Genomic DNA, 114,253 nt, shown 5'->3' with positions numbered 1-114,253 from the left:
GAACGGCTACCTGGGGGTCGTCGGCGCAAGCCTGGACCACGATGTCGCCTCCGGTGCGGCCAGGTTGAAGGTCATCACCGGGGAAATGCGGGAGGTCGATCAAGGCTTCGGGCCGGCGACCGTCCAAACCGAAGCGCACCTTGCCGTTCTTCTCGAACAGCCCTGCGCCGAAACCGAAGGTCAACGTCAATTTCGCGGCGGCCAGGTCCAGCGCCTCACCGGTGTCTTCCGGCGGGGCCTCGTAGGGGCCATCGACGGCGCCGGTCGCACCCGTCGTGCGGCCCGCCGTCATGGCCTCAGCCGCAGCAGTCCAATCCTTCAGGAGCTTGATCAGCTCTTTCCGGTCCTCCGTGGTGACATCGAACGCAGCCATGTGAAGGCGGTCCTGGGCCGGGGTGGTGATGCCGGCCTGATGCTCGCCGAAAAAGGGAACAACAGCATCCCCTGCGTCGGATTCCGCAGCCGATGCAGCACCGGCCGTGACCAGGTCGTGGCCCAGGAAACCTGCGGCGAGGCCAGCGACTGCGCCAGCGCCGCCCACTCCGGCAAGGGAAAGAAGGCCACGGCGGGACAGCCGGGAGGTGCCGGCGGTTGCCGACGCACCGCCGTCGGACGTCCCCGTGGAGCGTACGACGCCGGTCGCCTCGCCGGCGCGGGCTGAAGCGTCAGCCTCACTACGATTCACATTCAGTGGCTGTCCGGCACCTGGAGCCTCCGGGGCTTCGCCGGTGTGCCCGTAGGGGCAGCCGGTCACAGCACGACAGCCGAGGTGAGCTTGGACAGTGGCTCGCCCAAGGAATCGACCAAGGCGGCGAGCTGCTGGATCTGATCCTGGCTCAGCTCGTTGTAGTAGGAGAAGCCATCGCCCTTGGCGTGCTTCTTGAGCTCGGCCTGGAGGGCTGCGAACTTCTCGTCCAAGGACTTGGCGAGCTCGGCGTCTTTTTGCTCCAGGGCCGGCTTCAGGCTCTCGAAAGCGATGCGGGCGCCGTCCACGTTGGCCTGGAAATCCCAGAGGTCGGTGTGCGACCAGATCTCTTCCTCGCCCGTCACCTTACCCGTGGCAACCTCATCGAGGAGCTCCTTGGCGCCGTTGCCCAGCTTGTCAGCCGTCAACTCCACTGTGCGGGTACGCGTTGCGAGGTCTGCAGTATCTGCAACCAGCTGGGTCGATATCGCGCTACGTTCGGCCGGGGTCATGGCGGTGTAGTCCGCAGGCGGGAACAAGTCCTTCTCTGCGCGGTGCCATCCGGTCCATTCCTGGCCGGGCTCGAGATCGGCCTCGCGTGCATCAAGCTTGGGATCGAGATCCCCAAACGATTCTGCAACGGGCTCGATCCGCTCCCAGTGCATGCGGGTTGCGGCATACAGTTCACGGGCCTTTGCGGCATCGCCGGCTGCGAAGGCATCTGCAAAGGCCTTGGTGCCCGTAACGAGTTGCTCCGTCTGGTCCTTGACGTAGGCGGCATACTGCTGGGAGCCGGTCTCAAGAAGTTTTTGGAAATCGGCGTCCGCGCTCGGCTTGTTTCCGGACTCTGTGACCTCAAACGAAGCCCGGATTCCATCGCCCTGCATACCCGGCTTGCAGGCGGTGTTGTACTTGCCTGCAGGAGCGGTGACCACCAGGTTCCGGGTAATTCCAGGCCCGATGTTTTCCACTTCGCCGATGATCCGCAAACCGTCCTCGGCCAGCAGGTAGAACTCGGTGACCTCGGTGCCTTCGTTCTTCACGGCAAACGTCAGGTTGCCGCTGGGAGCAGTACCTGTGGAGACCTTGCATTCATTCGCGGTGCTGCTGACCTGGATCGGCCCATCTGTGGCCGCCGTGGTTTTTGCATTGTCAGTGCAGCCCACCAGAACCATGGGGACGGCCGCAGCCACACCGATGACGGTGAGGGTCCTGCGAAGCTTCGGGGAAGTGGCGGGGGACAGGAACGTGCCAAGCATGGGGGTCCTTTGGGTTGTGGGAACGAGCGGGGTGCGAGGCCTGCGCGCGGGTTGGGGGGGTGCGGGATCGTACGGCTGAACAGTGTTTACGGCTGAACCGTGTTTACTGCTGAACCGTAGTTACTGCTGAACGGTACTTATTGCTGGACGGCGACTGCGGGCTTCGGGGCCGTCGTCTTCGCTGCCGCCGCCGGGGGATGGGAACGGTTGGCCCGGATGTACAGGGACAGGACCGGGATGACGTAAAGCAGCCAGGCTGCTGCTTCCAGCCACGTGGTGGCCGGGGAGAAGTTCAGCGTGCCCTTCAGCAAGGTTCCGTACCACGACGACGGCGGAACCGCAGCTGAGAGGTCGAAGGCCAGGCTATGCAGGCCGGGAAGGATGCCGGCTTCCTGGAGGTCGTGGATGCCATAAGCAAGGACGCCCCCGGCAATGACTATGAGTCCCACTCCAGTCCAGGTGAAGAAGCGGCCCAGGTTGACTTTGAGGACGCCGCGGTGAAGCAGGTATCCGAGTCCGGCAGCTGTCAGGAGTCCAAGCAGGGCGCCGAGGAGGGGGAAGGTGGTTTCGCCGGTGGCTTGCGCTGCGGCCCAAATGAAGAGCGCTGTTTCAAGTCCTTCGCGGCCAACGGCCAGTGCCGCAACAAGCACGAGGCCCCATGCGGCGCCGTCGGCTGCTTTATCCACGTGGGACCTGAGGTCGCTTCCGAGGCTGCGGGCGGTGCGCGCCATCCAGAAGACCATCCAGGTTACGAGGCCGACGGCAACAATGGACAGCCCTCCGCCGATCGCTTCCTGGGCCTCGAAGGTGAGGCCCCGTGGGCCGAACGTGAGAAGAGCGCCGAAAGCGAGGGAGATGGCAATGGCCAGCCCGACGCCGGCCCAGAGCCGGGGGAGCAGCGACTGCCTGCCGCTCTTGATGAGGTAGGCCATCAGGAGGACCACGATGAGCGAGGCCTCGAGGCCTTCACGCAGGCCTATCAGGAAGTTGGCGGTCATGTGCGTTTCTTTCACTCAGGGTAGCCATACTTAGGCTTGCCTAATGATGAAGAATACTGCCGCGGTACGATTACGCAAAAAGTTTGTGCCCTAATGTCCCCTGTCATTACGACAATCGATGTAGTCATGCCACAAAAAACCGGGATCCAGCGCCCTGAGCGGCGCCGGACCCCGGCTTTTATGACGCTGGCGGTGCAGCGTCCGCAGCCTAGCTGCGGAAGTTCACGAACTGCAGGTCTGCCTCTTCGAACTTCTTGAGGATGTTCATGGTCTCCTGCAGGTCATCGCGGGACTTGGAGGTGACGCGAAGCTCGTCGCCCTGGATCTGGGACTTGACGGACTTGGGCGCTTCGTCGCGGATGATCTTGTTGATCTTCTTGGCGATGTCCTGTGCGATGCCCTCCTTGATGGTGCACTCCAGCCGGAATTCCTTCCCGGAGGGGTAGGGCTCGCCCTGGTCCAGGGACTTCAAGGAGATGCCACGCTTGATGAGCTTGGACTGGAAGACGTCCAGGACGGCGAGGACACGGTCCTCCGAGTTGGCTTTCATCAGGATCTTTTCGCCGCTGAAGTCAATTTCCGCGCCGACTCCCTTGAAGTCGTAGCGCTGCGCGATTTCCTTCTGGGACTGGTTGAGCGCGTTGGCGACCTCTTGCTTGTCTACCTTGCTGACGACGTCGAATGTTGATTCGCCTGCCATGACTCTCCTTAGGTTGGGGGCCCGGTAAGGGCGGTTTGTCTGCCATCCAGCCTAGTACGGAAGGCGCGGGATGGGGCCGTGGATAACTTTCACAGTTCGCTCACAGCACATGCTTGGTTGGAACCGAGGTGGATCTTTGAGAGTTGTACCAGTTGGAAGAGCCCATCCCCGGAGGTAAGCATGAGCCACAAAGCCGTCCACTACGTCACGAAGTCCGCATCGGCGGCAGCCGGTTCGATCGGTACGGCAGCGGCAGCCGCGGCGAGTGCGGTGGCAGCGGTGACCGTGGCGGCGTCGATCGTCCTGAGCCCGGTGCCGGATGCGGCCTCGCGGATGGACGGCGTTCATGCGGATTTGCAGCGCGCGGTGGAACTCAACCAAATCACGGCTGAGCAAGCAGAAAAGTTTGAAGCGAAACTGGCTGGCCGGATCCTCGGAGAAGCCTGAAATACAGGCCATTCCGGCGTGTCCGCTCTCGATTAGATTCTTGGCCGGAAGTTCTGTAAGGTTGTCTCTGCCTTCGGTTACCGGATCGAAAAGAAACGGTCTCCGGAAGTGATCTTCTTTTGAAGTTCGGCAGATTACCCGAGCGGCCAAAGGGGGCTGACTGTAAATCAGCTGGCAACGCCTACGGGGGTTCGAATCCCTCATCTGCCACCCAAGGGAAATCCCCGGAACCATCAGGTTCCGGGGATTTTTTTGCGCTATGGCTCTGTGCTCTTCCGAAGTTCTGCGCTCTTCCGAAGCTCCGCGATCTCACGCCTTAGCGCTGCAATTTCAGTGACAAGGTCTGCCAATTCAGCGCGGACCGGTTCTTCGGCGGCTGCCGCTTTGGTTTCCGCGGCCGCCGCGACATCCTCCGCGTTTTCCTCGATTCGTTGCACCAGCCACGAGGCAATGGAGGCCGTCACGATACCCAGGACGGCAATCCCGCTCATCATGAGCGCTGCCGCCACGACCCTGCCGATGGGGGTGACGGGGTAGAGGTCTCCGTAGCCAACTGTGGTGATGGTGGTGATGGCCCACCATGCAGCGTCGCCGAACGTCAGGATCTTGGCGTCCGGCGCATTCTGCTCCACATCAAGCACTGCCAGGGCGCCGATGAGCACCAACATGGCGGCCGAGCCGGCAACGTATGTGGCCACGCGTCCGCGCAGGGTTTCCCCTACTGTGCGTTGCAGTACGGATAGGAGCGTGACCAGTCGAAGGAGCCGGAGCGGCCGAAAGAAGGGGAGCACCACGATGAGGAGTTCATGCAGGTTCCAGATGAACCATCGCCTTCGATCCTCGGCCAGCCAAAGGTTGGCGAAGTAGTCCAGCGCGAAGATCCCCCAGGTAATCCAGAGGATTATTTCGAAGGGAAGGCCGGCCGCGCCGTCCACGCGTCCTATGACCTGCCAGGCATATGCGGCGAGGAAAATCAGTGCCGTCGCCATGAGGGGCCATTCGACGAGGTCCCGGTATCGCGCTTGAGTCATACGGGAATCCTAGCCACAGCACCAATGCGCGCCACTGGGAAACGGGTCAGACGGTGGGAGTCTCCAGCCAGTATCCGTCCATGTGGTGAACCAGTTGCCGGCCCAAACCGCCCTTGAGCTGCACCCAGAGTGTGCTGCGGTCATCGGTCATGCCGTCGATGGTTCCTTCGATGCGGTTGCCCCGGGCGTCCCGGAGTACCACGTCCTGGTGCCGTGCGAGGTCGGGCCAGACGTCCGCGTGCGGCTTGGTAGTCAGAGTGCTCAAAGGGATCTCCCTGGTGGGTTGGTGTTTCCGGGTTTCAGATATTGTGCACGGGATGGATGAACTGGCGGTAAACGTTTGTGCAATCGTTGGACATAAAGCGTTGGATGTACTAACGCAGCATTGGGACTGTGTCCACCATGCGGCCGGCCTTCCCCCAGAAGTTACTCGCGGGTAACATTGCTTGCATGCATTTGCTTCTTCGCACCCTCATGCTGCTGTTCACTTCATCCAGGCGTTCGCCCTTGGGTGCTTGGGAAACGTCCTCATTGCCTCTGCGTGTTTTGCCGACGGACATCGACATCGCGATGCACGTGAACAACGGTATGTATTTCTCCTTGATGGACCTTGGCCGTTTCGACCTCATGGTTCGGAGCGGTATTTGGAGAAAGATGCGCAGGCGCGGCTGGAGTCCCGTTGCAGCGGGAGAGACCATCGCTTTCCGCAAGTCATTGCAACTGTGGCAGCGCTACTCCATCGAAACGCGCATCATTGGACTGGACACCAAAGCCATCTACTTTGAGCAGCGCATGGTGGTGGACGGAGAGATCTACGCCCGCGCCCACATCGCAACCCGCCTGGTGAATAAAGGGAAGCCGGTGACGCAGGAAGAGATTATTGCTGAGTTCGGTGCGCCACCGGCTGATCTGGAATTGCCGGAGTGGATCCATGAGTGGCGGGAAAACAATGCGCTCCCAGGGGCGCGCCGGCCAGCTCCGCATGTGTGGGCATAGGGGAACTCAAACACCGACGTCCCGCCGCTGGAGTGCAACCGCGCCCAGGACGATAAGCGCCGCAGAGATGCCAAGCAAGCCCGCTGCGGCTCCCCAATCAGCGCCGTTCGTCACGGGTGAATTGCCGTACGCCCAGTGGTAAGGCGAAAGGTTCAGCAGCCAGTCGACGTCGGGGCTTTGCCTCCCAACCGCGTTGAAGACATAACCGAGGACGGCGACGGCGGCACCCGCGGCAATCGCATAAACCTTCCGTCCCGTCAGCGCACCTACGCACAGCGCCGCTGTTCCGCTCAGCAATGCCAAAGCGGCAAACAGCACTACCGCGCCGAAGAGATGCCCGACGTCGATATCCAGTTTCGAGGGCCCGTTCAGCACGAGCACCAACAGGAAGACCACGGCCGAAAGGATCGCGACGCGCACCACGAGGGCCAGGGCGCGTTCAAGGACCACCTGGATCCGGGTCACGCTATGGGCCAAGGTCAATTCCAGGAGCCCAGACTCCTCGTCCGCGCCCACCGCAGCCGCGCCCCAGCCAACGGATGCCATGGACATCAGCAGGAAACCGATCAGACCGAACAGGGTGGCCTGTGTGTAGCCAGGTCCAGTGGCTATCTGGTCATAGTTCAGGGCCTTGGTCATCTCCTGGGGGAGTGCGTCGATCATTTGCTGCATTTGCGCGCTGCCCCCGATGGACGGATAGAGGGGCAGGTACAGCATGATCGCAGCCGTCAGCCCCAGGGCCCACGCGAGAGTGGACCGCCACGAATCAGTGAGGGCCTTGGTGAAGAGAGGGAGGAACTTAGGCATGGTGTGCTCCTTCCGTGTGGCTCACGGATTTGTGTCCGTTTCCGTTGCCGACGTAATGCCCCGTCCCCGCATAGTTCCCCGTGTAGAGAGTCAGAACGGCTTCCTCCAAATCCGGCTCCTCCAAGACGAGGTCTTTGAGGTTCAGCCGGGCCAGTTCCTGCACCAGTGGCTGGACCTGACCCGAAAGTGTCGCCGTTGCTTCGATCGCGGCTTCCGCTGCGCCGTCACCAGGAAGCTCCCGCAGCACAACATTGGCGACGCCCGGCACCCGCGCAAGCAGCGCGCCGAGGTCGTTCTTTTCTGCGCCGGCCGCGTTGAACCGCAACTGCCGTACGGCCGCGTTCCTCAAGGCCTCAACAGTGGAGATCGTTACGATGCCGCCGTCGCGGAGTATGGCTACGGCGTCGGCGGCCTGCTGGACCTCGCTCAGTACGTGAGAGCTGAGGAAGACCGTTGCGCCGTCGTCAACCACTTCGCGGATGAGTGCATGGAACTCCTGTTGGACCAGGGGATCCAGGCCGCTGGTTGGTTCATCGAGCACCAGGAGTTCGGGGCGGTGCATGAACGCCTGCAGGAGGCCGAGCTTCTGTTTGTTCCCTTTGGAGAGCTTTCGGGTTTGCCGGTCCAAATCCAGATCCAGCCGCTCTGCCAACTCGTTGACATATTTTGGCTCTACCGGGCCGCTGATGGCCGCGAAGTGTTCAAGCATGCGCCGGCCCGTGGTTCGGTTCTCCAAGTGGAGTTCCCCAGGGAGGTAACCGATCCTGCGGCGCAGCCCGGTTCCGGCGCGACGTGGATCCTGCCCCAACACTGAAATCGTTCCCGCGCTTGGCCGGATGATGTCCAGAAGGCAGCGCATGGTGGTGGTCTTGCCCGCTCCATTCGGTCCAATAACGCCGAAGACCGTTCCCGGTTCAACGGCGAAATTGAGTCCGTGGAGGACCTCGCGCTGGCCGAACTTCTTGCGCAACCCTTCGACGACGATTGCCTGGGTCACGGGGCATGCTCCCTTCCTTGGTTGTTGGCGTCTTGCTGCAGGGCGTCGCGGGCCGCTTCCAGGAACCGCGAATCCGCATAGAAGCCGTTGGTGTAGATGTCCAGCGCCGGGATGGTCAGTTGCCGCAGCAGTTCCGGTCCTATGCCGTGCGGTTCCGTTACGTCCGCTCCCAGCGCCCGTGAGAGGTGCCTGCCGAGCATGAGCATCGCGAGGCTGTTGGATGCAATAACGACGGCGGTGGACCGGACGTCGTTGAATTCGCGGATGGTGCCGGCCGCGATGCCGGCTTCGATAATGTCCTGCGTCTGGCGCACCACGGCGTCGAAGAATGCGTCGCCGGCCTCGGATTCGTCGCCCAGGGAGCGCCGAATGTAGGCGATCTCATCCGCGTACTGGTCCGGGTGGTTGAGGTAATCCTGGATCAATTGACGTGCCGTGGCAGGGTCGGTTTTTTCCTTGCCCTGGCTGGCGGTCTGCGCGAGGACGTGCTGGTCGCAGGCTTCGCGCAGGCCGGCCTTGCTGCCGAAGTGGTGGATCACCAAGCCGGGGCTGACACCCGCCGCAGAGGCCACCGCCCGGACGGTGGCAGGACCGAAACCATCGCGGCCGAACAGACCAATGGCGGCATCGCGAATGCGTGCCCGGGTGGACACATCTTCTGCGGTTAAACGCATGTTTAATACACTAAACACCTGTTCAATCCGTATCAAGAGGCTGGGATTGAAAGGCTCGCGGCTGGCTGGAACATAACGATGTGACACCAAACGCTGCGTCGCCACTGCCTCAACTGCCGCCGTCGAACATACTGGCTTGACTGTCTTCGTGGGGGAGCAGTGACGGCGCCTGGGCGCCCGAAGATGCAGGGGTAGAGAAGTGGGTTGTACAGGGTCGGCTTCATCGTCGAAGAAAAGCAAAATTGCCGGGTCATTTGCGGCGCTGCTGGTGACCCTGGGCCTGCTCGGAACCGCTCTACCCGTGGAAGCCGGGCCATCATCGGGGAGCATCCAGGTTCAGGCCACCACGCCTCCCGTCACAGGCGCCATCGGCCAGCTTTACAGCACCAGCACCTGGGCCCGCAGCGTGCTGATCCGCCCCACGGCAGCGGAGGAATGCTCAAGCACAGGCTGCGTGCAACGGTTTGTCGGCGGCGATATCGCGTGGTCGCCCCGCACGGGGGCCCGCGTAGTGGTCAATGGACCAGTGCGCACCGCATGGTGGGAGGCCAACGGTCCTGCCGGCTATCACGGCTATCCCACAACAGACACTGCAAACGGCTTGCGCAATGGAGGTTCCAAGCAAATCTTCGAACGCGGAGCGATCAGTTTCTCGCCGGCAACGGGCGCCCAACGCACAACGGGATCCATCCACTTGGCATGGGGGAGAGCGGGTCTTGAGGCTGGTTTCCTAGGGTACCCGGCCGGAAACGAACGCACCGGACTACCCGACGGCGGTGCCTACCAGGTCTTCGAACACGGCTTTGTTGTATGGTCGCCAGCGACGGGGGCACATCCCTCCATGGGTGCCATCCGTGAACGCTGGCGCCAATCCGGGCTGGAAAGCGGCGAGTTTGGCTACCCCATCACGGATGAAGCGACGGGACTGCGCAATGGTGGCTCGTCACAGCAGTACCAGCACGGAACCATCATCTGGTCGCCCTCGACCGGCGCGAGGGCCCTGACGGGAGCCATCAGGAGCTACTGGTCCTCGACTGGCGGCCAGAACGGTGCCCTGGGATATCCGGTCGGCGAGGAAAACCGGCAAAACGACTTCGTCTACCAACTCTTCCAGGGCGGCACGGTCTACTGGTCGGCGGCAACGGGTGCGCATTCCACCACGCACGGCGATGTCCACAACCGCTATGTGGCCCTGGGTGGAGCTGCCGGTCAATTGGGTTTGCCGCTCACGGACAAACTTCCGCGGGCCGGGGGCCTGGTGCAGCAGTTCGTCAACGGCTGGCTCGTCTGGGGGCCGGCCACTGGAGCTCGGATTGTGGGGCACTCCACATACAAAGTGTGGTCCATCAACCCGGGTGAGTTCGGTTGGCCGTTGCGTGACACCTGGACAGATGCAAGGGGCTCGCACGTCGCCTTCCAAAAGTTGGAAACCATCTGGAACGATTCCACGCAGGAGCTGTATTCAGCCGAAGCAGTCGATGCTTCCACTGTGGTGTTCCTTGGCGACTCGCAGTTGGACCTGGATTCATGGGGCGAACAGGGTGCCCGGGCCGCTGGCTATACCCGCCAGGTGGTCCGGAGTATCGGTGGGATGGGATACGTTTCGGGGAGCCCGGCGGTTGGTGGCAACTCAGCGACGGATGCCCTGGTGCTGGACAGGATCCTTTTGCCCCAAGGGAACCCAGGTCTGGTGGTGGTGACTCTTGGCGGAAACGACGCCCGGATTTTTGCCACCGATGCCGCGATCCTGTCCCAGGCCAACCGGTTGTGGGATGAACTGCGCCGCAAATATCCCCGCAGTACGATCCTTGTCACCGGTGTTCTCTCCCGCTATGACGCCAGCCATTTCCAACGTCGATGGGTGGACGGGCTCTTGACCCGCGAAGCCGCTCTCCGGGGCTGGCCCCGCATCTCGATGTCCGGCACAGCAACTATCGCCGGGGCTACCTGGAACTACCTGGATGATGTGCACATGAACCAGACCGGGCACAACAAGGTGGCCCCGTTCTACGCGTCCGCGCTCAAATACGTTTTGGGCAAGTAGCCGTTTATTCCCGTTGACGCGGGAAGCGAACAACGCCCCTCTCCACGGGACTTAGCGGGCGGGGTCGCGTACCGTGGAAACATGGCTACAGTTGACATCACTGGAGAACAGTTCGCATCGACCATCGAAGGCAATGACATTGTCCTGGTGGATTTCTGGGCTGCCTGGTGCGGCCCGTGCCGCCAATTTGCGCCCACTTACGGGGCAGCCTCGGAGAAACACCCCGATGTGTTCTTCGCGAAGGTGGACACCGAGGCTGAGCAGCAGCTCGCCGCCGAAGCCGGAATTACGTCGATCCCCACGCTCATGGCATTCCGCGAGAAAGTGCTTGTCTTCTCCCAGCCGGGTGCCCTCAACGGCCAGCAGCTGGAGCAGGTCATCGAGGCCGTGAAGGGCCTGGACATGGAAGAAGTCCACGCGCACGTGGCCAAGGCACGTGCCGAGGCCCAGGAAAGCTAGACCAAACGCGGCGAAATCGCCGGAAACGCATCGAGGTCGCCGGATAAATTCCGGCGACCTCGATGCGTTTCGGGCGTTTCCGCGTTCTTCCAGCGGTTTCGCGACGTGTAGAGCCTAGAGCCGTTCGAGCTGGACCGGCTCGGCAAGCAGCGCACTGAGGGATTCGTTCAAGTCCTGGACGGCAATGCCCTTGGAGTGCTTCTCCAAGGCCTCCTCAGACTCCCAGCGCTCTGTGAGCACCAGCTTCTCCTCGGTGGCTTCGGTCAGTTCATAACGGATGCAGCCGGGCTCGTTGACGACCTCGTCGATCGCGATTTCCAAGGCGAGCTTCACGCGGAAGAACTCGCCGTCGTTGGGGATGAACGTGGCCTGCAGGTCGATGGGTGCACTCATGGATCCAACCCTACCGGGAGGACACGGAGGCGATTGTCCACTTTACGGTTCTGTTGCGCGGACTGTCTTGGTAGCGTTCGGTCATGTTGTCCTACACCGCCGGAGACACTGACGTCCCGCTGCTTGAAGAGACCATCGGTGCCAATTTTGAACGCATCGCATCACAGTTCCCGCTCAGGGACGCCCTGATCGAAGCAGCTGCCACACCCGGCGGCGACGCCCGTCGCTGGAGCTACGAAAAGCTTAACGACGACGTCGATCACCTCGCCCGCTCGCTCCTCGCCCTGGGCCTTGAGAAGGGTGAGCGCATTGGCATCTGGAGTCCGAACTGTGCCGAGTGGACCATCCTGCAGTACGCCACGGCAAAGATCGGGGCCGTGCTCGTCAACGTCAACCCGGCTTACCGCAGGCACGAGCTGGAGTTCGTGGTCAAGCAGAACGGCATGCGGATGCTCGTGGCTGCGCCCTCCGACAAGAACAGCGATTATGTGGGCATGGCCCGGGAGACCGCGGGTACGTGCCCTGAACTCAGGGAGATCGTTTTCCTCCCCGGAGATCCGGAAGTTGGCCTCTCAGCCGGTGTCCCGGAGGCCGGCCACGAACTGACGTACGCTCAACTCCTGACCCGGGCGGACGGCGTCGGGCCTTCTGCGCTACGGGACCGCATGGCCGAACTGGATCCGCACGATCCCATCAACCTTCAATACACATCGGGCACCACGGGCTTCCCGAAAGGTGCCACCTTAACGCACCACAACATCCTCAACAACGGCCACTCGATCGGCCGCCTCCTGGGATATACGGAACATGACCGCGTGGTGATTCCGGTCCCGTTCTACCACTGCTTCGGAATGGTGATCGGGAACCTGAATGCCCTGAGCTTCGGGTCAGCAACCATCATCCCAAGCAGGGGGTTCAACCCATCCGCGGCGTTGGAAGCCGTGCAGGACTTTGGCGGCACGTCGCTTTATGGCGTTCCCACCATGTTCATTGCCGAACTCGCGCTGCCCGACTTCGCCACGTTCGATCTCTCCACGCTCAGGACGGGCGTCATGGCGGGGTCGCTGTGTCCCATCGAGGTGATGCGCCGGGTCATCGATGAAATGCACATGGTGGACGTGGCCATTTGCTACGGCATGACCGAGACTTCGCCGGTATCCACCATGACCCGGGCGGGGGACACTTTGGAGCATCGGACCAGCACAGTGGGCACGACCATGCCGCACCTTGAGAGCCGGATAGTGGATCCGGGAACGGGTGAAGTGGTGGAGCGCGGCGTCATCGGCGAGCTGTGCACGCGCGGCTACGCCGTGATGCAGGGCTACTGGGGCCAGCCGGACAAGACGGCCGAAGCCATTGACGCAGAGGGCTGGATGCACACGGGCGACCTCGCTCGAATGGACGAGGACGGGTATCTGGTGATTGAAGGCCGGATCAAGGACATGGTGATCCGTGGTGGCGAGAACATCTATCCCCGGGAGATCGAGGAATTCCTGTATCTGCATCCGTCCATCCAGGATGTGCAGGTAATCGGTGTTCCGGACGCCAAATACGGGGAGGAGCTGATGGCTTGCATCATCCTCAAGCCCGGAGTCTCGACGCTCACGGAAGAGGACATCGCCGAGTACTGCCGTGGCAAACTGGCGCATTACAAGATCCCCCGGTATGTGGATGTTCGCGAGAGCTTCCCGATGACCGTCTCGGGCAAGGTCCGGAAGATAGATATGCGCCAGGAAGCCGTGTCCCGCCTGCACCTCTAGATGCAACGCGGGGTCACTTACGGCCCATGTTGACGACCTTCATGGGCCTTAAGTGACCCCGCGTTGCTGTCATCGGTATCCGGGCTGTGGATAACCCCGTGCGGGCAGGGCCAAACCGACACACTGGAATGCATGGTCCGTATCAACCCTCTGCCCGACGAACTCCAGTACCGTGCTTTCACGACGTACGAGTCCCGCGAGCTCGGTATCCCAGCTAAAAGGCTCAGGGCAAAGGACATTTCCGACGGCGGACGGCTGATTCATCTGCCAACGGGACGTGAGATTGAACTGCTGGAACGGGCGCGGGTTCTGGCCGCCGCAACACCCGGGGCCTGGGTTTCCCACGAAACTGCCGCACTTCTCACGGGTTTGGGGCTTCCCCCTTGGATGGGCGGGGGAGACGCCATCCACCTGAGCAAACCGCACATCCTCCCGAGGGTCCGCCGTGCCGGAGTGACGGGCCACAGAGTGCGCGTCCACCCCGGTGAAGTCATGGATTTCGAGGGAGTACCGGTTTCAGTTCGTCCTCGCACCTGGCTGGACTTGGCCAAGGACCTGCCGCTGAACTACGTGATCGCGATGGGCGATCAGCTGATCCGTCGCCCTCGGCCAGCCTTCGAAGCACGGTCCGAACCCTATGCTTACCCCTCTGGTCTGCGGCTGTTAATTCGACAACACCCCAACCTCCAAGGCGTGGAGAAAGCCCGCCTTGCGCTGGACGAAATGAGGGTGGGTGCGGACTCGTATCCAGAAACATTCCTTCGTTTGGCCATGCGGGATGCCGGCCTTCCGGAACCTGAACTCCAGCTGCAGTTGGACGTGCTGGATCCGATGTCACCGAGGGCCGACCTCGGGTACCGGCGGTTTCGAATCGCTGTGCAGTACGACGGCGCCCATCACCTGACACGTGAACAGCAGTCCCGGGACAACCGGCGCGACGAGGCATTCCTCAGAGCGGGGTGGTCTTACTTCAAAGTCAATGCAGACGACCTTGCCGAAGGCTTCGCCGGGGTGATCTCCAGGATCAAGAGGGTATGACCCAACGCGGGGTCATTTACGGCCCTTTGGACGAGCAAACATGGGCCCTAAGTGACCCCGCGTTGCTTTAAAAGGTCAGTGGCCGCGATGGTCCTGGACGGTCATCCGTGGGCCGAAGGTGGGCTTCCGGAAGCCGCTCAAGTAAAGCATTCGGACCAGCCGCTGCCTTTGTCCGCGCCAAGGTTCCAGCAGCTCCAGCATGCCGGCGTCGTCGATCTTCCGTCCCAGCAACGCATAGCCCACGAACGACGCAAGATGGTAGTCGCCCACGGAGATTGAATCCGGGCAGCCGTGGGTTCTCTGGACCACTTCCGCGGCAGTCCAAACGCCGATTCCGGGAATGGTCTGCAGTTTGGCTCCGGCACGGGCTGGGTCCAGGCCGGCCAAACGTTCAAGCCCGACGGCGGACTGCAGCGCCCGCATCACCGTCGCCGAGCGTTGTGGCCCCACTCCGGCCTTATGCCATTCCCAGGACGGAACGGCCAACCATTGCCGTGCAGTGGGAGGTACGAGGAGCCCGGGAGGAGCCGCACTGCCGGGGGCTTTGGTTCCGAAACGGTACATCAAGTACCGGTAGCCACGCCTTGCCTCCAAGGTGGTGACCTTTTGCTCCAGAATGGTGGGCACAAGGGAGTCAACCACCCGGCCCGTGGAGGGTAGCCGCAGAGCCAGGTTCCGGCGTCGTGCTTCAGTGACCAGGCGCGGGAGAGTTGCATGGAAGACGGGTTCGTCAAAAGCGGACCAATCATCGTCCGCGCCGAGCAGCCGTGGTACGCCGGCAATGGCGTGCTCTGCGCCGGGCCCCCAGGCCTGCGCATCGACAAATGAATCAGGTCCCGGGCCGCCTGCGGAAAGCCGCAGGGTGACTGCTCCTGAAGGAGTAGTGAAGGCCATCCAGAACCCGTTGGGATGGGCCGCGAAAGAGGGGTCGGCATTGCCCCGCATCAGGGGAAACATGGTTTGGTCGAGCCTGTAGGAGGCGTCGGCGTGCCATCGTATGGAAGCGTCTGCCGCAGCCGCAACAAGGGGCGGGGCGTCTGCAATGGTCATGTTTTCATCGTCCCACGGCTGGCTGACAATTCACTCCTGCAAGCCTCTTACGGCGGCCGCTTCCCGGGTCTAGACTCCCTGATGTGGCGCGGGTGGGCCGCGTCCGACCCCCAAAATCCAGGAGCGCAAACCATGGCCGGAATAGTGCATTTCGAGATTCCCACGGATGACAACGACAGGGCGAACACTTTTTACCAAAGTGCTTTCGGCTGGAATCTCAGCCCTATGCAGGAAATGGATTACACGATCGCCATCACTACTCCGTCCGATGAACAGACCGGCAGGCCCAAGGAACCCGGAGCCATCAATGGTGCCCTGTTCCCCCGAACGGACAACCTGAAAAATCCCATCCTCACCATAGACGTGGATGATGTGGATGCTGCCCTCGGCGAGGTGGAATCCGCGGGTGGCTCCATAGTTCAAGGTAAGGACGCCGTCCCCGGCATGGGCTGGTACGCCTACTTCAAAGACACCGAGGGCAACATCCTGGGCCTCTGGCAAACGGACTCCTCTGCCGGGAAGTGATGCTCCGCACGTGGGGCACGGCGGGGCGGACTACGGGCAGGCGGTAACTTTGTACCTATGAAGTACGCCCAGTCTGTGTTGGACCTCATCGGCAATACGCCGCTCATCAAGCTCAACCACGTAACGGACGGGATCAAAGCCACCGTCCTGGTCAAGCTCGAGTACGTCAATCCCGGCGGATCCATCAAGGACCGCATCGCCGTGAAGATGATCGAAGAAGCGGAAAAGGACGGGCGGCTGCAGCCGGGCGGAACCATCGTTGAACCGACGTCGGGGAACACCGGAGTCGGCTTGGCGCTCGTAGCGCAGCAAAAGGGCTACAAATGCGTCTTCGTGGTGCCTGACAAGGTGGGCGAGGACAAACGGGCGGTCCTGGCCGCGTACGGCGCGGAAGTCGTGGTGACGCCCACAGCTGTTGCCCCCGACAGCCCGCAAAGCTACTACGGTGTCTCAGACCGCCTGGTTAAGGAAATTCCCGGTGCCTTCAAGCCGGACCAGTTCTCCAATCCAGCAGCCCCGGGCAGCCACTTCGAGTCGACAGGACCGGAGATCTGGCGCGATACCGACGGCAGGGTGACGCACGTCGTCATTGGCGCTGGAACGGGCGGCACCATTACCGGCACGGGCCGCTTCCTTAAAGAAGTTTCGGCAGACCGTCCCGCGTCCGACGGCGGCCGGGTCAAGGTCATCGGTGCGGACCCCGAGGGCTCTGTGTACTCGGGCGGCACAGGGCGCCCCTACTTCGTTGAAGGCGTTGGCGAGGACATGTGGCCAGCCAACTACGACAAAACCGTCCCGGACCAGGTCATTGCCGTTTCGGATGCCGATTCGTTCGCCATGACCCGCCGCCTGGCACGCGAGGAGGGCCTCCTGGTGGGTGGCTCCTCCGGCATGGCCGTGGTCGCTGCACTGGAGGCCGCCAAGGACCTGGACGAGTCCGCGGTGGTTGTGGTGATTCTCCCCGATTCGGGCCGCGGCTATCTTGCCAAGATCTTCAACGATCAATGGATGCGCTCCTACGGCTTCCTTTCCGGCGGCGAAGAGTCATCCGTGGGCGAGGTGCTGAAGTCCAAGACAGGAGAGATGCCGGACCTGGTCCACATCCACCCGAACGAGACTGTTCGGGACGTCATCAACATCATGAACGAGTTCGGCGTCTCACACATCCCGGTCCTCTCGCAGGAACCGCCCGTAGTGATGGGCGAGGTCCTGGGCGCCGTTGATGAGCGCAGCCTCACTACCAAACTGTTCCGTGGCGAAGCCAAACTCACGGACAAGATCTCGGAACACATGGGGGAGCGCCTGCCCGTTATCGGATCCCTGGAGACCATTTCCGCGGCACGCGAGCTCTTGTCCGACGTCGATACTGTGATGGTCACGTTCGTTGGGGCGCCAGTGGGCATCCTGACTCGCCACGACCTTCTGGCTTACCTGAGCAACTGAGCGCCACGCGCCCACTTCCAACTGTTGAACACTGAAAGAGGAGCTTCCATGTCCGTCAACAACAACGCCGGGTTCAACACGAGGGCCGTCCACGCGGGCCAGGCCTTCGAACCCCGGACAGGCGCTGTGGTGCCCCCTCTGCACTTCAGTTCAACCTACGCCCAGGACGGGATCGGCGGCCTGCGGTCCGGCTACGAATATGGCCGCGGCGGCAACCCCACCCGCGACTCCCTGCAGGAACAGCTGGCTGCCCTCGAGGGTGGTTCCGCCGCGTTCTCGTTCAGCTCCGGCCTTGCTGCCGAAGACTCGCTGATCCGGGCTGCGGCCCGCCCCGGGGACCACATCGTCCTGGGCAACGACGCCTACGGTGGCACGTACCGCCTCATCGACCGTGTGCTCGGCGACTGGGGCATTGGCAACACTCCCGTTGACATGTCCGATCTCGATGCTGTGGCACGTGCTGTCGCAGCGAACAAGACGCGCATGGTGTGGGTGGAAACCCCGTCCAACCCCTTGATGAAGATCACCGATATTGCCGCGCTCGCCGCCGTCGCGCACGACGCCGGTGCCCTCCTGGTGGTCGACAACACCTTCGCGTCCCCCTACTTGCAGACCCCGCTGGACCTGGGTGCCGACGTCGTTATCCATTCCACCACCAAGTACATCGGTGGCCACTCGGACGTGGTGGGCGGCGCGATCGTCGTCAACGATGCCGAGCTCGCCGGGAAGATCGGTTTCATCCAGTTCGCTGTTGGTGCCGTTTCGGGACCGATGGATGCTTTCCTCACCACGCGTGGCCTGAAGACCTTGGGCGTGCGCATGGACCGGCACAGCGAGAATGGACAAGCTGTAGCCGAATGGCTGCTGCAGCGTCCCGAAGTTGAAGCCGTGCTCTACCCGGGCCTCCCGGACCACCCCGGCCACGAACTCGCTGCCAAGCAGATGAAGAAGTTCGGCGGCATGGTCTCTGTCCAGTTCAAGGGCGGTGAAGCGGCAGCGCGTACTGTTGCCGAATCCACCTCGATTTTCACCCTGGCCGAATCGCTGGGCGGAATCGAATCCCTCATGAACTACCCCTCGGAGATGACGCACGCATCCGTCAAGGGAACCGAACTGGCCGTCCCCGTGAACCTCTTGCGCCTCTCATGCGGCATCGAGGAGTCCGAGGACCTCATCGCGGACCTTGAGCAGGCCTTCGCCAAGATCAGCAACGGCTGACACTGTGGCTTCTTCTTCACCCACGGTTGTTTCGGCTGCCCAGCGAGGCTGGATCCTGACCGTCGCAGGCGTGCTTACCCTCGCCGTCGCCGTTTGGTTCCTCTACACGGACTACCAGCCGTTCCTGAACGACTTCGAGGTCTATTTCTACGGCGGCGGCAAGGTTCTCGAAGGCGGGGATCTTTACGCTGTGCGCGATGGCCTTCCGTTTACTTACCCGCCGTTTGCGGCCCTGCTCTTTGCCGGCCTCGCAGCAATGGGTTTCTTCGCCAGCAGCATGGTCTTCATCATCGCGGCCCTGGCTGGCGCCGCAGTGGTGGCAGCCTGGTTGGCACGGCACTACTTCGGCCTGAAGACGTGGCGTTCAGCATTCGCCGACTACCGCTTCAGGACCACGGCTTTGGTGGGAACGGGAGCCATCCTGCTTCTGGGCCCGTGGCGGGACACGTTCGTTTTCGGCCAGATCAACATCATTCTCATGGGCGTGATCCTGGCGGACTTCGCGCTCTACGGTAAGGCGCGGGCGGGCCTGATCCGGTGGCCTGCAGGACTGTTGATTGGCCTGGCCGCAGGCGTGAAGCTCACGCCGCTGGCATTCGGACTGTATTTCCTGGTCCGCCGGGACTTCAAGGCCCTTGGATGGATGGCGGCCGGTTTCTTCGGGTCCATCGCCATCGCGTGGGCCATCCTCCCGCAGGCATCCCTGGCATTCTGGACCCGGATCCTCCCCGATACCGGGCGCATAGGCGGTCCCGCCTATGTGGACAACCTGTCCGTCAAGGGGCTGCTCCTGCACTTCGGCATGCCGGATTCCACTCTCACCAGCGTGGTGTGGATGATTCTTTCCCTGGTCCTGGCGGCCCTTGCAGCAAAGGTCATTAAGTGGGCCGTGGATGTTGACGAGAACTTCATCGCGGTCTCGGCCACGGCCATCCTGATGCTCCTGATCAGTCCCGTCTCCTGGTCCCACCACTGGGTCTGGGTGGCAGTAGCCCTGCCGAGCATGGCCTTCGCGATGCATCGGGTGCCGTCCCGCAGCGGGCGCATGCGGACGGCAGGGTGGATCATTGTGGCCTGTTCCACGGTTGCTTTCTATATGACGCCGAAGAACCTTGCCGTCTGGGCCGGTGCTGCCGAGTGGGGCAAGGACCCCCAGACGCAGTGGCAATTGATGGTGTCAAGCCTCGGTGTGGTGTGCGGAATCGCGCTGCTGGTGTACTGGGCCCTGGCTTACCGCCCTTCGCGCACGGGCCTCGTTCCAGCCAGGATGCCCGCTGGGCGCGTGGCTTCCTGACCTTCTTTGCCGCGGAGAACTGCGCCGAGCATAGCTTTCTTTAGAAAAGTCATGTACTTTTGTCCACATGCCCTTACGATCCGACTGGTCCGCCCGCACGTGCAGCCTGGCCCGCGGCCTGGATGTCCTCGGTGACCCATGGGGGAGCTTGGTCCTGAGGGAGATCTTCTTCGGAAACGGCCGCTTCGACGCGATCAAGCAGCGCCTGGAAGTCGCGGACAACGTTCTCAGCAAACGTCTTGGATGGCTGCTCGAGGCGGGGCTGCTGGCGCAACGCCCATACCAGGATGGTGCCCGAACCCGTCAGGAATATGTGCTGACACCCAAGGGCGAGGACGCTCTTCCCGTCCTCAACGCCATCATCATCTGGGCAGAGAAACACCTGGACGCCCCCAATGAGGTGTCCCATATGCGGGTGGTCCACACTGACTGCGGACAAGTCACAGCCTCTGCCGACACCTGCACCCACTGTGGCGTTCAGCTGACAGCTGCCAACACGAGCTGGCATAGCTTCACACGCAGCGACCATCCACTGCCCCTGGCCGTAGCACCCGTATCATCAACTTCCCCCGAAACGGAGATCTCCGCATGACCGCTCCCGATGTCACCGGAACTCCGGCAGCCTCTGCACGTGTCCCGACCGGCAAGCGCCCCACGGGCACCAAGCCTGCCCGTCGACCCAGCCGCAGGCTGCACCCTGCCTGGATCGTGGCCGCCGTAGCATTCCTCGCCCTGGTTGGGGCGGCCGGCTTCAGGGCCGCGCCCGGAGTGCTGATGGTCCCGCTGCAGCAGGAATTCGGCTGGTCCACCACAGTGTTGTCCCTTGCGGTAAGCATCAACCTCGTTTTGTTCGGTCTGACGGCACCCTTCGCCGCGGCCTTGATGGAACGCTTCGGCATACGCAAAGTCACCGCGCTAGCGCTTTGCCTGATTGGCCTGGGCTCAGCGCTAACTGTGTTGGTGAACCAGTCCTGGCAGATCCTGCTCACGTGGGGCGTGCTGATTGGCCTCGGAACGGGATCCATGGCCCTCGTCTTCGCAGCCACCATCGCCAACACCTGGTTCGCCAAGAGCCGTGGCTTGGTGATCGGCATCTTGACCGCCGGCAGCGCCGCTGGCCAGCTTGTCTTCCTGCCCTTCATCGCCGCCTTGGCGCAGAACCCGGGCTGGCGGGGCGCGTCGTTGCTCATCGCCGCCGGTGCTCTCGCTGTTGTGCCGCTGGTCCTGAGGTGGCTGCGGAACTCACCCGCCGACGTCGGGGTGTTGCCTTACGGTGCGGAAGCACCTGGCGCCAGTCCCGCCGGTTCAAAGACCACGACGCCGGGTGTTGCAGTTGCGTCGACGGCTTCCGCAGCAGCCAAGCCGGATTCGGCGAACGCGGCTGTCCGGGCATTGCAGGTCCTTAAGCGTGCCAGCAAAGTCCGCACGTTCTGGGCGTTGGCGGCGGGCTTCGCTATTTGTGGAGCGACAACCAACGGGCTCATCGGCACACACTTCATTCCCTCAGCTCACGATCACGGGATGCCCGAAACCACAGCGGCGGGCTTGCTGGCCGTCGTCGGGATCTTCGACATCGTGGGGACCATCGCATCCGGTTGGCTGACGGACCGTTTCAACCCCAAGGTGCTGTTGGCGGTGTACTACCAGTTCCGGGGGATCGGGCTTCTGGTGCTGCCGCTGCTGCTGGGCTCATCCGTGGAACCGAGCATGATCATCTTCGTCGTGGTCTACGGCTTGGACTGGGTGGCCACAGTGCCTCCGACCGCGGCCATCTGCCGCTCGGTGTTCGGCGCCGATGGCTCAGTGGTTTTCGGCTGGGTGTTCGCGGCCCATCAACTCGGAGCGGCTGCCGCCGCACTGGCTGCTGGTTTCATCCGCGATGCCACCGGCCACTACAACTATGCGTGGCTGGGCGCGGCTGCAATGTGCACGGTAGCTGCAGTGATCAGCGCAACCATCCGCAAGGATGCGGCACGGAAGCAACGCGTGGTGGTCGCCGACGCGCCTGCCGCCCCAACCAACTAGGTCGCAGCTGATGCCGTTTTGAGGCGCCAAAACGGCATCAGCTGCTACCTACTTGGGTGATCAGCCGCGGAAGGCCCCGATTCCCGTGATGTGCTGCCCAAGGATGAGGGTATGAACCTCATCAGTGCCCTCATATGTGCGCACTGATTCCAGGTTGTTGGCATGCCGCAGCGGCGAATAATCCAGGGTGACTCCGTTGCCGCCCAGGATAGTGCGGGCCTCCCGGGCGATCTTGATGGCCTCCCGGACGTTGTTGAGCTTGCCCACGGAGATCTGCTGGGGCTGAAGGTGTCCGGCGTCTTTCAGGCGGCCAAGGTGCAGGGCGAGCATGGTTCCCTTTTGGATCTCCAGGAGCATGTTCACCAGCTTCTCCTGCGTCAACTGGTATCCAGCGAGTGGTCGCCCGAACTGGAGCCGGCTGCCGGCATACTCCAAGGCGGCCTCATATGAGTCGCGTGCTGCGCCCATCGCTCCCCACGCGATGCCGTACCGGGCCTCGTTCAGGCAGGAGAACGGTCCACGAAGTCCGACCGCACCCGGGAGGATTGCCTCCGGACCCAGCATTACGCCGTCGAACTTGATGTCGCATTGGATTGATGCGCGCATTGAGAGCTTCGGTTCGATCGGCGTGGCCGTTACGCCCGGCGAGCCCGCGGGTACCAGGAAGCCGCGGATGCCGTCGTCTGTTTGGGCCCACACCACCATGACATCGGCAATTGAGGCGAGTCCGATCCAGCGCTTGGCGCCGTTGAGGACCCAGCCGTCGGAGGTCTCCCGGGCGAAAGTTGCCATCGAAGAAGGATCCGAACCGGCCGTCGGCTCCGTCAACGCAAAGCAGCCGATCAATTCGCCTGCAGCCATCCGTGGCAGCCACTGTTCTTTCTGCTCCTCCGAGCCCCACTTGTGAATGGCCGTCATCGCGAGCGAGCCCTGCACTGAGACAAAGGTTCGGATCCCGGAATCGCCGGCCTCCAGTTCCAGGGCTGCCAGACCATATTCGACGGCGGTGCGTCCGGGGCAGCCGTAACCCTCCAGATGCATTCCCAGGACGCCAAGCTCGCCCAACTCCGGCACGATCTCCCGAGGAAAGACTGCGTCCTCATACCAGCGCGCGATGTTCGGCCGGATCCGCTGCGTGGTGTAATCCCGCACTTTCTCGCGGAGGGCCAGCTCTTCGCTGGTCAACAGGGAATCAAGGGCCAGCACATCCGAGGTGTTCGTCGTTGAATCGCTCATTCCAGCATCCTAAGTGGCTGGATGCACGCAGTGGACGGATGCACCGCGCCACCAGCCGGGTCGGGCCGCCGTCGGGCGTTTAAGTAGTATGTATTCCGGGAGCCACTGGGATCCCCACTGCACAAAGAAAATATTGGGGGACAAAGACATGGCACTGCCCGGCGTCGATTTACAGGCTAAGGCGGAAGCCGGGAAGTCTGCATCCACCCCTTCACGAGCACTCCGTTGGCTCCCGTGGGCGCTCTTGATCTGGCCCGTGTGGCTGATGCTTGCTGGCTGGAGTAAGGAGGGCCTGGACTTCAGTGTCTACTGGTTCGGCGGAAGCATCCTCAACGAGGCCGGCGCCTCGCCCTCGGACTTGTACGGCCCAAGTGTTGCCGCCGCCGGAGCACCGGATCTTCCCTTTACCTATCCGCCGTTCGCAGCGCTCATCTTTGGCTTGTTGGCACTCTGGCCGCAACCCGCCGCGCTGATGCTGTTCAACGTGGCTGGCGTAGCGATTGCCGGCTGGGTTGCCGCCACCATAGTGAAGTACTGGGCCTCCAAGCACGACTGGCGAACTGCATTGTCATCCGCCCGCGCCCGCTGGATTGCCGGGGCGCTGTTCCTGGCTGTCCTGTTCCTTGGTCCGTGGCGTGAGACGCTGGCGTTCGGCCAGATCAACATCCTGCTCATGGGCTTGATGGCTGTCGACTTGCTGGGCGCCTCCGGGCGCCGGGGGTTCCGTGGCAGCGGCTTCCTGGTGGGCATAGCGGCGGGTATCAAGCTCACGCCCCTTGTCTTTGGCCTGTACTTCCTGATGCGTAAGGACTGGCGTGGACTGGCCAACATGTCCATCGGTTTCGCCGGTACCGTCCTCCTGGCATGGGTGGTTCGGCCAGCCGAGTCGCTGCAGTTCTGGCTGGAGATACTCCCTGACACGTCCCGGATCGGCGGCGCCGGCTACGTGGACAACCTCTCGATAAAGGGCGCGTTGCTTCACTTTGGCGTGCCGCAGGATTCAGTGACGGTTCCCTGGCTAGCGCTCAGCCTTGGCACGGTGGTGCTCGCGGCCTTCCTGATCCGCGCGGCCAGCTTGCAAGGAGCCCGCGTCATTGCAATATCGACGACGGCACTGACCATGCTGCTCATCAGCCCCGTCTCGTGGTCCCACCACTGGGTCTGGATGGCAATCGTTCTGCCGGCATTCGCCTGGACCATCAAGGAAACTCCGGGCCGATACAGGGCGCAGAGAATTCTGATGACCGCTGTGCTGGCCGTTTCCACGCTGGTCTTCTTTTATTCTCCAAAGACCATTGGCACGGCTCTGGGTGCCGCTGATCTCAACGTCCAGACGCCGGGGCTGTGGATCATGGCATCGAGCGCAGGGGTGTTCTGCGCCGTGGCAATCCTGGCCTGCTGGCTTGTGGCGCTGCGGCGGGATGCGGTCCTGCCGGATGGCGTGCCTGCCCGGCTCCGCCGGTGGGCCATGGCACGGCGCTGAACGCAGGCTACTCGCCGCGCACCAGCCCGACCTCGGTGTGTTCACCAGTGAAGAAGCCACGCGTGGCAGGTGCGAAACGGCACACGATGGCCAGCACCACACCCAGGAGCAGAAGCAGGACGCCGCTGACAAAGGCTCCGCCGATCCCAAAGATCTGCGTATCACCGTATTCCGGATCCCACATTTGCACCGCTGAAATGAAGAACGCCACAGTCAGCGACACCGCTCCCAGGAAGGGCAGGATGCCGCGGAACCACAGGTTGCGGGCAGAATCCCGAAGCGTTGAGCGGAAGAACCACACGCACGCGAAACCGGTCAGGGCGTAGTAGAACGCGATGAACAGGCTGATGGCACTGATGGAGTCCGCCAACAGGTCTTCGCTGAGGAAGCTCATGGCCACGTAGTACGCCACGGCAGCCACACCCATGACCTGGGTTGAGAAACCCGGTGTCTGGAACCTTGGGTGGACCTTGCCAAACCGCGCCGGCAGGGCACCGTGCACGCCCATGGACAGCGTTCCCCGGGCTGTGGGGAGGATGGTGGTCTGCGTTGAGGACAGGACCGATGCCAGCACAGCCACCACGATCAGCCAACCCCAGGGACCCAGCACTACGTCCTTCATGGCCAGGAAGACGTCATCCTGGTTGGCTTCATTTCCCAGGCCAATGCCTTCGGTCCCGACACTCGCATACATCATGACCAGCAGCGCCACGGAGACGTAGATTGCCACCAGGACGAACGCCGATATAACGGCACCCCGGCCTGGAGTCTTCGCAGGGTTTTCCGTCTCTTCGTTCAGGGCCAGGCAGGTGTCCCAGCCCCAGTAGATGAACAGGGCCAGCAGGACCCCATGAACTACGGCGCTGGGATCGGCGAACGCACCCGCGGGGTTGAACCATTCAAGGTCGAAAGGCTGGACGGTGGGGCTGCTGTCGGCTGTTCCAGGCGCGCCACCGGCGATCCCAACAATAATGGCCACCGCAAAGATGCCCAGGGAGATGTACTGGATGTAAGTCAGGGTCCGCTGGACGTGCTCGCCAAGCCGTATCCCGCGGTGGTTCACGTAGGTCATGAAGGCGATGAACAAGACCCCGGTGGCGGTGACCAACCACGTGTTCCCGGCCAGGGAGCCGTCGCCGACCAGCAACCACAGGTACTTCCCGGCAATTTGGGCCAGGTTGGCGAGGACCACGATCCCGGCCAAAGCCACGCCCCAGCCGCCCAGCCAGGCCGCCCACGGCCCAAAGGCTTTGCGGGCCCAGAAGAACGTGGTGCCACAGTCAGGGAGCGCACTGTTCAACTCGCGGAACGCGTAGGCGATGAACAGCACCGGGATGAAGCCAAGGACCAGGATCAGGGGGGTGTAGTTGCCGTTGACAGCAACAATGAGCCCCAGGGTAGCGGCCAGCGAATACACCGGTGCCGTGGACGCCAAACCGAGCATGACGGAGTCGCCAAGGTCCAGGATCCCTGCATGGAGGCCTTTGGAGGGTACGACGACGGTACGGTCGCCGCCCGCTGAACCGCCGTCCGGCGTCGAAATTTCAGTGCTCAAAGTGCAGCTCCATAAGAAGTAGTGGTGGGCGCGGCAGGCGCCGGGGCATCAATGGTGTTGGGAACGAAGCGGCAGAAATAGTCTGTGATGGGGCCATCGGATTCACGGATGCCGCAGCCCACGGACTCGCCGTCCACCACCCACAGACCAAGCACCGGATGGTTTCCATCGAAGTCGGGGAGAGCGTGGTACTGCTGGAAGCACCACCCTTCGCGGCCATAGCCGCCGGGTTGCTGCAGCTCGATGCCGGGGGCATGGATACGGATGTTGTCGCCCTCGCGGCCATGAAGGGGCTTGGCCACCCATTCCTTGAGCGGGCCAGGATCGCCAAGGTAGGCCGGCAGCAGGTTCCCGTGGCCGGGGTAGAGGTGCCACAGTGCAGCCAGCAGGGCTTTGTTGGAGAGCAGCATCTTCCACGCCGGCTCTACCCACCGGGGGTTGTGCGCCCGCGTCAGCAGCCGGTGTCCGAAAGGTTCCTTCATCATCAGTTCCCACGGGTACAGCTTGAACATGGTGCTGATCATGAAATTGTCCAGGTCCACAAAGCGGTTCAGGTTCGGGTCCCAACCGATATCCGACATATTGATGCCGATGGTCGTCCACCCACCCTGGCTCGCCACATCCCGCATGTAGGCGGCAGTCATCCAGTCCTCGCCGGACTCTTCGGCCTCCGAATGAGCCACATGCAGTGTGCTCATCCCGGTGCGGAACTGCAGCTTTTTCCATTGCCGGATCAGCGCCTCATGGATTCCGTTCCACTGGTCCTTTTCCGGGAACACATCCTGCAGCCAGAACCACTGCGCAACGGAGGCTTCAATAAGGCCTGTGGGTGTGTCGGCGTTGTACTCCAGCATCTTCGCCGGCCCACCCTTGCCGTCATAGATGAAGTCGAAGCGCCCATAGATATCCATGTCCCCCGCCTGCAACGACTCACCGGCAAGCTCCAGCGCCTGTTGGCCGATACCAATATCTCCCATGGCTCCGGTGGCGAGGAACTTTGCCGCTTCCAGGCACATGAGGTGCATGTCCTCGGCAGTCTTCTCGAGCGTCTCCACCTCGTCCATGGTGAATTCGTAGTACGCCGACTCGTTCCAGTACTCGATTTTGCGGCCATCGGGCATGGTGGTGGTCGAAAAGACCAGGCCCTGTTCTTCGATCTTCTTTTTCCAGTCCGGCCTGGGCTCGGAGGGCAAACGCCGCACGCCTAGCCTCCCGAGCTTCCGCCGCTTTTGGAGCTGCTGCCAAAGCCGCCACGGCTGACTGTGCCGCCCTTGGTGCTGTAGCCCGTTGACGTCTTGGCGCCTTGTGGAACTGTCTTCGTGTAGCTGGGGTAGGAGTTGCGGTTCTGTCCCACAGCGGGCACGCTGGCTCCCCGCGAGTAGAAGTACCAGGCGTAGATGGCGGAACCGCGGCCATCCGAGCTGCTGTTGTTGCACTGGGAATCGTCCACGCGCTCGCCGGTTTCATCGTTGAAACAGACCTGCGCGTAGTCGGCCTCTTGTTCGCTGCTGGCGACCACGGCCGTGATGGTTCCGGCCAGAAGGGCCGTCACGCCCAGACCCACGACGACGGTGCGGCGCCGGGAGCGCTTCTTCCGGGCCTCGGCTTGGGCTGCTTCGCGTTCACGTTCCTTGGCGAACGGGTCAATGATGGGGAGCGGATGGCCGGGCGCTGGCTTGGAAGGGCCGGGCTGGGGTGTGCCGGGCTGGGAAGAGCCTGGCTGGGATGTGCCGGGTTGGGATGCGTCGGGAGCTTTGTCCGTGTCGTCATTGGCAGGAGGGATCAGCTCCGGATGGAGCTCGGGTTTGGGCACCAGCCACGGCGGTGGCTTGGGCGGATTCTTGCCCGCGTCCGGACCTTGGCCACCACCTGCAGCACCGCTGCCTGACGCGCCGTTGCCTGACGCGCCGTTGCCTGACGCGCCGCTACCTGCGGCGCCTTCGTTCGGGTCCATGTATATCCCCCTGGATAGACCGTTGGATTGTCCGGCGCCATGCCGGACCAGATGCTGAAAGCAAGCCTAGTCCTTGAGCGGGGCGCGGGCACTGCTGTCATCCGAAGGTGGGCAGAACTGCCCATCTTGCCAACCGTGGAAGGATGTAGCCATGCCAGCTCCTGAAGCACAAAGCAGCGACTCCGACGCCGTTCTGCTGCGCCTTCCCGCTGTTCGGGGCATCGGCCGTGGACGCGTTGTAACGGGCCTTGTCCTTGCCCTGCTGTTGCCGCCGGGCGTCGAAGTCATGGTCACTGTTTTGGGCTTTCGAAACTTCGCCATGATCATGCTCCTTCAGCTGGCAGCGGCCGTGGCCGTTGCCGCAATCGGAGGCCTGTGGCCCGCCGTGGTCGCGGCGGTCCTGGGTAGTTTCCTGCTGAACTATTTTTCCGCCGAACCCGTGGGCTCCCTGTCCATCGCTGATCCAACCACCCTGTTTACCCTGGTGGTTTTCCTGGCCGTGGCTTGCGGCGTGGCGCTCGCGGTGGGACTGGCAAGCCGCAGGGCCCAGGAGGCTGCGAGGTCCGAGGCCGAGGCCACTGCCCTGAGCGAGTTGGCCCTGCGCATCCTCAGTTCCGACGGCAGCCTTGAATCCTTCCTTGAGAAAGTCCGCGGAAATCTCGGCATGGAGGCTGTGACGCTCTTGGGATCGCCGGGACCGGACGGCGTCACAGTGCCGGGAGCACCGCCGCAGTGGCGGATTCTTGCGAGCGCCGGCCCCAATCCGCCGGTGACCCATGCTGCCGCGGACCATGCCGCCGCCGTCGATCCCCACTACACGCTGTTGTTGCGCGGTGGTGCGCTGTCCTCCCAACACCAGCGTCTGCTGGCGGCCTTCGGAGCGTTTGTGGTGGCTGTGCGTGAGCGGCAGCAGCTGGTCAAGAGCCGCCGGGACAACCTTCGCCTGGCCGAGGGAAACAAGATGCGGACGTCTATCCTTCGCGCCGTTTCCCATGATTTGAGGACGCCGTTGGCCGGAATCAAACTGGCTGTGAGCAGCTTGCGGCAGGAAGAGGTCCAGTTCCCTCCGGACGTGGAGAAGGAGTTGTTGGAGACGATCGAGAATTATGCGGACCGCCTTGACCATTTGGTGGACAACCTGCTGGATATGTCCCGGATTACCGCCGATGCCGTGAATCCTTTGCTCGCGGGCACCACCTGGACCGAAATATTGCCCGAGGCACTTCGAGGGATCCCGAAGGATCGGATACGCAGCGAGTTGCAACCCAACCTGCCGCCCGTAACAGCCGACGCTGGCATGTTGGAGAGCGTCGTGGCGAACATCGTTGAAAACGCGGTGAAGTACGCACCTGGTTCGGACGTTGTCCTGACTGCGCGTGCGGGTGCCGGGATAACGGTGGGGGACAAGCCTGCCAGCGAACTGAGGATCATGGACCATGGCAGCGGGGTGGGACACAACGAGGTGCTTGAGATGTTCCAGCCCTTCCAGCGGCTTGGCGATTCGCCGGCCCCGGCAGGCGGCGCGGGTGGTGGAATCGGGTTGGGACTTGCGGTGGCCAAAGGCTTCACGGAAGCCATGGGCGGCACGCTCATGGCGGAGCCGACGCCAGGTGGCGGCTTGACCATGGTGGTTACGTTGCCGCTGTGGACCGGTCATGGGGGAGGCAGGGCATGACCCGTGTGCTGATAGTTGAGGACGAAGCCCAGATCGCGCGGGCAATGCAGGTCACCCTGCAGGCCCATGGGTACCAGGCGATGACCGTTGGAAACGGCGCTGATGCCTTGAACGCCGTGGCGAGACAAAGCGTGAACATTGTTGTGCTGGATCTTGGATTGCCGGACATGGACGGGGTGGAGATCATCCGCCGCATCCGTGGGTGGAGCAGCATGCCCATCATCGTGTTGTCCGCCCGGCATGCCTCGGAGGACAAAGTTGAAGCGCTCGACGCCGGTGCGGACGACTACGTGACCAAGCCCTTCGGACTGGATGAGCTGCTTGCGCGGCTTCGGGTCGCCTCGCGCCGGGTCCTTACCGATCGGGAGGAACCTACCTTGGCGACGTCGGACTTCATGGTGGACCTGGCGGGCAAGAAGATCGTGAAGGACGGGTCAGAGGTGAGGCTGACGCCCACCGAGTGGAACATCCTGGAGTTGTTGGTTCGGAACAAGGGGAAGCTGGTGAGCCAGCAGCAGATCCTGACTCAGGTCTGGGGTCAGGCCTATGCCAAGGAGACGCAATATCTGCGGGTCTATATTGCCCAGTTGCGGCGAAAGCTGGAGCGGGACCCGGCCGCGCCGCGGCACCTGCACACTGAAGCGGGAATGGGTTACCGGTTTGATCCTTAAATCCGGTTCCCCGTCCGTAAACTGTTGTCCATGAACACCGCATCCCTCCTCGCTGTCTGCCGTGTCCACCAGTTGTTGCCGGACCCGGAAGGAAGCGTTGGCGTCACGGCGATAGATAAGCGTCCTGTGGAAGGCCCCGTGAAGATCCACAAGCTCGGCGTACACGGCGACGTCCAGGCCAACAGGTTCGATCACGGCGGTGAAGACCAGGCCTTGTATGCCTATTCCCAGGCGGATGCCGATTACTGGTCGGCCGCACTGGATCGTGAGCTTCCAGCCGGCGTCTTCGGGGAGAACCTGCGCGTGGAGGGAATCGAGACCACGGGAGCCGTCATTGGTGAACGTTGGAAGATCGGGCTGGATGTGGAGGTGGAGGTAACGTCACCGCGTGTCCCGTGCGCCACCTTCCAGCGCTTGCTGGACGAGCCGCAATGGGTGAAGCGCTTCACGCAGGCCGGGCGGGTTGGAACCTACCTGCGTGTGATCAAGACGGGGACGGTTTCCGCGGGAGACCACATTCACCAACTGTTCGTACCGAAGCACGGTATTACTGTTGGCCAGTGGTTCAGCGAGCCCACACCGGACATGGTGCAAACCCTGCTCGATGCCGAGGCGGACGGGGAGATCCGGCTTCAGGACGAATACCACGGGAAGTTCGAGAAAGTCCTTCGGCGAAACGGGTTCTAAGCCTTCTTGAACGGGCTGCGCGGCTTGTTGGGGTGCTGTATGGAGGCTGCCTGGAGTAGCCGAGGAGTCCGGGTGTGCTCAAGCTCACTTGGTCTCCATCAGCACTCAACTCGCGGTGATGGCACTCTGTGCCCTACACTTGAAATATCCCCCACTCCGGAAATCCCTTTATCCTGCCCAATTCTTGAGGCAGGACTGGTAAGTGTTGGGGCCCGCAAATGTGTGCGGGCATTTTCATAGGGAGAGCCGGCTAAAGAAAACGCTGTACAGACTGCTGGGATAGCAGCCAAGAGATGCAGCGGGAAGTCCTGCCATGGGATTGCGATAGCGCCGGACTTCTTGCGAAAGCAGGGCACCTTTGCCTGGCTCTTCGCGACGAGTAATGCGGCCAAGCCCAACCGGGCCGCGCCGACTGCCCTATGGATGAGGAATTTCCCCCTATGACCGAAAATCTCAACGAAAACTTCGACGCCCCCAACGCTGAGTCTGCTGACGTAGCAGAGACCGCCGCTGAAGGCACCGCAGTAGAAGCACCGGCCGCCGCCGCTGCCCCCGTCGAGAACGCTGCACCCGAGTCTGCAGCCCCCACCTTCACCGAAGCTTCTGCCCCCAAGGTAGAAGACGAGGAAGAAGAAGGCGTCCGCTTCGTCGATCTTGGCATCGATGGCCGCGTTCTGGCCGCACTGCAGGATGTCGGGTACGAAAAGCCGTCCCCCATCCAGGCAGCCACCATCCCGCTGCTCCTCGAAGGCCGCGACGTCGTCGGCCTGGCCCAGACCGGTACCGGCAAGACTGCAGCCTTCGCTGTCCCTGCCCTGTCCCGCCTGGCGGAGCTGCACGACCTCAACGGCCCGTCCCGCAAGACCCAGGCATTGGTCCTGGCGCCGACGCGTGAACTCGCCCTCCAGGTTGCCGAAGCGTTCACTTCCTACGCCAAGCACATTGACGACTTCACCGTGCTTCCCGTTTACGGTGGTTCCGCTTACGGTCCCCAGCTGGCCGGCCTTCGCCGCGGTGCACAGGTTGTTGTCGGTACCCCCGGCCGTGTGATCGACCACATTGCCAAGGGCTCCCTGGACCTCTCCGAACTCCAGTACCTGGTGCTGGATGAAGCTGACGAGATGCTGCGCATGGGCTTCGCCGACGACGTGGAGCAGATCTTCCAGCAGACTCCGGAAACCCGCCAGGTTGCACTGTTCTCTGCCACCATGCCGGGCCAGATCCGCCGCATGTCCAAGCAGTACCTGAACAACCCTGCTGAAATCTCGGTGAAGTCCAAGACCACCACCGGTGCCAACACCAAGCAGCGTTACCTCCAGGTCATGGGCCCGCACAAGCTGGACGCCCTGACCCGCATCCTCGAGGTTGAAGACTTCGACGGCGTCATCGCCTTCGTGCGCACCAAAATGGCAACCGAGGACCTCGCCGACAAGCTGAAGGCCCGTGGTTTCCAGGCTGCCGCCATCAACGGCGACATCCCGCAGCAGCAGCGCGAACGCACTGTTGACGCGCTGAAGGAAGGCCGCATCGACATCCTGGTTGCTACCGACGTCGCAGCCCGTGGCCTTGACGTTGAGCGCATCAGCCACGTCATCAACTACGACATCCCCCACGACACCGAGTCCTACGTCCACCGCATTGGCCGTACCGGCCGTGCAGGCCGTTCCGGTGACGCGATCCTGTTCATGACGCCGCGGGAGAAGTACCTGCTGCGTTCCATTGAGAAGGCTACGCGCCAGCCGGTGGAGCAGATGCACCTGCCCACGGCCGAGACCGTGAACACGCTGCGCCTGGGCAAGTTCGCTGAACGCATCACCGAAACCCTCGAGTCCGAGGATGTTGCAGCATTCCGCGACCTCATCTCCTCCTACGAAGAAGAGCACAACGTACCGGCCTCGGAGATCGCTGCTGCACTGGCCGTCATGGCACAGGGCGGACAGCCGCTGCTGGTCAAGGAACTGCCTGCAGCTCCTGAGTACCAGAAGCGCGAGCGCTCCAAGGATGGCTTCGGCTCCCGTGGCCCGACCCGTGCGCTCACCGAGGGCAATGCAACCTACCGGATCGCCGTCGGACGCCGTCAGCGCGTCATGCCGGGCTCCATCGTGGGCGCCATTGCCAACGAAGGTGGCATCTCCTCCGCACAAATCGGTGGCATCGACATCCGCTCGGACCACTCCCTGGTGGAGCTCCCGGCAGACCTCAGCCCCGAGCAGTTGCGCGCACTGTCCCGCACCCGCATTGGTGGCGAACTGATCCACCTTGAGCTGGACAACGGACGCAGGCCCAACAGCGACCGTGGCAGCTACGCCGGGGGTGGCGCCGGTGGCCGTGGTGGCTATGGCGACCGCGAAAACCGTGGTGGCGGCAACTTCAAGGGCAGCGGTGGGTTCAAGAAGGACTTCCGCAAGTCCGAAGGTGGCGAGCGTTCCTCTGCCGACCGCGGCGGCCGCACGTACAGCGACCGCTCCGAGCGCACTGCAGGCAGCTTCGGCGATCGTGACCGGGGCCAGGCCAGCGGCTCCCGCTTCGGCGGACACGGCGACGGCGCCCGCAAGCCCCGCAGCGGTGGCGAAGGCGGACACCGCGACTTCAACCGCAAGGGCAAGTGGTAAACACTGGGCAAGCGGTAAACACTAAGTAGTTCCCGTCAGGGGGTCGGCTTTCGGGCCGGCCCCCTGTGGCGTTTAATCCCGTCAATTCCGGGCCTTGTTCGATATACGGGGCCTTGAACGGTGGGAATGTTCGAACAAGACCGGGATTTCTGCGGAGGTCCTGGAGGCCTTGGAACGCCCGGAGTGCCGCCGTACGATCGAGGTGCTACGAGTGGCGTAGCTGCGAAGAGCCTGAAGGTCGCAAGCTGAATGTAGGAGGGTTCCGATGGGATTGCTCGACAACTTGAAGAAGAACCTGGGCCGTGGTGAGAAACATCACCTAAGCCCGGATGCCAGTGTCCCGGATGCCAGCGTGGTGGATGCCGGTGAAAAGGGTCACAGGAACCAGGGTGTGGCCACCGGCTCGGACACCTCAGTTGATCCTGCCGACCAACCCGCTGCCGCCCCCTCCGCTGCCGACCGCTCCGCTGTGGACCAGGCGGCAGAGGATGCTGCCGCCGTCGATGCTTCTGCTTCGAACAAGGCGGCCGCGGAAGCTGCCGCAGCCCAGGCCGCCGAACAGCAGGCGGCAGCCAACGCTGCAGGCGCTGGGATCGCCGAACAGGCCGGCTTGGATCCGGAAGCCCCGGAGATCCAGCCAGTGACCCGCCAGGCAGCCTCTGAGGCCGCTGCCGAGGCAGGACAACGTGGTCCAGTCGCCCCGCGCGTCACGGAGGTTGTGGTTGAGCCCGGCGACACGATGAGCGGCATCGCTGCGCAGTTCGGGGTGGACCTCGGAGCCCTGATCGCAACGAATGCTGACACAGTGCCCAACCCGGATCTCATCTACCCCGGACAGGTGCTCCGGCTGCCCTGATTTGGGCGTTATCTGGATCAGGAAAACGGCGTCTGCGCAAATTGTGTCGACGCCGTTTTTCCGCGGATTTTCGCCGATTTGTAGCTTCTGAAAACGTCCGGTAGAGTATTTACTCGTTGCCCCCCTAGCTCAGTGGTAGAGCGCGTTCTTGGTAAGAACGAGGTCACCGGATCGATTCCGGTGGGGGGCTCTGAATGAGGGCCTGTGTCAAGGCGGTTTTGACCGGCTTGACACAGGTTTTTCTCATTCGTGGCGGTGTAGCTCAGTTGGTTAGAGCGCACGACTCATAATCGTGAGGTCGGGAGATCGAGCCTCCCCACCGCTACAGAGCAAGACCCCGCAGGTATCATCTGCGGGGTCTTTTCATTTGCCCAACCGCGCCACCTTTCCATCTGGGACAGAATGGGGGTTATAGGACAAAACGTGTGTAAATCCCGGGTGTGTCATGTGCGTCCGGCCCAGCCTTTGCGGTCCCAGAGGCCTTCCTCGGCGCTGAGTCCGGTGCTGTAGAGCTCGGGCCCGGGTTCCTGCTCGATCGGGGTCCTGGTTTCGGTCTTGGCCGGGTGGTGGTGCTGGGCTTTGATGAGTTTCGCCGGTGGCAGGGGCTGTTCGCTGTGGAGGTAGAGGTACCACTCGATCGCCCGTTTGCGGTGCTCTTCGCTCATGCCCCGGTGGGCCCGCAGCAGTAACCGGAGTTGGGCGTTGGTGCCGCCTTCAATGCGGTTGGTGGTCGAGGCGATCTGGAGGCCGGCGAACTCGGCGCGCAGGTAGGTGAAAAGTGTCCCGGCCTGGCTGAGCCGTTCCAACAGCCGGTAGGCCTTACGGAGCCTGTCGTGGGTGTACCACCAGGTTTGATTCGCCCTGACCCACCCGGGCACAACGGCGCTGCCGTTGCGATAGGTGCGGGCTTTGACCAGGTTCCCGTAGCTCTGGTGCCAGTCATGGAGCCCGCCCAGCCACGCGGCGGCTTCGGCCGCGGTGGTGATCCTCGTTAGGGCGCGCCCGAGCCGCAGCAACGCCTTGCCCGCCTCAGTCCTGGGCCGGCCGGTCAGGTAGGTGCGGACGTTGCGTTGGACGTGGACCAGGCACCGCTGAACCGCGGTCTCACTCCAGCACTCGGACAGGGCCGCTGCGATGCCGGAGCCACCATCGGTGACCACGACGGTGGGGGCGGGGAACCGTGCGAGCAGGGCAGCCCACGCGGCCTTCTTCTCGGTATCGCACCACTGCCAACCCAGCACGTAATCCCCGGCCACAGCGATCAAACAGCACCACGAGCCCACATAAATCCCGTCGACCTGGACCTGGTCATGGACCTCGCCCGTGGCCGGAATCTTCGGGGCGATGTTCCAGCACCACCCTGTTCGGCGCCGGAAGGAACGGGCGGTGCCGAACGAGGTTGCCGCGGACTGGTTTGACGTGCCCAGCAGCCAGCCCAGGAACGCATCCAATTCAGCCCGGCGGCTCACATCGGGACGTTCACCCGAGCGGCTCGCCCCGCACTCCAGGCACCGGTACCGCTGCTTCCCGGCAGCTGTTTTCCCGTTCCGAACCAGCCCGCGACCACAAATCAAACACTCCGGAGATATGCAAGCACCCCAGCCACCCTAAGCTTCAAAAGCTTAGCTAACCCGGATTTCCCCCGCGATCACTGGAATGCAAGCCCCTCCCATACACACGTTTTGTCCTATAACCCCAGAATGGGTGCATGAGCCGAATCGCAATCATTGGCGGCCACGGCAAAGTGGCCCTTCATCTATCCCGGATTCTTAGTGGCGAAGGTCACGATGTCACGTCGTTCATTCGGAATCCCGATCATGTGGCAGATGTCACGGAGACGGGAGCCACTGCGCAAGTGCTGGACGTGGAAAACTCGACGACGGCGGAACTCGCCCATGCGCTCGAGGGCCACGATGCCGTGGTCTGGTCGGCAGGGGCCGGTGGGGGTAACCCGGCCAGGACCTATACCGTGGACCGGGACGCCGCCATCCGATCCATGGACGCAGCCAAGGAAGCCGGCGTTAAGCGTTACGTGATGGTGTCTTACATCGGCAGTGCCAAGGATCATGGCATTCCCAAGGACCACCCTTTCTTCCCTTATGCAGAGTCCAAAGCAGCGGCCGATGACTACCTGCGCAGTAGCGGCCTGGACTGGACGGTGCTGGGACCGGGAACCTTGACCGAGGAGCCGGCGTCCGGGTTGATCGAAGTCAACCCGGCCAACCCTGGCAACGGCACCGGGACGTCCCGTGCCAACGTTGCTTTGGTGGCCGCTGCCGTCCTGGAACTTCCGGGCACTATCCACCGGACCATCACTTTCAAGGATGGGACCGTTGACGTGGTGGATGCCCTGACCACGGATTGACGTGGTCCACGGATTGACGTGGCAAGGGATCTACGGACCCCGGGATAGGTTGGTAGGTAGCTTCCGTGGGCCAGGCCTGCCGGAAGCTCGTACAACTTCTGGGGAAGCGGGAACATGGATCAGCTGGCACTCATTATCGGATTGCTGCTTGCCACGGTGCTGGCCGTCGGCCTGGGGGACAGGCTTCGGCTTCCTTATCCGGTCCTGATGCTGCTCCTGGCTGTTGCGCTGACGTTCATTCCCGGCTTTCCTGAGTTTGAGATTTCGCCGGAGCTGATCCTGCCAATCTTCCTCCCGCCGTTGCTCTTTGCCACTGCGCAGAAGAGTTCCTGGGCCGTTTTCCGCGTCCGGTGGCGGACGCTGCTACTCATGGCTGTCGCCTTGGTGGTGGTTTCCACCGCGGTGGTGGCTGGTGCTGCGTGGCTCATGATTCCTGGTATCGGGATCCCGGCAGCGATTGCTTTGGGAGCCATGGTGGCGCCGCCGGATCCCGTTGCCGTGGAGTCAGTGGCTGGCCGCGTTCACATGCCCAGGCGGCTCATTACTGTTCTGCAGAGCGAGGGCCTTTTCAATGACGCCGCCGCAATCGTGATCTTCCAGGCAGCAGTCGCTGCCACGGTGTCCGGTAGCGAAGTGGGCCCCAATGTCATCCTGCAGTTTGTGGTGGGTGCTGCCTTGGCAGTGGTCATTGGCATCGCCATGGGCTGGCTGACCAAGTTCATCACCAAGCTTGTGACGTCCATGGTGGCACGCAGCGCGGTCACGCTTGTGGTTCCGTTCGCTGCGTACATCCTGGCGGAAGAGCTGCACGCATCAGGCGTGGTGGCCGTCGTCGTGACTGCCCTGGAGCTGCAACGCCACGCGCGGCCGCAGGACGCTGCTGAGCGCATTACGCGGACAGCTTTCTGGGACGTGGTGGAGCTGCTGGCCACCGGACTGGCCTTCGGCCTGGTGGGCTTGGAGATCCGTCACGTCATCCGTGACGAGGGGACGGCGATTTTCGGGATGATCGGCGTTGCCGTGGTGACTTGCATCCTGGTGTTCGTTGTCCGCTACCTATGGCTCGGGCTGCTTGCGCTCACGGCCCACCGGCGGCGGAATCTGCTGCAGCCGACCTCGCCCAAGGAAGTACTCATCCTGACATGGTGTGGAATGCGTGGGCTGGCCACCCTGGCCCTCGCTTTGGCGCTCCCCGTGACCCTGCCTGATGGTAGTGACTTTCCCGCACGGCACGAAATCCTCGTCATCGCCTGCGCCGTGCTTCTGGCCACGTTGGTACTGCCGGGCCTGACACTTCCCTGGCTGATGCGGGTCCTGAAAGCCACGGAGGACGGTTCCCATGAAAAGGACGCGGCACGCGTTCTGGCCAAACGTGCGCAGTCGGCAGCAGTCTCGGCGCTGAAGGACCATGAGCTCATGAAGGAACTCCCGGCGGACAAAGTGGCACTGGTCAAGGAAAAGATGCGCCGGCTCCACGCAGAGCTGCTGGATGGGACGTTGCGCAACGAGTCGGCGGCGGAGAAACGCAAGCGGGGGCGTGAACTTGCCATTGCCGTGCAGACGATCGCGCTGGATGCCGCCCGTCAGGAAGTGGTGGAGGCGCGTAATGAGCCCGGGACTGATCCTGAAGTGGCAGATCGTGTCCTGAGGCAGCTGGATTTGCGCACCATGTCAATGCCGGAATAGCACCGCGCAGGCCCGGGTTGCAGTCGGGCGCTGGACACGATCAGGAGGCGTCCGCGCGCTTCGGCAATGACGAGGGGGACAGGTCCAGCGCGTGCTCCTCGACGTAGTCCAGGGCGTGGCGGATCGCGCCGAGGGACACAATGCGGTCACCGAGGGTGGAGGTTGCCAGCCGCGGGGGAGTGAAGGTGAAGTCGGGCAACTGCTTTTCAATGGCTGGGATCAGTGCATGGGCAGAGGCGGCGACGGCTCCCGCAATAACCACCAGCTCAGGGTTGACCAAGGTACTGATCGAGCCGATGACACGGGCCATGCGGTGCGCCACACGGTCCAGGGCCTGACGGGCGGCGTGGTCGCCTTCCGCGGCTGCCTTGAAAACCATCTCCGCTGTTAACGCTGCAGGATCATCCCCGCAAAGTTCCCGCAGCTTCGTGGTCGGGGTATCGTCAAGCGCTTCCCGCCCCCACAGCACGGCGTAGTGGGCGATGCCGTACGTGTCGCCCACGCCGTCAACGGTGTCCAGGTATCCCAGTTCCCCAAAGCCGCCAAGCTGCCCGTGGAGCAAACGGCCGGATTCGAGGATTCCGGAACCCAGGCGATCGCCTGCCAGCATAACCACAAGGTTGTCGACTCCCTGCGCAGTGCCCTGCCACCGTTCCGCGAGGGCTGCGAGGTTGGCGTCGTTTTCCACGAGTACCTGCCAGCCATGCCGCTCTGCAACAATCCCGCGGACATCGAAGGATTTCCAGAATTCCTGGACGGTGAGGACCTCGCCGTCGCGGCTTACCGGGGCAGCAACTCCCACGGACACTGCAAGGATCGAGTCTGCAGGTACGCCGGCCTTTTTCAGGACGTCTGCTGCGATCCGGTCCAGCACATCTGCGCGCTCATTGGCAGAGACGTTGTACGTGCGGAAGGGCATCGTGACCTGGGATAAAGGTGTTCCGGCCATGTCGGCAACTATGGCGGTGATCTTATTGGCGCCGATGTCGATTCCGAGCACGCTGGCCGCGTTGTCGTCGAAAACAAAGCGGCGTGCCGGCCTGCCCTTGATGTAGTCTCCGGCCCCCCGCTGGTTTTCCAGTTCCTGGAGCCAGCCGAGCCGGACAAGTTCGTCGCAGATGGAAATGACGGTGGCGCGGGAGAGCCCGGTGGAAGCCATGAGTTCTGTGCCTGTTACCACACCGGCACCACGCATGGCCTTGAGCATCGCGCTGGCATTGACCCTGCGAACCAGCTGGGTTGACGGCGCAATCCCGATCAGCATTCGGCGCTCCCACCTTTTCAGCCGCCTACCGGAGTGATAGAGCGGTCTCTCTAAATTTAGTGCATAAATTTAGATGACGACGTATTTCCCCCAAAGCTTGACCATGTGGCGCTCCTCACTAAATACTAGCGATAGGTCATAAATTTACCTCCTATCAAAACTCCGGTGGAGGTCGAACACGACCACCTCCCCCCACGGCATAGCGGCCACTGGGGGTCCGCAAGACGAAAGGACTATGGAGTCTGTGAAAGCTACGCGCAAGAAACGCATGGCAGCGATGGGCCTGGGTCTGGCACTGCTGGCCGGCCTTCTCTCGGGCTGCACCGGGGAGCCGGGCAAAGAGACCATCCGCTTCACCTTCAGCAAGCGGGAGGCGATCGGATTCATGACCAAGCTGGTTGCCGACTACAACGCTTCCCAGAACGAAACCGAGGTGGTCCTGGACACCTCGGGCGTCGACGTCGTGTCCGCGAGTTTCGTCCGCGGCAATCCACCGGACATCGCGCTTGCAAACTACAACATGGAGACGTCCCGCTTCGTCCAGCGCGGAGCGTTGAGCGACTTGTCAGGCACCCAGGCCGCCTCCCGCGTCCGCGAAGACCTCCAGCCTCTGATGGACCAGTACGGTTCCTACCCGGAGCGCACCAGTGCCCTGCCCTACTCAGTCATGGCGTCCTCGGTGATTTACAACAAGGAGATCTTCGCTGCGCACAACATCGCCGTGCCGAAGACCTGGAGCGAGATGATCGCGGCGTGTGAAGCGCTGAAAGCCGCTGGCGTGACGCCGTTCTATGCCACATGGAAGGACGACTGGACGATTGCCCAGGGGTGGTTTGACTACTCCGTAGGCGGGCAGGTGGACACCATTGACTTCTTCAGGAAGCTTGCTGCCGAGGGCACGAAGGTTGGTCCGGAATCCCCGGTGTCATTCCAGAAGGACTTCAACCAGCCAGTTGAGAAGATGCTGACGCTCGCGAAGAACTACGTCAACAAGGATGCTGCAAGCCGCGCCTACGGTGACGGTAATCTTGCTTTCTCGCAGGGCAAGGCGGCCATGTATCTGCAGGGGCCCTGGGCGTTCAGCGAGATCGCCAAGACCGCCCCGGACCTCAAGCTCGGAACCTTTCCCCTCCCGATGACCGAGGACCCCAAGGACCTGCGCGTCCGGGTCAACGTGGACCTCGCGGCCTGGATTCCCGAGGCGTCCAAGCACAAGGACGCTGCGCGCACCTTCCTCGAGTACCTGTACCGGCCAGAGGTAATCGATGCCTACAACAAGTCGCAGTTGGGCTTCACACCCACCAAGGACTCTGCAAATGTTCCGGATCCCCGGATCGAGGGAATGGTGGAGTACTACGAGAAATCGCAGGTTTACCAGGGCCCCTCGGTACTCGTTCCGCGCACCATACCGATCATGAACTACACGCAGGCAATCGTGTTCGGCGCGTCCCCTGCATCCACCCTCCGCACACTCGACGCAGATTGGGCGCGCCTGGCCTTCCGCCAGTAGTGCAGAACATAGGAAGTCAGAATCATGTCCAGCATCAGCACCTCAACCACATCCGGGCAGAGCCGCCAAGGGCAGCGCAGCAGGCGGCGTGTGGAACCGATTTTCTACTTTTTCCTCGTGCCCAGCCTCATCCTGTTCACGCTCGCCATCACGATTCCGGGCATCATCGGTATCTTCTTCAGCTTCACGGACTCCATTGGAATTGGTGATTGGGAGTTCATCGGCCTGACAAACTACATAGCGATCTTCAGCGACCCCGCTATCCTGCAGAGTTACCTGTTCACCTTCGGTTTCTCCATCGTTACAGTGATCGCCGTCAACGTGATCGCCTTCCTCCTTGCCGTCGGCCTTACCGCGCGCATCCGGATGAAGTCCGCACTGCGGACCATTTTCGTCATCCCGATGGTGGTTTCCGGCATCATCATCGCCTACGTGTTCAATTTCCTGTTCTCGAACTCCTTGCCTGCCGCGGGAGCTGCGGCGGGGATCCCCTGGTTGGAGACCAGCCTCCTGGCAAACCCGGACCTCGCGTGGATTGCGATTGTGGTTGTCACAGCATGGCAGGCGGTACCCGGGGCACTGCTCATCTACATTGCGGGACTTGTTGCAGTGCCCGGGGACGTCTATGAGGCCGCGGAAATCGACGGCGCGGGCAAATTCCAGCAGCTGCTGAAGATCACCCTTCCGTTGGTGGCCGGTTATGTGGTCATCAACATAATTCTCGGGTTCAAGGGCTTCCTGAATGCTTACGACATCATCGTCGGGCTGACGAACGGTGGCCCCGGGACCTCCACCCGGAGCATTGCGATGACTGTCATTGCCGGCTTCAATGGCGGCGACTACGCCTACCAGATGGCCAACGCGACGATCTTCTTCGTGGTCGCCATCCTTATCTCACTCCTGCAGCTTTCGCTGACTCGCGGACGGAATGCACTCTGATGACCAAACAAACCACCCTCGCAATCGAGGACTTCTCCCACGTTGAAACCATCACCGCTCCAACCAGGCGACGGCGGTCGGCTCCGGCGATCGAGCGGGTCAACTGGCCGGCAACCACAGTGCTCGTCCTGTGCGCAGTGACCGTGCTGCTTCCCCTGTATGTCACGGTGTCCATGGCCTTCAAGACCCAGGGGCAGGCTGTGGATGGCAACGCTTTCTCCTTTCCCGCCCCCTTCAGCCTTGACGGTTTCATCCAGGCCTGGACCCTGACGAACTTTCCCGTCGGTGCCGCCATGTCATTGCTGGTGACTGCAGGGACTGTCCTCGCCACCATCGTCCTTGCTGCATTCGCCTCCTATGCGATTGTGCGCAACTGGGAACGCCGGTTGTTCAGGTACTCGTTCTTCTACCTTCTCGGAGCGATGTTCATTCCGTTCCCGGTGGTTGCATTGCCGCAGATCCAGCTCACCGGTCGTCTTGGGCTGGACAACCCGTTCGGCGTTATCCTCCTGGCCACCATGTTCCAACTGAGCTTCAGCGTGCTGCTCTTCACCGCATTCCTGCGTTCCATACCCATGGAACTGGAAGAGAGTGCCCGGATCGATGGCGCTACGACATGGCAGACATTCTGGAAGCTGATCTTCCCGCTGTTGGCGCCGATGAGCGCCACCGTGGGTATCTTCGCCTTCCTCTATGCCTGGAATGACTTCATGATGCCGTCGTTGATCATTTCCGATCCGGCACTGCAGACCCTGCCGGTACGGCAAAACCTGTTTCAAACGCAGTTCAGCAACAACTACCACGTATCTTTCGCCTCCTACCTGATGGCGATGGCGCCCGCGATCGTCGCGTACCTCTTTACGCAGAGGTGGGTCATGGCTGGCGTGACACAAGGTGCCGTTAAGGGCTAGTGGATGTTGACCTTCCGTGCCCAGCGTTTCATACTGGTCCGGGATATAAATTTAGATTCTAAATCAAAGGAGTTTCGTGAGCACTTCCGCCACTCAGGCACACCGTACCGACGCAGAGCGAATGGCTGATCCCAACTGGTGGCGCCAGGCGGCTGTTTACCAGATCTACCCGCGCAGCTTCTCCGATTCCAACGGCGACGGCATCGGTGACCTCAAGGGCATCACCGCCAAGGTCCCGTACCTGAAGGAACTGGGGATCGACGCCGTTTGGCTGAGCCCGTTCTACCCGTCGGCGCTTGCGGACGGTGGCTACGACGTCGATGACTACCGCAACGTGGACCCCAAGCTGGGGACGCTTGAAGATTTCGATGAGATGGCAGCAGCACTGCATGCCGCCGGCATCAAGCTGGTGGCCGATATCGTGCCCAACCACTCTTCGGACCGCCATGAATGGTTCAAGGAGGCCCTGGCATCGCCCAAGGGTTCTGCAGCGCGGGAACGCTACATCTTCCGTGACGGCAAGGGGAAAAACGGCGAGCTTCCGCCCTCGGATTGGGACTCCGTGTTTGGCGGACCGGTCTGGGAACGCATCACCGAGCCCGATGGCACTCCCGGACAGTGGTACATGCACATCTTCGCCAAGGAGCAGCCCGACTTCAATTGGGACAACCCCGAGGTTCGCGAGGACTTCCTGAAGACCCTGCGGTTCTGGTCCGACCGCGGCGTGGACGGCTTCCGCATCGACGTCGCGCACGGCATGGCCAAGGATCTCTCCGAGCCGTTGCCGATGAAGGCAGACCTCGAGGCCCGGGCCCACGGCACGGACGGTTTCGTAGACGGGTCACACCCGTTCTGGGACCGTGACGAAGTCCACGAGGTCTACGCGGAGTGGCGCAAGCTCTTCAACGAGTACAACCCGCCGCGCACTGCAGTAGCCGAGGCCTGGGTCCACGAATCGCGTCGCGCCCGCTATGCCAGCCCTGAGGGACTGGGCCAAGCCTTCAACTTCGACCTCCTGCAGGCCGACTTCGATGCGCCTTCCTTCCGGACCATCATCACGGAAAACCTGATCGCGGCCAAGGAAACCGGGGCGTCCTCCACCTGGGTGTTCTCCAACCACGACGTCGTTCGGCACGCCACCCGCTATGGACTGCCCAAGGGCGGTTCAGTTGCCAAGGGAACCAACGCCGCCCAGGATGTCTCGGCCGGCAAGCCAAAGGGCCAGGACGGCAAAGGCTGGCTGCTGGCCGGCGCGCCGGCGGAAGAGCTCGACGTCGAACTCGGCTTGCGTCGTGCCCGCGCCGCCACGCTGCTGCTCCTCGCGCTACCCGGCTCCGCCTACCTTTACCAAGGCGAAGAGCTTGGCCTGCAGGAAGTAACCGAAATTCCGGACTCCGAGCGGCAGGACCCGTCCTTCTACCGCAACCCAGGCGTGGAGATCGGCCGCGATGGTTGCCGCGTTCCGCTGCCGTGGACCGCAGAAGGACCCTCCTTTGGCTTCGGAGAAGGCAAGGCACACCTGCCGCAGCCGGAATGGTTCGCCAAGTACGCGGTGTCCGAGCAGGAAGGACGTGAAGGCTCAACGCTGGAGCTCTACCGCAAAGCACTGCGCCTGCGCAGGGAACTGCAGACCGACGAGGAACTCGAATGGGTTGAGACCGGAAACCAGGACGTTCTGCACTTCAGCCGTCCGGGCGGTTGGGAAACGGTAACCAACTTCGGAAGCGAGCCCTTCGCGCTTCCGGCAGGCACCGTCGTCGTGAGCAGCGGACCGCTGGAAGGCGGCCTGCTCCCGGCCGACACCACAGCCTGGGTGGTCCGCGACGCGTAAGCGCCGGGCAGCCAACTGATTGAATACAGGGATGAATAACGCGAACGGGCGCGGGCGCCTGATCTACGGCTGCATGGGTCTTGGCGGTCCTTGGGACGGAACGTCCTATGGTGCCGCGGAGATTGAACAGGCTGCCGCAGTCATCGAGGCAGCACAAGGTATCGGCATCGAATTGTTCGATCATGCTGACATCTACCGCAGCGGCAAGTCCGAAGCCGTCTTCGGGGAAGTCCTCGCCCGTTCGCAGGGCCTGCGCGGGAAGATCCTGCTGCAAACCAAATGTGGGATCAGGCTGGGGGAGCGCGGGCTGGACACGCACTACGACCTCAGCCGGGAAGCCATCCTTGAACGGGTCAATGAAAGCCTGAAGCGCCTTCAAACGGATTACGTAGACGTCCTTCTCCTGCACCGGCCGGATCCCTTGATGGATCCCCGCGAGGTGGCGGACGCCGTCGGGCAGCTTGTTACGGAAGGCAAGGTGCGGCAGCTGGGTGTGTCCAACATGTCCGGCGCGCAGATCGAGTTCCTGCAGGACTCCCTTGAGATGCCCATCATCGCCAACCAACTGGAGATGAGCCTGCTGCGGCGGGACTGGCTGGAAAGCACCGTACTGGTCAACCATGCGGACGGGCTGGGCTTCAACTTTCCGCATGGGACCCTGGAGCTATGCACGGCCAAGGGGATTGAGCTCCAGGCCTACGGCGCCCTGGCTCAAGGGCGCTACACAGGGGCGCCGTCCGGGGAAAAGTCGCCGGCCGAGTCCGCTACCGCTGAAATGCTTCAGCGGCTCGCGCGGGAGAAAGGCACCACGCCTGAATCAGTACTGCTGGCGTGGCTGATGCGGCATCCGGCGCGGATCTCTCCCGTGCTGGGAACCACCAACCCCGGGCGGATCGCTGCCTGCTCTGATGCCGCCTCCGTGGCTGCCGCCATGTCCAGGGAGGAGTGGTACGGCCTGTGGGTGGCGGCCCGGGGAAGCAACATCCCCTAAAGCGCGTTTTACCCAACTGAGTCGCAGTTGTGCGCGTTATGACGTCTCAAAACGCGCTTAACTGCGACTCAGATGGGCTACAACAGCAACACATACGGGCCCCTACGAAACGCGAGTGACCGGGGCGACCACCGAGTAGGTGCTTGAATCACCCTGGATGGCCTGGCTTGCCTTGCCGTCGATGCTCACGGGAATGTCGCCGGCAATGGTGACGCGATTGAGCTTGCGCGGCTGCCCGTCGTAGTTGTCCGGGGCGTAGTGCTGGGTGATCCGGTTGTCGAACAAGACAACCTGGTTGGGCTCCCAATTCACCCGGACCACGTTCTCCGGGCGCGTCACATAAGCCTGCAGCAGCCTGATGATGTCCCGGGATTCTGTGTTGGACAAGCCCACGATCCGAAGCCGCTGCGCGAAGCCCCCAATGAACAATCCGCGCTCGCCGGTCAACGGGTGGACCCGCACCACGGGGTGGGCGGTTTCGAACTTCAGGCGGGTGAACTCCTTGCGGCGCTCCTCGGCATTCTGGTGCTCAAGGTTCTTGGGCACGGAGTAGTCGTAATCGTTGGTGTGGATGGCCCAGAGGGTGTCCGCGAAGTTGCGCAGTTCCTCCGGCAGGTCCTGGTAGGCGCCAGCGGAGGAAGCGATGAGCGTCTCCCCGCCATAGGCAGGCAGGTCGATGCTCCGCAGTGTGGAGGCCTGCGGCGGATTGACCACGAAAGTAACGTCCGTGTGCCAGTTATTCGCGGAGCCGTTCTCACTGTCCACCGGCAAGACGTTTTCTTCACCTTCCACGGACGCAACCGTGGGATGGGCCTTGGTAAGCGGTCCGAAATGGCTGGCGAACTTCACCTGGGCTTCGTCTGTGAGGATGTTGGCCTCCCGGAATACCAGGGCCTTGTGCTCGTTCAGCGCGCCCCGGATCTGGGCGATCGTGTCCTCGCTGAGGTCTCCACTGATATCGAGTCCCCGGATTTCCGCGCCGATGCGGGAGCCCAGCTTGGCAAATTCAAGCTTGGTTTCGGTAATGAGGGTCATTGTTCTTTCCTTACTTTGTGATGGGTTGTGGCGGGTGCCACAGGGGTGGTTTTCAGGGGGCGTCCGCGCCTACTGCCGTCCGCCAGCGGGAGAAGTGGCGTTCCAAGGCGACCAGCAGGAAGTTCACGCCAAGGCCCAGCAGCGAGACTGTCAGGATGCCCGCGTACATATCAGGGATCAGGAAGCTGCTCTGCGCGTTCACGATCAAGTAGCCAAGTCCGGCCTTGGCGCCGACCATTTCGGCGGCAATCAGCACCAGGATTGACGCAGTGCCGGCCATGCGGATACCAGTGAAGATCGTGGGTACGGCGGATGGCAGGATGACTTTCTGGAAGAGTCGGAAACTGTTCAGTCCCAGCGAGCGCGCAGCCCGTATGAGCAACGGATCCACGGTTTTCACTCCGGCGATCGTGTTCAGCAGCACCGGGAAGAAGGCCGCGTAAGCCACGATGCTGATCTTGGATTCCTCGCCGATTCCCAGCAGCAGAGTGAACACAGGCAGCAGGGCCAGGGCGGCCGTATTGCGGAAGAGCTCCAGCAAGGGGTTGAGGACTGCGTTGAGCCGTCCGTACCAGGCGATCAGTAGTCCCAGCAACACACCTGCAACGAGGGCCGCGCCGAAACCGGTGACTGACCTGGTGAGGCTGGCCGCGATGTGGCCTTGGATGGTGCCGGCTTCAAAGAGCTTGCCCCATGCCAACAGCACGTCGTGCAACGGTGGCAGGAATACCCTGGTGGACGGGCTGGCCAGATACGTCGGGCCGAATTCCCACAGCGCCAGGAAGGCCAGGATGCCGGCGGACTTCCACACGCCTGAACCGGCTGCTGCCGTAACCCTGCGCACGGTGGCGAGGACCGGCGTCGAACGTTGCGCGTTACCGTCCCGGGCGGGTGCGGCAGCAGTACCGGAAGGTCCGACGGCGTTACCCGGCTCGGTGGTGATGCTTGCCTTGCGCGCTGCCGCCGCGGTTTCTGTCTGCGTCAATGTGGTGCTCATCAGGCCGCAGTCCTTTCATTGGTGGCGGTTCCCTCTTTGGTCAGGGTTGACGGTTCATCCGGTGCGCTGCCGTCCGGGAGGATCTTCCGGTGCCCGGCGTCCTGCGCGCGACGGACCTCATCGTGCAGGAGCGTCCATACCTCGTGCCGGTGCTCGACGAACGCCGGGTGGGAGCGGATGTCGTCCTCCCCGTCGCGATCGGGGATGTTGATGTCCACAATTTCCTTCAGCCGGCCGGGGCGGGCGCTCAGAACTGCCACGCGCCCGCCGAGGTAAACGGCCTCGTCAATGCCGTGGGTGATGAACACGATGGTCTTGCCGGTGGCCTTCCAGATGCGCAGCAGTTCGTCCTGCAACTGCTCGCGGGTTTGGGCGTCCAATGCCGCGAAAGGCTCGTCCATCAGCAGGACGTCGGGCTCGTAAGCCAGGCTGCGGGCGATCGCGACCCGTTGCTTCATGCCTCCGGAGAGCTCATGGGGATAGCGGTCCTCGAACCCGGCCAGCCCGACGAGTGCCAAGTACTCCCTGGCCTTGGCTGCCCGTTCGCGCCGGTTCAATTTCCTGCCGTCCGGCCCTGGTCCTTCCAGGCCGATGGACACGTTGGCCGAAGCTGTCCGCCAAGGGAACAGTGCGTACTGCTGGAACACCACGGCGCGGTCCTTGCCGGGACCTGTCACGGGCTTGCCGTCAACGAGAACCTCCCCGGACGTGGGCGTTGAGAGGCCCGCGAGCAAGTCCAGCAGGGTGGTCTTGCCGGAACCGCTTGGCCCTACCAAGGTGAGGAACTCGCCGTCGCGCACGTCCAGGCTCAGCGAATCGATGGCCGTGAGCGTCGTTGCGGCAGTGGACTTCGTAGCCCGGACCGTGAATTGCTTGGTCACGTTGCGGAGGCTGATTTTGGCTGTCATGGCTATCCCTTCCTGGCTGCGTCAGTCTTGGCTGCGTCAGTAGCTGTGCCGTTCGTGGCACCGGCGAGATCGTTGAATTCGTTGGTGTAGTACTTGGACGGCGTGAGCTTGTCCTTCACGATCCCGGCAGAGTTCAGCCACGCCTCCCAGCGGGTAAAGTCCTCGTCCTTGATCACACCGCTGTCCGGAACCCCAGGGCTCTTCCAGAACTTCAGGTTGGCCGTGCTCTCATTGCGTCCGCGGTTTTCGATGATCTTGGTGAAGCGGGCAATGACTTCGTCGCGCGGTGTTTCCGCTGCCCATTTGATGGCTTTGGCAACGCCGGTAGTGAACGTGCGGGTGGTGTTTGGGTTCTTTTCGATGAAGTCGTTCCGGAGCACGATCTGGCCGCCTGCAAAGTTGCCGAACAACTGCACATCGCTGAATAGTGAACGTAGTCCGCCGGCCTCAACGGCCCTGTCCTGCAGCACTCCGCCAAGGGTGCCCGCGTCCACCTGGCCTCGGCGGATGGCTTCCTCCGTATCGTTCGGTGCCAAGGGGACGAGCTGGACCTGCTTGATCTCGTCCGGGCTGAGACCGTTCTGCGTCAGGTACGTATTGATGACCGCCTCGTGGTGTGCGCCAAGTGTGTTGACCGCGATCTTCTTGCCGATCAGGTCACGGGGTCCCTTGATGGAGCTGTCCGCCTTCACGTAATAGCCGTTGAAGGTCTTCTCGTCCGAGCCGTAGTAATTGACCACGGCCTTCACGGGGGCGCCCGCTTCGATGAGCTTCACCACCGCTCCGGAGAATGCGCCGCCGAAGTCCGTCTGGTTGGTAGCCGCGGACTGGATGTCCTGCGGGCCGCTGGTGGTGTTGCCCACCCAGTTCAGCTTCAGATCGCCCAGGTAGCCGAGATCTGCAGCAAGCTCAGGGAAGGTCACGTTGTTGGCCGAGCCTTGGTAGCGGAGTTCCTTGACCTCGTTGCCGGGTTGGTTGGCTTGTCCGGCTTCGGCTGCACCGCCGCAGCCGGACACCGTCAGCGCTAGTACGACGGCGGCCGCGACGCTCAGCAGGGGCAAGTGCAGTTTCATGGGAGCTACTTTCGTGTGATTGTGTTTCGGTTGGGGAGCCGTATGTTCACCGGCTTGGGAACGATGAAAGCCCATCCGGGTGGCCCGTGGAAAGCGGAGCGTTCATAGTGGGAAACCGCGGGAAACCGCGGGAAACAGCGGGAAACGCTCTGAAACAGCGGGCAACCGGGCGCAACGCGAAGCCATGAAATGCAATCGACGGAAACAAAGTCGCAGCGTTGAGCCGGATAAAGATTGTGTTGAGCCGGATGACGACACTGCTGACCCCAATGACGACACTCTTGAGTTCAATGACCCACCGTGCGGCGTGCGCTGGAAACGAAAGCCGCGTGCCGCCGTCGGACAGTCATACTGGGGGAGGGCACAGTCATAAGGGCTTTAGTTCGTATTGATCCTCACAACCGGGCAGATTTCTTCGCCCTCCGGGCCGCTTGCCGGATACGGTAGATACATGACGTCTAGCATCGCCGCCGAATCCATTCGGCCTACCCGCAATATTCCCGCCGATATCGCCCGCTCCTGGCTCCTCGTGAACGCCATGAAGACGGAACTTTTTGACGAATCCGCGGGTTCACGGGCAGACGCCATCATCCTGGACATCGAAGACGCCGTTGACCCATCCCAGAAGGACACGGCCCGCGAGAATGTCGTGAACTGGCTGAGGTCCGGCGGTCAGGCCTGGGTTCGCATCAATGACGCCACCAGCCCCTTTTGGGCAGACGACCTCGCCGGCCTCCGCGGCACCCCGGGCCTGCTCGGAGTGATGCTCGCCAAGACCGAGTCCGCGGACCAGGTTACGGAGTCCTACCACCGCATGGACGGCAAGACCCCCGTGATTGCACTGGTTGAGTCCGCCCTCGGCATCGAGGAAGCCAACCACATTGCCCGCGCCCAGGGCGCGTTCCGCCTGGCGTTCGGTTCAGGTGACTTCCGCCGCGACACCGGCATGGCCGCCACCCCCGAGGCCATGGCCTACCCGCGCGCCAAGCTCGTCGTTGCCAGCCGTGTCGGCAACCTGCCCGGCCCCATTGATGGCCCCACGGTCGGCACCAACCACCCCATCCTGCGCGAGCAGACCGGCATCACCGTAACCATGGGCATGACCGGCAAGCTGTGCCTGGCAATCGACCAGACCACCGTGATTAACGAGGTCATCAGCCCCACGCCGTCGGACGTTGCGTGGGCCACCGACTTCATGAGCGACTTCGAAGCCAACGGCAGGGTGATCCGGGACGGTTCGGACCTTCCACGCCTTGGCCGGGCCGAGAAGATCATGAAGCTCGCAGTTGCCTTCGGGGTTCAGCCCTCCCTGTAGCCATGCTGGTCCACGGCATAGCTTGGGACTCTTCCTCACCGGCTTTGAGGTTATTGCAGCCCGACGGGGAGTTCACCGACGTTGCGCTGGCCCCGGGTTCAACCCTGGGCCTGCGCGTCATGCCAGGGATGTGGTGCCTCGGCCATACCAAAGTCCACGGGCCGGGCAAGCGCACCCATGTTCCTTGCCGCAGCGGTTCCCCAGCCGAGCGTGGGAAGCAGTGCGGGGCCTGCTTTGCCCGGGACGATTCCCGGCTCATGCATGATTTCCACCGAGGCAGCTCTGTGCCCGCCGGTCTTCGCGCTTACCTCATGCAGCCACACTGGCTGTACGTTGCAACGTTCGCCAATGGGGCAACCAAGATCGGGACTGCCTCGGCTCCGCGCAAGTGGAACCGGTTGGCCGAGCAGGGTGCCGTGCAGGCTGCCTATGTTGCCCTTGCCGAGGACGGCCGGGTTGTTCGAGTGCTTGAGGATCTCGTGACCCGCGAGCTTGGACTCGTCCAGCAGGTCCGTTCCGCTGCCAAGGCGGCGTGGCTTGTTGAGCCGCGTCCCGACGTCGAGCTTGTTGCCATCAATCGCCGGCATGCCGCGCAGGTGCGCGCGTTGCTGGGCGGACTTGCCATGACCGGCTTCGCCGTTGTGGAGGAAGAGTGGGAGCGGCCGGCTTTGGCTGACCGGCTCTGCACCGTTCGTGCCGCCGGTTCGTCGCGCCACCCCTACCCGGCAGCGTTCGACGGCGGCGGGCATGGTTTTCGGATCCACTCACTTTCCGGTGCCATAGCCTTGGCCGGTCTGCCTGATGCTTCCGGGAACCTGGTTCAGGGAAGTTTCGTGGCAGACCTGGGTGCCTTGAAGGGACGCAAGATCGAGTTCGGCCCCCACATCACGGAAATCCCCGCGCTGCAGGATTCTTTGTTCTAACTCCTTGTGGGGCCTGGTCTGCGTGTTATTTGTGGGTTTTGGGGCGCAGAGCTGGCCTTGCAACGGGCACCGGTAGACTTGGACGGTGCTGAACGAATTCTGGGCCACCTCGTCCACCGCCTACAAAACGCTGGTTTTCAGCGCCATGGGGCTCATCGCCGTCGGACTCATCCTTTCCATTGCCGGGAACACGACCGGCAACCAGGGACTGGCCATTGCATCACTGCCCGTGATCGGTGTCGGGCTGCTGCTCCACGTCACAGGGCTCATAGTCCGCGGCCAGAAGATCCGCAAGACCTACAAGAAGTAGTCGCAACACCACCCTGGGGTCCTCGGCCCGATAGGGTTGGACCATGAGTATCAATCCGGACCTGCAGGGCCGAAGCTACCCTGCCGCAGAAGTTTATGACGTCGGCCGCGAGAAGATCCGCGAATTTGCGAAGGCCGTGAAGGCCAGCAATCCTGCGCACTTTGACGTTGAGACTGCACGGGCCATGGGGCACAGCGATCTTGTAGCCCCGCCCACGTTTGCCATCATTGTTGCCCAGCGCGCCGACGCCCAGCTTGTGGAGGACCCCGAGTCCGGCATCGACTTCTCCCGCGTGGTCCACGCGGACCAGCGCTTTACGCATCACCGCGCCATTGTGGCCGGGGACCGCCTCGTGGCTGAACTGCATGTTGATGGAGTGCGTGCCATGGGCGGCGGCGCGATGATCACAACGCGTTCTGAGATTTTCGCCCTCGGCGGCAACGATGACCGTGAAAAAGTAGCCACCACCACCTCGTCCATCCTGGTACGCGGAGAGGGACAGTAACCATGAGCCCAAAATTCGAAGAACTGACGGTCGGCCAGGAAATTGGCACACGCAGCATTGAGGTCACCCGCCAGGACCTGGTCAAGTACGCCGGCGCTTCGGGGGACTTCAACCCGATCCACTGGAACGAAGCATTTGCCACATCCGTTGAGCTGCCCGGCGTGATCGCCCATGGCATGTTCACCATGGGCTCGGCTGTGCAGCTTGTCAGCGACTGGGCCGGGGACCCCGCCGCCGTCGTTGATTACCAGACGCGCTTCACCAAGCCCGTCCTGGTGGCTGACACCACCGGAACGGACGAGGCCGGTGCAGTTATCGATGTCACCGGGGTAGTGGGAGCCCTCGACGCCGAGGCAGGCACCGTGCGCATCGACCTAACGGTTGTAGCCGCCGGACAGAAGGTCCTCATGAAGTCCCAAGCAGTGGTGAAGGTCTCTTGAATCATGTGAGCACTTCAATCCCCGTTAGGCTTGATGGGTGACCCAGACGCTGCTTTCCGACCTGACCACGGCTGCCGTCGGCGGCCCGGCAGGAAACTATGTAGAGGCCCGCACTGAGGCTGAAATCATCGACGCCGTGCGGTCGGCTGACGCTGCGGGGGAGAAACTCCTCATCATTGGCGGGGGTTCCAACCTGCTGATCTCGGACGAAGGCTACCCAGGCACGGTCCTGAAGATAGCGTCCGAGGGCTTCACCGTGGATTCGGAAGACAGCTGCGGCGGTGTGTCCGTGGTGGTTCAGGCCGGCCATAATTGGGACGCGTTGGTGGAGTACTCGGTCCTGCATGCTTGGTCCGGCCTTGAGGCCCTGTCCGGCATCCCGGGGGCCACAGGTGCCACGCCGGTACAGAACGTTGGCGCGTATGGGGCGGATGTCTCACAAACCATCGCCGCCGTGCGGACCTGGGACCGGCAACGCAACGCGGTTCAGACGTTCACCAACTCAGAACTCAAGTTTGGTTACCGCGATTCCATCCTGAAGCAGACCACTGTGGAAGGTTCGCCGCGCTACGTGGTGCTGACTGTTGAATTCCAATTGCCGCTGGGGCGAATGAGCGCCCCCATCCGGTACGGTGAACTCGCCCGCGTGCTGGGCGTGGAAGCCGGCAAACGTGCCTACTCCAACGATGTCCGCCGGGAAGTCCTCCGGCTCCGCGCGTCCAAAGGCATGGTCTTGGACGCCGCAGACCGGGACACTTACTCCACGGGCTCGTTCTTCACCAACCCGATCATCCCGGCCGAACGCGCCGCAGGGTTGCCGGAAAACGCGCCGAAGTATCCGGCAGGTGAAGACGGACTGGTAAAACTTTCCGCTGCCTGGCTCATCGATCACGCGGGATTCGGCAAGGGTTTTGGACTCGATGCAACCAGCGTGTCCGGTGGCAGGGCATCCTTGTCCACCAAGCACACCTTGGCGATCACCAACCGCGGCTCGGCCTCGGCGTCGGACATGGTGGCTATCGCGCGCGAAGTGCGTGCCGGCGTCGTGAATCGCTTCGGAATTGAGCTGCACCCGGAACCGTTGCTGATTGGCGTTTCCCTCTAGCCCGACACAGCAGTCCGCGACGGGCTTAGCGTGTGCGTCGTGCGGCGATGGGCAGGACTTTGTTGAGGAGCAGGAAGGTCAGCCCGCAACTCACCGATCCCAGCAAGAAGATCTGGCTGAAGGCAATGCTTTGGGGTGAGGGGCCGCTGGGCATGAAGAGCCCTGCCATGGCGAAGCCCACCAGGCCCAGGAGCATCACGATGGCACCCAGCAGGAAGCTGCGTACTTGTGCTGCGGCCGCGGGGTAGAACCAGGGCTCCGGGGTGTCGTCCCCGGGGTCGGCAACAGGTTGGATGGCGGCTGCGGTGCCGATGAGCAGCGCGGCAGTGGCAGTCGCCACCAGCCCTGCCATCTGGATGACCTGCATGGCAGGCGTGAGGCTGACTCCTGTACCAACGGCCACAACGAGGCCCGTTCCAAGCCCGACGACGGTGCAGCACCAGCCAGCCGCCGCCAACCACCTGCTGAGCGGCCGCACAAGCGGAGCAAGATCACCAAAGAGCATGCAGCCATCCTAGGAAACTGTGCTGGAAGGCTGCTGGGAGGTGCTGCAAGGTTCCCTGTACCGGGTGGGCGCTTTTAGGATGGAGCATGCCTGCACCCCAAGCGCGCCCTGTCACTATCACTTCGCGAATCATGGGCCGCCTGCGGCTGGCTGGCCAGGGACTCCTGAATGGTGGTTTTGCCTCAGTGCCGGAAGCGGTTCGGTGGATGACAGCCATGCAGGCGCAGGATCTCGGGTCCGCGCTCTGGGCGGTGGGGCAGCGTGTCCCGGGATCTGCCGCTTCCGACGTCCGCGCAGCCATTGACTCCGGAACCATAGTCCGGTCGTGGCCAATGCGGGGAACGCTGCATCTGCTGGCACCGGAGGATCTCCGCTGGATCCTGCGAATCACCAGCCCACGACTCATGAACATGGTGGCAGGGCGGCACCGGGAGCTTGGCATCACCGCCGAGGACATCAGCCATTGCCGGGACATCGCACTGAAGACGTTGGAGTCCCTCAGGACGGCCGACGGCGGACGCGGGGCCACGCGCGAGCAACTCTTTGACGCCTTCGAGGAAGCAGGCCAGATCACCAAGGCCCAGCGTGGCATCCATCTGCTTGGAAGCCTGTGCCAGCGTGCATGGCTTGTTCAAGGCCCCATGGCTGGTTCACGCGGCAAGGTGGGCGTCCAACAGTTGTTTGTGCCCTTCGACGAGTGGATCAAGGACTCCAGGGACCTTGATCGCGAGGAAGGCATTGCGGAGCTTCTCTTCCGTTACATCCGCAGCCACGGGCCTGCGACGGTGAAGGACTTCGCCTGGTGGAGCCAAGTGCCCCTCACGGAAGCGCGCAAGGCCCTTGGCTCGGTTCAGGATCGATTGGTGGAGCTGCCGTTTGGCGGTACCAGCTATTGGCTTTCGCCTGAAACAGCAGCACTGCTCGACGACGGCGTCCCCGGCTCGCGCGCGTTGCTGGCTCTTCCTGGCTTCGATGAATTCCTGCTCGGTTACCAGGACCGAAGCCTGGTCCTTGCACCAGAGCATGCTGAATTGGTGGTGCCGGGCAGGAACGGAGTGTTCAAACGAATCATCGTGGCCGGGGGAGAAGTGGTGGGCACGTGGGCCAGGACCGGCAACGGCAAGGCGCCCGGCGTAGTGCCTGAGCCCTTCGAAGGACAGCTGGGCCCTGCCGCGGAGCGTTCGTTCCAGGTGCAGGGGCGGGCATACCTGAAGTTCATGGCGGGCTGAGGCCGGGCTTGCCCTGCCCCGACACTGTCCTAGCCCGTGGCTTGGCCGCTTCCCCGTGGTTTGCCCGCTCCCGCGTCGTTGGCCAACAACGGGTTAGCGGGTCCACGACGTTGTTGGCATCAGGTCCTTATGGCCGGGCAGGGCAGGTCTGAGGGCTGCGGCTGGGAAACCCGTGGGTTGCCCGCTTCCTGGTGGTTTGCCCGCTATTACTTGGTTGGCCAACAACGGGTTAGCGGGTCCGCGACTGGGCATGGAGGTCCAGCGACGTGGGGCATTGGAGCATCCATTGCCGACGGGCCGTAGTTGTCCACATACGGCCCTGAAAGGCTGTCCGGGAGGCCCACGCCAGACGCACGATGGACCCCATGAAGCCACAAAAACTTGACGCCCTGATCGCCGGCAACTGGCCGGATAACATGATCGCTGTGACAGCGGACCTCGCCGAGAATGGTCTCGGCGACCGGGTGCTTACGGCGGGTGTGCGATCGGGAAAGCTGATCAGGCTAAGACGTGGCGTGTACGCCCGTTCTGTGGACTGGCGCCGGCGAAGTCCTTGGGAGCAGGACATGCTGAGGATCCAAGCGCATCAGAGCGGATCACGTGTCGCCAACATCTACAGCCATCTGAGTGCCGCGCGACTTCATGGATGCTCACCGTGGGATGGTGGCCCACTGGTACATGTCACCACGCCGTTCTGGCCAGCACAGGCGAGCTCCGGGGAAGATGTATCGGCGCACGGTGGTCCACTGGAGCCCGCGGAGATCGTTGAGCTGCAGGCGGCGTGGCGACGACCCGTCAAAGTCACGAGCCTTGAGCGCACGGTGGTGGACTGTGCACGGACCCTGGCTTTTGAGCGGGCATTGGTGATCGCAGACCAAGCTGTACGCAGGGGCGCTGATCCCCTTTTGATGCAGGGCTATGTGGATACTGGCAAAATCACAAGAGGTGCACGACGCTTGCGCAGGGTTCTCGACGCAATGGATGCACGTTCGGAATCCGTGGGGGAGACCCGCACACGAGTGCTTCTGGACAAGTTGGGGATCCACGGAGCGGTGCTTCAGCTCGAAGTCGATACACCCATAGGCCCGCACCGGGGAGACTTCGGCTGGCCGGAAAACAAGGTGATTCTGGAGTTTGACGGCCGTGCCAAATACTTCGACTACGCACCCACGGAGGAAGTGGTCTTTCAGGAGCGACGCCCGGAGAAGGCACTCCAAGCCCAAGGGTGGAAAGTGGTCCGCATCGAATGGGACGATCTCAGCAGGCCATGGGACGTCGACCGCAAGCTCAGGGAGGCGTTGGGCGGATCGCGGGTAGAACGCGGAAAACCCGCTGTTCCGTTACTGGGCAGCAACGGAACAGCGGGTTGACGACGAAAAAGCGCGGACGGGGCCTAGAGCTTGCCTGTCACGATATTCAGCATGCGGCGCAGCGGCTCAGCTGCACCCCACAGGAGCTGGTCGCCCACGGTAAAGGCGCTGATGTACTCCGGGCCCATTTCGAGCTTGCGGATACGGCCAACGGGAATGTCCAGGGTGCCGGAAGCAGCCACAGGAGTCAGGTCCGCCATGGAGGCTTCCTTGGTGTTCGGAACAACCTTGGCCCACTCGTTGTCCTTGGCCAGGAGGTTCTCGATCTCCGTGACGGACAGGTCTTCGCGCAGCTTGAGCGTGAGGGCCTGGGAGTGGGAGCGCATGGCGCCGATGCGGATGCAAAGGCCATCCATGGCGATGTGGTCCTTGCCCGCGGTGCCCTTGCCCGTTCCGAGGATCTTGTTGGTCTCGACCCCGGCCTTCCACTCTTCCTTGGACTGGCCGTTGCCGAGGTCGGCATCGATCCAGGGAATGAGCGAACCGGCCAGCGGAACGCCGAACTGGGTGGCGTCAACGCCAGTGCGCTGAGCGGCGAGAACCTTGTGGTCGATCTCCAGGATTGCCGAGGCCGGATCCTGAAGTTCGCTGCTTACCTCGTTGTTGAGGGTGCCGAACTGGTTCAGGAGCTCGCGCATGTGGCGGGCGCCGCCACCGGAGGCAGCCTGGTACGTCATGGAGGTACCCCATTCGACCAGGTTGTTCTTGAACAGTCCGCCAAGGCCCATGAGCATGCAGGAAACGGTACAGTTGCCGCCGATGTAGTCCTTCACGCCGCCGGACAGGCCGGCGTCGATGACGTCGCGGTTGATGGGGTCCAGAACGATGATCGAGTCGTCGTTCATGCGGAGGGTGGAGGCAGCATCGATCCAGAGGCCATCCCAGCCACGGCTGCGGAGTTCGCCGTGAACCTGCTTGGTGTAGTCGCCACCCTGGGCGGTAACAATAATCGGCAGCTTGGCAAGCGTCTCAATATCGAACGCGTCCTCGAGCTTGCCAGCCCCGTCAGCAAAGGAAGGGGCGGCACCTCCTGCGTTCGAGGTGGAGAAAAATACCGGGTTGATGTTGGCGAAGTCGTTCTCGTCCTGCATGCGCTGCATCAGGACGGAGCCGACCATGCCACGCCAACCGACCAGTCCAACGGACGGATTAGCTGCTGTAGTCATTTACCCAGTCTAAACTTTTGCGGCGAAGAGCCGCTGTTGGTTACGTCACGCACGCAACGCACGACGCCGGCACTCGCCCCATCGGCAGGCAGGCCGACCGCCGCGGCTAGTTCCCGGCGTCGGGCCCTTGCAGCAGCACGGCTTTGCGCTTGCGCAAGGCAAAGAACGCACCGAACGTGAAGACCTGTGTGACCACGATCAACACGATGATGCCGACGATGCGGTTGCCGCCAAGAATCATGGTCAGTCCAACAATGGCTGAGATCAGCGCGAAAAGCGGCAGCAGCATGTATCCCAGTACGAACAATGTTTCGGGTTTCTTCAGCATTCGGAGCATGTCCTGGTTTCTAGGTTTCCGTCCGGCGCCACGTGGTGAACCGGTATTGTGTGCCGTTCTTGGCCGTCAGCCAGCCTTCGTCCGGCGCGGCAGTATCAAAAGTCCAGTCGTCGCCGAGTTCAGGCGCGAAGGTATCGCCGTCGAGGTCTGCATCGATGATGGTGATGACGGCAGCGTTGGCAATTCCCATCGACTGTTCAAAAATCTGGCCGCCGCCGATGATCCAAACCTTTTGGCCACCGGGTGCGAACTGGGATTCCAGCAGGGCTGCGTCCAGGGAGGAAACCACGACGGCGCCCTCGGCCTCAGGCGTGGAAGCCCACTCCGGGTTGCGGGTCACCACAATGTTGGTGCGCCCGGGCAGGGGACGGTACTTGTCCGGGAACGATTCCCAGGTCTTGCGGCCCATGATGACGGGGTGTCCCGTGGTCAGCTGGCTAAAGTGCTTGAGGTCCTCGGGGAGGTGCCACGGCATGGAGCCATCATTGCCAATGACACCGGCTTTGGTCTGGGCCCAGATCATGCCGACACCGGTCATTTTGGCTGCGGTTTCCTGGGTGAAAATGACGCCCGGAAGCTGGGAAGGATTCTCGGATGGGGGAGTGCTCATACGGCGATCGGCGCCTTGATGGTGGGGTGGTGCCGGTAGCCCACAACCTCGAAGTCGTCCAGGGTGTAGTCGAAGATCGAGTCCGGCTTGCGGAGGATTTTCAGTTGTGGATACTCGTACGGTTCACGGGTGAGCTGCTCGGTGACTTGTTCCACGTGGTTGTCGTAAATGTGGACGTCACCGCCTGTCCAGACGAACTCGCCCGGCTCCAGGCCCAACTGCTGGGCGACCATGCACGTCAGCAGGGCGTAGGAGGCAATGTTGAAGGGAACGCCCAGGAACGTGTCCGCGGAGCGTTGGTACAGCTGGCAGGACAACTTTCCGTCCGCCACGTAGAACTGGAAGAACGCATGGCAGGGCGGGAGCGCCATGTCCTTGAGCTCGGCGACGTTCCACGCGGAAACGATGTGTCGCCGGGAATCCGGATTGGCAGCCAGGTTGGCCATGAGCTCGGAGATTTGGTCGATATGCCCACCGTCGGGTGTGGGCCAGCTGCGCCACTGCACACCGTACACGGGGCCGAGTTCGCCGTCGGCGTCCGCCCATTCGTCCCAAATGGAAACGCCTTGGTCCTGCATCCACTTCACGTTCGAATCGCCGCGAAGGAACCACAGGAGCTCCACTGCCACGGATTTGAAGTGGACCCGCTTGGTGGTGATGAGCGGGAAGCTTTCGGCGAGGTCGAAGCGCAATTGACGCCCGAAGACGCTGCGCGTTCCGGTTCCGGTGCGGTCCGACTTATGCGTGCCATTGGCCATGACGTCGCGCAGGAGGTCTTCATACGGGGTGGGGATGCTCACGAGTCCAGCTTACTGGTTTGGACCATGCCAGCCCTCAGTGGATCGATGAGTGTCTCATCACCGACGCCGCAGACCGAAACCCTTGTAGGCGCGCGCGGCGGCAACCCCGGGATTTGCCGCCAGGCTGCGGCGTGGCTAGTCGTCGAAAGGCTTGACCTGTTCCACCGACACGATCTTCCGCTCGGAACCACGGGCAACCTGGCAGACGATGACCTCGCCCGGAGAAAGGAACGGATCGGACGTTGGCAGCAACCCCCGCAAGGCGGCTGACATGTGCTGGCCCAGTTGGTTCAGGACGGTGGGCAACGCCGGGCGATGGGTGCACACGGCGATTGGCACCTGCTTATCGAACAGGGCCTCCACTGTGGCGGCCGTTTTCTTGGGTGACCGGTTGTGGTTGTGCTCGGTAAGGGCTTCAGCCAGCTTTACCTTCGCTCCGCTTGCCTTGGCGTAGGGGGCAATGGTTGCTACGCAGCGGGTCCACGGGCTGGTAACTATCCGTTGTGGCTTCCACACTTCCAACAGGCGCTGGACGGCCGCCGCCTGGCGTTGCCCAGTGGCGGCCAGCGGACGCTCCCCCTCAGCCTTGGTCCATGAGGACCTGGGCTTTGCCTTTGCGTGGCGGATCAATACGAGCGGCCACGTATCCAATTCGCCCCGGATGTGGGCCTTCTCAAGGTACTCGAGGGGCTCCACATCGGTGGGATTGCTGAGGAAGGACGCAGCCCTGTCCGGGCTGCACCACATGACGCTGTCTACTTCCTTGCCGTCGGGCCGCAGCTGTTCGCCGTTGACCCGCATGGCCCAGTAGTGCACAACTTTCAGGCCAGCACTGACGTGGTAATGAATGGGTGGCAACGGCACGCCGAGCGAACTGTTGAGGCCGATCTCTTCATGCACTTCACGGACGGCGCACTGCGGAACTGTTTCGCCGTCGTCGAGCTTTCCTTTGGGCCAGGACCAATCATCGTAGCGGGGCCTGTGGATCAGGAGCACCTCAAGGGCGCCCTTCTGAACCCGCCAAGGAATGGCACCGGCCGCAACAACGGCCACCCGTTCACCGGGGTGGTCCGTCTGATCCGCCACGGGGGTATCGCTTTTCAACAGGTTCCCTTACCGCCGGGCCGCTGCACGCTGGCGTGACCGGGATGCAAGGAGCCAGGACTGCATGTCCAACAGAGGCTTTCCGTCCTCGTCAAGGTGGTGCCTGGTCCAATGACCTTGGTTGTCCAAGTGCCAACTCGCGGTTCCGTCGTCCACATAACGGTTCATGAGGTCCACGACCGTGGCGGTGTCTTCCTTGCTGGCCAACTGGACGAGTGCCTCAACACGCCGGTCCAGGTTGCGGTGCATCATGTCTGCGGATCCGATGTAAACCACAGGGTCCCCACCGTTCGCAAAAGCAAAGACGCGGGAGTGTTCCAGGAACCGGCCGAGGATGGAGCGGACCGTGATGTTTTCGCTCAGGCCCGGTACGCCCGGCCGGAGGGAGCAGATGCCACGGACCACCACGTCCACCATCACACCGGCCTGCGAGGCGCGGTAGAGGGCGTCGATGATGGCTTCGTCCACCATGGAATTGACCTTGATCTGGACGCGGGCAGGAACGCCGGCGCGGGCGTTGCGGATTTCCGCTTCGATCCTCTCTATGAGGCCGGCACGCACGGAACGCGGCGCCACGAGCAGCCGTTTGAACGTGGACTTCGGTGCGTATCCGGAGAGCTGGTTGAACAGCTTGGACAGGTCTTCGCCCACTTGCTCGTTCGCCGTGAGCAAGCCGAGGTCCTCGTAGTAGCGGGCGGTCCGAGGGTGGTAGTTGCCGGTACCGATGTGGCAATAGCGGCGCAGGCCATCCACTTCCTGCCGGACCACCAAAGACAACTTGCAGTGGGTCTTCAGGCCCACAATGCCGTACACAACGTGTACGCCCGCCTGTTCCAGCTTCCGGGCCCAGGAGATGTTTGCCTGCTCGTCAAAGCGGGCCTTGATCTCCACCAGGGCAAGGACCTGTTTGCCGGCTTCTGCGGCATCGATCAACGCGTCAACGATGGGGGAGTCGCCGGACGTCCTGTACAGGGTCTGTTTGATGGCCTGGACTTTGGGATCCGCGGCGGCCTGTTCAAGAAATGCCTGAACGGAAGTGGAGAACGAGTCGTACGGGTGGTGGAGCAGGATGTCCCGGCGGCGCATGGCGGCAAACACGTTGGCCGCCTTGGACGTTTCGGATTCATTGAGATACCGGGACGTGTGCGGGACATGCTTGGGGTAGTGGAGGTCGGGGCGGTCAATGGCGCTGATCGCAGAGAGGCCACGGAGGTCCAGGGGCGCCGGAACCGAGTAGACCTCGGACTCTTCAACGCCGAGTTCCCGGATGAGCAGAGCCTTGATGTTCGGGTTGATGTCCGTGGTGACTTCCAGACGCACAGGAGGGCCGAAGCGGCGGCGGAGGAGTTCCTTCTCCAAGGCCTGGAGGAGGTTCTCGGCGTCGTCTTCCTCTACCTCAAGGTCCTCGTTGCGGGTGACGCGGAACGTGTGGTGCTCCAGGACTTCCATGCCGGGGAAGAGCTTGTCCAGGTGGACTGCAATGACTTCTTCCAACGCAATGAAGCGGGCAACACGGCCAGGAATGGCACCTGCACGGGGGCCGTCCACGGAGATCAGGCGCGGCAGCTGGTCCGGAACCTTTACACGGGCGAAGAGTTCCTTGTCGCTGATGGGGTTGCTGACAATCACAGCAAGGTTCAGCGAGAGGCCGGAAATGTAGGGGAAGGGGTGTGCGGGGTCCACGGCCAGGGGCGTCAGGATCGGGAAGACCTTCTCCTGGAACATGATGCTGATCCGGTGACGGGCATCTTCATCCAATTCATTCCAGTGCATGATGTGGATGTGCTCGTAAGCCAGGGCAGGACGGATCTGTTCGGCGAAGACACGCGCGTGGCGTTCCTGCAGCTTGTGCGCCTCCTGGCCGATCTGCTCCAGCACCTCGATGGGGCTCAGGCCGGCGGGGGAGGGAACAGCAAGTCCGGTGGCGATGCGCCGCTTCAAACCGGCAACGCGGACCATGAAGAACTCGTCGAGGTTGGAGGCAAAGATCGACAGGAAATTCACGCGTTCCAGGAGGAAGAGGTCCGGATCCTCCGCGAGCTCCAAAACGCGGGAGTTGAATGCAAGCCAGCTGAGTTCACGGTCCAGGAAACGATCCGGCGTGATGTCGCCTTCGGGTTCCAGGCTCGGCGCAAATTCCGGGATGTCAATGCGGTCCTGGGTGGCTCGTGAAGCCGGCACTTCCGATGATCCGAAGCGTGGGGGCAGTGTGGCGCCCTTCGAAGTGGATCCGGCGGTGCCGACGGGGTCCGGCTGCATGGGGGTTCTCCTAAGCTCAGGACTGGGTTTCCTCCCACATTACAAGCAATTCCGGTGCCCGAATCCAAGAAGTCCCGGGCTTTCCTTGCAGCGGGATGCTGAGGTTAATTCTTGGTTAAAGGTCCATACATCACATCGGTGTCCCAACGGATGAAGCCAAGCTTCTGGTATAGGGATACCGCGGCCCGGTTGTCGGCATCGACGTAAAGCATGACGGCGTGCAGGCCCTTGTCCTGCAGGTACCTGATTCCGGCCACGGTGAGTGCCTTGCCCAACCCCAGACCCTGCGCCCCGGGCGTGACACCCACTACGTACACCTCGCCGATCGCGGGATGGGGCCCCTGCCGCGGGTGAACCTTGGTCCAGTGGAATCCCAGCAGTTCGCCTGCGTCACTAACGGCCAGAAGGAAGCCGGCGGGATCAAACCAATCTTCGGCCTTGCGGGCCTCAAGATCGGCCCGCGTCATGGAGCCCTGCTCGGGATGGTGCGAGAAGGCCGCGCGGTTGGCTGCAAGCCAAGCGTCCTCGTCCTGTCCCGGCACGAAGGGACGTAATGAGACCCCGTCCGGGAGGCCGACGTCGGGCAGTGCGGACGTGGAGGACATCAGCCGCATCTTCCACAGTTCACGCACGGGACCGTAGCCAAAACGGGTGGCCAGCTCCGCCGCGGCCTCGTGGTTGCCGTGGGACCAGGCGCTCAAGCCCTCAAAACCGCGTTTGCCTTCCAGCGCCTCCAGCAGGCGGCCCGCTACACCTTGGTTGCGGTAGGTGGGGTGGACTGCCAATTCGAGGACACCCGTTGTTCCCGATGGGCCGGGCGCTTCAACGACGACGGCGATTCCCGCCAGGTCTTCTCCGGTCGCCGGATCTGAATCCTCATCCGGGGCATAAAGCGCAAGTGACAGGACGGAGTGATCGCCGGCATCGGCGCCACGCAACATGACCAGTGTCTGTTCAGACAGGGGAGGGTTGCCGTCGGATTCCTCGGCGGCCGCTGCGAGTGTCCTGAAGTCCTTGAGGAGTTCGGGATCGAGGGCGCCGGTGACGAGCAGTACTGGCCAGTTCTCAGGGTGCGCTTGACTCATGATGCAAGGCTATACGTCCGGGGCAAGCACTGTAATTTGAAGTCCCCTTGAAACGGCTGTAGGCTCGTTATCTCGTTCGGCTTTGCGGCGGCTCTGTAGCCCACCGTGAAGTCAACACAGGGGGGATCCACCAGTGGGGTGGCCTCGATACGTTCGACCCGTATGTCCTCCACGGAAAAGGGAAGAGGCCAGGATTCATGTGAATCCTGGCCTCTTTTCGTTTCACAGTCGACGCGCGGTCTACGCTTCCGAGAGTTCGTCATCCGGGAGCCTGACCAACGTCAGGCGATAACCGACGTTTCGGACCGTGCTGATGAGATTCTCGTGGTCAACACCGAGCTTGGCGCGGAGGCGTCGGATGTGCACGTCTACCGTCCGGGTGCCACCGTAGTAGTCGTAGCCCCAGACTTCGGTCAACAGCTGCTGGCGGGTAAACACGCGTCCGGGGTGCTGGGCGAGGTACTTGAGGAGCTCGAATTCCTTGAACGTCAGGTTCAGGGGTTGGCCGCTGACCCGGGCGGTGTAGCTCGCTTCATCGATAACGACGCCGGCGGCGCGGATCTCCGTCTGGGTCTCCTCTTCGCCTGGTACAGCACGGGCCATGGCCAGGCGGATTCTCGCCTCGACCTCAGCAGGGCCCGCGGAGTCCAGCACGATGTCATCCACTGACCATGCAGAGGAAACGGCTGCCATGCCGCCCTCGGTAAGAATCAGCATGAGCGGTGCGCTGAGTCCGGTGGCCTTCAATAGTTGCGTCAGGGAGCGTGCCCCCACCAGGTCCTTGCGGGCATCCAGGAAGACGATGTCCGTGGGGTCGGTTTCGAGCAGCGCAGTCGGTTCTGCCGGGAGGATGTGAACACGGTGGTTGAGCAGCTCAAGGGCAGGCAGAATGTCCACCGAAGAGCCGGTGCTGTTCGTCAGGAGCAGGATGTGCGACATAGTTCCTCCAATGGGCTGTACGCGCATCATCGGGCGTCGAAACCGGAATTTCACCGGCCGGTCACGGCAGCTGGCAAGCCTTGGCCCGTTGTAACGGAATCAAGGCAAACAGTGTGGGCCGTTGAAGTCCGAGTATACCCACCCGAGCCCCGCCAGTCAGGGATTCGTGACGGGCTGCCACCGGAATTACGACATATTCGCCCGCCATAGGGCAGGATTGTCGGGAGGTCGTAAGGCGCATCGAATTGAGGTCGGGCACACAGTGAAGTCTTGGAGCATCGGGGTATTCGGACTCGTGGCGCTCGCAGCCATCGTGGCCAGCACCTTCGTTTCCCGGGAAGCCATGGTGGGCATTGGCATTGTGGCGTCCGCGGCTGTAGGGCTTGGTTGGCCGCATTTCCTTGCGGTCCCGGCCAAGAAAACCCTGGCCTCGGTCATTGCCCTGGCCGGTGCCGGGTCGGCATTGACGGCAGCTTACATGCCGGCACCTGGATTTCTGGATGGTACCCCCGCCTTCATTGCCTTGGGCGTCATGGCGGTGTTCATCATCCAGCTCGTGCGGGGAACGGGGCAGGCGCAGCGCCTGGAGTCCACGCTCGGCTGTTGTGCCGGGGTCCTGTTGAATTGCCTCGGTGCAGGATGGATCGCCGGCGCCCGGTTCAACGGCGTCAAGGAGATGGTCCTGGTGGCCGGGTTGAGCGCCGCAGTGGCACTCCTGGTGGGCGTCATTCGTTGGCCGGACCGGATTGTGGCTCCCCTGGGCATCGTCATGGCCGGACTCATGGGCCCCTTGGCCGGACTTGTTTTTTCCGATATCGCCGTGCTGCCTGCTGCCTTGGTGGGCGTCGTGGTCGGGTCGGTCCTCGTGTGCTTCCGGCGGATGACTACTCTCAGGCGCGGGCGGCTCAATATTCCGGCAGCATTGGGAATGGGCGTCGCACCGGTTTGGGCTGTGGGAGCCTTGGCCTACTTCATAGACAAACTACTCATCTACTAACGGTTAGGATTGCATCATGTCTGTACTCGCATTTGAAATCTTCTTCCTCGTTCTCCTTGGCCTGGCAAGCATTGCCATGGCGTGGTTTGCGGGTTTCGTTGTTTACCGCCTTTTCAAGGGCCAGAAGTAAAGCCTTCTGATCCTGCAGTCCAAAAGAGGTAGTCGTTGTGCCTATTGAGATTCCAACAGACCTGACGCCTGAACTCGTCCCGCTTTCCTGGCTCATTGGTGAGTGGGAAGGCCGCGGCCGGCTTGGCAGTGGTGATGAGGATTCGGAGCATTTCGTCCAACACGTTTCCTTCACCCATAACGGTTTGCCGTACCTGCAGTACAGGGCCGAGACCTGGATCAGCGACGACGCCGGCGCAAAGTTGCGCCCACTGACCGTTGAAACCGGCTTTTGGGCCTTGGAACGCAAGCTCCAGGAAGGCGACGGGGGTCCCGGGCTTATCCCGGCGGACATTGTGCCCGTGCTCAAGACCGCCGATGAGGTCGAAGAACGCCGGAACAAAGAAGGCGGCTTCGATATCTCCGTTTCAATTGCCCACCCTGGCGGAATCACAGAGCTCTACTACGGCCAGATCAAGGGACCACAGATCCAGCTCACCACGGATATGGTGATGCGCGGCAGCCACTCAAAGGAGTACACCGCCGCAACACGGATCTTTGGCCTGGTGGATGGCAATCTCCTCTGGCGCTGGGATGTTGCCGCCAACGGCAAGGCATTGGAACCACACGCCTCGGCGTTCCTTCACAGGGTTTCCTGACGCCCGGCGCGAGGTGTCACTGAACGTTCCACACGCAACCAGCAAAAGGAGCAGCTAGTGAATAACAACCTCAAACCGGGAGGCTACGAGGGACTCAAGGCCGTATTCTTCAACGGCACGTTGAAACCTTCACCTCAGGTCAGCAACACCGATGGGCTGATCCGCATCAGCCGCGACATCATGGAAAAGCAGGGCGTCACCACCCGCCTCATCCGGACTGTCGACCACGATATCGCCAGCGGTGTCTATCCGGACATGCGGGAGCACGGCTGGAAAACCGATGAATGGCCGGAGATCTATCCGTTGGTCGCTGAGGCCGACATCGTGGTGGTGGCCGGTCCCATCTGGTTGGGCGATAACTCTTCCCAGACGAAGAAGCTCATTGAGCGTCTGTACGCCCACTCCGGCGAACTGACCGACAAGGGCCAGTGGGCGTTCTACCCGAAAGTGGGTGGATGCCTCATCACCGGAAATGAAGATGGCATCAAGCACTGTTCCATGAACGTGCTGTACAGCCTCCAGCACATAGGCTTCACTATTCCTCCGCAAGCTGATGCCGGCTGGATTGGCCCTGTAGGCCCAGGGCCAAGCTATCTGGATGAAGGGTCCGGTGGTCCGGAGACTGATTTTACCAACAGGAACACCACCTTCATGTCCTGGAACCTGATGCACATGGCCCGCCTGCTCAGGGATGCAGGCGGCATCCCTGCCTATGGCAACCTTCCGGAAGAATGGAAAGCCGGCACGCGATTCGATTTCGAGAACCCGGAATACCGCTGACTCCGGAATACCACCGGATTCCGGAATACCACTGAGCCGCAAGGACTTCTACTACATATGACTTACAAGAGCCCCCTGCTGTCGCGCCCTGGCGCTGTCGAAGACACTGGTCTGGATGCCGGCGTCGCGGCCCACTATGGCGAGCCGCTGCGGGAGCAACGCGCTCTGGCGACCGGTACCGCCGTCGTGGATCTTTCACACCGGGGCGTGGTGACGGTGTCCGGTCCGGACCGCCTCAGCTGGCTCAACACGCTTTCATCCCAGCAGGTGACCAACCTCCAGCCCCGTGTTGGCAGCGAACTGTTGCTGCTCAGTGTCCAGGGCCGCATCGAGTTCGATGCGCGGGTTATTGACGACGGTGAAACCACCTGGCTGATCGTCGAGGCCGCGGAAGCGGAGCCGTTGGCCGAGTGGTTGAACAAGATGAAGTTCATGCTGCGCGTGGAGGTCACGGATGTCTCCGGGGAGTGGGCTGTCCTTGGTTCCACAAAGCCCGTGGAGAAGCTTGGCGGTTACATGGTTTGGGAAGATCCGTGGCCGCACGTAGGCCCGGGCGGCTATTCCTACAGCACTGTCCCGGAGGAGTCGCACCCTGGCCTTGAACGCCCATGGTTCGAATACCTCGTCCCGGCGGCAGACCTGGAATCCGTGGTCGAAGGCCTGCCCCTGGCTGGTGCCATGGCGGCCGACGCCCTGCGGATTGCCGCGTGGCGCCCACGTCTCGGTGCGGAGACCGATGACAGGACCATCCCGCATGAGCTGGACCTCATTCGCACCTCCGTTCACCTGAGCAAGGGCTGCTACAAGGGCCAGGAGACCATCGCACGCGTTCACAATCTCGGCCATCCGCCGCGGCGCCTCGTCTTCCTGCAGCTGGACGGCTCGCAACACACTCTTCCGGCCGTTGGCAGTGTTGTATTTGCGGGGGAGCGCAAGGTGGGTACTCTGACATCTGTGGCGCAGCACTTCGAGATGGGCCCTGTGGCTTTGGCTGTCATCAAGCGCTCCGTTCCGGCGGATGAAACGTTGACAGTCATGGACGGCGAGGAGCCTTATATCGCAGCCCAGGAAGTGATCGTCGCCCCCGACGCCGGCCAGGTGGTCGGGCGCCAAACCGGATTCCTGAAGGGACCCCATCGATGAGCCAACCTAGTCGCAGCACCGGATCCGAAGCCGACTCTGCCGCCACCGATACGGGCGCCGACGACGAAGCAGTCGCCTTGGCCCACACCCTCTTCGATGCCGCCCGCGAAGGCAACACCGAGATGCTTCGGAGCTACTTGAATGCCGGTGCCCCGGCCACGCTCACCAACGCCTCCGGAGATTCGCTGCTGATGCTTGCTGCCTACCATGGGCACGAGGAAACCGTGCAGTTGATCCTGCACCACGGCGCCGATGTGAATACCCCCAATGACCGTGGTCAGACGCCGCTTGCCGGGGCGGTATTCAAGGGATACACGGGCGTCGCCCGGGCGCTGCTGGACGCAGGAGCAGACCCCGACGCCGGAACTCCCACCGCGCGCGAAGCGGCCAGGATGTTTGCCAGGGCCGAAATATTGGCCCTTCTGGGCTAAGGCGCGAGGGGTTCCGGGAAAGCCCGGCAGCTGCGACAACCGTACTGATGGGTGCGGGATCAGAGAACTTTCATACCAGCCGAAGGAATCCCTTGGAAAACGTAGCCAAGCCGTGGCCCGCGCTGTGGTCCCTCGTCATAGGCTTCTTCATGATCCTTATCGACACCACCATCGTGTCGGTCGCGAATCCCCGGATCATGGAGGGCCTCAAGACGGATATCAATGCCGTCATCTGGGTTACCAGCGCCTACCTCCTGGCATATGCGGTACCCCTCCTCATCACCGGCAGGCTGGGTGACCGTTTCGGGCCGAAGAATCTGTACTTGATCGGCCTGGTGGTCTTCACCCTGGCTTCGCTGTGGTGCGGCCTCTCCAGTGATATCACCATGCTGATCGCCGCCCGCGCGGTCCAAGGGCTCGGCGCGGCCATGATGACGCCCCAGACCATGGCTGTCATCACGCGTATTTTTCCTCCGGACCGCCGGGGTGCCGCCATGGGGCTTTGGGGAGCGACAGCCGGCATGGCTGTCCTCGTGGGTCCCATTCTGGGCGGGGTCCTGGTGGACGGACTGGGATGGGAGTGGATCTTCTTCGTCAACGTCCCGATTGGAATTGTCGCCTTCTTTATGGTCACCCGTTTCGTCCCGAAGCTGACGACACACAGCCATTCATTCGACGTCGCGGGCGTGGTGCTTTCCGCCGTCGGCATGTTTCTTTTGGTCTTCGGTCTCCAGGAAGGCCAAACCTATAAGTGGGGAACGGTCACCGGTGCCGTTACCGTGTGGGGCTTGATCATCGCAGGGCTCGTGGTCCTGGTTCTCTTTGTTCTCTGGCAGTGGCTGCTGGGCCGGCGCGGCGGGGAACCGCTGCTGCCGCTCGCTTTGTTCAAGGACCGCAATTTCTCGCTGGGCAACACCACCATCATGGTGGTCGGCTTCACAGTGACGGCGTTCCCGCTGCCCACCATCTTCTACTACCAGGTTGTGCGGGGCTTGACCCCCACTCAATCAGCGTTGCTCATGATTCCCATGGCGGTGATCTCCGGTGGCCTGGCACCCGTCGTGGGTAAGCTGATCGACCGTGCCAACCCGCGCTGGTTCGCATCCTTTGGCCTGGTTTGCCTGGCAGGAGCGCTCTTCTGGACAGCTTCACTTCTACGGCCGGATACTCCCATTTGGATGTTCCTGCTTCCCAGTGCCCTGCAGGGTGTTGCCAATGGCTTCATTTGGGGGCCGGTATCCAATGCGACAACACGGAACCTTGAGCCACGCCAAGCGGGCGCCGGTTCGGGCGTGTTCAACACCACCCGCCAGATCGGCGCAGTCCTTGGATCGGCGGCCATTGCCGCGCTGATCCAGGCGCGGCTTGCGGCCGAGCTGCCCGCGGCGCCAGCAGGAGCTCCGGCGAACGAAGCGTCCATGAACGGCGCCCTTCCCGGGGCACTGCATGCAGGATTCTCGACGGCGATGAGCCAGTCGATCGTGCTGCCCGCCTGTGCGATCCTCGTCGGGGCAGTGGTGGCCGTGTTCTTTGCCAAACCGAAGTCCGTTGAAGGCTGGGGAGCTGCTGCTTCAAGTGGGGCTCCTCAGGAATCCGTCCGGAAGTAGCGTGGAAAACGGCGGGGGCCAGCCCACTTTTGGCTGGTCCTGCCCCGGACGCAGGGGCAGGACCGGTGCCATCCCAGACCAAGGCTGGGCCGGTTCGGTCCTTGTCAGCCGAGCAGCACGCTCGCATGGAGTCCGCCAGTGGCGAATCCCAAGCTTCGCGCCATCGCGAGTGCGCTGCTGTTGCTGACATCGGCCTTCCACTGGAGCGTCAGACCAGCGGCCAGGGCTTCGTGGGCAGCAATCGATGCAGCGAGCGTTCCCAGGCCACGCCGACGCCAGGGCGGAGCTACCAGGACGCCCATGTTGGCCAGGATTCCCTCCCACTCGGAGTAGGCCCCGCACGCCACGGGGGTGGGCTGTTCTTCTTCGGGATGCATGATGGTGAAGCGGTGCTCAAGGGCTTGCAGGCCCACTTCGTTGACGTCATCCGGGGGGCACAGCCCTTCCAGCGCGATCGCCTCTGGATTGCCCCGTGAGACCGTGAGGTCTTCGGATGGTTGATTGAGTGGGAGGTCGTCGGCAAAGAACAAGGCGGAGGACCCCAGGCCGTGTCCACCGTGGGACCGGGTGAGGGTCAACAGCGTGACATGCTGGGCAAGCTCAGTGTCTGGAATTCCAGCGGCTGCGTCGAGGACCCACTGGGGTCCCACCAGCGCTGAGGCACCAAAAAGGCGGAGGAAAACGACTGCCTGCGCCGATTCGTCGGCGAGGGTGATGCGGTTTGAGGGGTCGCTTGGATCCACCTCCGAAGTGGTGACCCGGGCCGCAGCGGCGGCGAAAGCGTCGTCGTCGAACCCCAAATGCCGAGCCCACGCCAGCTGGATAATGGCAGCGGACGTGGGCTCAAGAGTCATGGATTCAGCCTAGCCGAACAACACACTCGCTTCGTCGTAGCGGTGCTGCGGAACGGTCTTGAGCTTGCCCAGTGCTTCTTCGAAACCAACGTGGGAGATGTCCGTCCCCTTCAGGGCGACCATGGTGCCCCAACGTCCCTCCACCACCGAATCGATAGCTGCCATGCCCAGGCGGGTTGCCAGAACGCGGTCATAGGCCGTTGGTACGCCGCCACGCTGGATGTGGCCAAGAATGGTGGCGCGGGTCTCTATGCCCGTGCGTGCTTCGATTTCCGGGGCGAGCTGGTCCGCGATTCCGCCCAGGCGGGGCCGGCCGAAAGTGTCCAGTCCGCGCTCGGAGTGGGGAGATTCCATGTGGTCCGGAACGAAGCCCTCAGCTACCACCACCAGGGGCGCGCGACCGCGGTCGTGGGCCTCCTGGACCCACTCGGTAATCTGCTCGATGCTGACCGTCTGTTCCGGGATGAGGATGGCGTGTGCACCAGCGGCCATTCCGGCGTGCAGCGCGATCCAGCCTACGTGGCGGCCCATGACCTCGGCGATCATGCAGCGGTGGTGGGACTCACCTGTGGTGCGGAGGCGGTCGATTGCTTCGGTGGCGATTTCAACCGCTGTATCGAAACCGAAGGTGTAGTCGGTTGCGTCGAGGTCGTTGTCCACGGTCTTGGGAACACCAACAATTTTCAGTCCGGCGTCGGTGAGCCGTTTTGCCGCCGCCAGCGTGCCTTCGCCACCAATAGCGATGATGGCGTCAATGCCCAGGCGTTCCATGTGGGCCTTGATGACGTCCGGTCCGCCGCCGTTCTCGAAGGGGTTGGTGCGGGAGGTGCCCAGGATGGTGCCACCCTGCTTGGCGATACCGCGGACCAAGGTGCGGGGGATGTCGATGACATCACCTTCCACAACGCCGCGCCAGCCGTCCTTGAAACCCACGAACTCCTGGCCGTGGATTGCGATCCCCTTCAGGACCGCTCCCCGGATTACTGCGTTGAGTCCGGGGCAGTCGCCACCGCTGGTAAGAATGCCAATTTTCATGTTTGCTCACTCATGGCTTGGAGGAATACGTGTAGAGCGCCACGCTGAGCTCCCAACGATTGTAGACGTGGATGTGGGGTGGGACACAAATGGTTACTTTCGACCCCGGCCGTGCGGTATTGGAAATCTCCCTGAAAACAACGAAAGCGCCCCGCAGCGGCGGGGCGCTTTGTGTCGCTGGCGTCGAAGTCGTTGATCGTCGTGACCCTAACGGGAACGCTGGCTGATGAACGACTCCAGCACGATCCTGTTCTTCTGGTCCGGCAGGATGAGCCAAGCGAGGATATAGAACACTGCAGCCGGCCCGGGCAAGAGGCAGAAGAGCAGGAAAGCGACGCGAACGTATGCCACGTCCACCCTGAGCTTCGCAGCGATCCCACCGCAGACACCACCCAACCAGCGCTGGGGTCCACGCTTCAGGCCGAAGCCCCTGACGATGCTGAAGAACTTGTCCATGGCTACAGACTTCCTTGTTGTGGTTGCTTTGTCACGTTGGTTGCTTGTCACGTTGGTACCTGTCACGTTGGTACCTGTCACGTTGGTACCTGTCCGGATGGCTTGGCAGTTACCTTGCGGGGCTCTTGGTTTTACCAGCACTCTTGCGGGCGGCGAGGACTCCTCCGATGACCAAGGCTGCGCCTGCGCCGATCATGAGGCCGATCAGCACATACGTGCCGTCCAGCACCACCCAACCAAGGGTGGAGATTGCCAATAAAGCGGCCAGGGCAATCACAATCAATCCCCACACCACGGTGCCGATCCGCGCCTGCTGCGGTTCGTCGTCGTCGATGTCCGGTTCCACCCGATAGCTGGGCTCAAGCGGTGGCGTGAGCGGTATTGGCTGGAGCCGCGGTGCGGGTGCGGGCTCATTCGATTCCGCGGCTTCACGTGCGTTGCTTGACTCGTTCGTGCTCATGTCAGTTTCCTTCCTGGATGGTCACGTTGCTGAAAGTGCCATCGATCTCCACCACGAGGTTGGCTCCGGGCTTATCGGCGTTGTAGACCGAACGCTCGTCCTGGAGGCGGCCCCCGCGGTCCGAGCCGTGTTCGTTGAGGTTGCCGAAGGTCATATCGGCCCTCACCTCAACGGGTACGTCGTCCGGGATGATGACGGTGACGTTGCTGAAGGTGGCGTCCACGGGGACCACGATTTCGGTGGTCAGCGGAGCCGTCAGGGCCAGGTCGTCCAGGTTCACTGTTCCCTTGCCGCCAGTGACGTCGACCCCCTGCCGGGCCTGCTCGATGCTCAGTGGTGCCCAGTCCACGTCATGGAACGTGAAGCGATCGCCATTCCTTGGGACGACGTTGAAGATTCCACCGATGATCAAGGCCACCACCGCCAGGAAACCGAGGAAACCGGAGGTCCGTCCCCGCAACCCCGCAATGAGGATGCCCAAACCCAGGACCGCTGCACCCGCGGCCCACACCACGGCGTTGGCTGAGTGGCCGAGCTCGATGATGTTGCCGGCGTCCAGCGCTTTCAAGGTGCCCCCAACCAGCAGTGCCACACCCGCGGTGACGGCAACTATCGCTGGCCCGGGACCCCTGCGCCGGGCGCGGGGCGGCTTGGGTTCACCGTTGTGCGGCTGGCCGCCAAAAGGCTGTCCGCCCTGGGGCGGAGTGGGGCCGAAGGGCGGCCGCGGGCCTGATGGCTCGTAGGGGCCAGCCCCATAACCCTGCGGTTTGGTGCCTGGCTGGCCTTGGCCGTAGACCGGAACACCGGTGTTGGTGCCGGCAGCTGTGTTCATGCCGGTATCAGTGTTTGTCCCGGTTGCCGTTGGCGTTCCGTATGCCGTGGGCGCTCCGTAGGCAGTAGCCATTCCATAAGAAGTGCTTGCAAAGTCCTGTTGGTTCATGGGCTGGCCCACCTTCGATCCCTTGTTGCGCTGCACCAGGTAGTAGATGAGGTAGATGACGCCGCCCACCCAGAACAGCGTCCACAACAGGCCGGGAAGGCCGTTCCAGCCCCAGCCCCAGAACCCGCGGCCCAGGCCAGGCAGGCCGATGATCGTGGTGATTAACGCTCCTGTCATGCCACCTGACCAGCGCCCGGCGGCTGCTTCCTGAACGTGGATGCGGCCGTCCGGTTCAGGCAGCAAGGCCCACGCCAGGCCGTAAAGGAGGACGCCAATGCCGGCAAAGAGTGCCAGGACGATGAAGATCCCCCGGACAATCAGGGGGTCGATGCCGAACCGGTGCGCCACTCCGCTGGAGACGCCACCGATCCAGCGGTCCGGCCCACGGCGGACGCCCTGGCTGCGGATCCAGTCGAAGAAGTTCTGCTGGGGTGCAGTGCGGGGTTGGGGTTCGGTGCGGGGCTGTGGTGCAGTGCGGGGTGCACCGGGACCGGTTTCGGATGAAGGATAGGCGTGGGGGGACGGTTCCCCCGGGGCGCCGGCGGATGTGCCGGCGTTGGCGCCAGGATCGGGTGTGCCGGCGTCGCCAGGACCGGGTGTGCCGGCGTTGCCAGGCGTTCCGGATTCCTCTGGGTTCATGCTGTTCGCGTTCATACCTCGATCCTCCCGTCCCGGGTACCCTGCCCTCTACTGGGGGATACCCTGAATGATCCCTGAGGGACCCCCGAATCAGGCCGGTTTCAGGTCCGGGCAACCCTGATCCGTGTTTGGATTGGTACATGACAACCGCTGTACAACGCCCGCCGCTGGTCCGCAGCAGCGACCGCATGATCGCCGGCGTCTGCAGCGGACTTGCCGACCATTTGGGCTGGCCCGTGAAGTATGTCCGGCTGGGCATGATCCTTGCCTGCTTCGCCGGGGGAGCGGGGCTGGCCTTCTACGCCTGGCTGTGGACCATGGTTCCCACCGCTGATGAGGCCGCGCGCCGCAATGCCCGGCGCCCGGCGTCGCCTATTGCTCCCGCAGTCAGCCTTCCGCCTGCCACTGAGTCCATACCAAAAGCGCCCGACGCCGGACCCGCACCGCCGGTGGGCGGCTCTCCAGGGGTGAGTGGAAACCCTGCGGTACCCGATGGTGCGGGTGCCTTTGGTCCACAGTTTGCCAGCCCACCGCCAGGTAGCCCACCGCCAGGTAGCCCACCGCTTGGTAGCGCATCGCTTGGTGAACAACTGTCTGGTGGGGCAACCAGCGGCAGCACGGCGGCTCCTGCCGGCGGCTGGGCCGAATCCGGAGGCCCCGCATCACCGGTCTCCCGGTTCAACTTTCGAAGAATCCAGTATGGCAAGGAGATCCTGCTCGGAGCCGGCCTGCTTCTGGTCGCTGTGATCCTGATTGCCCGCCAGTTCGGCGTCGATGTGCCCTTGGGAACACTGATTCCGGCAGCTGCCATCCTGGGCGGCGCTGCGATCGCATGGATGCAACTCGACGAGACCCGCAGGGCCGGTTTGGTGGACAAAACCAAGGCCGACCAGGCTGGCGGCTGGGTCCGCTTGGCCGCCGGCCTTGCATTGGTAGTTGCCGGTGTCCTGGTCATGGTGTCCGGATCGGGATCCTGGGAGCAGACCTGGCTGGCGCTCCTGGCGTCCGTTGCTGTGCTGGGTGGCGTTGCACTGGTCCTGCTGCCGTGGGGACTGAAGTTCTGGAAGGACCTCGAGACTGAACGGGCGGGGCGTGTACGGGAAACCGAGCGCGCGGAGATCGCGGCCCACCTCCACGATTCGGTGTTGCAGACCCTTGCCCTGATCCAGCGCAGGGCAAGCTCCGAGCAGGACGTTGTCCGGCTGGCGAGGGCCCAGGAACGTGAACTGCGGTCCTGGCTATTCACTGATGCCGCCAAGAATGCCGGACTGCTGGCCGAGCGGATCAAAGCCGTAGCCGCCGAAGTGGAGGACGCCCACGGCCAGGCCGTGGAGGTGGTTACCGTAGGCGACGCCGATATGACTGACAGGCACGAAGCCCTGGTCCAGGCAGCCAGGGAAGCCATGCTCAATGCTGCCCGGCACGGCGGGGGAACGGTATCCGTCTACATGGAGAGCACAGCAGGAAACACCGAGGTCTTCATCAAGGACCGCGGTCCGGGATTTGACGTTGAATCAGTCCCCGATGACAGGCTGGGAGTCAAGGAATCAATCATCGGCCGCATGAAGCGTCACGGAGGCACGGCCACGATCAACAGCAGCAGGGACGGAACCGAAGTCCGGCTGGCCCTCCCCTCGATAAACGCCGATGGTGGCGATACGCGCACTGGAGATGTGCGCAGTGGAGACGTGCGCTCCGGGGATACGCGCTCCGGAGATGTGCACAGCGGCGAAGTACGGAATGGAGAACCACGGTAATGAACAACACCTCCCAAAGCGGTGAGCCGCGCAGTGTACGGGTGGTGATCGTCGATGACCACACGATCTTCCGTTCCGGGCTGAAGGCGGATCTCGATCACCGCATGGACGTCGTGGGCGAGGCAGGCACGGTTGAGGAGGCCATTGCTGTCATTGCGGAAACCCGGCCTGAAGTTGTCCTGCTGGACGTGCACCTTCCCGGTGGCCTTGGCGGCGGAGGGCGCGAGGTCATCGCAGGGTCCGCCGCGCTCCTGGGCACCACCAGCTTCCTGGCACTGAGTGTTTCAGACGCAGCCGAGGACGTCGTGGCAGTGATCAGGGCCGGTGCCCGCGGCTATGTCACCAAGACGATTTCCGGTGCCGGTATTTCCGATGCCGTGATCCGCGTGGCGGACGGCGACGCCGTCTTCTCGCCGCGCCTCGCTGGCTTCGTCCTGGATGCGTTCGGTACGGCACCAGCAGACATCGCGGACGACGAATTGGACCGTCTCTCGGCGCGTGAGCTGGAAGTCATGCGGCTCATCGCGCGCGGATACAGCTACAAGGAAGTTGCCAAGGAGCTGTTCATTTCCATCAAGACCGTGGAGACGCATGTGTCCGCCGTGCTCCGGAAACTGCAGCTCTCCAGCCGCCACGAACTCACCAAGTGGGCCGCCGAGCGCCGCCTCCTCTGATCCTCTCCCACATCCGTCGACCTTTTGACTGATCCTCTCCCACATCCGTCGCCCTTTTGACTGATCCTCTCTCAGATCCGTCGCCCTTTTGACGGATGCTCTCTCAGATCCCGCCGCTTAAACGGAAATGCTCCCGCACCAACAAACATTGGTGCGGGAGCATTCAACCGGCAACGTCGAAGCGCTACCGGGCCATAAGCTATTTCGCCTTGCCCAGGAATTCCTGGATCCGGCGGACGCCCTCGGCGAGATCGTCGTCGCCAAGTGCGTAGGACAGGCGAACATAGCCGGACGGGCCGAATGCCTCGCCGGGAACGATCGCTACTTCAACCTCGTCGAGGATCAACGTGGCGAGTTCCGCGGATGTCGTAGGGCGGACCGGACCGTTGGAGGTTTCGAATTCCTTACCCAGCAGACCGCGGACGTCCGCGTACACGTAGAAGGCGCCGGTCGGCGTCGGGCATTCCACGCCGTCAATCGCGTTCAGGCCGGCCACGATCGCCTTGCGGCGGCGGTCGAACGCGACCTTCATTTCGTCGACGGCGGTCAACGGACCCGTGAGGGCAGCGGCGGCGGCGACCTGCATGATGTTCGAAACGTTGGATGTCGCGTGCGACTGCAGGTTGGTTGCAGCCTTGATGACGTCGGCGGGGCCGATCATCCAGCCCACGCGCCATCCGGTCATGGCGTAGGTCTTGGCCACACCGTTGAGGATGACAACTTTGTCGCCAAGCTCCGGTGCTGCGGTGGCGATGGAGGTGAACTTCACGCCGTCATAGGTCAGGTGCTCGTAGATTTCGTCGGTGACAACCCACAGGCCCTTGGAAGCGGCCCACTTGCCGATCTCCGCAACCTGCTCCGGGCTGTATACAGCGCCGGTCGGGTTGGACGGGGACACGAACAGCAGGATCTTGGTCTTGTCCGTGACAGCGGCTTCAAGCTGCTCTATGGTCACGAGGTAGCCCTGCTCGGGTCCGGCGAATACCTCCACCGGAACGCCCCCCGCGAGACGGATGGCCTCCGGATAAGTGGTCCAGAAGGGCGTGGGGATGATGACTTCGTCGCCCGGGTCAACCAAGGTGGCGAAGGTGTTGTAGACAGCCTGCTTGCCGCCGTTGGTCACCAGGACCTGCGACGGGTCCACTTTGTAGCCGGAGTCCCGGAGGGTTTTATCGGCGATGGCCTTCTTCAGCTCGGGAAGCCCGGCAGCAGGGGAGTAGCGGTGGTACTTCGGCTGGGCAGCAGCCTCGATTGCTGCCTTGACGATGTAATCCGGGGTGGGGAAATCGGGTTCGCCGGCACCGAAACCGATCACGGGGCGCCCCGCGGCCTTCAGTGCCTTGGCCTTGGCGTCAACGGCAAGGGTGGCGGACTCGGCAATAGCGGAGATTCGTTGTGAAATGCGGGCGGCAGGTGTTCCGGCAGACATCTATGTACCGTTCTTCGCAGGCAGCTCGTGGGCTGGATGATGGGATTCGACGTAAACTACCTTATGCTGTTCTGCGGAGCTCCCGGGCGCCTGCTGGACAATGTGACTGATAATGCTGCTCACATTGATTCATAAGCGGCCGGAAGGCCCGAAATTAGTCCGGTTCGACTATCGCGAAGTTCTTGCGTAGACTGGTTCACCGGTGTTGAAAAGCACCACAGGCTGAAGTGCGGCCTGAAACATGGATTCGATCCATAGGGTAGTGGCGCAATTGGTAGCGCAGCGGTCTCCAAAACCGCAGGTTGCAGGTTCGAGTCCTGTCTGCCCTGCGCAAGCTGTTCCGGCGGAAACGCCGGGGCAAGCGCAGCAACCATGGCTCTGATCAGAGCCGGGTCAAACGACTTTGCAAGGTGAGTGAGGACCAGGTGACCGAAACGGCTGCTAGCAGCTCAAAGGGCCGTCCTGCCAAGAAAGCCGATGCCGGCTTCTTTGCCCGAATTGCACTCTTCATCCGCCAGGTTATCGGCGAATTGAAGAAGGTCGTTGCCCCGACCCGCAAGGAACTGATCAATTACACGGTCGTGGTGCTGGTGTTCGTAGCCATCATGATGCTCATCGTCACCCTGCTGGACCTTGCGTTCGGCACGGGAGTGAGCTGGGTCTTCGGTGGGTCAGGCGCTACGGACCGCTAAGCGGATCTGTCCGCAAACCGCGCGAAATTCCTCGGTAACTCAGGAATTTTGTGGGGTTTGCGGAATTGAGCCATTTAAATAGGCATGTTAGGCAATGAGGAAGCAGGAGACCAAGTGTCTGAGCAGGAGCTTGAGGTAAACGAGGCTGAGCTGGATGGGCCCGCTGAAAGCACGGACGACGCCGCGGCTGAGGCTGCGGAAGAGTCGGAGGCTGACTCTGCTGCGCCCGAATCTGCCGACGTCGATGATTCCGAAGAGGATTTCGAGTCTGACGTAGACGCTGAGTCTGATGACGAGTCCGACTCTGACGACGAGTCCGACGTCGACGCTGCGGATGTCTCGCTGGAAGCCGCTGCTGCTGCAGCGCCCGCGGATCCGGCTGAGGAATTCAAGGCCAAGCTTCGCCGCCAGGAGGGTGACTGGTACGTCATCCACTCCTACGCCGGTTACGAAAACCGCGTGAAGGCCAACCTCGAGACCCGCATCCAGACTCTGGACATGGAAGATTACATCTTCGAAATCCAGGTTCCGATGGAAGAAGTCGTCGAGATCAAGAACGCGCAGCGCAAGGTAATCAACCGCGTCCGCATCCCCGGTTACGTCCTGGTCCGCATGGACCTGACCGACGCTTCCTGGGGCGCCGTTCGCCACACCCCCGGCGTCACTGGCTTCGTTGGCAACGCCCACAACCCGGTCCCGCTGCGCCTTGACGAGGTCTTCTCCATGCTCGCCCCGGTCTTCGAAGAAGAGCAGGCCGAGAAGGGCAAGCCGGTCAACAAGCAGAGCCAGGCTCCCGTGGCTGTCGACTTCGAGGTCGGCGAGTCCGTCATCGTCAAGGAAGGCCCGTTCGAGACCCTTCCGGCAACGATCTCCGAGATCAAGCCCGAGTCCCAGACCCTCGTGGTCCTGGTCTCGATCTTCGAGCGCGAAACCCCGGTTACGCTCGCATTCAACCAGGTCACCAAGATCTAGCTGATTCCAAGATTTCGCTCCCGTTCCGCCTGCTTTGCGGTTCGGAAGCGGCCGGCCGCCTTGCCATGGCGGCCACAAACCTGGGACGCGCTCCTGTGTCCCAGGAAGCTATTGAGAGAAGGACCCTACATTGGCTCCCAAGAAGAAGGTCACCGGCCTCATCAAGCTGCAGATCCAGGCAGGTGCCGCTAACCCGGCTCCGCCGATCGGTCCTGCGCTTGGCCAGCACGGTGTCAACATCATGGAATTCTGCAAGGCGTACAACGCTGCAACGGAATCCCAGCGCGGAAACGTTATCCCGGTTGAAATCACGGTCTACGAAGACCGTTCCTTCACCTTCATCACCAAGACCCCGCCGGCTGCAGAGCTCATCAAGAAGGCTGCAGGCGTTGCCAAGGGTTCGGCTACCCCGCACACCGTCAAGGTTGCCAAGCTGACCCAGGCCCAGGTCGAAGAGATTGCTTCCACCAAGATGGAAGACCTGAACGCCAACGACATCGCGGCTGCTGCCAAGATCATCGCTGGTACCGCCCGTTCCATGGGTATCACCGTCGAATAGTCGAGGAATGCACGGACGGTGCGGGCTGAGGAACGAAGCACTCGCCGGAAGTGAGTCCCGGAGACTTTCGACAAATAGACGCAGCAGAGGGCTAATTTCAGCCTTCACCCGCCGGGCAACCGGCATCTGAAACATTAAAATGTCGCAGGATCCTTGCCGGATCCACGACTTGTGGCAGGGCCCAGCGCGGTCCGCAGACCACAACTGCACAAGGAGAAATAAGCAGCATGGCAAAGCGCAGCAAAGCATATGAGGCAGCCGTAGCCAAGATCGAGGCAGACAAGGTCTACGCCCCGTTCGAGGCAATCACCCTCGCGAAGGACACCAACCCTTCCAAGTTCGACGCAACCGTTGAGGTCGCTTTCCGTCTGGGCGTTGACCCGCGTAAGGCCGACCAGATGGTCCGTGGCACCGTCAACCTGCCGCACGGCACCGGTAAGACCGCCCGCGTCCTCGTTTTCGCAACCGGCGACAAGGCTGAGGCAGCAATTGCTGCCGGCGCCGACTTCGTTGGTTCCGATGACCTGATCGAAAAGATCGCAGCCGGCTGGACCGACTTCGACGCCGCCGTGGCAACCCCTGACCTCATGGGTAAGGTTGGCCGCCTCGGTAAGGTCCTCGGCCCGCGTAACCTCATGCCGAACCCGAAGACCGGTACGGTTACCCCGGATGTCACCAAGGCTGTCAACGACATCAAGGGCGGCAAGATCGACTTCCGCGTCGACAAGCACTCGAACCTGCACTTCATCATCGGCAAGGTGTCCTTCGACGCCCAGAAGCTGGCTGAGAACTACGCAGCTGCACTGGAAGAGGTGCTTCGTTTGAAGCCGTCCGCTTCCAAGGGCCGCTACATCCAGAAGGCGACGGTTGCAACCACGTTCGGTCCGGGCATCACCGTTGACCCGAACGTCACCAAGGTTCTCACCGAGGCGTAAGCTTCGCGAGTTCAAACTCTGAGAGGGACCGTCCGGCATTGCCGGGCGGTCCCTTTTTCATGGGTTCGTGCAGGCTGGCCGCGACTTGTTTGCCACCCCAGGCGGTCGTAGGCTGTGGGGCGTGGCGTCGTCGTCGAACTTTTCCGCCAACGGTGGGCTCACCATAGAAAGGCTTCCTGTTCCGAACGGTCCGGAGGCCACTGCCTCACCGGACTTCAAAGCCTTCCATGCGTTACGCATCGCCCATGAGCTTGCTTTGTGGGGCAACCTGGACCATTCGGCCACATTGGCCGAGTCGTTCATGTTCTGGCAGGGCAACGAATACGAGGAGCGGCACGTCTACCTGGCCCGTTTGGACGGCATTGTGGTGGGCAGCGGTTCGCTGACCCTGCCGTTGAGCGAGAACACGACGACGGCGGGTGTGGACGTCGTCGTTGACGCAGCTTTCCGGCGGCGCGGCATTGGGACGATGATCCTTGAAGTTCTCGAAAAGGCGGCAGTGGAGCGGAACCGTACTTCCCTTGACGGATACTGCGGCGAGCCAATCGGGCCTGTCATTGCGGGCGAGGCGCTGCTGGAGGCAAAGTCCGGCACGGGTGGTGTGCCCCTGAACGCGGCATCGACCCGCTTTGCCGTGCACCATGGCTATTCCCTGGAACAGGTCGAAACCAGCAGCATCTTGACACTGCCGGTTGATGAGGCGCACCTGATTGAACTCGAAGTCGAGGCGCTGCGCCGGGCAACGGAGTACAACATCATCGGTTGGATGAACGAATGCCCGGACGAACTCCTGGACAGTTTTGCCGGTCTCAAGAGCCTCATGAGCACGGAGGTGCCCATTGCCGGTCTGGGGTGGGAAGGCGAAGAGTGGGACGCCGTGCGGGTTCGGCGTGAGGAATCCACGTGGCGGGCAAGCGGCATGGACTCGGTTGTGGCTGCTGCCCGGCACCGCCCGAGCGGGGAGTTGGCGGCCTATACGGTCCTGACCCACCGTGAGGCGCTGCCGGCGGTCGTCAGCCAGGAAGACACGCTGGTGGCTCCCGGCCACCGGGGACACGGCCTTGGCATGCTGGTCAAAATCGCCAATCTTCGGAGGGCAGAAAGTCTTTGGCCGGACGCCACAGGCGTCATGACATGGAACGCCAATGAAAACCGGCATATGCTGGCCATAAATATCGCCCTTGGATTTAAGCCTTCCGGTTTTGAAGGCGAATGGCAGAAACGGCTGGGATGACTGTACACGAGGCGAAGACCGTTGTTGTCGAGCAGCTATGGGTGCCGGACAATCTGGACAGCCCCAAGGCAAGGGATTTCCTGGACGCCGTGGAAGTGGCGCGACGGGTCCGGATGCAGACCTGGGGGAGCGATGACCTGGCTTACACGCCCCTGGAGAAGCTGCTTGAGTTCTCTGACCCCTATGAGCGCCAGATCATCCTGGTAGCCAAGGTGGACGGGGTCATCGTGGGAACAGTGGATATTGCGCTGCCGCTCGCGGACAACATGGACCTGGCGGAGTTCACCCTGGATATTCTCCCGGAGTATCAGAGCCAGGGAGTTGGACGTCAACTCCTGGAGGCCGCAGAGCAGTTGGCACTTTCTGAGGGCCGCACCATGGTTTTGGTGGACACGAACCATCCGGCAACCTCGCTCACCGAGATACCAGAAGACCAGTTGATTCCCGGCAGCGGCCCAGGCTTCGTGCCTGTCAGCAGCAGGGAAGTGGACTTTGCCCAGCGGGCCGGTTACACCCTTCAGCACATCGAGCAATTCAGTTCCTGCGTGCTGCCGCTGGATTCCAAACTGGTTGCGGATCTTCAGGCAGAGGCCGAGGAAGCGAACGCTGGCCGCTACAGGCTGCACCATTGGACTGACCGGTGCCCCGAGGCTTGGTTGGAGGCCGTGGCTGAGCTGGAAAACGCTGCGGGTGAGGTTGTCCATGGTGAGGACGGCGAGGAAGAAGACTCCGCAGTCGAGGTTACCGGTATGGTCTTCGACGCCGCGGTTTTACGCGAAACCGAAGACGCCGCATTGGCGCAGGGCCGGCGCACGGTGGTTACCGCCGTCGAGCATATTGAGAGCGGGCGGCTGGCCGGATTGACCACCATCAGCGTCCTCGCGCACCGTCAGGACGTTGTTTTCCAAGACGATACTTTGGTACTGCAGGAACACCGGGGCAACAAGTTGGGCCTGCTGATCAAGGTGGCAAACATGGAAAGGCTCAGCGAGCAATTTCCTGATGCCCGGGTCATTTACACCTGGAACGCACCGGAAAACCGGTACCTCCTGACCGTGAACAAGCAATTGGGATTTACGACGGCGGGAGTCACCGGGCTCTGGCAAAAGGAGCTTCCCGATCGGGGACCGAAGGTCACGTCGTCGGAGTAGCCAGCCAGGCATCCCACGGGGGGAGCGCGACGTCGATTTGGTTTGCTGATCGGTCTCCCGTAACCTTGAAGTACCAAAGACCGTCGGTTGATGGGAATCCACTCTTTCGAGCGCAGCTCAATTCTGCAGCGACGCCCCTGAGAACAAAGTGCATTCCTTGACGAAGGACCCTGAACATAGGGCGGCCGGCGCAGGTGAACGAAGCAAGTCTCCGCAGTGCAAACTGTGTTGAGCCAAGCCCCGTGCATCTGCGCGGGGCGTTTTTAGTTTTAGCTCTCGTGAGCGGGGACCCGGAAGACCGGCTTTATTCCCCGGAAGGAGGGTTATGACAACGCCTAGCAAGGTCTCCGCAGTTGCAGAGATCACCAACGATTTCAAGGAATCGAACGCGGCTGTCCTGACCGAATACCGCGGGCTCACTGTTGCACAGCTCAAGGAACTGCGTGTTGCGCTCGGCCAGGACACCAAGTTCTCGGTCGTCAAGAACACCCTGAGTGCCATTGCGGCCAAGGAAGCCGGAGTTGAAGCATTCAACGACCAGCTTGCAGGCCCCACTGCAATCGCCTTTATCAAGGGTGACGCTGTTGCTGCTGCCAAGAGCCTGACGGACTTTGCCAAGGCCAACAAGCAGCTGGTTATCAAGACCGGTTACTTCGAAGGCAAGGCATTGGATGCACAGGGTGTTGCCGCACTGGCAGCCCTCGAGTCCCGCGAACTGCAGCTTGCACGTGTTGCTGGTGTCCTTAAGGCTCCTGCTTCCGCTGCTGCCCGCATCATTGACGCTCTGCGCCTCAAGCTTGAAGAAGAGGGCGGCGCACCTGCACCGGCCGCTGAAGAAGCCCCGGCTGAAGAGGCTGCTGCTGAAGAGGTTGCGGCTCCGGCCGAAGCCGCTGAAGCCGCAACCGAAGAGAACTAAGTTCTCCCCCCAATCAAACTCAGGTGCATGGATCGGCTTTGCCCGGATCTGCACCAACTAATGGAAGGACGCCACCATGGCGAAGCTCAGCAACGAAGAGCTCATTGAAGCTTTCAAGGAACTGACCATCATCGAGCTCTCCGAGTTCGTCAAGCTCTTCGAAGAGACCTTCGAAGTTACGGCTGCTGCTGTTGCAGTTGCCGGCCCCGCCGCTGGCGGTGCTGCTGAAGCTGCTGAAGAGAAGACTGACTTCGACGTCATCCTCGAAGCTGCTGGCGACAAGAAGATCGCAGTGATCAAGGAAGTTCGCGCCATCACTTCCCTCGGCCTCAAGGAAGCCAAGGACCTGGTTGACAGCGCACCGAAGGCTGTTCTCGAAGGCGCCACCAAGGAAGCCGCAGAGAAGGCAAAGGCTCAGCTCGAAGAAGCTGGCGCAACGGTTACCCTCAAGTAACTCGTCTTGCTTGTGGAAGCCCCGTCCGGTTCGCCGGGCGGGGCTTCCTGCTTTAAACAAGCAACGCGGGGTCACTTACGGCCCATCCCATGGGGAATTACCGGCCGTAAGTGACCCCGCGTTGCCTTAAGCGGGTTCGCTGATGTCCGCAACGATGGCATTGAGCGCGGACGTGAGGGCGTCCGCGTCCACGAATGCACTCCTGCCATGGGCTCCGGCACCCATCGAGATGCGGCGTCCGGTGATAGTGGCATCCGCATACACTGGCCAGGGCGTGGTACTTCCCAGGGGAGTGATGGTCCCGCGCTCATAGCCGGTTGCGGCCAGGGCAACATCGGCGTGCGGCAGCGAGAGCTTGTTGACGCCCACCAATGCCCGCAACTTGGGCCAGGAGATCTGCCGGTCGCCGGGGATCAGCGCGAAGAGGAAGCTGCCGTCGCGATGCTTGACCACGAGCGACTTCACGATGTCCCCGGGACTGATCCCGAGGATGCCTGCGGCCTCCTCAAGGCTTTTGGCGGCAGGGCGCTCGACGACGTCCACGTCCAGTCCGCGCGCGGCGGCGTCGGACAGGAACCGTTCGGCCCCGTTCATTTGAGGTTCCACCACGTCCTGTGCCATTAATCGCGGTACAGCAGGAGAGCTTCGCCCTGGCCACCGCCGCCACAGAGGGATACAGCAGCCTTGCCGGTTCCCCTGCGCTTGAGTTCGTGGGCCGCGTGCAGGGCCAGCCGGGCGCCGGAAGCACCGATCGGATGCCCGAGCGCGATTGCGCCGCCGTGGATGTTGCACTTCTCCAGCGGGTAGCTCAAGTCCTTCAATGATTGGACCGCCACAGAGCCGAAGGCCTCGTTGATCTCGATGAAGTCCAGGTCCTCGGCAGTCCATCCGGCCCGCTTCAATGCTTGCGAAATAGCGTTGGACGGCTGGGAGTGCAGTGAGTTGTCCGGGCCGGCCACTTGACCGGGTTTGCCTACGACCGCAAGGTATTCCAGCCCGTTGTCCGTGGCAAAGCGGCGACTTGTCAGCACGAGCGCGGAGGCGCCGTCGGACAGGGGAGAGGAGTTGCCGGCGGTAATGGTGCCGTCCGTGGCGAAGGCGGCCTTCAAAGGGGCAAGGGTTTCCAGGGTCGTGTTCGGACGAACGCCCTCGTCCGAGGTGAGGGTTACCGGATCCCCCTTGCGCTGCTTCACGCTCACGGGAGCGATTTCGACGTCGAAAATTCCCTCAGCGATTGCGGCAGCTGCGCGCTGGTGGGAAGCCGCAGCAACTTCGTCCTGCGCGCGGCGGTCAATGCCGAGCGTTACGTTCTTGGTTTCGGTGGACAAGCCCATGGACTGGCCATCGAACGCATCCGTGAGTCCATCATGGGCGGCAACGTCCAACGCCTGGATCGCGCCGTAGGTCCAACCCTGCCGGGAACCGGGGAGCAGGTGCGGGGCGCGCGTCATCGATTCCTGGCCGCCGGCGACAACTACGGTGGCGTCCCCGCTGCGGATCATCCGGGCGGCATCAATGACAGCCGTGAGGCCGGAGAGGCAAACCTTGTTGATGGTGACGGCAGGGATGTTCCAGCCAACGCCTGCCGCGATAGCGCTCTGCCGTGCAGGATTCTGGCCAGCGCCCGCTTGCAGCACCTGTCCCATGATGACGGCATCCACCTGTTCGGCTTTTACGCCGCTGGCCGCCAGTGCGGCGCTGATGGCGTGGGCGCCGAGGTCGACGGCGGTGAATCCGGCAAGCTGCCCATTCAGCCGACCCTGTGGGGTACGGGAAGCGGCAAGGATGACAACGTCATTGTCGTCAGCGGAGTTGTTCATGGTCTCTCTTCCGATCCGTGGTGGTGTAGCCAAGGCTATCGCGCTGCGTGCGCCAGCCTATCCTTTTCAACGCTCGTACCTGTCGCTGGATTCCATGCCAGGAGATTCCACGACGGGCCCGGTGCCTTGGTCCGGCAGATGCTTCGGGTAAGGTCCGTGGAACCCTGCATAGGTGCCTGCGGCAACAGTGCTTGCATTCACGGACAATCTGGGGTAGACAGGAAGGCTACTTTGCCGTATCGTAGATATTTGCGTCTTCCCTGTTAACCTTCAGCCTTCATATAGCGGTGGGCTTTACCTCTCAGCTGCGACATTGACGTGCCGTTCACAACGTGCACTGCCATGTGCGGACTGGGTCCGGGTCATATAGCGGAACCGGAATAAGTATGCTGCGGAGCACTCTGCATCATGCAAACGGGGGAGATCTGAAAACGCCTGAAGGTCTGTGGAAGGATCCCTCTTGGTCGCCTCGAGCACCTCTAATAACGAAACCGCTAACACGGCAAGCACCGATGGTGCCACTCGCCGCCTCTCATTCGCAAAGATTCACGAACCCCTTGATGTTCCGAATCTTCTCGCCCTGCAGACGGACAGCTTTGACTGGCTCGTCGGAAACGAACGCTGGCAGGCGCGGGTAGCGAAGGCTGTCGAGGAGGGCGACCTCAGCGTCGCCACCACCTCCGGACTTGCCGACATCTTCGAAGAGATCTCCCCCATCGAGGACTTCCAGGGCACTATGTCCCTGAGCTTCTCCGAGCCGGAGTTCGCTGATCCGAAGTACACCATGGCCGAATGCAAAGACCGTGACGCCACTTACTCGGCACCGCTGTATGTCAAGGCCGAGTTCATGAACAACAACACGGGCGAAATCAAGCAGCAGACCGTGTTCATGGGCGACTTCCCCCTCATGACTGAAAAGGGAACGTTCGTCGTCAACGGCACCGAGCGTGTCGTTGTCTCCCAGCTGGTCCGCTCGCCGGGCGCCTACTTCGAGCGCACCGCGGACAAGACCAGTGACAAGGACATCTTCACTGCGAAGATCATCCCGTCCCGCGGTGCATGGTTCGAACTCGAAATCGACAAGCGCGACCAGGTCGGCGTCCGCCTCGACCGCAAGCGCAAGCAGTCGGTCACCGTTCTGCTGAAGGCCCTCGGTTGGACCGAAGGCCAGATCCTGGAAGAGTTCGGCCAGTACGACTCCATGCGTGCAACGCTGGAGAAGGACGCCACCGAAACCCGCGAAGACGCACTTCTGGACATCTACCGCAAGCTGCGTCCGGGCGAGCCGCCCACCGTCGAGGCTGCCCAGTCCCTGCTGGACAACCTGTACTTCAACGCCAAGCGTTATGACCTCGCCAAGGTTGGCCGTTACAAGATCAACCGCAAGCTCGGCATCGACCGCTCCCTTGGTGACAAGGAAGCTTCGGTACTGCACGTCGAAGACATCGTCGCCATGATCAAGTTCCTCGTTGCGCTGCACGCCGGCGAGAAGACCCTCATGGGCAAGCGCGATGGCGAAGACCACGAGCTCCGCGTCGAGATCGATGACATCGACCACTTCGGCAACCGTCGCATCCGCGCCGTTGGCGAACTGATCGAAAACCAGGTCCGCACCGGCCTTTCCCGCATGGAGCGTGTTGTTCGCGAACGCATGACCACGCAGGACGTCGAGGCCATCACGCCGCAGACGCTGATCAACATCCGCCCGGTTGTCGCTGCCATCAAGGAGTTCTTCGGAACCTCCCAGCTGTCGCAGTTCATGGACCAGAACAACCCGCTTTCGGGTCTGACCCACAAGCGCCGCCTGTCGGCTCTTGGCCCGGGTGGTCTTTCCCGTGACCGCGCAGGCATGGAAGTTCGAGACGTTCACCCGTCCCACTACGGACGTATGTGCCCCATCGAAACCCCTGAAGGCCCGAACATTGGTCTGATCGGTTCGCTGGCTTCCTACGGCCGCATCAACCCGTTCGGTTTCATCGAGACGCCTTACCGCCTCGTTTCCAACGGCGTGGTCTCGGACGAGGTCCAGTACCTCACCGCCGACGACGAAGCTGAAGTCCTGATCGCACAGGCCAACGCTCCGCTGGACGCTGACAAGAAGTTCTCGGAAGAGACAGTCCTTGTCCGTGCCCGTGGTGGTGGAGGCGAGCCGGTCCTGGTTCCCGCTGCCGAAGTTCAGTTCATGGACGTTTCCCCGCGCCAGATGGTGTCCGTGGCAACCGCCCTGATCCCGTTCCTCGAGCATGACGATGCCAACCGTGCACTCATGGGTGCCAACATGCAGCGCCAGGCTGTGCCGCTGGTCCGTTCCGAGGCTCCTTTCGTGGGTACCGGCATGGAGCGCGCTGCAGCAGTCGACGCCGGTGACGTTGTCATCGCGAAGAAGGCCGGTGTAGTCACCGAGGTTTCGGCTGAGCTCGTTGTCATGATCAACGACGACGGCACGGAGACCAACTACCGCATCAACAAGTTCGCCCGCTCCAACCAGGGCAACTGCTACAACCACCGTGTTCTGGTCAACGAAGGCCAGCGCCTGGAAGTCGGCGGCATCATCGCCGATGGTCCCGCAACGGACCAGGGTGAACTCGCCCTCGGTAAGAACCTGCTCGTGGCATTCATGTCATGGGAAGGTCACAACTTCGAAGACGCCATCATCCTGTCCCAGCGCATTGTTGCTGAGGACGTTCTTTCCTCCATCCACATCGAGGAGCACGAGATCGATGCCCGCGACACCAAGCTTGGTGCCGAGGAAATCACCCGTGACATCCCCAACGTGTCCGAGGAAGTCCTGGCAGGCCTGGACGAGCGCGGCATCATCCACATCGGAGCAGAGGTTGAAGCAGGAGACATCCTGGTCGGAAAGGTCACACCCAAGGGTGAAACCGAACTGACTCCGGAAGAGCGTCTTCTCCGCGCCATCTTCGGTGAGAAGTCCCGCGAAGTCCGCGACACCTCCCTGAAGGTTCCCCACGGCGAGTCCGGTACGGTCATCGGCGTCCGCGTCTTCGACCGCGACAACGACGACGAACTGCCCCCGGGCGTGAACCAGCTGGTCCGCGTCTATGTTGCAGCCAAGCGCAAGATCACCGACGGCGACAAGCTCGCCGGCCGTCACGGCAACAAGGGTGTTATCTCCAAGATCCTTCCGATCGAGGACATGCCCTTCCTTGCAGACGGTACCCCGGTGGACATCGTCCTGAACCCGCTTGGTGTTCCGGGTCGTATGAACGTTGGCCAGGTCCTGGAAACCCACCTCGGTTGGGTTGCCAAGACCGGTTGGAAGATCGAAGGCGAGCCGGAGTGGGTCAAGAACCTGCCCAACCTGCCCCGTGAAACCGGCCAGACCACCGTTGCCACCCCGGTGTTCGATGGCGCCCGCGAAGAAGAAATCACGGGCCTGCTTGACTCCACCAACGTGACCCGCGATGGCGACCGCCTGATCGATTCCTCCGGCAAGACCCGTCTGTTCGATGGCCGCTCCGGCGAGCCGTTCCCGGACCCGATCTCCGTCGGTTACATGTACATCCTGAAGCTCCACCACCTGGTGGACGACAAGATCCACGCGCGTTCCACCGGCCCGTACTCCATGATCACGCAGCAGCCGCTGGGTGGTAAGGCACAGTTCGGTGGCCAGCGCTTCGGTGAAATGGAAGTGTGGGCGCTCGAAGCTTACGGCGCTGCCTACACGCTTCAGGAACTCCTCACGATCAAGTCCGATGACATCCATGGTCGTGTGAAGGTCTACGAAGCCATCGTCAAGGGCGAGAACATCCCTGAGCCTGGCGTTCCCGAGTCCTTCAAGGTCTTGATCAAGGAAATGCAGTCGTTGTGCCTGAACGTGGAAGTTCTTTCCACCGACGGAACCACGATCGAAATGCGTGACTCTGATGACGCAGTCTTCACGGCTGCGGAAGAACTGGGCATCGATCTGTCTCGTGCAGAGCCCAGTTCCGTAGAAGAGGTCTAGTAGCCGTTCCGGTGGGCAGCAGTACTTAGCTGCCCACCGGGACAGCTCCCTCTTCCCGTAACCAAGACTTCAGAATTTAGAGAACAAGAGAGAACAGGGACCATATGTCCAGCGAATCCTCCTTCGGCCTCATGCAGATCGGCCTCGCCACCGCGGAAGACATCCGTGGCTGGTCTTACGGTGAGGTCAAGAAGCCGGAAACCATCAACTACCGCACCCTCAAGCCTGAGAAGGACGGTCTTTTCTGCGAGAAGATCTTCGGTCCTTCCCGCGACTGGGAATGCTACTGCGGCAAGTACAAGCGCGTCCGCTTCAAGGGCATCATCTGTGAGCGTTGTGGCGTTGAAGTCACCCGCGCCAAGGTGCGCCGTGAGCGCATGGGCCACATCGAACTGGCTGCGCCTGTAACCCACATCTGGTACTTCAAGGGCGTTCCCTCGCGCTTGGGCTACCTGTTGGACCTGGCTCCGAAGGACCTTGAGAAGGTCATCTACTTCGCTGCCTACATGATCACCAGCGTTGACACGGAAAACCGCCACGCTGAACTGCCGAACCTCCAGGTCGAGCACGACCTCGAGAAGAAGCAGCTCGTGGACAACCGCGACAGCGACATCGCCACGATCGCCCGCGACCTTGAAGACGAGCTTGCCCGTCTTGAAGGTGAAGGTGCCAAGGCTGCCGACAAGAAGAAGGCCCGCGACTCCGCAGACCGCCAGATGGCGAACGTCCGCAAGCGTGCCGACGCCGATATCGAGCGCCTTGAGCAGGTCTGGGACCGCTTCAAGAACCTCAAGGTCGCTGACCTTGAGGGTGACGAGGGCCTGTACCGCGAACTGCGTGACCGCTACGGCATGTACTTCGAAGGCTCCATGGGTGCCGAGGCCATCAAGAAGCGTCTTGAGACCTTTGACATGCAGGCTGAAGCCGAGTCGTTGCGCGACACCATCCAGAACGGCAAGGGCCAGCGCAAGACGCGTGCCCTGAAGCGCCTGAAGGTTGTCAACGCATTCCTGACCACCAACAACAGCCCCCTTGGCATGGTTCTGGACGCCGTCCCGGTGATCCCGCCGGAACTGCGCCCGATGGTCCAGCTGGATGGTGGCCGCTTCGCGACCTCCGACCTCAACGACCTCTACCGCCGTGTGATCAACCGCAACAACCGACTCAAGCGACTGCTTGACCTTGGGGCTCCGGAGATCATCGTCAACAACGAGAAGCGCATGCTTCAGGAAGCTGTTGACAGCCTCTTCGACAACGGTCGTCGTGGCCGCCCCGTTACGGGTCCGGGCAACCGTCCGCTGAAGTCCCTGAGCGACATGCTCAAGGGCAAGCAGGGTCGTTTCCGCCAGAACCTCCTCGGCAAGCGCGTCGACTACTCCGGCCGTTCGGTCATCGTCGTTGGCCCGCAGCTGAAGCTGCACCAGTGTGGTCTGCCCAAGCAGATGGCGCTGGAGCTCTTCAAGCCGTTCGTGATGAAGCGCCTGGTTGACCTCAACCACGCACAGAACATCAAGTCGGCAAAGCGCATGGTCGAGCGTTACCGTCCGCAGGTTTGGGACGTGCTGGAAGAGATCATCACCGAACACCCGGTGCTGCTCAACCGTGCACCTACCCTTCACCGCCTCGGCATCCAGGCCTTCGAACCGCAGCTTGTGGAAGGCAAGGCAATCCAGCTTCACCCGCTGGTTTGTGGCGCCTTCAACGCTGACTTCGACGGCGACCAGATGGCAGTGCACCTGCCGCTGAGCCCGGAAGCCCAGGCCGAAGCCCGCATCCTGATGCTGTCCTCGAACAACATCCTGAAGCCGTCCGATGGCCGCCCGGTTACCCTGCCTTCGCAGGATATGATCATCGGCCTGTACCACCTGACCACCAAGCGCGTCGGCTCTGCCGGCGAAGGCCGCATCTTCTCCTCGGTTTCGGAAGCCATCATGGCGTACGACGCCCGTGATCTGCACCTGAACTCCCAGGTCAAGATCCGTCTGGACAACTTCGTGCCTTACGCCGGTTGGGAAGCTCCGGAAGGTTGGGAGCCGGGTCAGCCTGCTCTCGTCCAGACCTCCCTGGGCCAGGTCATCTTCAACCAGACGCTGCCTGAGGATTACCCGTGGGTTGAGGCTGTTGCCGACAAGGGCGAACTGTCCCGGATCGTCAACGACCTCGCTGAGCGCTACCCGAAGGTTGTCACGGCTGCCACGCTGGACAACCTGAAGGATGCCGGTTTCTACTGGGCAACCCGCTCGGGCGTTACCGTGGCTATCTCCGACATCGAGGTGCCGACCTCCAAGCCCGCCATCCTGGCTGGTTACGAGAACATGGCTGCCAAGATCCAGGGCCAGTACGACAAGGGCCTGATCGACGACGACGAGCGTCGCCAGGAACTGATCGAGATCTGGAACAAGGCCACCAACGAGATCGCCCAGGCGATGCGTGACAGCCTGTCCCCGATGAACACCATCAACCGCATGGTGTCCTCCGGTGCACGTGGTAACTGGATGCAGGTTCGCCAGATCGCGGGTATCCGTGGTCTTGTGGCCAACCCGAAGGGTGAGATCATCCCTCGCCCGATCAAGTCCTCCTACCGCGAGGGCCTGTCGGTGTTGGAATACTTCATCGCCACGCACGGTGCCCGTAAGGGTCTGGCCGATACCGCTCTCCGTACCGCCAACTCGGGTTACCTGACCCGTCGTCTGGTGGACGTTTCGCAGGACGTCATCGTCCGCGAAGAGGACTGCGGTACCGAACGCGGTCTGCTCACGCCGATCGCCGTGCCGGATTCCAACGGTGAGCTCGTCCTGGACGAGAACGTCGAGAACAGCGCCTACGCACGTACGCTGGCCGTCGACGTCGTCGATGCCCAGGGCAACGTCCTGGCTGCCGGTGGAACCGACTGCGGCGACGTCGTTATCGACCAGCTGCTGGCTGCAGGCATCACTGAAGTCAAGGTCCGTTCCGTACTCACCTGTGAGTCCAAGGTCGGCACCTGTGCACTCTGCTACGGCCGTTCGCTGGCAACTGGCAAGACCGTGGACATCGGTGAGGCCGTGGGCATCATTGCCGCACAGTCCATCGGTGAGCCCGGTACCCAGCTGACCATGCGTACGTTCCACACCGGTGGTGCCGTTTCTGCCGGTGGTGGCGACGACATCACCCAGGGTCTGCCCCGTATCCAGGAGCTCTTCGAAGCCCGTACTCCGAAGGGTGTCGCACCGATTGCTGAAGCAGCCGGCCGCATCACCATCGAAGAGTCCGAGCGCCAGATGCGCCTGGTCATCACTCCGGACGATGGTTCCGAAGAGATTGCCTACCCGGTGCTGCGCCGTTCCCGTCTCCTCATCGAGGATGGCGAGCACGTCAGCGTCGGCCAGAAGCTGATCAACGGTCCTGTGGACCCGAAGCAGGTTCTGCGCATCATGGGTCCCCGTGCCGCACAGAAGTTCCTTGTGGACGAGGTCCAGGGCGTTTACCGCAGCCAGGGTATTGGTATCCACGACAAGCACGTCGAGGTTATCGTCCGCCAGATGCTGCGCCGCGTGACCGTCATCGAATCCGGCGACTCCGACCTGCTCCCTGGTGAGCTTGCCGAGCGCTCCCGCTTCGAAGACGAGAACCGCCGCGTCGTGTCCGAGGGCAAGTCCCCGGCTTCGGGTCGTCCGGAACTCATGGGTATCACCAAGGCGTCCCTGGCAACCGAGTCCTGGCTGTCGGCCGCTTCCTTCCAGGAAACCACCCGCGTCCTGACGCAGGCGGCCATGGAAGGCAAGAGCGATCCTCTGCTCGGCCTCAAGGAGAACGTCATCATCGGTAAGCTCATCCCGGCCGGTACGGGCCTGCCCCGTTACACGGAGGTCACGGTTGAGCCGACCGAGGAAGCCAAGGCAAGCCTGTTCACGGGCCCCAGCGCTTTCACGGACTTCTCCTATGACGCCTTGGGCGGCGACGGTGCTCCCGAGTTCCACGCCATCCCGCTGGATGACTACGATCTCGGCAACGACTTCCGCTGAAACCAGCAGTAGTTAATGGCTGAAGGATGGGCCCCGCACTCTTGAGTGCGGGGCCCATCCCGTTAACGGGACGCCATACACCCGATTAAGGCCTCAGATCAAGCCGTGCTAGAATTTTGGTAATTGTTCTGTGTGGCAGTGGATGAAGGCCGCCGCAGCATCATTTTGGTTTTGTTCTCATGGTGCTGGGTGGAGCCTGTTTCCGGGTTGCGGGCAACATGCGCAACGAATGCCGCACTTTTGCACGCCTACCGGATGTTTCGGCCGGCCGCATGAGCAACGCCAAAGTTCCCACGTTTACACTGGCTGGCGCCTATGTGTGGGGGCAGAGATCAAACAACGGAGAACACGAAAGTGCCTACGATTAACCAGCTGGTCCGCAAGGGCCGCACGCCTAAGGTCTCCAAGACCAAGGCTCCCGCGCTGAAGGGCAGCCCGATGCGCCGCGGTGTTTGCACCCGCGTCTACACCACCACCCCCAAGAAGCCGAACTCGGCTCTTCGTAAGGTGGCACGTGTGCGCCTCAACGGTGGCGTTGAAGTTACCGCTTACATCCCCGGCGTTGGCCACAACCTCCAGGAGCACTCCATCGTGCTCGTCCGTGGTGGTCGTGTGAAGGACCTTCCGGGTGTCCGCTACAAGATCGTCCGCGGCGCACTCGACACCCAGGGTGTCAAGAACCGCAAGCAGGCCCGCAGCCGTTACGGCGCAAAGATGGAGAAGAAGTAATATGCCTCGCAAGGGTCCGGCCCCGAAGCGGCCGCTAGTTTCCGATCCCGTTTACGGCTCCCCGTTGGTCACTCAGCTGATCAACAAGGTTCTGGTTGACGGCAAGAAGTCCACCGCAGAGCGCATCGTTTACGGCGCCCTCGAAGGTGCACGTGCCAAGTCCGGCGGCGACCCCGTTGCTGCCCTCAAGAAGGCCATGGACAACGTCAAGCCTTCCCTCGAGGTGCGTTCACGCCGTGTTGGTGGCGCCACCTACCAGGTTCCGGTTGAGGTCAAGCCGGGTCGCTCCACCGCCCTCGCCCTGCGTTGGCTCGTGGGCTACTCCAAGGCCCGCCGCGAGAAGACCATGACCGAGCGTCTCCAGAACGAAATCCTGGATGCCTCGAACGGTCTCGGTGCCGCTGTCAAGCGTCGCGAAGACACCCACAAGATGGCCGAGTCCAACAAGGCCTTCGCACACTACCGCTGGTAAATCCTCCCGGGCGCCGTCGGCTCAACCGAGCCGGCGGCGAACGTGTAGTCCATCCGAAAGGGAGACCCCGTGGCACAGGACGTGCTTACCGACCTTAACAAGGTCCGCAATATCGGCATCATGGCCCACATCGATGCCGGCAAGACCACCACTACCGAGCGCATCCTGTTCTACACGGGTGTGAACCACAAGATCGGCGAGACGCACGACGGCGCCTCGACGACCGACTGGATGGAACAGGAAAAGGAACGCGGCATCACCATCACGTCTGCCGCCGTGACTTGCTTCTGGAACCAGAACCAGATCAACATCATCGACACCCCGGGCCACGTGGACTTCACGGTTGAGGTTGAGCGCTCCCTGCGCGTCCTCGACGGTGCTGTTGCTGTGTTCGACGGCAAGGAAGGCGTGGAGCCGCAGTCCGAGACTGTTTGGCGCCAGGCTGACAAGTACAACGTTCCGCGTATCTGCTTCGTCAACAAGATGGACAAGCTGGGTGCGGACTTCTACTTCACCGTTGACACCATCATTTCCCGCCTTGGTGCCAAGCCGCTGGTCATGCAGCTCCCGATCGGCGCTGAGAACGACTTCATCGGCGTGGTTGACCTCCTCGAAATGCGTGCCCTGGTTTGGCCTGGCGACGCAAAGGGTGACGTCACCATGGGCGCTTCCTACGAAGTGCAGGAAATTCCGGCGGACCTCCAAGCCAAGGCTGAAGAGTACCGTGCACAGCTCGTAGAGACCGTTGCGGAAGCATCCGAAGAGCTCATGGAGAAGTACCTCGAAGGTGAAGAACTCACCCTTGAGGAACTGAAGGCCGGCATCCGCAAGATGACCATCAACTCCGAGCTCTACCCCGTGTTCTGTGGCTCTGCCTTCAAGAACCGCGGCGTACAGCCGATGCTTGACGCTGTTGTCGACTTCCTGCCGAACCCGCTCGACGTCCCCGCGATGATCGGTCACGATCCCCGCGACGAAGAGAAGGAACTCACCCGCAAGCCCTCTGCAGACGAGCCGTTCTCGGCCCTCGCCTTCAAGATTGCGGCGCACCCGTTCTTCGGTCAGCTGACCTTCATCCGCGTGTACTCCGGTCACGTCGAGGCCGGCGCCCAGGTGGTCAACTCCACCAAGGGCAAGAAGGAACGCATCGGCAAGCTGTTCCAGATGCACGCCAACAAGGAAATGCCCGTTGAGGGCGCTACCGCCGGCCACATCTACGCAGCCATCGGTCTGAAGGACACCACAACGGGCGATACCCTGTGTGATGCCAACCAGCAGATCGTCCTCGAGTCCATGAGCTTCCCGGAGCCCGTGATCTCGGTTGCCATCGAGCCCAACACCAAGGGTGACCAGGAGAAGCTCTCCACGGCCATCCAGAAGCTCTCCGCTGAGGACCCGACCTTCCAGGTCTCCCTCAACGAAGACACGGGCCAGACCATCATCGCCGGCATGGGCGAGCTCCACCTGGACATCCTGGTGGACCGCATGCGCCGCGAATTCAAGGTTGAGGCAAACGTTGGCAAGCCGCAGGTTGCTTACCGCGAAACCATCAAGCGCGCTGTAGAGCGTCACGACTACACGCACAAGAAGCAGACCGGTGGTTCGGGTCAGTTCGCAAAGATCCAGATCGCGATCGAGCCGATGGACACCTCTTCCGGCGAGCTGTACGAGTTCGAGAACAAGGTCACCGGTGGCCGCGTTCCGCGCGAATACATCCCGTCCGTTGACGCTGGTATCCAGGATGCACTGAACGACGGCGTCCTGGCCGGCTACCCGGTTGTCGGCATCAAGGCCACGCTGATTGATGGCGCGTCCCACGATGTTGACTCTTCGGAAATGGCGTTCAAGATCGCCGGCCGTATGGCTTTCAAGGAAGCTGCACGCAAGGCGAACCCTGTTCTGCTCGAACCGCTGATGGATGTTGAGGTCCGCACACCTGAGGAATACATGGGTGATGTTATTGGTGACCTGAACGCCCGCCGTGGCCAGATGCAGTCCATGGAGGACGCAGCAGGTGTGAAGGTTATCCGTGCACACGTTCCGCTGTCCGGCATGTTCGGTTACATTGGCGACCTCCGTTCCAAGACGCAGGGTCGTGCCGTGTACTCCATGACGTTCAACAGCTACGCGGAGGTCCCGAAGGCTGTAGCCGACGAGATCATCCAGAAAACCCGCGGAGAGTAATCTCCCGGCAACGGATGCTATTCCGGTTCCGGGAGGGCATCTTAGCGTGTGAGGCGGGGCTGCGGCGGAAGCCGTGGCCCGGCCCCTGCGCGAACAGGCTCTAGGAACTAGTATTGGTTCCTGAATCTGCAATTTCACCAAAACCAAGCCCCCAAGTAGACTTGCTAAAGTTTCTGCCGCGAAAAGCGCGGCCGAGGAGCACTTCACTTGAAATCGTTCTAGGAGGAACCTGTGGCAAAGGCAAAGTTCGAGCGGACTAAGCCGCACGTCAACATCGGCACCATTGGTCACGTTGACCACGGTAAGACGACGCTGACTGCCGCCATTTCCAAGGTGCTGTACGACCAGTACCCGGACATCAACGAGCAGCGCGACTTCGCGTCCATCGACTCTGCTCCGGAAGAGCGCCAGCGCGGTATTACCATCAACATCTCCCACGTGGAGTACCAGACCGAGAAGCGTCACTACGCACACGTTGACGCCCCCGGTCACGCTGACTACATCAAGAACATGATCACCGGTGCTGCCCAGATGGACGGCGCAATCCTCGTGGTTGCCGCAACCGATGGTCCGATGGCCCAGACCCGTGAGCACGTTCTGCTCGCCCGCCAGGTTGGTGTTCCCTACCTGCTGGTCGCACTGAACAAGTCGGACATGGTTGATGACGAAGAACTCCTCGACCTCGTCGAAATGGAAGTTCGTGAGCTCCTCAGCTCGCAGGGCTTCGATGGCGATGAAGCTCCGGTTGTTCGCGTTTCCGGTCTGAAGGCTCTGGAAGGCGACCCGGTTTGGGTCAAGTCCGTCCAGGACCTGATGGCAGCTGTCGACGAGTCCGTTCCGGACCCCGTACGTGACCGCGACAAGCCGTTCCTGATGCCGATCGAAGACGTCTTCACCATCACCGGTCGTGGCACCGTTGTTACGGGCCGCGCCGAGCGTGGAACCCTCGCCATCAACTCCGAGGTCGAGATCGTCGGTATCCGCCCGGTCCAGAAGACCACGGTTACCGGTATCGAGATGTTCCACAAGCAGCTCGACGAAGCATGGGCCGGCGAGAACTGTGGCCTCCTGCTCCGCGGTCTCAAGCGCGACGACGTCGAGCGTGGCCAGGTTGTCGTCAAACCGGGTTCCATCACCCCGCACACCGACTTCGAGGCCAACGTCTACATCCTTTCCAAGGACGAAGGCGGACGTCACAACCCGTTCTACTCGAACTACCGCCCGCAGTTCTACTTCCGTACCACGGACGTAACCGGCGTTATCACCCTGCCGGAAGGCACGGAAATGGTTATGCCTGGCGACAACACTGAGATGACCGTTGAGCTCATCCAGCCGATCGCTATGGAAGAGGGCCTCGGCTTCGCTATCCGCGAAGGCGGCCGCACCGTTGGTTCGGGACGTGTTACCAAGATCATCAAGTAGTTTCTACTTGTAGATCGGCAAACTTCCGGCCTGGTCGGTAGCTAGCCAAAGAAGAACCCCACCGCTTATGCGGTGGGGTTCTTCTTTGCTATGATTAATCTATCGATTGGATTAATGCCGTGCAGGCCTTGCGCCCGGCTTCACCGTAGGAGCTTCCATGCTGGGATTCTTGACGACGGGCCTTGTACTGCTGCTTTTGGCCGTTATTGGTGTCATTGGTTATGCGCTGGGTTTGGTGCGGGGCCGACGGGAGGCCGCCCGTTCGACGCCGACTGTCAGAGCCGACGACGCCGCCACTTACCGTGCGGGGTATCTCGCCGGCCATCTGGCAGGTTGGGAGGACGCGCGGGGGCAAAGCCGGCGGCCCGCAGTGCGGCAGCAGCCGGCGGCATCGCAGCAACCGGCGACAGTACAGCAGCCAGGGACAATACAGACACCGGGGAGAGTACAGCAACCGCCTGCAATACTGCAGCCGACGCCGTTCCAGCCCGTGATCCTGCCTCCTGCCGTTCAGCAGAGCGTGGGAATCGCGGCGCAGCCCGGGATTCAACCGTCCCACAGTCGCGGGCCTGTGCCCCAGCGAAGTTTTGTTCCTACGCCACAACAGCGGCAATTCCAGCCGACGCTTCCCCCGCGTGAGAGCCCGGAAACGGTAGCGGCGAGAAGGGAGAGACGCGACCGCCAAAACATCAACATCACCCTGTACGTCGCGAGTCTGTTGCTTGTTGCCGCCGGCGCCCTGTTTGTTGGAACCAGTCTTCCTGGGGTGTTTCGGTTTGTGGCTATTTGGGCGATCACTATCTTGTTCTATGCTTCAGGACTCATCATCCAGCGAAGGGTGCCGCGGCTTCGCCCGGCAGCCATGGCCTTTACGGGGACAGGGCTGGCCCTGGTCCCGGTTACAGGTTTGGCCATGTACAACTTTGCCCTCCATGACGGCCCGTTGGCATGGCTGATCACTTCATTGCTGGGAACTGCTGCCTACGTTTACGCTGCTCTGCGCCTCGATAACAAGGTGCTGGCGTTGCTGTCACTTACCTTCGTGGTTTCCACGGCGTGGTCCGGAGTATCAGTGCTTGGCGGGGCCCTTGTCTGGTACTTTACGGCGCTGATTGGCGTTGCCATTCTCTTCACGCTGGCTGCACTGGTTCACCCCCGTTGGATCCCTCCGCTTTATATGCGTCCTTTGGTGCTGCTGCATCCGTTTGTAGTGCCGTTCGTGGGGCTCGCGGTAACCATGACGCCCAGCTTCCTGGCCAAGGGGGAGTACCCCATGGTCATGGGGCTGTGCACGCTGTACTTTGCGGTGATGCTGCTTGTGAGGTCAGGCCAGCACCGTTTGCTCAACTTCTATTGCGCCCGCGCCGCCTCCATCTTGGCTGTGTTGGGTCTTGTGTGGGATGTATCTGCGGACTCAAGCCACGTACTGCTGGCAGGAATCATCTGCCTGGGACTCCAATCGGTGGGAGTCGCATTCGGCGGAAAGCGCCTGGTTCCACGCACGTGGTGGTACGACGCCGTCTGGTGCCTAGGGCTGCAAATTGTTGCCTCGGTTGTGCTAATGGTCATGCTTGGCGTGGGAAACTTCCAGCTGCCGGATTTCCTGCCGCTCTTCATCGCGATATCGACCTCCATGGTGGTGGGGTGGAAGCTGGGCCAGGGGGCAGAGTTGGCACCGGCCGCCGTACTTGTTGTTGCAATACCGTTCGTTGGATTGCTGGGCGCGTGGCCTGTGACCGTTCTGCTCGCTGTCGCCGGCCTCTATTGGTTCCTTCTGGGAGCCATCAGGCCAGGGCCACTTCGACATGTCTACGTCCTGGCCGGGCGGGTCGCCTTGACGCTGGCTGTAACGGCGTCGGCTGCGGGCGTCTTCACCGACCATCCGGACAGGTCTGCCTACACGTTATTCGTTTTCGTGGCGGCGTGTGCTGTACAGCAGCTGGTGAGTGCCTTGCTTGAGGGTAACGGTGTTCGAACCGTGGGAGGGCAGGCGTCTACGGCGGGGTTCGGAGGTGCAGCGATGGCAGGACTTCTTGCTTTGCCTCTTTTCGATGCCGCACCCGGGCGGCCCACTGTGGCGGTTGCTGTGGGGGTGGTGGTTGCCGCAGGTTTGGTGTCCGGCTGGTTCGCGTTCCCCCAGGGTAGGGGCAGCAGTGGTTCCGGCCCCGGAGGTGATGGTGGCGTGCTGACCTGGCGTCCGACCATGGGGGAGTTCCTTGCTCCGACCGCCGCTACGGTGGCAGGCATCGTGGCTGTGGTTGCTGTGTCGCGGACTCTGGGTAACGTTGTTCTCCTGGCGGCTGTTACCTACTTCTGCGCCACAGCCCTCCGCCTGCCCGCTTCCTTGCATAGGCAAAGCTACTGGTGGTTGGCGCGCGCTGCAGGAACCCTGTTGGCTGCCTCGGCCTACTACGACACAGCGAAGGATGCCGGATTCCGGATTGCCGGTGAAGAGGTTGGCGTCGGCCTGACTGTCACAGTCGTTCTCGCCCTGCAGCTGATGCTGCCTCTGCGTGCGGGTTATGTTGCGAAGTTCCCGCGCCCGGCCATTATTGATGCTGGAGTGGTGCTTGTCGCCATGGTCCTGTGCAGTATGTTCCTCACCATGGATGGGGTTCCGGGGGGTCGCGGGGGCTGGCAACCAGGTGCCGCTGCCACGCTGACGGCACTGGCGGCCGTGGCCGTGAGTACCGGTCTTCGAGCGCACAAACCGGGATGGTTGTTCGCTCCTGCGGCAATGGTTCTGCTGCTCGCCCTCCGGCTTGGAAATGTCAGGGATCTGGAACTCCTGCTGGGCATCTTTACGGCATATAGCGGCTTCATGGTTGCTGTGACCACTCAACGCCTCGCCCGCGGTGGCTACCTGTTGGCTGTGCGCATCCTCTCCGGAACCTTGGTCACACTGGTGGTGGCGGACTTCACGGAGTCGGCTGCGGCTACATCTGTCACCGTCGCGCTGATCCTTATCCTGCAGTTGCCGGTGCAGTTCCTTCTGCAGTCCTTCCTCCAGGGGCGACACACCGATGACCCGTTCCAGAGGGCAATGGTTTGGGCCGTTCCAAGTGCACAGCTATTTCTCCCACTTGCCTACTTCCTCTCAGCAGATTACGACGGCGGTGGCCGTTGGGTGCTCCTCGTGGAGTTGGCATTCGTTCCGGTAACGGCCGCGATCGCGTGGCGCACCTTTGGTGCCCGGGGAGCGCAGTACTTTGGGATCGCTGCAGTCACGGCAGGAGTGATTGCCGCTGGACCCTCCCTGGGCTTCCCATCCGACACGTGGTTGTATCAGCCGTTGCTGGATAAGTATCAAGTGCCCTGGGTACTGCTTGCGCTGGCTGTGGCTGCCGTGGTTGCCAGGGCAGTTTTCCCGCCCGTGAACGCGGGGACTGTCAGGACCGGCGACGGTTCACCCGCCGCTGTGGCCGAACGATTGCTGTGGTTGATTTCGGCACTCACCTTCACCACGGCGGGCGGCTTGTTGGCTCTGACCACGTCCCTGTCGCTGAGCGGTTTTGCCGTCCTGGTTCTGGCGTCGGTGCTGTTCGCTGCGTCGCACTTTGAGGGCATGCCTTCCCTCTATGCCGCGGCCGCGCCCGCCGCGCTGGTTGGTGCCGTGACCGCCGTCGACGGTTTGCTGGGTGGCCGCGAACCGACTGCCTGGGACTCCTTCCTTCCATGGCTGATAGGCGCAATGGGAACCGGGGCGGCCATGTATGTGGTCCGACGACTGGGCGGACCCTCCATCACCTCACAACCCTGGCGGCGGAACGCCCTGGTGATAACTTCGATCACGGGGCTTGGCGCAGCTGCGGCCGCCGGCCTGGCACGGGACCAGACCTCGCTGGTGGGTGCGGCCCTGATCCTGGTTTCCGGAGTGTTGGTGGTCATCGAGGTCCCGAACGGCAAGCGGCTGGCCGGAGAAATCACTGCACTGGCAACCCTTGCGGGGTTCCAACGGGCCCTGCTTTTTGTGGATGGCGGCTCACCTGACTGGTTCTGGGCCGCGCAAGGGTACGTTGTCGCGGGCGCGGTTATGGCAGGGGTGCGCTACATGGGCTTCCAGCGCCCAGAGGGACAATTGCGGCTTGCCCTCACAGCAGGGCTGCTGTCCTTGACAGCCGTGGGGACAAGTTTCGTGGGAACATCGTCCCAGCAGATATACGTCCTCGTAGCTCATGTGGTGCTTCTGGTGGCCGGACTCCTCCTGGCTGAGCGAATGTTCGTGTGGTGGGGCGCTGCTGGTGTGGCGGCCAGCATCATGTGGGCGCTGCGCAGTTACGCATTCGCCATGCTGGCACTCGTCGCCTTGGCCCTCATCGTCCTGGCGGTATGGAGGCTGAACCGAAAACCGCCTGCAACCGACGGAAACAATCCAACACCGGAACCCTCACCTGCATCCAGCCGGGATGGAATCCGCTAACGTTGAACCCAATGAGAGGAGCACCATGGAATTCCTGATTTTCCTTGCCATCATCGCGGTGATCGGCGGCGGAGTGCTGTGGGGTCGCAAGTACTTCCGCAATGAAATTGAGCGGGCCAAGCGCATCAACCGCGCCAACAAGAACAAGTAGCCCAATCGGGAGTTAACCCACGTGGGCTAGTGTTCCCGATGGCGTGCACGGCCCAGTGCCCGGTACCAGTAAAACGAGTCTTTGGGTGTGCGCTCCAAGGTGTCGAAGTCCACGTGCACCAAACCGAAGCGTTGCGAGTACCCTGCCGCCCACTCAAAATTGTCCAGTAGCGTCCACACGTAGTAACCGCGGAGTTCGACGTCCTCGGCGATCCCGCCGGGTCCCGTAGCTGTCAGTGCGTGGCCAATGTGCTCCGCCAGGTAACTGATCCGGTTATGGTCCTGTATAGGCCCATCCACGTGCGAAGGCTCGGGGAAACTGGCCCCTCCTTCGGTGATGTAGACCGGTGGAAGGGCGTCGCCGTAGCGGTCCTTCATCTCGCGGAGCAGTACTGCCAAATGCTCCGGCGCCACCGGCCAGCCGAATCCAGTCGTTTCGTACTCCTGGTAGGCGGCCAGGTGAAATGGCACTTTCGTCATTTCGACAGCCGTGCCCGTGGGGATCTCCGCCGGCCCCCGCCCCGCAGCAACCTTGACCGGGTAGTAGTAGTTGAGCCCATAGAAGTCCAGTGGCTGGCTGATCAGTTCAAGGTCACCATCCCTGATGGTTCCCAGCGACCGGAACCAAGGTTTCATGGGCAAGGGTGGCCGGGGGTACTGCCCCAGCAGGACCGCGTCAGCATAGATGCGGTTGAGGAGCAGATCGAAGGACTGGGCCATCAAACGGTCCGAGAGGCTGTTGCTCGCTGGGCGGACGGGGGAGTGCATGTTGGAGATGCCGATCTGCCCCTTCACTCCGGCGTCACGCAGGGCGCGCACTGCCAACCCATGGCCCAGCAGTTGATGGTGGGCGGCCGGCAAGGCGTCGAACAACAACTGGCGGCCGGGCGCGTGGACGCCCAAAGCATAGCCCTGGAGCGTGACGGAAACTGGTTCGTTCATAGTGACCCAGTGCTCCACGCGGTCCCCGAAGCGATCCGCTGCAGCGCTGCAATGGACGGCAAAGCGTTCCGCTGTATCCCGATTGATCCAGCCGCCGGAGTGTTCAAGTTCCAGAGGAGTATCCCAGTGGAACAGGGTGACCATGGGGGAAATGCCGGCAGCAAGGAGTTTGTCGATCAGGCGATCGTAGAAGTCCAGCCCACGCTGGTTGATTGTGCCCGTGCCGCCGGGTTGGATCCTGGGCCAGGAAAGGGAGAAACGGTACGAATCGATACCGAGTTCCTGCATCAGGCTGATATCTTCGTCGGCGCGGTTGTAGTGATCGCAGGCTATGGTGGGCGAGTCGGCGTCGACGATTGCTCCCGGCTTCTGCGCGAACGCATCCCAGCCCGAAGGTCCCCGCCCATCAGCGGTTACGGAACCTTCAATCTGGAAGGCGGCGGCCGCGACCCCCAGCGTGAACCCGGGACGTAGGCGCGCGGCCAGATCTTCCACGGAACCCATATCCTGGGCGGTCATTCCACTATCATCCCTATCGGGTGGCTGCTGTGGCAATGCCCGCCCGGGCCCCGATTGGCCTTTGGCCTTTATTTCCGGCATACTGGATGAGTTGTTCAAGCGCTTCTTCGTGTCCCGATCCGGATAATGCCGGGTGTCAGGGTCCAGGCTGAAGCCCAAACATAACCCTGAACCCCATGGAATGCGGTCGAGTTTGCGTGAAAATCGCGACACGCCCGACCGCGGGGGTCGGTGCGCCGGCAGGTTGAGGAACCCGGAATGATCCGGATTCAGCTTGTGCGGCGTGTGGTGGTAAAACCTCAAACGCTTCGGCGGCCACGCCAACAGGTAAGTAAACAGAGCAGCCCTAACTAGAGCAGCACTAGCTGAAAGAGAGTCAGGCGACATGGCGGGACAAAAAATCCGCATCCGGCTGAAGTCATATGACCACGAGGTCATTGATGTTTCAGCGCGGAAGATCGTTGAGACGGTCACGCGCGCAGGCGCAACGGTAGTCGGCCCGGTGCCGCTTCCGACGGAGAAGAACGTGTACTGCGTTATCCGCTCTCCGCACAAGTACAAGGACAGCCGTGAGCACTTCGAAATGCGTACTCACAAGCGTCTGATCGACATCATCGACCCCACGCCGAAGGCTGTTGACTCGCTTATGCGTCTCGACCTGCCTGCAGACGTGAACATCGAAATCAAGCTCTAGGGAGGTGCTGAGAGACTATGACCGCAACCCGTAACGTAAAGGGCCTGCTGGGCACGAAGCTCGGCATGACCCAGGTCTGGGACGAGAACAACAAGCTCATCCCGGTAACTGTCGTCCAGGCTGACTCCAACGTCATCACCCAGCTGCGCAACGCAGAGGTAGATGGCTACGTCGCCGTCCAGATCGGCTACGGCCAGATCGACCCCCGCAAGGTCACCAAGCCGCTGGCTGGTCACTTTGAAAAGGCAGGCGTAACTCCTCGCCGCCACGTTGTCGAACTGCGTACCGCAGACGCCGCATCCTACGAGCTGGGCCAGGAGCTCTCTGTCGAGATCTTCGAAGCCGGCCAGAAGATCGACGTCGTTGGAACCTCCAAGGGTAAGGGCTTTGCCGGTGTTATGAAGCGTCACGGCTTCCACGGCGTTGGCGCTTCCCACGGTGCCCACAAGAACCACCGTAAGCCTGGCTCCATCGGTGGCGCATCCACCCCGAGCCGCGTCTTCAAGGGCCTGAAAATGGCCGGCCGCATGGGCGCCGAGCGTCACACGACGCTGAACCTCACGGTTCACGCTGTTGACGTTGAGAAGTCGCTGCTCCTTATCAAGGGTGCCGTCCCCGGTGCCCGCGGCCAGGTCGTACTCGTACGCACCGCCGTGAAGGGAGCCTAGTTAGATGACTAGCACTGTCAAGGTAGACCTGCCTGCAGAGATCTTCGACGTCCAGACCAACGTGCCGCTGCTGCACCAGGTCGTCGTCGCACAGCTCGCTGCTGCCCGTCAGGGTACCCACAAGACGAAGACCCGCGCCGAGGTTTCCGGTGCAGGTCGCAAGCCGTTCAAGCAGAAGGGCACCGGCCGCGCCCGTCAGGGTTCCATCCGTGCTCCTCACATGACCGGCGGTGGCGTTGTCCACGGTCCGACCCCTCGTGACTACAGCCAGCGCACCCCCAAGAAGATGAAGGCTGCTGCTCTCCGCGGCGCCCTGTCTGACCGCGCCCGCAACGGTCGCATCCACGTCATCGCTGAACTGGTTGCCGGCACCAAGCCGTCCGCCAAGGAAGCACTGGCTTCGCTGCGTGCAGTCTCCGAGCGCAAGAACCTGCTCGTTGTCATCGAGCGCGCCAACGACGTCGCTGCACTCTCCGTGCGCAACCTCGCAGATGTTCACGTTCTGTACGCAGACCAGCTGAACACCTACGACGTTCTCATCTCCGACGACGTGGTCTTCACCAAGGCTGCTTTCGAGGCGTTCGTCGCTGACAAGGCCAAGAACGAGGAGGCCTCCAAGTGAGCGTAACCACCATCAAGGACCCGCGCGACGTCGTGCTTGCACCCGTCGTATCGGAAAAGAGCTACGGTCTGATCGACGAAGGCAAGTACACCTTCCTGGTGGACCCTCGCTCGAACAAGACCGAGATCAAATTGGCCGTAGAGAAGATCTTCTCGGTCAAAGTTGACTCGATCAACACCATCAACCGTGCCGGTAAGCGCAAGCGCACCAAATTCGGCTGGGGACAGCGCAAGAGCACCAAGCGTGCAATTGTCACCCTCAAAGAAGGCACAATCGACATCTTCGGCGGTCCGCTCGCGTAGCGGAGACCACTTTAACGAGGAAATAAATTATGGGAATCCGTAAATACAAGCCGACTACCCCGGGCCGTCGTGGCTCGAGCGTAGCCGACTTTGCTGAAATCACGCGATCGACTCCGGAAAAGTCGTTGCTGCGTCCGCTGCACAAGACTGGCGGCCGTAACAACTCCGGTAAGATCACCACCCGTCACAAGGGTGGTGGGCACAAGCGCCAGTACCGTCTAATCGACTTCCGTCGTCACGACAAGGACGGCATCAACGCCCGCGTTGCCGAAATCGAGTACGACCCGAACCGCACGGCTCGCATCGCACTCCTGCACTACGTTGATGGCACCAAGCGTTACATCATCGCTCCCAACAAGCTGTCCCAGGGTGACTTCGTCGAGGCTGGTCCCGACGCTGACATCAAGCCGGGCAACAACCTGCCGCTGCGCAACATCCCGGTTGGTACCGTAATCCACGCAGTTGAACTGCGTCCGGGTGGCGGCGCCAAGATGGCACGTTCCGCAGGTGCTTCGGTACAGCTCGTTGCCAAGGAAGGCCGTTTCGCCCAGCTGCGTCTGCCCTCCGGTGAAATCCGCAACGTTGACGTGCGCTGCCGCGCAACCGTCGGCGAGGTCGGCAACGCCGAGCAGTCGAACATCAACTGGGGCAAGGCCGGCCGTATGCGCTGGAAGGGCGTTCGCCCGACCGTCCGTGGTGTAGCCATGAACCCGGTTGACCACCCGCACGGTGGTGGTGAAGGTAAGACTTCCGGTGGACGTCACCCGGTTAACCCGAACGGCAAGCCCGAGGGCCGTACCCGCCGTCCGAACAAAGAGAGCGACAAGCTTATTGTTCGTCGCCGCCGTACTGGCAAGAACAAGCGATAGGAGCCTGGACACATGCCACGCAGCCTGAAAAAAGGTCCTTTCGTTGACCAGCACCTCTTTGTGAAGGTCGCACGGGAAAACGATAAGGGCACCAAGAACGTCATCAAGACCTGGTCCCGCCGTTCGATGATCATCCCCGACATGCTCGGGCACACGATCGCCGTACACGACGGACGCAAGCACATCCCGGTGTTTGTCACTGAGTCGATGGTCGGGCACAAGCTCGGCGAATTCGCTCCCACGCGGACATTCCGCGGCCATGTTAAGGACGACCGTAAGGGCAAGCGCCGCTAGGCGCCTGACTTTACGTCTTAGACGAGAGAAGGAAAGCAATGGAAGCCAAGGCTATTGCGCGTCACATCCGCGTAACGCCTATGAAGGCCCGGCGCGTCGTCAACCTTGTTCGTGGTAAGCAAGCGAATGAGGCTCTGGCAATTCTGAAGTTTGCCCCCCAGGCAGCTTCGGAGCCGGTATTCAAGGTACTTCAGTCGGCAATGGCCAACGCACGTGTCCTCGCGGACCGTGACGGCGTTGCATTCGACGACAGCGACCTGTTCATCAGCGAAGCATTCGTTGATGAAGGCCCGACCATGAAGCGGTTCCAGCCGCGTGCCCAAGGCCGCGCCTACCGCATTAGGAAGCGGACCAGCCACATCACCGTGGTCGTCGCAACCCCGGAGAAAGAGGAGGCTCGCTAAGTGGGACAGAAAGTAAACCCGCACGGGTTCCGACTCGGCATCACCACCGACCACGTTTCGCACTGGTTTGCTGACAGCAACAAGGCCGGACAGCGCTACAAGGACTTCGTCCGCGAGGACATCAAGATCCGTCAGCTCATGTCCACGGGCATGGAGCGCGCCGGCATCGCCAAGGTTGAGATCGAGCGCACCCGTGACCGTGTCCGCGTGGACATCCACACGGCACGCCCGGGTATCGTCATCGGTCGCCGTGGCGCCGAGGCAGACCGCATCCGCGGCGAGCTCGAAAAGCTCACTGGCAAGCAGGTTCAGCTGAACATCCTCGAGGTCAAGAACCCCGAGATGGAAGCACAGCTTGTTGCCCAGGGCATCGCTGAGCAGCTGACTTCCCGCGTGGCTTTCCGCCGTGCGATGAAGAAGGCCATGCAGTCCGCACAGCGTGCGGGTGCCAAGGGTATCCGTGTTGCTTGCTCGGGTCGTCTGGGTGGCGCAGAAATGTCCCGCTCGGAGTTCTACCGCGAAGGCCGTGTGCCCCTGCACACCCTCCGCGCGAACATCGACTACGGCTTCTACGAAGCCAAGACCACCTTCGGCCGCATTGGTGTGAAGGTTTGGATCTACAAGGGTGACGTAACCGCCAAGGAACTGGCTCAGCAGGCAGCTGCTGCTCCGTCCCGTGGCCGCGCAGGAGACCGTCCGGGCCGCCCGGGTGGCGACCGCCGTCGTCGTAACGACCGTCCGGCAGCTGAGGCAGCACCCGCTGCCGTTGAAGCACCGGCCGCTGAAGCTGCTGCTCCTGCAGCAGAAGGAGGAGAGGCTTAAATGCTTATCCCACGTCGAGTCAAGCACCGTAAGCAGCACCACCCGGGTCGTTCCGGCGCCGCAACGGGTGGCACCAAGGTCAGCTTCGGTGAGTACGGTATCCAGGCCCTGAGCCCGGCATACGTGACGAACCGTCAGATCGAGTCCGCCCGTATTGCGATGACCCGCCACATCAAGCGTGGCGGTAAGGTCTGGATCAACATCTACCCGGACCGTCCGCTGACGAAGAAGCCTGCTGAAACCCGTATGGGTTCCGGTAAGGGTTCTCCGGAATGGTGGGTCGCAAACGTCAAGCCGGGCCGGGTTCTCTTTGAACTCTCCGGTGTCAATGAAGAGGTAGCTCGCGAGGCCCTGCGCCTGGCAATCCACAAGCTCCCGTTGAAGGCACGCATTGTGCGTCGCGAAGGTGGTGAATAGAAATGGCAGTAGGGTCGAAGGATCTCGCACCCGCACAGCTGGACGGTTTCGACAACGAGCGTCTCGTTGAAGAACTCCGCAAGTCCAAGGAAGAGCTGTTCAACCTGCGTTTCCAGTCCGCCACCGGTCAGCTGGAGAACCACGGTCGCCTGCGCGCGGTAAAGAAGGACATCGCACGCATCTACACCGTTCTGCGTGAGCGCGAGCTGGGCATTCGTGCCGAGGTTGCCGCACCGGTTGTGGAAGCCAAGGAAGAAAAGAAGTCCAAGAAGGCTGCCAAGGCTGAAACTGCCGAAGCTGAAGCTGGAGAGGACGCCAAGTGAGCGAGAAGGAAACTGTGACGGAAGCAGCAGCCAGCGCTGAACAGCGCGGTTACCGTAAGACGCGTCGCGGCTACGTTGTCTCTGACAAGATGGAAAAGACCATCGTTGTTCAGGTTGAAGACCGCGTGAAGCACGCTCTGTACGGCAAGGTTATTCGCCGCACTTCGAAGGTCAAGGCTCACGACGAAGAGAACACCGCCGGCATCGGCGACCTCGTTCTCATCTCTGAGACCCGCCCGCTGTCCGCTACCAAGCGGTGGCGCCTGGTGGAGATCCTCGAAAAGGCCAAGTAAATCCGACGCCGGGCTTGCCCGGTTTGGATTCGCTGGAAGGGTCCGCGTTCTGCATGGAACGCGGGCCCTTCCGCGTTCCCGGCACGTTTCGGAAAGACCAGCGAAACATGCTAGGATATTGAGTTTGTATGGCGCCATTTGTGCGTCATCGACTACCTCGTAAACAATCGTGCCGCTGCATACTGCCCCGCGCAGAGTTTTCTGCAAGGGAAGCTGATGCTCGTGGCACGGGCGTTTAGGCCTGTTCTGGCAAAATCCAGGCAGGTCAAGAGACACCCCGATCAACCGTTCCGCAAGGCTCATTCCGTATGCATGATTTCGGTCTGAGAACCGGCGCGACGCAAGGAGTAAAAATTGATTCAGCAGGAGTCGCGACTCAAGGTCGCCGACAACACGGGTGCTAAGGAAATCCTTACCATTCGCGTTCTCGGTGGATCCGGTCGTCGCTACGCAGGCATTGGCGACGTCATCGTCGCTACCGTCAAGGACGCTATTCCCGGCGGAAACGTAAAGAAGGGCGACGTCGTCAAGGCGGTCATCGTCCGTACCAAGAAGGAACGCCGCCGTGCGGATGGTTCCTACATCAAGTTTGACGAAAACGCAGCTGTGATCCTGAAGAACGACGGTGACCCCCGCGGTACCCGTATCTTCGGCCCGGTTGGTCGTGAACTTCGCGACAAGAAGTTCATGAAGATCGTTTCGCTGGCCCCGGAGGTGCTTTAGTCCATGGCTAAGATCAAAAAGGGTGACCTCGTTCAGGTCATCACCGGCGCCAAGCAGGAACGTGGCGGCGACCGCGGCAAGCAGGGCAAGGTCCTGCGCGTATTCCCGGACACCAACCGCGTGCTGGTAGAGGGAATCAACCGCGTCACCAAGCACACCAAGGTCGGTCAGTCGCAGCGCGGCACCAAGACCGGTGGCATCGAGGTTGTTGAGGCCCCGATCCACGT

The 114,253-nt window shown here is 62.2% G+C and carries 109 protein-coding genes and 4 tRNA genes (2 of these 113 running past the window's edge); 74 read left to right on the top strand and 39 right to left on the bottom strand.

Translation table 11 applies throughout. From position 1 onward, the window contains the following. From efeB to AC6I99_RS16415, 4 genes are all read right to left on the bottom strand, one after another. A protein-coding gene (gene efeB, locus AC6I99_RS16430; protein ID WP_497961293.1) for an iron uptake transporter deferrochelatase/peroxidase subunit crosses the window boundary here: on the bottom strand, positions 1-754 show its 5' portion. Its footprint begins 701 nt before the window's first position; the window shows 754 of its 1,455 coding nt (coding positions 1-754); the start codon lies at positions 752-754; the stop codon falls past the left edge of the window. Further along, complete coding sequence (gene efeO, locus AC6I99_RS16425) at positions 751-1,944, bottom strand: iron uptake system protein EfeO (protein ID WP_224088425.1); 1,194 nt, start codon at positions 1,942-1,944, stop codon at positions 751-753. The genes efeB and efeO overlap by 4 nt, the downstream gene beginning before the upstream one ends. A 137-nt stretch (positions 1,945-2,081) precedes the next feature. After that, a complete protein-coding gene (gene efeU / locus AC6I99_RS16420; RefSeq protein WP_224088424.1) occupies positions 2,082-2,942 on the bottom strand; it encodes an iron uptake transporter permease EfeU in 861 nt (286 codons plus the stop codon). A 208-nt stretch (positions 2,943-3,150) separates the two neighbouring features. Next, complete coding sequence (locus tag AC6I99_RS16415; protein WP_018776783.1) at positions 3,151-3,642, bottom strand: YajQ family cyclic di-GMP-binding protein; 492 nt, start codon at positions 3,640-3,642, stop codon at positions 3,151-3,153. 180 nt (positions 3,643-3,822) lie between these two features. Here AC6I99_RS16415 and AC6I99_RS16410 point away from each other — a divergent pair, with 180 nt between their 5' ends. Together AC6I99_RS16410 and AC6I99_RS16405 are read left to right on the top strand one after the other, a co-directional pair. Next, positions 3,823-4,089, top strand: coding sequence for a hypothetical protein (locus tag AC6I99_RS16410; RefSeq protein ID WP_216925007.1), 267 nt, complete (start codon positions 3,823-3,825; stop codon positions 4,087-4,089). Between the two features lie 128 nt (positions 4,090-4,217). Beyond that, a tRNA-Tyr gene (locus AC6I99_RS16405) sits at positions 4,218-4,299 on the top strand. A 47-nt stretch (positions 4,300-4,346) separates the two neighbouring features. On the opposite strand, the gene AC6I99_RS16400 is transcribed toward AC6I99_RS16405, so the two are convergent. Together AC6I99_RS16400 and AC6I99_RS16395 are read right to left on the bottom strand one after the other, a co-directional pair. Then, positions 4,347-5,120 carry a potassium channel family protein gene (locus AC6I99_RS16400; protein WP_309925660.1) on the bottom strand — a complete coding sequence of 258 codons (774 nt, stop codon included), beginning with the start codon at positions 5,118-5,120 and terminating at the stop codon, positions 4,347-4,349. A gap of 46 nt (positions 5,121-5,166) precedes the next feature. Next, positions 5,167-5,385: a hypothetical protein gene (locus AC6I99_RS16395; protein ID WP_224088422.1), complete on the bottom strand. Its 219-nt coding sequence runs from the start codon at positions 5,383-5,385 to the stop codon at positions 5,167-5,169. A 185-nt stretch (positions 5,386-5,570) separates the two neighbouring features. On the opposite strand from AC6I99_RS16395, the gene AC6I99_RS16390 reads away from it, so the two are divergent. Then, positions 5,571-6,116: an acyl-CoA thioesterase gene (locus AC6I99_RS16390; RefSeq protein ID WP_224088421.1), complete on the top strand. Its 546-nt coding sequence runs from the start codon at positions 5,571-5,573 to the stop codon at positions 6,114-6,116. Between the two features lie 6 nt (positions 6,117-6,122). On the opposite strand, the gene AC6I99_RS16385 is transcribed toward AC6I99_RS16390, so the two are convergent. From AC6I99_RS16385 to AC6I99_RS16375, 3 genes are read right to left on the bottom strand one after another with little or no spacing between them, the layout of a single operon-like run. Beyond that, positions 6,123-6,923, bottom strand: coding sequence for an ABC transporter permease subunit (locus AC6I99_RS16385; RefSeq protein WP_224088420.1), 801 nt, complete (start codon positions 6,921-6,923; stop codon positions 6,123-6,125). Further along, positions 6,916-7,920 (bottom strand): ABC transporter ATP-binding protein, encoded by a 1,005-nt coding sequence (locus AC6I99_RS16380; protein ID WP_497961292.1) that lies wholly within the window; start codon positions 7,918-7,920, stop codon positions 6,916-6,918. The genes AC6I99_RS16385 and AC6I99_RS16380 overlap by 8 nt, the downstream gene beginning before the upstream one ends. Further along, positions 7,917-8,594, bottom strand: coding sequence for a TetR/AcrR family transcriptional regulator (locus tag AC6I99_RS16375; protein ID WP_497961291.1), 678 nt, complete (start codon positions 8,592-8,594; stop codon positions 7,917-7,919). Before AC6I99_RS16375 ends, AC6I99_RS16380 begins: the two co-directional genes overlap by 4 nt. Before the next feature lie 268 nt (positions 8,595-8,862). Here AC6I99_RS16375 and AC6I99_RS16370 point away from each other — a divergent pair, with 268 nt between their 5' ends. Together AC6I99_RS16370 and AC6I99_RS16365 are read left to right on the top strand one after the other, a co-directional pair. Further along, the gene (locus AC6I99_RS16370) at positions 8,863-10,638 is read left to right on the top strand and encodes an SGNH/GDSL hydrolase family protein (RefSeq protein ID WP_497961290.1); all 1,776 of its coding nucleotides are present in this window, start codon (positions 8,863-8,865) and stop codon (positions 10,636-10,638) included. 81 nt (positions 10,639-10,719) lie between these two features. Continuing rightward, positions 10,720-11,097, top strand: coding sequence for a thioredoxin family protein (locus AC6I99_RS16365; protein WP_224088415.1), 378 nt, complete (start codon positions 10,720-10,722; stop codon positions 11,095-11,097). Positions 11,098-11,211: 114 nt separating this feature from the next. Here AC6I99_RS16365 and AC6I99_RS16360 read toward each other — a convergent pair whose 3' ends face one another. Next, positions 11,212-11,490 carry a putative quinol monooxygenase gene (locus tag AC6I99_RS16360; protein ID WP_224088414.1) on the bottom strand — a complete coding sequence of 93 codons (279 nt, stop codon included), beginning with the start codon at positions 11,488-11,490 and terminating at the stop codon, positions 11,212-11,214. 83 nt (positions 11,491-11,573) lie between these two features. Between AC6I99_RS16360 and AC6I99_RS16355 the strand changes: the two genes are divergently transcribed. Together AC6I99_RS16355 and AC6I99_RS16350 are read left to right on the top strand one after the other, a co-directional pair. Next, a complete protein-coding gene (locus AC6I99_RS16355; RefSeq protein ID WP_497961289.1) occupies positions 11,574-13,250 on the top strand; it encodes an AMP-binding protein in 1,677 nt (558 codons plus the stop codon). A gap of 132 nt (positions 13,251-13,382) precedes the next feature. Further along, positions 13,383-14,288 carry an endonuclease domain-containing protein gene (locus AC6I99_RS16350; RefSeq protein ID WP_497961288.1) on the top strand — a complete coding sequence of 302 codons (906 nt, stop codon included), beginning with the start codon at positions 13,383-13,385 and terminating at the stop codon, positions 14,286-14,288. A 75-nt stretch (positions 14,289-14,363) separates the two neighbouring features. Here AC6I99_RS16350 and AC6I99_RS16345 read toward each other — a convergent pair whose 3' ends face one another. After that, positions 14,364-15,338, bottom strand: coding sequence for a DNA-3-methyladenine glycosylase family protein (locus AC6I99_RS16345; RefSeq protein WP_497961287.1), 975 nt, complete (start codon positions 15,336-15,338; stop codon positions 14,364-14,366). A 132-nt stretch (positions 15,339-15,470) separates the two neighbouring features. Between AC6I99_RS16345 and AC6I99_RS16340 the strand changes: the two genes are divergently transcribed. The 6 genes from AC6I99_RS16340 (at position 15,471) to AC6I99_RS16315 (ending at position 21,843) form a co-directional block, all read left to right on the top strand. Then, positions 15,471-15,863, top strand: coding sequence for a VOC family protein (locus tag AC6I99_RS16340; RefSeq protein WP_497961286.1), 393 nt, complete (start codon positions 15,471-15,473; stop codon positions 15,861-15,863). Between the two features lie 57 nt (positions 15,864-15,920). After that, positions 15,921-17,306 (top strand): cystathionine beta-synthase, encoded by a 1,386-nt coding sequence (locus AC6I99_RS16335; RefSeq protein WP_497961285.1) that lies wholly within the window; start codon positions 15,921-15,923, stop codon positions 17,304-17,306. 48 nt (positions 17,307-17,354) lie between these two features. Then, entirely contained in the window at positions 17,355-18,524 is a 1,170-nt protein-coding gene (locus tag AC6I99_RS16330) for a cystathionine gamma-synthase (protein WP_224088404.1), read from the top strand. Positions 18,525-18,528: 4 nt separating this feature from the next. After that, positions 18,529-19,818, top strand: a complete 1,290-nt coding sequence (locus AC6I99_RS16325) for a glycosyltransferase 87 family protein (protein WP_497961284.1) — start codon at positions 18,529-18,531, stop codon at positions 19,816-19,818. 67 nt (positions 19,819-19,885) lie between these two features. Beyond that, entirely contained in the window at positions 19,886-20,410 is a 525-nt protein-coding gene (locus tag AC6I99_RS16320) for a winged helix-turn-helix transcriptional regulator (RefSeq protein ID WP_497961283.1), read from the top strand. Further along, positions 20,407-21,843 (top strand): MFS transporter, encoded by a 1,437-nt coding sequence (locus AC6I99_RS16315; protein ID WP_497961282.1) that lies wholly within the window; start codon positions 20,407-20,409, stop codon positions 21,841-21,843. Before AC6I99_RS16320 ends, AC6I99_RS16315 begins: the two co-directional genes overlap by 4 nt. Positions 21,844-21,903: 60 nt before the next feature. Here the strand turns inward: AC6I99_RS16315 and AC6I99_RS16310 are convergent, their stop codons facing one another. Then, a complete protein-coding gene (locus tag AC6I99_RS16310; RefSeq protein WP_497961281.1) occupies positions 21,904-23,079 on the bottom strand; it encodes an acyl-CoA dehydrogenase family protein in 1,176 nt (391 codons plus the stop codon). Between the two features lie 148 nt (positions 23,080-23,227). Here AC6I99_RS16310 and AC6I99_RS16305 point away from each other — a divergent pair, with 148 nt between their 5' ends. Then, a complete protein-coding gene (locus AC6I99_RS16305; protein WP_497961280.1) occupies positions 23,228-24,562 on the top strand; it encodes a glycosyltransferase 87 family protein in 1,335 nt (444 codons plus the stop codon). Positions 24,563-24,569: 7 nt separating this feature from the next. Here the strand turns inward: AC6I99_RS16305 and AC6I99_RS16300 are convergent, their stop codons facing one another. From AC6I99_RS16300 to AC6I99_RS16290, 3 genes are read right to left on the bottom strand one after another with little or no spacing between them, the layout of a single operon-like run. Next, the gene (locus AC6I99_RS16300; RefSeq protein WP_224088397.1) at positions 24,570-26,117 is read right to left on the bottom strand and encodes an APC family permease; all 1,548 of its coding nucleotides are present in this window, start codon (positions 26,115-26,117) and stop codon (positions 24,570-24,572) included. Next, positions 26,114-27,319 carry a glutathionylspermidine synthase family protein gene (locus AC6I99_RS16295; RefSeq protein ID WP_309925700.1) on the bottom strand — a complete coding sequence of 402 codons (1,206 nt, stop codon included), beginning with the start codon at positions 27,317-27,319 and terminating at the stop codon, positions 26,114-26,116. Before AC6I99_RS16295 ends, AC6I99_RS16300 begins: the two co-directional genes overlap by 4 nt. A 2-nt stretch (positions 27,320-27,321) precedes the next feature. Then, a complete protein-coding gene (locus tag AC6I99_RS16290) occupies positions 27,322-28,071 on the bottom strand; it encodes a Tat pathway signal protein (RefSeq protein ID WP_497961279.1) in 750 nt (249 codons plus the stop codon). Positions 28,072-28,222: 151 nt separating this feature from the next. Here AC6I99_RS16290 and AC6I99_RS16285 point away from each other — a divergent pair, with 151 nt between their 5' ends. The 7 genes from AC6I99_RS16285 (at position 28,223) to AC6I99_RS16255 (ending at position 34,897) form a co-directional block, all read left to right on the top strand. Continuing rightward, complete coding sequence (locus AC6I99_RS16285) at positions 28,223-29,746, top strand: sensor histidine kinase (RefSeq protein ID WP_497961278.1); 1,524 nt, start codon at positions 28,223-28,225, stop codon at positions 29,744-29,746. After that, positions 29,743-30,417 (top strand): response regulator, encoded by a 675-nt coding sequence (locus AC6I99_RS16280; RefSeq protein ID WP_224165039.1) that lies wholly within the window; start codon positions 29,743-29,745, stop codon positions 30,415-30,417. Before AC6I99_RS16285 ends, AC6I99_RS16280 begins: the two co-directional genes overlap by 4 nt. A gap of 30 nt (positions 30,418-30,447) precedes the next feature. After that, positions 30,448-31,104 (top strand): MOSC domain-containing protein, encoded by a 657-nt coding sequence (locus AC6I99_RS16275; RefSeq protein WP_224088392.1) that lies wholly within the window; start codon positions 30,448-30,450, stop codon positions 31,102-31,104. 440 nt (positions 31,105-31,544) lie between these two features. Continuing rightward, the gene (locus AC6I99_RS16270) at positions 31,545-33,716 is read left to right on the top strand and encodes a DEAD/DEAH box helicase (protein WP_224165037.1); all 2,172 of its coding nucleotides are present in this window, start codon (positions 31,545-31,547) and stop codon (positions 33,714-33,716) included. Between the two features lie 265 nt (positions 33,717-33,981). Further along, entirely contained in the window at positions 33,982-34,572 is a 591-nt protein-coding gene (locus AC6I99_RS16265; RefSeq protein ID WP_497961277.1) for a LysM peptidoglycan-binding domain-containing protein, read from the top strand. Between the two features lie 118 nt (positions 34,573-34,690). Beyond that, positions 34,691-34,762: transfer RNA gene (locus AC6I99_RS16260), tRNA-Thr, on the top strand. A gap of 61 nt (positions 34,763-34,823) precedes the next feature. Then, positions 34,824-34,897, top strand: a tRNA-Met gene (locus AC6I99_RS16255). 118 nt (positions 34,898-35,015) lie between these two features. On the opposite strand, the gene AC6I99_RS16250 is transcribed toward AC6I99_RS16255, so the two are convergent. After that, on the bottom strand, positions 35,016-36,146 hold the full coding sequence (locus AC6I99_RS16250) for an IS1249 family transposase (protein WP_497943933.1): 1,131 nt from the start codon (positions 36,144-36,146) through the stop codon (positions 35,016-35,018). 134 nt (positions 36,147-36,280) lie between these two features. Here AC6I99_RS16250 and AC6I99_RS16245 point away from each other — a divergent pair, with 134 nt between their 5' ends. Next, the gene (locus tag AC6I99_RS16245; protein WP_497961276.1) at positions 36,281-36,937 is read left to right on the top strand and encodes an SDR family oxidoreductase; all 657 of its coding nucleotides are present in this window, start codon (positions 36,281-36,283) and stop codon (positions 36,935-36,937) included. A 114-nt stretch (positions 36,938-37,051) separates the two neighbouring features. After that, the gene (locus AC6I99_RS16240) at positions 37,052-38,623 is read left to right on the top strand and encodes a Na+/H+ antiporter (RefSeq protein ID WP_497961275.1); all 1,572 of its coding nucleotides are present in this window, start codon (positions 37,052-37,054) and stop codon (positions 38,621-38,623) included. A 40-nt stretch (positions 38,624-38,663) separates the two neighbouring features. Here the strand turns inward: AC6I99_RS16240 and AC6I99_RS16235 are convergent, their stop codons facing one another. Beyond that, positions 38,664-39,887, bottom strand: a complete 1,224-nt coding sequence (locus tag AC6I99_RS16235; protein WP_309925717.1) for an ROK family protein — start codon at positions 39,885-39,887, stop codon at positions 38,664-38,666. A 235-nt stretch (positions 39,888-40,122) separates the two neighbouring features. On the opposite strand from AC6I99_RS16235, the gene AC6I99_RS16230 reads away from it, so the two are divergent. From AC6I99_RS16230 to AC6I99_RS16210, 5 genes are all read left to right on the top strand, one after another. Then, the gene (locus AC6I99_RS16230; RefSeq protein ID WP_224165032.1) at positions 40,123-41,397 is read left to right on the top strand and encodes an extracellular solute-binding protein; all 1,275 of its coding nucleotides are present in this window, start codon (positions 40,123-40,125) and stop codon (positions 41,395-41,397) included. A 24-nt stretch (positions 41,398-41,421) separates the two neighbouring features. Further along, complete coding sequence (locus tag AC6I99_RS16225; protein WP_309925720.1) at positions 41,422-42,336, top strand: carbohydrate ABC transporter permease; 915 nt, start codon at positions 41,422-41,424, stop codon at positions 42,334-42,336. Next, on the top strand, positions 42,336-43,247 hold the full coding sequence (locus AC6I99_RS16220) for a carbohydrate ABC transporter permease (protein ID WP_224165030.1): 912 nt from the start codon (positions 42,336-42,338) through the stop codon (positions 43,245-43,247). Before AC6I99_RS16225 ends, AC6I99_RS16220 begins: the two co-directional genes overlap by 1 nt. A 76-nt stretch (positions 43,248-43,323) precedes the next feature. Next, positions 43,324-45,078 carry a glycoside hydrolase family 13 protein gene (locus tag AC6I99_RS16215; protein ID WP_497944668.1) on the top strand — a complete coding sequence of 585 codons (1,755 nt, stop codon included), beginning with the start codon at positions 43,324-43,326 and terminating at the stop codon, positions 45,076-45,078. A 31-nt stretch (positions 45,079-45,109) separates the two neighbouring features. Beyond that, positions 45,110-46,069 carry an aldo/keto reductase gene (locus AC6I99_RS16210; RefSeq protein WP_497961274.1) on the top strand — a complete coding sequence of 320 codons (960 nt, stop codon included), beginning with the start codon at positions 45,110-45,112 and terminating at the stop codon, positions 46,067-46,069. A 102-nt stretch (positions 46,070-46,171) separates the two neighbouring features. Here the strand turns inward: AC6I99_RS16210 and AC6I99_RS16205 are convergent, their stop codons facing one another. Genes AC6I99_RS16205 through AC6I99_RS16190 form a run of 4 tightly spaced genes read right to left on the bottom strand, consistent with a single transcriptional unit; the run spans position 46,172 to position 50,082 of the window. Beyond that, positions 46,172-47,104, bottom strand: coding sequence for a TauD/TfdA dioxygenase family protein (locus AC6I99_RS16205; protein ID WP_497961273.1), 933 nt, complete (start codon positions 47,102-47,104; stop codon positions 46,172-46,174). A 52-nt stretch (positions 47,105-47,156) separates the two neighbouring features. Continuing rightward, positions 47,157-48,101: an ABC transporter permease gene (locus tag AC6I99_RS16200; RefSeq protein WP_309925729.1), complete on the bottom strand. Its 945-nt coding sequence runs from the start codon at positions 48,099-48,101 to the stop codon at positions 47,157-47,159. Then, a complete protein-coding gene (locus tag AC6I99_RS16195; RefSeq protein WP_497961272.1) occupies positions 48,101-49,009 on the bottom strand; it encodes an ABC transporter ATP-binding protein in 909 nt (302 codons plus the stop codon). Before AC6I99_RS16195 ends, AC6I99_RS16200 begins: the two co-directional genes overlap by 1 nt. Positions 49,010-49,011: 2 nt before the next feature. After that, positions 49,012-50,082 (bottom strand): ABC transporter substrate-binding protein, encoded by a 1,071-nt coding sequence (locus AC6I99_RS16190; RefSeq protein ID WP_224088374.1) that lies wholly within the window; start codon positions 50,080-50,082, stop codon positions 49,012-49,014. Between the two features lie 451 nt (positions 50,083-50,533). Between AC6I99_RS16190 and AC6I99_RS16185 the strand changes: the two genes are divergently transcribed. From AC6I99_RS16185 to AC6I99_RS16160, 6 genes are all read left to right on the top strand, one after another. Further along, entirely contained in the window at positions 50,534-51,397 is an 864-nt protein-coding gene (locus AC6I99_RS16185) for an HpcH/HpaI aldolase/citrate lyase family protein (protein ID WP_224088372.1), read from the top strand. A gap of 2 nt (positions 51,398-51,399) precedes the next feature. Next, on the top strand, positions 51,400-52,320 hold the full coding sequence (locus tag AC6I99_RS16180; RefSeq protein WP_497961271.1) for a DUF2797 domain-containing protein: 921 nt from the start codon (positions 51,400-51,402) through the stop codon (positions 52,318-52,320). A gap of 85 nt (positions 52,321-52,405) precedes the next feature. Further along, positions 52,406-52,630, top strand: a complete 225-nt coding sequence (locus tag AC6I99_RS16175; protein WP_497944670.1) for a DUF3188 domain-containing protein — start codon at positions 52,406-52,408, stop codon at positions 52,628-52,630. Between the two features lie 43 nt (positions 52,631-52,673). Beyond that, positions 52,674-53,135 carry an FAS1-like dehydratase domain-containing protein gene (locus AC6I99_RS16170; RefSeq protein ID WP_224165023.1) on the top strand — a complete coding sequence of 154 codons (462 nt, stop codon included), beginning with the start codon at positions 52,674-52,676 and terminating at the stop codon, positions 53,133-53,135. Positions 53,136-53,137: 2 nt separating this feature from the next. Then, positions 53,138-53,575, top strand: a complete 438-nt coding sequence (locus AC6I99_RS16165) for a MaoC family dehydratase (protein WP_216925049.1) — start codon at positions 53,138-53,140, stop codon at positions 53,573-53,575. Positions 53,576-53,612: 37 nt separating this feature from the next. Next, positions 53,613-54,680, top strand: coding sequence for a UDP-N-acetylmuramate dehydrogenase (locus AC6I99_RS16160; protein ID WP_497944671.1), 1,068 nt, complete (start codon positions 53,613-53,615; stop codon positions 54,678-54,680). Between the two features lie 25 nt (positions 54,681-54,705). Here the strand turns inward: AC6I99_RS16160 and AC6I99_RS16155 are convergent, their stop codons facing one another. After that, complete coding sequence (locus tag AC6I99_RS16155; protein ID WP_224088359.1) at positions 54,706-55,185, bottom strand: hypothetical protein; 480 nt, start codon at positions 55,183-55,185, stop codon at positions 54,706-54,708. An 86-nt stretch (positions 55,186-55,271) separates the two neighbouring features. Between AC6I99_RS16155 and AC6I99_RS16150 the strand changes: the two genes are divergently transcribed. Further along, on the top strand, positions 55,272-56,414 hold the full coding sequence (locus AC6I99_RS16150; protein ID WP_497961270.1) for a winged helix DNA-binding domain-containing protein: 1,143 nt from the start codon (positions 55,272-55,274) through the stop codon (positions 56,412-56,414). A gap of 365 nt (positions 56,415-56,779) precedes the next feature. Further along, on the top strand, positions 56,780-57,784 hold the full coding sequence (locus tag AC6I99_RS16145; RefSeq protein ID WP_497961269.1) for a hypothetical protein: 1,005 nt from the start codon (positions 56,780-56,782) through the stop codon (positions 57,782-57,784). 23 nt (positions 57,785-57,807) lie between these two features. Here the strand turns inward: AC6I99_RS16145 and asd are convergent, their stop codons facing one another. The 8 genes from asd to AC6I99_RS16105 form a co-directional block, all read right to left on the bottom strand. Next, positions 57,808-58,950: an aspartate-semialdehyde dehydrogenase gene (gene asd / locus AC6I99_RS16140; RefSeq protein WP_224165018.1), complete on the bottom strand. Its 1,143-nt coding sequence runs from the start codon at positions 58,948-58,950 to the stop codon at positions 57,808-57,810. A gap of 106 nt (positions 58,951-59,056) precedes the next feature. Continuing rightward, a complete protein-coding gene (locus tag AC6I99_RS16135; protein ID WP_224165017.1) occupies positions 59,057-59,278 on the bottom strand; it encodes an NF038396 family protein in 222 nt (73 codons plus the stop codon). A 19-nt stretch (positions 59,279-59,297) separates the two neighbouring features. Next, positions 59,298-59,897 (bottom strand): dihydrofolate reductase, encoded by a 600-nt coding sequence (locus AC6I99_RS16130; RefSeq protein ID WP_497961268.1) that lies wholly within the window; start codon positions 59,895-59,897, stop codon positions 59,298-59,300. After that, the gene (locus tag AC6I99_RS16125; RefSeq protein WP_224165015.1) at positions 59,894-60,697 is read right to left on the bottom strand and encodes a thymidylate synthase; all 804 of its coding nucleotides are present in this window, start codon (positions 60,695-60,697) and stop codon (positions 59,894-59,896) included. Before AC6I99_RS16125 ends, AC6I99_RS16130 begins: the two co-directional genes overlap by 4 nt. A gap of 135 nt (positions 60,698-60,832) precedes the next feature. Then, a complete protein-coding gene (locus AC6I99_RS16120) occupies positions 60,833-61,801 on the bottom strand; it encodes an NUDIX hydrolase (protein WP_224165014.1) in 969 nt (322 codons plus the stop codon). Between the two features lie 9 nt (positions 61,802-61,810). Continuing rightward, the gene (locus AC6I99_RS16115; protein ID WP_224088354.1) at positions 61,811-64,060 is read right to left on the bottom strand and encodes an RNA degradosome polyphosphate kinase; all 2,250 of its coding nucleotides are present in this window, start codon (positions 64,058-64,060) and stop codon (positions 61,811-61,813) included. 104 nt (positions 64,061-64,164) lie between these two features. Beyond that, entirely contained in the window at positions 64,165-65,145 is a 981-nt protein-coding gene (gene mshD, locus AC6I99_RS16110) for a mycothiol synthase (RefSeq protein WP_497961267.1), read from the bottom strand. A gap of 240 nt (positions 65,146-65,385) precedes the next feature. Beyond that, the gene (locus AC6I99_RS16105; protein ID WP_216925061.1) at positions 65,386-66,084 is read right to left on the bottom strand and encodes a winged helix-turn-helix transcriptional regulator; all 699 of its coding nucleotides are present in this window, start codon (positions 66,082-66,084) and stop codon (positions 65,386-65,388) included. Positions 66,085-66,346: 262 nt separating this feature from the next. Between AC6I99_RS16105 and AC6I99_RS16100 the strand changes: the two genes are divergently transcribed. From AC6I99_RS16100 to AC6I99_RS16075, 6 genes are all read left to right on the top strand, one after another. Then, entirely contained in the window at positions 66,347-67,081 is a 735-nt protein-coding gene (locus AC6I99_RS16100; protein WP_224088350.1) for a permease, read from the top strand. A gap of 167 nt (positions 67,082-67,248) precedes the next feature. Continuing rightward, positions 67,249-67,848: a nitrobindin family protein gene (locus AC6I99_RS16095; protein WP_224088348.1), complete on the top strand. Its 600-nt coding sequence runs from the start codon at positions 67,249-67,251 to the stop codon at positions 67,846-67,848. A gap of 57 nt (positions 67,849-67,905) precedes the next feature. Further along, positions 67,906-68,628 carry a flavodoxin family protein gene (locus AC6I99_RS16090; RefSeq protein ID WP_497961266.1) on the top strand — a complete coding sequence of 241 codons (723 nt, stop codon included), beginning with the start codon at positions 67,906-67,908 and terminating at the stop codon, positions 68,626-68,628. Between the two features lie 57 nt (positions 68,629-68,685). Beyond that, the gene (ygfZ, locus tag AC6I99_RS16085) at positions 68,686-69,771 is read left to right on the top strand and encodes a CAF17-like 4Fe-4S cluster assembly/insertion protein YgfZ (protein WP_497961265.1); all 1,086 of its coding nucleotides are present in this window, start codon (positions 68,686-68,688) and stop codon (positions 69,769-69,771) included. Beyond that, a complete protein-coding gene (locus tag AC6I99_RS16080) occupies positions 69,768-70,202 on the top strand; it encodes an ankyrin repeat domain-containing protein (RefSeq protein ID WP_497961264.1) in 435 nt (144 codons plus the stop codon). The genes ygfZ and AC6I99_RS16080 overlap by 4 nt, the downstream gene beginning before the upstream one ends. 92 nt (positions 70,203-70,294) lie before the next feature. Further along, positions 70,295-71,809: a DHA2 family efflux MFS transporter permease subunit gene (locus AC6I99_RS16075; RefSeq protein ID WP_497961263.1), complete on the top strand. Its 1,515-nt coding sequence runs from the start codon at positions 70,295-70,297 to the stop codon at positions 71,807-71,809. A 104-nt stretch (positions 71,810-71,913) separates the two neighbouring features. On the opposite strand, the gene AC6I99_RS16070 is transcribed toward AC6I99_RS16075, so the two are convergent. The 5 genes from AC6I99_RS16070 to AC6I99_RS16050 all read right to left on the bottom strand — a co-directional run bounded on the left by AC6I99_RS16070 (position 71,914) and on the right by AC6I99_RS16050 (position 76,208). Then, positions 71,914-72,663 carry a GNAT family N-acetyltransferase gene (locus tag AC6I99_RS16070; protein ID WP_224165009.1) on the bottom strand — a complete coding sequence of 250 codons (750 nt, stop codon included), beginning with the start codon at positions 72,661-72,663 and terminating at the stop codon, positions 71,914-71,916. Positions 72,664-72,672: 9 nt separating this feature from the next. After that, positions 72,673-73,698 (bottom strand): ATP-dependent 6-phosphofructokinase, encoded by a 1,026-nt coding sequence (locus tag AC6I99_RS16065; RefSeq protein WP_223934019.1) that lies wholly within the window; start codon positions 73,696-73,698, stop codon positions 72,673-72,675. 207 nt (positions 73,699-73,905) lie between these two features. Beyond that, positions 73,906-74,154: a PspC domain-containing protein gene (locus tag AC6I99_RS16060; protein WP_224088338.1), complete on the bottom strand. Its 249-nt coding sequence runs from the start codon at positions 74,152-74,154 to the stop codon at positions 73,906-73,908. Positions 74,155-74,263: 109 nt separating this feature from the next. Continuing rightward, positions 74,264-74,614 carry a hypothetical protein gene (locus tag AC6I99_RS16055; RefSeq protein WP_497961262.1) on the bottom strand — a complete coding sequence of 117 codons (351 nt, stop codon included), beginning with the start codon at positions 74,612-74,614 and terminating at the stop codon, positions 74,264-74,266. 1 nt (position 74,615) lies between these two features. Next, the gene (locus AC6I99_RS16050) at positions 74,616-76,208 is read right to left on the bottom strand and encodes a PspC domain-containing protein (RefSeq protein WP_497961261.1); all 1,593 of its coding nucleotides are present in this window, start codon (positions 76,206-76,208) and stop codon (positions 74,616-74,618) included. Positions 76,209-76,333: 125 nt separating this feature from the next. Here AC6I99_RS16050 and AC6I99_RS16045 point away from each other — a divergent pair, with 125 nt between their 5' ends. Together AC6I99_RS16045 and AC6I99_RS16040 are read left to right on the top strand one after the other, a co-directional pair. Next, a complete protein-coding gene (locus AC6I99_RS16045; protein ID WP_497961260.1) occupies positions 76,334-77,950 on the top strand; it encodes an ATP-binding protein in 1,617 nt (538 codons plus the stop codon). Further along, positions 77,950-78,624: a LuxR C-terminal-related transcriptional regulator gene (locus AC6I99_RS16040; protein WP_224088332.1), complete on the top strand. Its 675-nt coding sequence runs from the start codon at positions 77,950-77,952 to the stop codon at positions 78,622-78,624. The genes AC6I99_RS16045 and AC6I99_RS16040 overlap by 1 nt, the downstream gene beginning before the upstream one ends. Before the next feature lie 199 nt (positions 78,625-78,823). On the opposite strand, the gene AC6I99_RS16035 is transcribed toward AC6I99_RS16040, so the two are convergent. Next, positions 78,824-80,053: a pyridoxal phosphate-dependent aminotransferase gene (locus AC6I99_RS16035; protein WP_224088330.1), complete on the bottom strand. Its 1,230-nt coding sequence runs from the start codon at positions 80,051-80,053 to the stop codon at positions 78,824-78,826. Between the two features lie 256 nt (positions 80,054-80,309). On the opposite strand from AC6I99_RS16035, the gene AC6I99_RS16030 reads away from it, so the two are divergent. The 9 genes from AC6I99_RS16030 (at position 80,310) to rplL (ending at position 86,966) form a co-directional block, all read left to right on the top strand. Further along, positions 80,310-80,382: transfer RNA gene (locus AC6I99_RS16030), tRNA-Trp, on the top strand. 81 nt (positions 80,383-80,463) lie between these two features. Then, positions 80,464-80,745 (top strand): preprotein translocase subunit SecE, encoded by a 282-nt coding sequence (gene secE, locus AC6I99_RS16025; protein WP_216925074.1) that lies wholly within the window; start codon positions 80,464-80,466, stop codon positions 80,743-80,745. Positions 80,746-80,859: 114 nt separating this feature from the next. After that, a complete protein-coding gene (nusG, locus tag AC6I99_RS16020; RefSeq protein WP_309925774.1) occupies positions 80,860-81,717 on the top strand; it encodes a transcription termination/antitermination protein NusG in 858 nt (285 codons plus the stop codon). A 130-nt stretch (positions 81,718-81,847) separates the two neighbouring features. Beyond that, the gene (gene rplK, locus AC6I99_RS16015; protein WP_021474784.1) at positions 81,848-82,276 is read left to right on the top strand and encodes a 50S ribosomal protein L11; all 429 of its coding nucleotides are present in this window, start codon (positions 81,848-81,850) and stop codon (positions 82,274-82,276) included. Positions 82,277-82,503: 227 nt separating this feature from the next. Beyond that, positions 82,504-83,211: a 50S ribosomal protein L1 gene (gene rplA / locus AC6I99_RS16010; RefSeq protein ID WP_216925076.1), complete on the top strand. Its 708-nt coding sequence runs from the start codon at positions 82,504-82,506 to the stop codon at positions 83,209-83,211. 121 nt (positions 83,212-83,332) lie between these two features. Continuing rightward, entirely contained in the window at positions 83,333-84,445 is a 1,113-nt protein-coding gene (locus tag AC6I99_RS16005; protein WP_497961259.1) for a GNAT family N-acetyltransferase, read from the top strand. Beyond that, positions 84,424-85,596 (top strand): GNAT family N-acetyltransferase, encoded by a 1,173-nt coding sequence (locus AC6I99_RS16000; protein ID WP_497961258.1) that lies wholly within the window; start codon positions 84,424-84,426, stop codon positions 85,594-85,596. The genes AC6I99_RS16005 and AC6I99_RS16000 overlap by 22 nt, the downstream gene beginning before the upstream one ends. 325 nt (positions 85,597-85,921) lie before the next feature. Continuing rightward, complete coding sequence (gene rplJ / locus AC6I99_RS15995; protein WP_223933997.1) at positions 85,922-86,512, top strand: 50S ribosomal protein L10; 591 nt, start codon at positions 85,922-85,924, stop codon at positions 86,510-86,512. A 76-nt stretch (positions 86,513-86,588) separates the two neighbouring features. Then, a complete protein-coding gene (gene rplL / locus AC6I99_RS15990) occupies positions 86,589-86,966 on the top strand; it encodes a 50S ribosomal protein L7/L12 (RefSeq protein ID WP_223933995.1) in 378 nt (125 codons plus the stop codon). Between the two features lie 126 nt (positions 86,967-87,092). On the opposite strand, the gene AC6I99_RS15985 is transcribed toward rplL, so the two are convergent. Together AC6I99_RS15985 and AC6I99_RS15980 are read right to left on the bottom strand one after the other, a co-directional pair. Then, positions 87,093-87,560, bottom strand: a complete 468-nt coding sequence (locus tag AC6I99_RS15985; protein WP_497944680.1) for an aminoacyl-tRNA deacylase — start codon at positions 87,558-87,560, stop codon at positions 87,093-87,095. Positions 87,561-87,586: 26 nt separating this feature from the next. Beyond that, on the bottom strand, positions 87,587-88,786 hold the full coding sequence (locus AC6I99_RS15980) for an acetyl-CoA C-acetyltransferase (RefSeq protein ID WP_224088322.1): 1,200 nt from the start codon (positions 88,784-88,786) through the stop codon (positions 87,587-87,589). A 460-nt stretch (positions 88,787-89,246) separates the two neighbouring features. Here AC6I99_RS15980 and rpoB point away from each other — a divergent pair, with 460 nt between their 5' ends. The 8 genes from rpoB (at position 89,247) to AC6I99_RS15940 (ending at position 106,135) form a co-directional block, all read left to right on the top strand. Beyond that, complete coding sequence (rpoB, locus tag AC6I99_RS15975; protein ID WP_223933989.1) at positions 89,247-92,753, top strand: DNA-directed RNA polymerase subunit beta; 3,507 nt, start codon at positions 89,247-89,249, stop codon at positions 92,751-92,753. Positions 92,754-92,857: 104 nt separating this feature from the next. Next, positions 92,858-96,757, top strand: a complete 3,900-nt coding sequence (locus AC6I99_RS15970) for a DNA-directed RNA polymerase subunit beta' (RefSeq protein ID WP_224165000.1) — start codon at positions 92,858-92,860, stop codon at positions 96,755-96,757. A gap of 354 nt (positions 96,758-97,111) precedes the next feature. Then, positions 97,112-97,486 carry a 30S ribosomal protein S12 gene (rpsL, locus tag AC6I99_RS15965; RefSeq protein WP_009358312.1) on the top strand — a complete coding sequence of 125 codons (375 nt, stop codon included), beginning with the start codon at positions 97,112-97,114 and terminating at the stop codon, positions 97,484-97,486. Position 97,487: 1 nt separating this feature from the next. Next, on the top strand, positions 97,488-97,958 hold the full coding sequence (gene rpsG, locus AC6I99_RS15960; protein WP_003803829.1) for a 30S ribosomal protein S7: 471 nt from the start codon (positions 97,488-97,490) through the stop codon (positions 97,956-97,958). Between the two features lie 69 nt (positions 97,959-98,027). Then, a complete protein-coding gene (gene fusA, locus AC6I99_RS15955) occupies positions 98,028-100,142 on the top strand; it encodes an elongation factor G (protein WP_224088320.1) in 2,115 nt (704 codons plus the stop codon). A gap of 231 nt (positions 100,143-100,373) precedes the next feature. Beyond that, complete coding sequence (gene tuf / locus AC6I99_RS15950; protein ID WP_224088318.1) at positions 100,374-101,564, top strand: elongation factor Tu; 1,191 nt, start codon at positions 100,374-100,376, stop codon at positions 101,562-101,564. A gap of 157 nt (positions 101,565-101,721) precedes the next feature. Next, complete coding sequence (locus AC6I99_RS15945) at positions 101,722-105,984, top strand: hypothetical protein (RefSeq protein ID WP_224088316.1); 4,263 nt, start codon at positions 101,722-101,724, stop codon at positions 105,982-105,984. Positions 105,985-106,009: 25 nt separating this feature from the next. Beyond that, the gene (locus tag AC6I99_RS15940; protein WP_263422265.1) at positions 106,010-106,135 is read left to right on the top strand and encodes a hypothetical protein; all 126 of its coding nucleotides are present in this window, start codon (positions 106,010-106,012) and stop codon (positions 106,133-106,135) included. A 26-nt stretch (positions 106,136-106,161) separates the two neighbouring features. On the opposite strand, the gene AC6I99_RS15935 is transcribed toward AC6I99_RS15940, so the two are convergent. Then, the gene (locus AC6I99_RS15935; protein WP_497961257.1) at positions 106,162-107,595 is read right to left on the bottom strand and encodes a GH1 family beta-glucosidase; all 1,434 of its coding nucleotides are present in this window, start codon (positions 107,593-107,595) and stop codon (positions 106,162-106,164) included. Positions 107,596-107,980: 385 nt separating this feature from the next. On the opposite strand from AC6I99_RS15935, the gene rpsJ reads away from it, so the two are divergent. From rpsJ to rplX, 13 genes are all read left to right on the top strand, one after another. After that, positions 107,981-108,289: a 30S ribosomal protein S10 gene (gene rpsJ, locus AC6I99_RS15930; protein ID WP_003803825.1), complete on the top strand. Its 309-nt coding sequence runs from the start codon at positions 107,981-107,983 to the stop codon at positions 108,287-108,289. Between the two features lie 17 nt (positions 108,290-108,306). Then, positions 108,307-108,957 (top strand): 50S ribosomal protein L3, encoded by a 651-nt coding sequence (rplC, locus tag AC6I99_RS15925; protein ID WP_026539807.1) that lies wholly within the window; start codon positions 108,307-108,309, stop codon positions 108,955-108,957. A gap of 4 nt (positions 108,958-108,961) precedes the next feature. After that, positions 108,962-109,579 carry a 50S ribosomal protein L4 gene (rplD, locus tag AC6I99_RS15920; protein ID WP_223933977.1) on the top strand — a complete coding sequence of 206 codons (618 nt, stop codon included), beginning with the start codon at positions 108,962-108,964 and terminating at the stop codon, positions 109,577-109,579. After that, positions 109,576-109,881, top strand: a complete 306-nt coding sequence (gene rplW / locus AC6I99_RS15915) for a 50S ribosomal protein L23 (RefSeq protein WP_011775593.1) — start codon at positions 109,576-109,578, stop codon at positions 109,879-109,881. Before rplD ends, rplW begins: the two co-directional genes overlap by 4 nt. A gap of 29 nt (positions 109,882-109,910) precedes the next feature. Then, positions 109,911-110,750: a 50S ribosomal protein L2 gene (gene rplB / locus AC6I99_RS15910; protein WP_011775592.1), complete on the top strand. Its 840-nt coding sequence runs from the start codon at positions 109,911-109,913 to the stop codon at positions 110,748-110,750. A 12-nt stretch (positions 110,751-110,762) separates the two neighbouring features. Beyond that, complete coding sequence (rpsS, locus tag AC6I99_RS15905; protein ID WP_011775591.1) at positions 110,763-111,044, top strand: 30S ribosomal protein S19; 282 nt, start codon at positions 110,763-110,765, stop codon at positions 111,042-111,044. A gap of 38 nt (positions 111,045-111,082) precedes the next feature. Beyond that, positions 111,083-111,448: a 50S ribosomal protein L22 gene (gene rplV / locus AC6I99_RS15900; RefSeq protein ID WP_090817766.1), complete on the top strand. Its 366-nt coding sequence runs from the start codon at positions 111,083-111,085 to the stop codon at positions 111,446-111,448. After that, complete coding sequence (rpsC, locus tag AC6I99_RS15895) at positions 111,449-112,270, top strand: 30S ribosomal protein S3 (protein WP_224088313.1); 822 nt, start codon at positions 111,449-111,451, stop codon at positions 112,268-112,270. Then, complete coding sequence (gene rplP, locus AC6I99_RS15890; protein ID WP_003803795.1) at positions 112,271-112,687, top strand: 50S ribosomal protein L16; 417 nt, start codon at positions 112,271-112,273, stop codon at positions 112,685-112,687. It begins immediately after the preceding gene. A 2-nt stretch (positions 112,688-112,689) separates the two neighbouring features. After that, a complete protein-coding gene (gene rpmC, locus AC6I99_RS15885) occupies positions 112,690-113,010 on the top strand; it encodes a 50S ribosomal protein L29 (protein ID WP_275959788.1) in 321 nt (106 codons plus the stop codon). Then, entirely contained in the window at positions 113,007-113,303 is a 297-nt protein-coding gene (gene rpsQ, locus AC6I99_RS15880; protein WP_142938371.1) for a 30S ribosomal protein S17, read from the top strand. Before rpmC ends, rpsQ begins: the two co-directional genes overlap by 4 nt. Before the next feature lie 354 nt (positions 113,304-113,657). Further along, positions 113,658-114,026, top strand: a complete 369-nt coding sequence (gene rplN, locus AC6I99_RS15875) for a 50S ribosomal protein L14 (protein ID WP_003803789.1) — start codon at positions 113,658-113,660, stop codon at positions 114,024-114,026. A gap of 3 nt (positions 114,027-114,029) precedes the next feature. Beyond that, on the top strand, positions 114,030-114,253 hold the 5' portion of the coding sequence (rplX, locus tag AC6I99_RS15870; RefSeq protein ID WP_062073171.1) for a 50S ribosomal protein L24. 136 nt of this gene lie beyond the right edge of the window; only the first 224 of its 360 coding nucleotides appear in the window; its start codon is at positions 114,030-114,032; its stop codon lies beyond the right edge, outside the window.

The organism is Arthrobacter sp. TmtSoilC77 (assembly GCF_059739415.1).
Note: the sequence above shows the minus strand (reverse complement) of the source record. Positions and strands in the feature narration are given on the sequence as shown.

Bases quoted from the DNA above. Each gene is read 5' to 3' on its own strand.
- efeO (WP_224088425.1), bottom strand. From the start codon at position 1,944: ATGCTTGGCACGTTCCTGTCCCCCGCCACTTCCCCGAAGCTTCGCAGG.
- efeU (WP_224088424.1), bottom strand. From the start codon at position 2,942: ATGACCGCCAACTTCCTGATAGGCCTGCGTGAAGGCCTCGAGGCCTCG.
- AC6I99_RS16415 (WP_018776783.1), bottom strand. From the start codon at position 3,642: ATGGCAGGCGAATCAACATTCGACGTCGTCAGCAAGGTAGACAAGCAA.
- AC6I99_RS16410 (WP_216925007.1), top strand. From the start codon at position 3,823: ATGAGCCACAAAGCCGTCCACTACGTCACGAAGTCCGCATCGGCGGCA.
- AC6I99_RS16400 (WP_309925660.1), bottom strand. From the start codon at position 5,120: ATGACTCAAGCGCGATACCGGGACCTCGTCGAATGGCCCCTCATGGCG.
- AC6I99_RS16390 (WP_224088421.1), top strand. From the start codon at position 5,571: ATGCATTTGCTTCTTCGCACCCTCATGCTGCTGTTCACTTCATCCAGG.
- AC6I99_RS16385 (WP_224088420.1), bottom strand. From the start codon at position 6,923: ATGCCTAAGTTCCTCCCTCTCTTCACCAAGGCCCTCACTGATTCGTGG.
- AC6I99_RS16375 (WP_497961291.1), bottom strand. From the start codon at position 8,594: ATGCGTTTAACCGCAGAAGATGTGTCCACCCGGGCACGCATTCGCGAT.
- AC6I99_RS16365 (WP_224088415.1), top strand. From the start codon at position 10,720: ATGGCTACAGTTGACATCACTGGAGAACAGTTCGCATCGACCATCGAA.
- AC6I99_RS16360 (WP_224088414.1), bottom strand. From the start codon at position 11,490: ATGAGTGCACCCATCGACCTGCAGGCCACGTTCATCCCCAACGACGGC.
- AC6I99_RS16355 (WP_497961289.1), top strand. From the start codon at position 11,574: ATGTTGTCCTACACCGCCGGAGACACTGACGTCCCGCTGCTTGAAGAG.
- AC6I99_RS16350 (WP_497961288.1), top strand. From the start codon at position 13,383: ATGGTCCGTATCAACCCTCTGCCCGACGAACTCCAGTACCGTGCTTTC.
- AC6I99_RS16345 (WP_497961287.1), bottom strand. From the start codon at position 15,338: ATGACCATTGCAGACGCCCCGCCCCTTGTTGCGGCTGCGGCAGACGCT.
- AC6I99_RS16340 (WP_497961286.1), top strand. From the start codon at position 15,471: ATGGCCGGAATAGTGCATTTCGAGATTCCCACGGATGACAACGACAGG.
- AC6I99_RS16335 (WP_497961285.1), top strand. From the start codon at position 15,921: ATGAAGTACGCCCAGTCTGTGTTGGACCTCATCGGCAATACGCCGCTC.
- AC6I99_RS16330 (WP_224088404.1), top strand. From the start codon at position 17,355: ATGTCCGTCAACAACAACGCCGGGTTCAACACGAGGGCCGTCCACGCG.
- AC6I99_RS16320 (WP_497961283.1), top strand. From the start codon at position 19,886: ATGCCCTTACGATCCGACTGGTCCGCCCGCACGTGCAGCCTGGCCCGC.
- AC6I99_RS16315 (WP_497961282.1), top strand. From the start codon at position 20,407: ATGACCGCTCCCGATGTCACCGGAACTCCGGCAGCCTCTGCACGTGTC.
- AC6I99_RS16310 (WP_497961281.1), bottom strand. From the start codon at position 23,079: ATGAGCGATTCAACGACGAACACCTCGGATGTGCTGGCCCTTGATTCC.
- AC6I99_RS16305 (WP_497961280.1), top strand. From the start codon at position 23,228: ATGGCACTGCCCGGCGTCGATTTACAGGCTAAGGCGGAAGCCGGGAAG.
- AC6I99_RS16290 (WP_497961279.1), bottom strand. From the start codon at position 28,071: ATGGACCCGAACGAAGGCGCCGCAGGTAGCGGCGCGTCAGGCAACGGC.
- AC6I99_RS16285 (WP_497961278.1), top strand. From the start codon at position 28,223: ATGCCAGCTCCTGAAGCACAAAGCAGCGACTCCGACGCCGTTCTGCTG.
- AC6I99_RS16280 (WP_224165039.1), top strand. From the start codon at position 29,743: ATGACCCGTGTGCTGATAGTTGAGGACGAAGCCCAGATCGCGCGGGCA.
- AC6I99_RS16275 (WP_224088392.1), top strand. From the start codon at position 30,448: ATGAACACCGCATCCCTCCTCGCTGTCTGCCGTGTCCACCAGTTGTTG.
- AC6I99_RS16270 (WP_224165037.1), top strand. From the start codon at position 31,545: ATGACCGAAAATCTCAACGAAAACTTCGACGCCCCCAACGCTGAGTCT.
- AC6I99_RS16265 (WP_497961277.1), top strand. From the start codon at position 33,982: ATGGGATTGCTCGACAACTTGAAGAAGAACCTGGGCCGTGGTGAGAAA.
- AC6I99_RS16245 (WP_497961276.1), top strand. From the start codon at position 36,281: ATGAGCCGAATCGCAATCATTGGCGGCCACGGCAAAGTGGCCCTTCAT.
- AC6I99_RS16240 (WP_497961275.1), top strand. From the start codon at position 37,052: ATGGATCAGCTGGCACTCATTATCGGATTGCTGCTTGCCACGGTGCTG.
- AC6I99_RS16235 (WP_309925717.1), bottom strand. From the start codon at position 39,887: ATGCTGATCGGGATTGCGCCGTCAACCCAGCTGGTTCGCAGGGTCAAT.
- AC6I99_RS16230 (WP_224165032.1), top strand. From the start codon at position 40,123: ATGGAGTCTGTGAAAGCTACGCGCAAGAAACGCATGGCAGCGATGGGC.
- AC6I99_RS16225 (WP_309925720.1), top strand. From the start codon at position 41,422: ATGTCCAGCATCAGCACCTCAACCACATCCGGGCAGAGCCGCCAAGGG.
- AC6I99_RS16220 (WP_224165030.1), top strand. From the start codon at position 42,336: ATGACCAAACAAACCACCCTCGCAATCGAGGACTTCTCCCACGTTGAA.
- AC6I99_RS16210 (WP_497961274.1), top strand. From the start codon at position 45,110: ATGAATAACGCGAACGGGCGCGGGCGCCTGATCTACGGCTGCATGGGT.
- AC6I99_RS16205 (WP_497961273.1), bottom strand. From the start codon at position 47,104: ATGACCCTCATTACCGAAACCAAGCTTGAATTTGCCAAGCTGGGCTCC.
- AC6I99_RS16200 (WP_309925729.1), bottom strand. From the start codon at position 48,101: ATGAGCACCACATTGACGCAGACAGAAACCGCGGCGGCAGCGCGCAAG.
- AC6I99_RS16195 (WP_497961272.1), bottom strand. From the start codon at position 49,009: ATGACAGCCAAAATCAGCCTCCGCAACGTGACCAAGCAATTCACGGTC.
- AC6I99_RS16190 (WP_224088374.1), bottom strand. From the start codon at position 50,082: ATGAAACTGCACTTGCCCCTGCTGAGCGTCGCGGCCGCCGTCGTACTA.
- AC6I99_RS16185 (WP_224088372.1), top strand. From the start codon at position 50,534: ATGACGTCTAGCATCGCCGCCGAATCCATTCGGCCTACCCGCAATATT.
- AC6I99_RS16180 (WP_497961271.1), top strand. From the start codon at position 51,400: ATGCTGGTCCACGGCATAGCTTGGGACTCTTCCTCACCGGCTTTGAGG.
- AC6I99_RS16170 (WP_224165023.1), top strand. From the start codon at position 52,674: ATGAGTATCAATCCGGACCTGCAGGGCCGAAGCTACCCTGCCGCAGAA.
- AC6I99_RS16165 (WP_216925049.1), top strand. From the start codon at position 53,138: ATGAGCCCAAAATTCGAAGAACTGACGGTCGGCCAGGAAATTGGCACA.
- AC6I99_RS16155 (WP_224088359.1), bottom strand. From the start codon at position 55,185: ATGCTCTTTGGTGATCTTGCTCCGCTTGTGCGGCCGCTCAGCAGGTGG.
- AC6I99_RS16150 (WP_497961270.1), top strand. From the start codon at position 55,272: ATGCCTGCACCCCAAGCGCGCCCTGTCACTATCACTTCGCGAATCATG.
- AC6I99_RS16145 (WP_497961269.1), top strand. From the start codon at position 56,780: ATGAAGCCACAAAAACTTGACGCCCTGATCGCCGGCAACTGGCCGGAT.
- asd (WP_224165018.1), bottom strand. From the start codon at position 58,950: ATGACTACAGCAGCTAATCCGTCCGTTGGACTGGTCGGTTGGCGTGGC.
- AC6I99_RS16135 (WP_224165017.1), bottom strand. From the start codon at position 59,278: ATGCTGAAGAAACCCGAAACATTGTTCGTACTGGGATACATGCTGCTG.
- AC6I99_RS16130 (WP_497961268.1), bottom strand. From the start codon at position 59,897: ATGAGCACTCCCCCATCCGAGAATCCTTCCCAGCTTCCGGGCGTCATT.
- AC6I99_RS16115 (WP_224088354.1), bottom strand. From the start codon at position 64,060: ATGCAGCCGGACCCCGTCGGCACCGCCGGATCCACTTCGAAGGGCGCC.
- mshD (WP_497961267.1), bottom strand. From the start codon at position 65,145: ATGAGTCAAGCGCACCCTGAGAACTGGCCAGTACTGCTCGTCACCGGC.
- AC6I99_RS16105 (WP_216925061.1), bottom strand. From the start codon at position 66,084: ATGTCGCACATCCTGCTCCTGACGAACAGCACCGGCTCTTCGGTGGAC.
- ygfZ (WP_497961265.1), top strand. From the start codon at position 68,686: ATGACTTACAAGAGCCCCCTGCTGTCGCGCCCTGGCGCTGTCGAAGAC.
- AC6I99_RS16080 (WP_497961264.1), top strand. From the start codon at position 69,768: ATGAGCCAACCTAGTCGCAGCACCGGATCCGAAGCCGACTCTGCCGCC.
- AC6I99_RS16070 (WP_224165009.1), bottom strand. From the start codon at position 72,663: ATGACTCTTGAGCCCACGTCCGCTGCCATTATCCAGCTGGCGTGGGCT.
- AC6I99_RS16065 (WP_223934019.1), bottom strand. From the start codon at position 73,698: ATGAAAATTGGCATTCTTACCAGCGGTGGCGACTGCCCCGGACTCAAC.
- AC6I99_RS16060 (WP_224088338.1), bottom strand. From the start codon at position 74,154: ATGGACAAGTTCTTCAGCATCGTCAGGGGCTTCGGCCTGAAGCGTGGA.
- AC6I99_RS16055 (WP_497961262.1), bottom strand. From the start codon at position 74,614: ATGAGCACGAACGAGTCAAGCAACGCACGTGAAGCCGCGGAATCGAAT.
- AC6I99_RS16050 (WP_497961261.1), bottom strand. From the start codon at position 76,208: ATGAACGCGAACAGCATGAACCCAGAGGAATCCGGAACGCCTGGCAAC.
- AC6I99_RS16045 (WP_497961260.1), top strand. From the start codon at position 76,334: ATGACAACCGCTGTACAACGCCCGCCGCTGGTCCGCAGCAGCGACCGC.
- AC6I99_RS16040 (WP_224088332.1), top strand. From the start codon at position 77,950: ATGAACAACACCTCCCAAAGCGGTGAGCCGCGCAGTGTACGGGTGGTG.
- AC6I99_RS16035 (WP_224088330.1), bottom strand. From the start codon at position 80,053: ATGTCTGCCGGAACACCTGCCGCCCGCATTTCACAACGAATCTCCGCT.
- rplA (WP_216925076.1), top strand. From the start codon at position 82,504: ATGGCAAAGCGCAGCAAAGCATATGAGGCAGCCGTAGCCAAGATCGAG.
- AC6I99_RS16000 (WP_497961258.1), top strand. From the start codon at position 84,424: ATGGCAGAAACGGCTGGGATGACTGTACACGAGGCGAAGACCGTTGTT.
- rplJ (WP_223933997.1), top strand. From the start codon at position 85,922: ATGACAACGCCTAGCAAGGTCTCCGCAGTTGCAGAGATCACCAACGAT.
- rplL (WP_223933995.1), top strand. From the start codon at position 86,589: ATGGCGAAGCTCAGCAACGAAGAGCTCATTGAAGCTTTCAAGGAACTG.
- AC6I99_RS15985 (WP_497944680.1), bottom strand. From the start codon at position 87,560: ATGAACGGGGCCGAACGGTTCCTGTCCGACGCCGCCGCGCGCGGACTG.
- AC6I99_RS15980 (WP_224088322.1), bottom strand. From the start codon at position 88,786: ATGAACAACTCCGCTGACGACAATGACGTTGTCATCCTTGCCGCTTCC.
- AC6I99_RS15970 (WP_224165000.1), top strand. From the start codon at position 92,858: ATGTCCAGCGAATCCTCCTTCGGCCTCATGCAGATCGGCCTCGCCACC.
- rpsG (WP_003803829.1), top strand. From the start codon at position 97,488: ATGCCTCGCAAGGGTCCGGCCCCGAAGCGGCCGCTAGTTTCCGATCCC.
- AC6I99_RS15945 (WP_224088316.1), top strand. From the start codon at position 101,722: ATGCTGGGATTCTTGACGACGGGCCTTGTACTGCTGCTTTTGGCCGTT.
- AC6I99_RS15940 (WP_263422265.1), top strand. From the start codon at position 106,010: ATGGAATTCCTGATTTTCCTTGCCATCATCGCGGTGATCGGCGGCGGA.
- AC6I99_RS15935 (WP_497961257.1), bottom strand. From the start codon at position 107,595: ATGACCGCCCAGGATATGGGTTCCGTGGAAGATCTGGCCGCGCGCCTA.
- rpsJ (WP_003803825.1), top strand. From the start codon at position 107,981: ATGGCGGGACAAAAAATCCGCATCCGGCTGAAGTCATATGACCACGAG.
- rplC (WP_026539807.1), top strand. From the start codon at position 108,307: ATGACCGCAACCCGTAACGTAAAGGGCCTGCTGGGCACGAAGCTCGGC.
- rplD (WP_223933977.1), top strand. From the start codon at position 108,962: ATGACTAGCACTGTCAAGGTAGACCTGCCTGCAGAGATCTTCGACGTC.
- rplB (WP_011775592.1), top strand. From the start codon at position 109,911: ATGGGAATCCGTAAATACAAGCCGACTACCCCGGGCCGTCGTGGCTCG.
- rpsS (WP_011775591.1), top strand. From the start codon at position 110,763: ATGCCACGCAGCCTGAAAAAAGGTCCTTTCGTTGACCAGCACCTCTTT.
- rplV (WP_090817766.1), top strand. From the start codon at position 111,083: ATGGAAGCCAAGGCTATTGCGCGTCACATCCGCGTAACGCCTATGAAG.
- rplP (WP_003803795.1), top strand. From the start codon at position 112,271: ATGCTTATCCCACGTCGAGTCAAGCACCGTAAGCAGCACCACCCGGGT.
- rpmC (WP_275959788.1), top strand. From the start codon at position 112,690: ATGGCAGTAGGGTCGAAGGATCTCGCACCCGCACAGCTGGACGGTTTC.